The 115,343-nt window shown below is 42.0% G+C and carries 91 protein-coding genes, 3 tRNA genes, 3 pseudogenes and 1 riboswitch (2 of these 98 cut by a window edge); of the genes and pseudogenes, 78 read left to right on the top strand and 19 right to left on the bottom strand.

From position 1 onward, the window contains the following. The 6 genes from MKY54_RS10030 to thiH form a co-directional block, all read left to right on the top strand. Positions 1-391, top strand: the 3' portion of a protein-coding gene (locus MKY54_RS10030; RefSeq protein ID WP_339190335.1) for a GDSL-type esterase/lipase family protein. It extends 1,676 nt beyond the left edge of the window; 391 of the gene's 2,067 nt are visible here — the last part of the coding sequence; its start codon lies beyond the left edge, outside the window; it ends in the stop codon at positions 389-391. 237 nt (positions 392-628) lie between these two features. Then, positions 629-1,501: an SDR family oxidoreductase gene (locus MKY54_RS10035; protein ID WP_038569678.1), complete on the top strand. Its 873-nt coding sequence runs from the start codon at positions 629-631 to the stop codon at positions 1,499-1,501. Positions 1,502-1,588: 87 nt separating this feature from the next. Beyond that, a riboswitch (TPP riboswitch) is annotated at positions 1,589-1,690 on the top strand. Positions 1,691-1,806: 116 nt separating this feature from the next. Further along, entirely contained in the window at positions 1,807-2,409 is a 603-nt protein-coding gene (locus tag MKY54_RS10040; protein ID WP_339190337.1) for a thiamine phosphate synthase, read from the top strand. A 38-nt stretch (positions 2,410-2,447) separates the two neighbouring features. Beyond that, the gene (gene thiS, locus MKY54_RS10045; RefSeq protein WP_038569682.1) at positions 2,448-2,651 is read left to right on the top strand and encodes a sulfur carrier protein ThiS; all 204 of its coding nucleotides are present in this window, start codon (positions 2,448-2,450) and stop codon (positions 2,649-2,651) included. 55 nt (positions 2,652-2,706) lie between these two features. Continuing rightward, complete coding sequence (locus tag MKY54_RS10050; protein ID WP_038569684.1) at positions 2,707-3,474, top strand: thiazole synthase; 768 nt, start codon at positions 2,707-2,709, stop codon at positions 3,472-3,474. Positions 3,475-3,507: 33 nt separating this feature from the next. Further along, on the top strand, positions 3,508-4,623 hold the full coding sequence (gene thiH, locus MKY54_RS10055; RefSeq protein WP_339190338.1) for a 2-iminoacetate synthase ThiH: 1,116 nt from the start codon (positions 3,508-3,510) through the stop codon (positions 4,621-4,623). An 83-nt stretch (positions 4,624-4,706) separates the two neighbouring features. On the opposite strand, the gene yfbR is transcribed toward thiH, so the two are convergent. Continuing rightward, positions 4,707-5,312 carry a 5'-deoxynucleotidase gene (yfbR, locus tag MKY54_RS10060; protein WP_143762727.1) on the bottom strand — a complete coding sequence of 202 codons (606 nt, stop codon included), beginning with the start codon at positions 5,310-5,312 and terminating at the stop codon, positions 4,707-4,709. A gap of 102 nt (positions 5,313-5,414) precedes the next feature. Between yfbR and MKY54_RS10065 the strand changes: the two genes are divergently transcribed. From MKY54_RS10065 to MKY54_RS10115, 11 genes are all read left to right on the top strand, one after another. Beyond that, positions 5,415-6,974, top strand: a complete 1,560-nt coding sequence (locus MKY54_RS10065; protein WP_076191426.1) for a fumarate hydratase — start codon at positions 5,415-5,417, stop codon at positions 6,972-6,974. A gap of 158 nt (positions 6,975-7,132) precedes the next feature. Next, positions 7,133-7,519 (top strand): VOC family protein, encoded by a 387-nt coding sequence (locus MKY54_RS10070; RefSeq protein ID WP_076124919.1) that lies wholly within the window; start codon positions 7,133-7,135, stop codon positions 7,517-7,519. Between the two features lie 178 nt (positions 7,520-7,697). Beyond that, positions 7,698-9,494, top strand: a complete 1,797-nt coding sequence (locus MKY54_RS10075; protein WP_076124920.1) for an ATP-binding protein — start codon at positions 7,698-7,700, stop codon at positions 9,492-9,494. A 109-nt stretch (positions 9,495-9,603) separates the two neighbouring features. Further along, positions 9,604-10,332 (top strand): response regulator transcription factor, encoded by a 729-nt coding sequence (locus MKY54_RS10080; protein WP_036678951.1) that lies wholly within the window; start codon positions 9,604-9,606, stop codon positions 10,330-10,332. Positions 10,333-10,530: 198 nt separating this feature from the next. Then, positions 10,531-11,286: a phosphate ABC transporter ATP-binding protein PstB gene (gene pstB / locus MKY54_RS10085; protein WP_036678954.1), complete on the top strand. Its 756-nt coding sequence runs from the start codon at positions 10,531-10,533 to the stop codon at positions 11,284-11,286. A gap of 73 nt (positions 11,287-11,359) precedes the next feature. Continuing rightward, complete coding sequence (phoU, locus tag MKY54_RS10090; protein WP_036678957.1) at positions 11,360-12,019, top strand: phosphate signaling complex protein PhoU; 660 nt, start codon at positions 11,360-11,362, stop codon at positions 12,017-12,019. A gap of 189 nt (positions 12,020-12,208) precedes the next feature. Then, on the top strand, positions 12,209-14,878 hold the full coding sequence (polA, locus tag MKY54_RS10095) for a DNA polymerase I (protein ID WP_076191179.1): 2,670 nt from the start codon (positions 12,209-12,211) through the stop codon (positions 14,876-14,878). A gap of 52 nt (positions 14,879-14,930) precedes the next feature. Next, entirely contained in the window at positions 14,931-15,767 is an 837-nt protein-coding gene (mutM, locus tag MKY54_RS10100; RefSeq protein WP_076124923.1) for a DNA-formamidopyrimidine glycosylase, read from the top strand. 131 nt (positions 15,768-15,898) lie between these two features. Further along, positions 15,899-16,645, top strand: coding sequence for a manganese efflux pump (locus MKY54_RS10105; RefSeq protein WP_339172773.1), 747 nt, complete (start codon positions 15,899-15,901; stop codon positions 16,643-16,645). Positions 16,646-16,654: 9 nt separating this feature from the next. Then, positions 16,655-17,251, top strand: coding sequence for a dephospho-CoA kinase (gene coaE / locus MKY54_RS10110; RefSeq protein ID WP_076220141.1), 597 nt, complete (start codon positions 16,655-16,657; stop codon positions 17,249-17,251). Beyond that, complete coding sequence (locus MKY54_RS10115; RefSeq protein ID WP_036678971.1) at positions 17,248-17,811, top strand: lytic transglycosylase domain-containing protein; 564 nt, start codon at positions 17,248-17,250, stop codon at positions 17,809-17,811. Before coaE ends, MKY54_RS10115 begins: the two co-directional genes overlap by 4 nt. Before the next feature lie 84 nt (positions 17,812-17,895). On the opposite strand, the gene MKY54_RS10120 is transcribed toward MKY54_RS10115, so the two are convergent. After that, complete coding sequence (locus MKY54_RS10120; protein WP_036678974.1) at positions 17,896-18,114, bottom strand: alpha/beta-type small acid-soluble spore protein; 219 nt, start codon at positions 18,112-18,114, stop codon at positions 17,896-17,898. 163 nt (positions 18,115-18,277) lie between these two features. On the opposite strand from MKY54_RS10120, the gene nrdR reads away from it, so the two are divergent. From nrdR to MKY54_RS10140, 4 genes are all read left to right on the top strand, one after another. Then, positions 18,278-18,754: a transcriptional regulator NrdR gene (nrdR, locus tag MKY54_RS10125; RefSeq protein ID WP_036678976.1), complete on the top strand. Its 477-nt coding sequence runs from the start codon at positions 18,278-18,280 to the stop codon at positions 18,752-18,754. A gap of 251 nt (positions 18,755-19,005) precedes the next feature. Further along, positions 19,006-19,081: transfer RNA gene (locus MKY54_RS10130), tRNA-Ala, on the top strand. Positions 19,082-19,091: 10 nt separating this feature from the next. Further along, positions 19,092-19,164: transfer RNA gene (locus MKY54_RS10135), tRNA-Lys, on the top strand. Positions 19,165-19,447: 283 nt separating this feature from the next. After that, a complete protein-coding gene (locus MKY54_RS10140; RefSeq protein WP_339190340.1) occupies positions 19,448-19,723 on the top strand; it encodes a hypothetical protein in 276 nt (91 codons plus the stop codon). A 451-nt stretch (positions 19,724-20,174) separates the two neighbouring features. Here the strand turns inward: MKY54_RS10140 and MKY54_RS10145 are convergent. Beyond that, positions 20,175-21,393, bottom strand: a pseudogene (locus MKY54_RS10145) (IS256 family transposase). A gap of 716 nt (positions 21,394-22,109) precedes the next feature. Here MKY54_RS10145 and MKY54_RS10150 point away from each other — a divergent pair. The 18 genes and pseudogenes from MKY54_RS10150 to MKY54_RS10235 all read left to right on the top strand — a co-directional run bounded on the left by MKY54_RS10150 (position 22,110) and on the right by MKY54_RS10235 (position 44,919). Beyond that, positions 22,110-22,754, top strand: a complete 645-nt coding sequence (locus MKY54_RS10150; protein ID WP_339190342.1) for a hypothetical protein — start codon at positions 22,110-22,112, stop codon at positions 22,752-22,754. Beyond that, positions 22,711-23,346 carry a hypothetical protein gene (locus MKY54_RS10155; protein ID WP_339190344.1) on the top strand — a complete coding sequence of 212 codons (636 nt, stop codon included), beginning with the start codon at positions 22,711-22,713 and terminating at the stop codon, positions 23,344-23,346. The genes MKY54_RS10150 and MKY54_RS10155 overlap by 44 nt, the downstream gene beginning before the upstream one ends. A gap of 22 nt (positions 23,347-23,368) precedes the next feature. Further along, complete coding sequence (locus tag MKY54_RS10160) at positions 23,369-24,772, top strand: GBS Bsp-like repeat-containing protein (RefSeq protein WP_339190346.1); 1,404 nt, start codon at positions 23,369-23,371, stop codon at positions 24,770-24,772. A gap of 33 nt (positions 24,773-24,805) precedes the next feature. After that, positions 24,806-26,812, top strand: a complete 2,007-nt coding sequence (locus MKY54_RS10165) for a VCBS repeat-containing protein (protein ID WP_339190347.1) — start codon at positions 24,806-24,808, stop codon at positions 26,810-26,812. A 40-nt stretch (positions 26,813-26,852) separates the two neighbouring features. Continuing rightward, on the top strand, positions 26,853-28,034 hold the full coding sequence (locus tag MKY54_RS10170) for a hypothetical protein (RefSeq protein WP_339190349.1): 1,182 nt from the start codon (positions 26,853-26,855) through the stop codon (positions 28,032-28,034). After that, a complete protein-coding gene (locus tag MKY54_RS10175; RefSeq protein ID WP_339190350.1) occupies positions 27,995-28,450 on the top strand; it encodes a hypothetical protein in 456 nt (151 codons plus the stop codon). Before MKY54_RS10170 ends, MKY54_RS10175 begins: the two co-directional genes overlap by 40 nt. Positions 28,451-28,513: 63 nt before the next feature. After that, a complete protein-coding gene (locus MKY54_RS10180; RefSeq protein WP_339191155.1) occupies positions 28,514-29,050 on the top strand; it encodes an RHS repeat domain-containing protein in 537 nt (178 codons plus the stop codon). A gap of 184 nt (positions 29,051-29,234) precedes the next feature. Further along, complete coding sequence (locus MKY54_RS10185; protein ID WP_339190352.1) at positions 29,235-29,843, top strand: RICIN domain-containing protein; 609 nt, start codon at positions 29,235-29,237, stop codon at positions 29,841-29,843. 12 nt (positions 29,844-29,855) lie between these two features. Continuing rightward, a pseudogene (locus tag MKY54_RS10190) lies at positions 29,856-30,143 on the top strand (RICIN domain-containing protein); the annotation flags it as partial. A 120-nt stretch (positions 30,144-30,263) separates the two neighbouring features. Continuing rightward, a complete protein-coding gene (locus tag MKY54_RS10195; protein ID WP_339190353.1) occupies positions 30,264-30,542 on the top strand; it encodes a hypothetical protein in 279 nt (92 codons plus the stop codon). A 201-nt stretch (positions 30,543-30,743) separates the two neighbouring features. Then, the gene (locus MKY54_RS10200; protein ID WP_339190355.1) at positions 30,744-36,224 is read left to right on the top strand and encodes an RHS repeat-associated core domain-containing protein; all 5,481 of its coding nucleotides are present in this window, start codon (positions 30,744-30,746) and stop codon (positions 36,222-36,224) included. A gap of 91 nt (positions 36,225-36,315) precedes the next feature. Next, on the top strand, positions 36,316-36,702 hold the full coding sequence (locus MKY54_RS10205; RefSeq protein WP_339190357.1) for a hypothetical protein: 387 nt from the start codon (positions 36,316-36,318) through the stop codon (positions 36,700-36,702). 1,141 nt (positions 36,703-37,843) lie between these two features. Next, complete coding sequence (locus MKY54_RS10210) at positions 37,844-39,868, top strand: hypothetical protein (RefSeq protein WP_339190359.1); 2,025 nt, start codon at positions 37,844-37,846, stop codon at positions 39,866-39,868. A gap of 540 nt (positions 39,869-40,408) precedes the next feature. Continuing rightward, on the top strand, positions 40,409-40,660 hold the full coding sequence (locus tag MKY54_RS10215; protein WP_339190361.1) for a UvrD-helicase domain-containing protein: 252 nt from the start codon (positions 40,409-40,411) through the stop codon (positions 40,658-40,660). A gap of 25 nt (positions 40,661-40,685) precedes the next feature. Then, on the top strand, positions 40,686-42,095 hold the full coding sequence (locus MKY54_RS10220; protein WP_339190363.1) for an ATP-dependent helicase: 1,410 nt from the start codon (positions 40,686-40,688) through the stop codon (positions 42,093-42,095). A 274-nt stretch (positions 42,096-42,369) separates the two neighbouring features. Further along, complete coding sequence (locus tag MKY54_RS10225) at positions 42,370-43,791, top strand: hypothetical protein (protein WP_339190364.1); 1,422 nt, start codon at positions 42,370-42,372, stop codon at positions 43,789-43,791. 169 nt (positions 43,792-43,960) lie between these two features. Beyond that, positions 43,961-44,092 (top strand): hypothetical protein, encoded by a 132-nt coding sequence (locus MKY54_RS10230; RefSeq protein WP_339190366.1) that lies wholly within the window; start codon positions 43,961-43,963, stop codon positions 44,090-44,092. Between the two features lie 754 nt (positions 44,093-44,846). Beyond that, positions 44,847-44,919 (top strand) — tRNA-Lys (locus tag MKY54_RS10235). Between the two features lie 354 nt (positions 44,920-45,273). Here MKY54_RS10235 and MKY54_RS10240 read toward each other — a convergent pair. After that, positions 45,274-45,732: a MarR family transcriptional regulator gene (locus MKY54_RS10240; RefSeq protein ID WP_076124930.1), complete on the bottom strand. Its 459-nt coding sequence runs from the start codon at positions 45,730-45,732 to the stop codon at positions 45,274-45,276. A gap of 165 nt (positions 45,733-45,897) precedes the next feature. On the opposite strand from MKY54_RS10240, the gene MKY54_RS10245 reads away from it, so the two are divergent. Next, positions 45,898-46,776, top strand: a complete 879-nt coding sequence (locus MKY54_RS10245) for an SDR family NAD(P)-dependent oxidoreductase (protein WP_339190368.1) — start codon at positions 45,898-45,900, stop codon at positions 46,774-46,776. 333 nt (positions 46,777-47,109) lie between these two features. On the opposite strand, the gene MKY54_RS10250 is transcribed toward MKY54_RS10245, so the two are convergent. Beyond that, entirely contained in the window at positions 47,110-47,682 is a 573-nt protein-coding gene (locus MKY54_RS10250; protein WP_339190370.1) for a TetR/AcrR family transcriptional regulator, read from the bottom strand. Positions 47,683-47,873: 191 nt separating this feature from the next. On the opposite strand from MKY54_RS10250, the gene MKY54_RS10255 reads away from it, so the two are divergent. Beyond that, entirely contained in the window at positions 47,874-49,079 is a 1,206-nt protein-coding gene (locus MKY54_RS10255) for an MFS transporter (RefSeq protein WP_076184292.1), read from the top strand. Positions 49,080-49,180: 101 nt separating this feature from the next. Here the strand turns inward: MKY54_RS10255 and MKY54_RS10260 are convergent, their stop codons facing one another. Then, on the bottom strand, positions 49,181-49,546 hold the full coding sequence (locus tag MKY54_RS10260) for a VOC family protein (protein ID WP_051491055.1): 366 nt from the start codon (positions 49,544-49,546) through the stop codon (positions 49,181-49,183). Between the two features lie 209 nt (positions 49,547-49,755). Here MKY54_RS10260 and MKY54_RS10265 point away from each other — a divergent pair, with 209 nt between their 5' ends. The 13 genes from MKY54_RS10265 (at position 49,756) to MKY54_RS10325 (ending at position 65,742) form a co-directional block, all read left to right on the top strand. Beyond that, positions 49,756-50,538: a helix-turn-helix transcriptional regulator gene (locus tag MKY54_RS10265; protein ID WP_339190373.1), complete on the top strand. Its 783-nt coding sequence runs from the start codon at positions 49,756-49,758 to the stop codon at positions 50,536-50,538. Between the two features lie 209 nt (positions 50,539-50,747). Beyond that, the gene (locus MKY54_RS10270; RefSeq protein ID WP_339190374.1) at positions 50,748-52,529 is read left to right on the top strand and encodes a histidine kinase; all 1,782 of its coding nucleotides are present in this window, start codon (positions 50,748-50,750) and stop codon (positions 52,527-52,529) included. 5 nt (positions 52,530-52,534) lie between these two features. After that, on the top strand, positions 52,535-53,731 hold the full coding sequence (locus tag MKY54_RS10275; protein ID WP_076304390.1) for a helix-turn-helix domain-containing protein: 1,197 nt from the start codon (positions 52,535-52,537) through the stop codon (positions 53,729-53,731). Between the two features lie 29 nt (positions 53,732-53,760). Beyond that, positions 53,761-55,038: an ABC transporter substrate-binding protein gene (locus tag MKY54_RS10280; RefSeq protein WP_339190376.1), complete on the top strand. Its 1,278-nt coding sequence runs from the start codon at positions 53,761-53,763 to the stop codon at positions 55,036-55,038. Between the two features lie 138 nt (positions 55,039-55,176). Next, positions 55,177-56,661, top strand: coding sequence for a glycoside hydrolase family 68 protein (locus tag MKY54_RS10285; RefSeq protein ID WP_339190377.1), 1,485 nt, complete (start codon positions 55,177-55,179; stop codon positions 56,659-56,661). Positions 56,662-56,764: 103 nt separating this feature from the next. After that, entirely contained in the window at positions 56,765-58,306 is a 1,542-nt protein-coding gene (locus MKY54_RS10290; RefSeq protein WP_339191157.1) for a glycoside hydrolase family 32 protein, read from the top strand. A gap of 207 nt (positions 58,307-58,513) precedes the next feature. Next, positions 58,514-60,595 carry an alpha/beta hydrolase fold domain-containing protein gene (locus tag MKY54_RS10295; protein ID WP_339190378.1) on the top strand — a complete coding sequence of 694 codons (2,082 nt, stop codon included), beginning with the start codon at positions 58,514-58,516 and terminating at the stop codon, positions 60,593-60,595. Between the two features lie 66 nt (positions 60,596-60,661). After that, positions 60,662-61,240 (top strand): TetR/AcrR family transcriptional regulator, encoded by a 579-nt coding sequence (locus tag MKY54_RS10300; RefSeq protein WP_076124944.1) that lies wholly within the window; start codon positions 60,662-60,664, stop codon positions 61,238-61,240. Between the two features lie 88 nt (positions 61,241-61,328). Then, complete coding sequence (locus MKY54_RS10305) at positions 61,329-61,790, top strand: FMN-binding protein (RefSeq protein ID WP_339190380.1); 462 nt, start codon at positions 61,329-61,331, stop codon at positions 61,788-61,790. Positions 61,791-61,811: 21 nt separating this feature from the next. Then, entirely contained in the window at positions 61,812-62,333 is a 522-nt protein-coding gene (locus MKY54_RS10310; protein WP_076184300.1) for a hypothetical protein, read from the top strand. A gap of 143 nt (positions 62,334-62,476) precedes the next feature. Further along, complete coding sequence (locus MKY54_RS10315; protein WP_076107537.1) at positions 62,477-63,121, top strand: hypothetical protein; 645 nt, start codon at positions 62,477-62,479, stop codon at positions 63,119-63,121. Between the two features lie 506 nt (positions 63,122-63,627). Continuing rightward, the gene (locus MKY54_RS10320) at positions 63,628-64,326 is read left to right on the top strand and encodes a hypothetical protein (RefSeq protein ID WP_339190381.1); all 699 of its coding nucleotides are present in this window, start codon (positions 63,628-63,630) and stop codon (positions 64,324-64,326) included. A gap of 177 nt (positions 64,327-64,503) precedes the next feature. Continuing rightward, positions 64,504-65,742, top strand: coding sequence for an RICIN domain-containing protein (locus tag MKY54_RS10325; RefSeq protein ID WP_036679228.1), 1,239 nt, complete (start codon positions 64,504-64,506; stop codon positions 65,740-65,742). A gap of 17 nt (positions 65,743-65,759) precedes the next feature. Here MKY54_RS10325 and MKY54_RS10330 read toward each other — a convergent pair whose 3' ends face one another. Both MKY54_RS10330 and coaA read right to left on the bottom strand, forming a co-directional pair. Continuing rightward, entirely contained in the window at positions 65,760-66,713 is a 954-nt protein-coding gene (locus MKY54_RS10330) for a glycosyltransferase family 8 protein (protein ID WP_076124952.1), read from the bottom strand. A 165-nt stretch (positions 66,714-66,878) separates the two neighbouring features. Then, complete coding sequence (gene coaA / locus MKY54_RS10335; protein ID WP_076124954.1) at positions 66,879-67,814, bottom strand: type I pantothenate kinase; 936 nt, start codon at positions 67,812-67,814, stop codon at positions 66,879-66,881. 207 nt (positions 67,815-68,021) lie between these two features. Between coaA and MKY54_RS10340 the strand changes: the two genes are divergently transcribed. Together MKY54_RS10340 and MKY54_RS10345 are read left to right on the top strand one after the other, a co-directional pair. Beyond that, on the top strand, positions 68,022-69,086 hold the full coding sequence (locus MKY54_RS10340; RefSeq protein WP_339190384.1) for a hypothetical protein: 1,065 nt from the start codon (positions 68,022-68,024) through the stop codon (positions 69,084-69,086). A 60-nt stretch (positions 69,087-69,146) separates the two neighbouring features. Further along, complete coding sequence (locus MKY54_RS10345) at positions 69,147-69,797, top strand: suppressor of fused domain protein (RefSeq protein WP_076124958.1); 651 nt, start codon at positions 69,147-69,149, stop codon at positions 69,795-69,797. Positions 69,798-69,828: 31 nt separating this feature from the next. Here MKY54_RS10345 and MKY54_RS10350 read toward each other — a convergent pair whose 3' ends face one another. Beyond that, positions 69,829-70,209, bottom strand: a complete 381-nt coding sequence (locus MKY54_RS10350) for a VOC family protein (RefSeq protein ID WP_076191215.1) — start codon at positions 70,207-70,209, stop codon at positions 69,829-69,831. Between the two features lie 247 nt (positions 70,210-70,456). Between MKY54_RS10350 and MKY54_RS10355 the strand changes: the two genes are divergently transcribed. Beyond that, complete coding sequence (locus MKY54_RS10355; protein ID WP_339190386.1) at positions 70,457-71,494, top strand: NADH:flavin oxidoreductase/NADH oxidase; 1,038 nt, start codon at positions 70,457-70,459, stop codon at positions 71,492-71,494. A 196-nt stretch (positions 71,495-71,690) separates the two neighbouring features. Continuing rightward, positions 71,691-72,140: a helix-turn-helix domain-containing protein gene (locus MKY54_RS10360; RefSeq protein WP_254848715.1), complete on the top strand. Its 450-nt coding sequence runs from the start codon at positions 71,691-71,693 to the stop codon at positions 72,138-72,140. A gap of 76 nt (positions 72,141-72,216) precedes the next feature. Here MKY54_RS10360 and MKY54_RS10365 read toward each other — a convergent pair whose 3' ends face one another. Then, positions 72,217-72,828, bottom strand: coding sequence for a GNAT family N-acetyltransferase (locus tag MKY54_RS10365; protein ID WP_339190388.1), 612 nt, complete (start codon positions 72,826-72,828; stop codon positions 72,217-72,219). A gap of 224 nt (positions 72,829-73,052) precedes the next feature. Here MKY54_RS10365 and MKY54_RS10370 point away from each other — a divergent pair, with 224 nt between their 5' ends. The 6 genes from MKY54_RS10370 (at position 73,053) to MKY54_RS10395 (ending at position 87,404) form a co-directional block, all read left to right on the top strand. Beyond that, complete coding sequence (locus tag MKY54_RS10370; RefSeq protein WP_339190389.1) at positions 73,053-76,811, top strand: alpha-L-arabinofuranosidase C-terminal domain-containing protein; 3,759 nt, start codon at positions 73,053-73,055, stop codon at positions 76,809-76,811. Between the two features lie 260 nt (positions 76,812-77,071). Beyond that, the gene (locus MKY54_RS10375) at positions 77,072-77,593 is read left to right on the top strand and encodes a serine acetyltransferase (RefSeq protein ID WP_036679239.1); all 522 of its coding nucleotides are present in this window, start codon (positions 77,072-77,074) and stop codon (positions 77,591-77,593) included. Between the two features lie 115 nt (positions 77,594-77,708). Further along, a complete protein-coding gene (locus MKY54_RS10380) occupies positions 77,709-79,544 on the top strand; it encodes a UbiD family decarboxylase (RefSeq protein ID WP_339190391.1) in 1,836 nt (611 codons plus the stop codon). A gap of 148 nt (positions 79,545-79,692) precedes the next feature. Then, a complete protein-coding gene (locus tag MKY54_RS10385) occupies positions 79,693-80,241 on the top strand; it encodes a GNAT family protein (RefSeq protein ID WP_179086275.1) in 549 nt (182 codons plus the stop codon). A 360-nt stretch (positions 80,242-80,601) separates the two neighbouring features. Beyond that, positions 80,602-86,790, top strand: a complete 6,189-nt coding sequence (locus tag MKY54_RS10390; protein ID WP_339190393.1) for an SGNH/GDSL hydrolase family protein — start codon at positions 80,602-80,604, stop codon at positions 86,788-86,790. A 149-nt stretch (positions 86,791-86,939) separates the two neighbouring features. Further along, positions 86,940-87,404 (top strand): DUF2269 family protein, encoded by a 465-nt coding sequence (locus MKY54_RS10395; protein WP_232061246.1) that lies wholly within the window; start codon positions 86,940-86,942, stop codon positions 87,402-87,404. Here MKY54_RS10395 and MKY54_RS10400 read toward each other — a convergent pair. The 5 genes from MKY54_RS10400 to MKY54_RS10420 all read right to left on the bottom strand — a co-directional run bounded on the left by MKY54_RS10400 (position 87,376) and on the right by MKY54_RS10420 (position 94,574). Further along, positions 87,376-88,536, bottom strand: coding sequence for a glycosyltransferase family 1 protein (locus MKY54_RS10400; RefSeq protein ID WP_076304401.1), 1,161 nt, complete (start codon positions 88,534-88,536; stop codon positions 87,376-87,378). The genes MKY54_RS10395 and MKY54_RS10400 overlap by 29 nt on opposite strands. A 152-nt stretch (positions 88,537-88,688) precedes the next feature. Then, the gene (locus tag MKY54_RS10405; RefSeq protein WP_339190394.1) at positions 88,689-89,531 is read right to left on the bottom strand and encodes a sugar phosphate isomerase/epimerase; all 843 of its coding nucleotides are present in this window, start codon (positions 89,529-89,531) and stop codon (positions 88,689-88,691) included. 17 nt (positions 89,532-89,548) lie between these two features. After that, positions 89,549-90,649 carry a mandelate racemase/muconate lactonizing enzyme family protein gene (locus MKY54_RS10410; RefSeq protein ID WP_076124972.1) on the bottom strand — a complete coding sequence of 367 codons (1,101 nt, stop codon included), beginning with the start codon at positions 90,647-90,649 and terminating at the stop codon, positions 89,549-89,551. Between the two features lie 13 nt (positions 90,650-90,662). Continuing rightward, positions 90,663-92,117 carry a GDSL-type esterase/lipase family protein gene (locus MKY54_RS10415; protein WP_339190396.1) on the bottom strand — a complete coding sequence of 485 codons (1,455 nt, stop codon included), beginning with the start codon at positions 92,115-92,117 and terminating at the stop codon, positions 90,663-90,665. Between the two features lie 111 nt (positions 92,118-92,228). Further along, entirely contained in the window at positions 92,229-94,574 is a 2,346-nt protein-coding gene (locus MKY54_RS10420; protein ID WP_339190398.1) for an AraC family transcriptional regulator, read from the bottom strand. A 180-nt stretch (positions 94,575-94,754) separates the two neighbouring features. Here MKY54_RS10420 and MKY54_RS10425 point away from each other — a divergent pair, with 180 nt between their 5' ends. The 8 genes from MKY54_RS10425 (at position 94,755) to MKY54_RS10460 (ending at position 104,817) form a co-directional block, all read left to right on the top strand. Next, on the top strand, positions 94,755-96,272 hold the full coding sequence (locus MKY54_RS10425; RefSeq protein WP_339190400.1) for an extracellular solute-binding protein: 1,518 nt from the start codon (positions 94,755-94,757) through the stop codon (positions 96,270-96,272). A 188-nt stretch (positions 96,273-96,460) separates the two neighbouring features. Next, the gene (locus MKY54_RS10430; protein WP_339190402.1) at positions 96,461-98,017 is read left to right on the top strand and encodes an extracellular solute-binding protein; all 1,557 of its coding nucleotides are present in this window, start codon (positions 96,461-96,463) and stop codon (positions 98,015-98,017) included. Between the two features lie 133 nt (positions 98,018-98,150). Then, positions 98,151-99,125, top strand: a complete 975-nt coding sequence (locus MKY54_RS10435; protein WP_036679252.1) for a sugar ABC transporter permease — start codon at positions 98,151-98,153, stop codon at positions 99,123-99,125. Between the two features lie 21 nt (positions 99,126-99,146). Beyond that, positions 99,147-100,022 carry a carbohydrate ABC transporter permease gene (locus tag MKY54_RS10440; RefSeq protein ID WP_036679255.1) on the top strand — a complete coding sequence of 292 codons (876 nt, stop codon included), beginning with the start codon at positions 99,147-99,149 and terminating at the stop codon, positions 100,020-100,022. A gap of 40 nt (positions 100,023-100,062) precedes the next feature. Then, positions 100,063-101,166 (top strand): glycoside hydrolase family 88 protein, encoded by a 1,104-nt coding sequence (locus tag MKY54_RS10445; RefSeq protein WP_076124980.1) that lies wholly within the window; start codon positions 100,063-100,065, stop codon positions 101,164-101,166. 150 nt (positions 101,167-101,316) lie between these two features. Beyond that, positions 101,317-102,438 (top strand): glycoside hydrolase family 88 protein, encoded by a 1,122-nt coding sequence (locus tag MKY54_RS10450; protein WP_339190404.1) that lies wholly within the window; start codon positions 101,317-101,319, stop codon positions 102,436-102,438. 21 nt (positions 102,439-102,459) lie between these two features. Then, positions 102,460-103,821 carry a glycoside hydrolase family 28 protein gene (locus tag MKY54_RS10455; protein ID WP_339190406.1) on the top strand — a complete coding sequence of 454 codons (1,362 nt, stop codon included), beginning with the start codon at positions 102,460-102,462 and terminating at the stop codon, positions 103,819-103,821. A gap of 39 nt (positions 103,822-103,860) precedes the next feature. Continuing rightward, positions 103,861-104,817, top strand: coding sequence for a pectinesterase family protein (locus tag MKY54_RS10460; protein ID WP_076218533.1), 957 nt, complete (start codon positions 103,861-103,863; stop codon positions 104,815-104,817). Positions 104,818-104,905: 88 nt separating this feature from the next. On the opposite strand, the pseudogene MKY54_RS10465 reads toward MKY54_RS10460, so the two are convergent. Both MKY54_RS10465 and MKY54_RS10470 read right to left on the bottom strand, forming a co-directional pair. Further along, positions 104,906-105,906 (bottom strand): annotated as a pseudogene (locus tag MKY54_RS10465) (NADP-dependent oxidoreductase). Positions 105,907-105,924: 18 nt separating this feature from the next. Then, on the bottom strand, positions 105,925-106,389 hold the full coding sequence (locus tag MKY54_RS10470; RefSeq protein ID WP_076278599.1) for a MerR family transcriptional regulator: 465 nt from the start codon (positions 106,387-106,389) through the stop codon (positions 105,925-105,927). A 176-nt stretch (positions 106,390-106,565) separates the two neighbouring features. Here MKY54_RS10470 and MKY54_RS10475 point away from each other — a divergent pair, with 176 nt between their 5' ends. From MKY54_RS10475 to MKY54_RS10495, 5 genes are all read left to right on the top strand, one after another. Next, complete coding sequence (locus MKY54_RS10475; protein ID WP_339190408.1) at positions 106,566-107,417, top strand: SDR family NAD(P)-dependent oxidoreductase; 852 nt, start codon at positions 106,566-106,568, stop codon at positions 107,415-107,417. 97 nt (positions 107,418-107,514) lie between these two features. Continuing rightward, positions 107,515-109,494, top strand: coding sequence for an ATP-dependent DNA helicase (locus MKY54_RS10480; RefSeq protein ID WP_248549295.1), 1,980 nt, complete (start codon positions 107,515-107,517; stop codon positions 109,492-109,494). Between the two features lie 218 nt (positions 109,495-109,712). Then, positions 109,713-110,756 carry a YeiH family protein gene (locus MKY54_RS10485; RefSeq protein WP_076184311.1) on the top strand — a complete coding sequence of 348 codons (1,044 nt, stop codon included), beginning with the start codon at positions 109,713-109,715 and terminating at the stop codon, positions 110,754-110,756. 110 nt (positions 110,757-110,866) lie between these two features. Next, positions 110,867-111,676 (top strand): MerR family transcriptional regulator, encoded by an 810-nt coding sequence (locus tag MKY54_RS10490; protein ID WP_339190410.1) that lies wholly within the window; start codon positions 110,867-110,869, stop codon positions 111,674-111,676. Between the two features lie 200 nt (positions 111,677-111,876). Then, a complete protein-coding gene (locus MKY54_RS10495; protein ID WP_339190412.1) occupies positions 111,877-113,814 on the top strand; it encodes an FAD-dependent oxidoreductase in 1,938 nt (645 codons plus the stop codon). Between the two features lie 77 nt (positions 113,815-113,891). On the opposite strand, the gene MKY54_RS10500 is transcribed toward MKY54_RS10495, so the two are convergent. Further along, positions 113,892-114,308 carry a helix-turn-helix domain-containing protein gene (locus tag MKY54_RS10500; protein WP_038569750.1) on the bottom strand — a complete coding sequence of 139 codons (417 nt, stop codon included), beginning with the start codon at positions 114,306-114,308 and terminating at the stop codon, positions 113,892-113,894. 135 nt (positions 114,309-114,443) lie between these two features. Here MKY54_RS10500 and MKY54_RS10505 point away from each other — a divergent pair, with 135 nt between their 5' ends. After that, the gene (locus MKY54_RS10505) at positions 114,444-114,905 is read left to right on the top strand and encodes a DUF2798 domain-containing protein (protein ID WP_076308270.1); all 462 of its coding nucleotides are present in this window, start codon (positions 114,444-114,446) and stop codon (positions 114,903-114,905) included. Positions 114,906-115,013: 108 nt separating this feature from the next. On the opposite strand, the gene MKY54_RS10510 is transcribed toward MKY54_RS10505, so the two are convergent. Beyond that, positions 115,014-115,343, bottom strand: partial view of a MerR family transcriptional regulator gene (locus MKY54_RS10510; protein ID WP_076308271.1) — the 3' end only. It continues 612 nt past the right edge of the window; the window shows 330 of its 942 coding nt (coding positions 613-942); the start codon falls outside the window, past its right edge — the gene reads right to left on this strand; it ends in the stop codon at positions 115,014-115,016.

The raw sequence follows: 115,343 nt of genomic DNA on the forward strand, positions 1-115,343 counted from the left end.
TATTCTCTATGACGTTTACCAAATAAAGTTTGCTAATAAACCTAAGTACATGACTGATTATAACGGCATAGCAGTAGTGCCAGGAGATCCTGGCTATGATTCGAATCTGGAGCCAGGAGCTAGAGGTGCGATGTACTATCCTCTTGTATCCTGGACGCAGCTTGTTGATACAGCGGACATTTCTCCTTATTTAATTTCAAAAGTGAAAAGTGCATATGAATTAGGACTCATTAGATCTGAAGTGGGGATTGCCAGAGGCGAAATGGTCAATGGGACAGAACTAGAACCTAAAGCTATAGTGACCCGGGAGAAAGCGGCCAAAGCTCTGAACTTTATGTGGGTGCTGGAACATGAAGTGAATGCAGAAAATCATGTTTCTTCTCTAAAATAGTCAGGGTGAACAATTCAAGGCACAGCAGCGATGCTGTGTCTATTTGTATGCAGTGAATTCCTCTCCACTTACAGCAGTGTATCTCTCACGGTTGTTTATTTCTACTTTCATTGTGGTAAGTAAGATTCGTAAAGCAATTTAAGAAAATGACAAACCCAGCGTATAAACGTGCATAGTTGTGCCATCCTAAGACGATCAGTTAACTATCAATTTGCTTAACGAGAGGAGATAGGGAAGATGTCAGGCAACAATAAACAAGCTACAAAAACCTTACCCCCACAGGAGCAGCATCATCAGCCAGGGATTGAGAGTGAAATGACGCCGCTGCCCAAATACGAGCCGGCAAATTATAAAGCAGCAGGTAAACTGCAAGACAAGGCGGCATTAATTACCGGTGGAGACAGCGGAATTGGGCGTGCAGTTGCTGTGCTTTTTGCTAAAGAAGGCGCTGATGTGGTCATTTCATATCTTAATGAACACTCAGATGCAGAGGAAACTAAACGTCAGGTCGAGCAGGAAGGCCGCAAATGTATCCTAATTCCAGGTGATATCGGTGACGAGAAATTCTGTAAGGATCTTATTAAACAGACGGTGGAGGGCTTAGGAAAGCTTGATATTCTCATCAATAACGCGGCAGAGCAACATCCGCAAGCTAAGATCGAGGATATTACTTCCGAGCAGCTTGAGCGTACTTTCCGTACGAATATATTTGCGATGTTCTATTTAACAAAAGCAGCTATGCCTCATTTAAAAGCAGGATCTACCATTATAAATACAACTTCAATTACCGCTTATCGCGGAAGCCCGCAGCTGCTGGACTATTCATCAACTAAAGGAGCTATTCTTAGCTTCACACGATCCTTGTCCACGAATCTGGCAGAGAAGGGCATACGGGTAAACGGTGTTGCACCAGGTCCAATCTGGACACCGCTGATTCCCTCTACCTTTGATGCAAAACAGGTTAGCGAGTTTGGAGGTACACAGCCTATGAAACGGCCTGGACAACCAGAAGAGCTGGCACCAGCCTATGTATATCTGGCCTCTGACGATTCCAGTTATGTGACTGGACAGGTTATTCATGTAAATGGTGGCGAGGTAGTAAACGGTTAGATCAGTACAGCTAATGTGAATAAATGGGTGTATTTCAATAAAAAAATATGTTACTATAAACCACGTTAGCATTTTAAAATTGTATATTTATGTCACTAGGGGTGCCGATTGGCTGAGACGGAATGGATTTCCGGACCCTTTGAACCTGATCTGGTTAAGACCAGCGTAGGGAAGTGGAGGACGAATTTCTGTTATCGAGCTATTTATAGTGCCGTCTATATACAGATTCTGACTGCCTTCCTTACGGGAGGCAGTTTTTTTGTTTTTTACTGACCTATAGGGAAGTGAGAGAGGAGATCGTGATATTGCAAGCTGAGATCCATCTAATATCAGACGGCAAGCTGCAACTGAGACATTTTGTTGAACTAGCTGTCACGGTGCAGATATGGGTCGATTATATTCACCTGAGAGATAAGCAATGTCCTGCACACGAACTACTCGCTGCGGCACAGGAGCTGTTGGCTGCCGGTATGCCCGCTACCAAACTGATAATCAACGACCGAATAGATGTAGCCTTGGCAGCTGGTGCCGCGGGGGTTCAGTTGGCCTGGCACAGTCTGAGTCCGGGTACAGCCCGGCGAATTGCACCTCAGCTTCGGCTGGGGAGATCGGTTCATTCTCCGGAAGAAGCGGCGAATGCCTCAGAGCAGGGAGCTGATTATTGCTTGTTTGGTCATGTATTTCCCTCGGATAGCAAGTTAGGGCTGCCCGCACGTGGGTTAGAGCTGCTTGCAGAAACGGTGAAGACCAGCTCTATTCCTGTAATTGCGATTGGCGGAATTAGCCCCGCTAATGCGGCGCAGATCATCAGGAAAGGTGCGGCAGGAGTTGCTGTGATGTCCGGTATTTGCGGAGCGGATGATCCTTATGAGGCCGCCAAAGCTATTCATAAGGCGGTTCATTCATAGCCTGGAGGTAACAGCACGGGCGAAGGGGGTGATTCAGAATGAAGCTGTTGATTAACGGGAAATCCGCAGAGTGTTCTGGTGGTATTCAAACTATAGCTGATTTGATCAGTCTTCCTGAGTGGTCAGGTCGTCTGATGATCATTGAGCTGAATGGAGAAATTGTCAGTAAGGAGAATTATGAAAGTACTGCTCTGAGCGAGGATGATCGTTTGGAACTGGTGCACTTTGTTGGTGGGGGTTGAGATGGAGCGGTATAGAATTTTGAGAAATTTATAAGAACCAAAGGGAGGTAATTTCATGCATGACCCGTTACATATTGGCGGTATCGAATTAACCAGTAGATTATTTATCGGAACCGGAAAATATAGCCGGAATACGTTGATCCCCGAAGTGATCGCAAGCTCTGGTTCTCAGGTGATTACTGTAGCGCTTCGCCGAGTGGACCCGCAAGGTGGAGCAGAAAATATCATGAACCACATTCCCGGCCACATGACTCTTCTGCCTAATACCTCAGGAGCGCGTACAGCGGAAGAGGCAGTCCGTATTGCAAGATTAGCAAGAGCTGCGGGACTGGGGAACTGGGTCAAGATCGAAGTGATCAATGATCAGAAATACCTGCTTCCAGATAATCTGGAGACCATACGAGCTACAGAGATTTTAGCAGCGGAGGGTTTTGTAGTATTGCCATATATGAGTCCGGACCTTTCGGCTGCTTTACGTCTGAGAGATGCCGGTGCTGCTGCTGTGATGCCGCTTGGTGCGCCGATCGGGACGAATCGCGGCCTGCGCACTAAGGAGCTTGTGCGTATTCTTATTGAAGAAGTGAATTTGCCGATTATTGTAGACGCCGGGATTGGCAAGCCCTCGGAAGCGGCGGAAGCAATGGAGATGGGGGCCGCTGCTGTTCTGCTTAATACGGCTATTGCAACGGCACGTAATCCGCTCGTCATGGCGGAAGCGTTCCGCGAGGCGATATCCGCTGGCCGCAAAGCTTATTTGGCAGGACTCGGTCCTGTAGAAGAAGTTGCTTTTGCTTCGTCACCGTTGACTGGATTTTTGAACTGAATTTGATAGGTCACGAAAGGAGGGAAGATTAGCATGAGCTTTTTTGACACACTGGCCCGCTTGGAGCAGTATCCTTATGAGCAGCTGTGGAAGGAGTTCCGGGAGGATGACGTTAGGCGGGCGCTTGGAAAAGACAAGCTGAACGAAAATGATTTGCTGGCATTGCTCTCTCCGGCAGCAACGCCGCTGCTAGAGGAGATGGCGTTGGCTGCACAGCGACTGACCCGTGCACATTTTGGTTATTCGATGCAGCTGTTCACACCGATGTATCTTGCGGATTTTTGTGTGAATCATTGTACCTACTGCAGCTTCAGCTCCATTTATGATTTTCCGCGTAAAAAGCTGTCCTTGGAGGAGGTTCGCAGGGAGGCTGAGAAGATTGCAGCTACAGGTCTGCGGCATATCCTCATTTTGACTGGTGAATCGCGCCGGGAGAATCCTGTCTCATATATTAAGGATTGTGTAGATGTACTTAGGGAATTTTTTTCCTCTGTCAGTATTGAGATAAATCCTCTATCAACTGCAGAATATAAAGAGCTTCTTCAAGCAGGGGTGGATGGATTAACACTATACCAAGAGGTGTACCACCAGGAGACTTACAGAAAGCTGCATGTTAAAGGGCCTAAAAGAAACTACCGGAATCGCCTGGATGCACCTGAACGCGGCTGTCAGGCAGGTTTTCGTTCTGTGAATATTGGTACGTTGCTCGGGATGTATGATTGGCGGCAAGAGGCATTCCAAAGTGCCATGCATGCCCGCTATTTGCAGGATCGGTATCCAGATTGCGAGATCAGTCTGTCACCTCCACGGTTTCGGCCTTATTTAGGGGAATTTAACCCGGAGTGTGATGTTACCGACCGATCGCTAGTGCAGATTATTTTGGCATACCGGTTATTTTTACCCCGTTCGGGCATTACTTTATCTACACGAGAGCCTGCCTCTCTACGCGATCATTTAATTCATCTAGGAATAACAAAGATGTCAGCCGGGGTCACTACTGAGGTGGGCGGTCACACTAATGCAGGGGGAACTCCGCAATTCGAAATATCCGATAGCCGTAGTGTGCAGGAGATTACGGAAATGCTATATACGAAGGGTTTGCAGCCCATTTTTAAAGACTGGGATATCCTGACCGAATCAACAACGTAACGCTTGTATTATCAATTATTAATCACTAAATGGACCCCTGCGAGATTCATGCGGAGGTCCATTTTTTATTGTATAGAGGGTGTTTAGTTTCCGGCAGAGAGCTCATCGAGAGACATTTCGAAACTCGGTGCCATATGAGTCAGAAAATAATCCACTTCCTGCAGGTCAAGCCCACGAAGTTTTGCTGCTGTCTGCTCCTTCGCGGCGGCAAATTCTCGGTTTCCTGCAGCAACTTCCCATACGCATTTCAAATAAGCATCCAGCCGATCAGCGGCTTTCACATAGCTGTGCAGCAGAATGTCCTCCGAATCGGGAGGGCTGTCTTCCGGTCGTATAAGCTGAGTGTAGATGCTTTTCAGCTCTGATGGAATCATTCCAGTTAAGCGATCAGCCGCAACTTTCTCCATTTCCCGGAAGCTGGTGAGCAAGCGAGGATTGTTGTATTTTACCGGCGTGGCGATGTCACCTGTGAACACTTCGCTGGCATCATGGAACAGAGCTATGGTTGCTGCTCGTTCCGCGTTTAGTGAACGTCCAAAATGAACATTACCGATGGAACAGAGCATATGTGTGAGCAATGCAACATGAAAAGAATGCTCAGCGACGTTCTCCGGTGCGGTGCTGCGCATCAAGCTCCAGCGCTGAATATACTGAAGACGATATAGATAGGCAGAAAAATGGTAGCTCAATTTTAAAGTAACCCCTTTCATGCGGTGCTAGGTATGATATTATTATACTAATTGTATCAAACTTTAGATAACCTGGAACTGCCGAGAGGAGCTTGAATGAAGATGCAGCATTTTGAAGACAGTATTTATAACCTTATCGTAGAAACTTCCACGAATTTGCCGGGAGATGTACGCCGGGCAGTTGCAAAAGGTCGCGCGCTGGAAGACAGGGCTACCCGGTCCGGTCTTGCTTTAACCACGATTGCGCAAAATATCGGAATGGCTGAGCAGCAAGTGTCTCCGATCTGTCAGGATACGGGAATGCCTACATTTATCATTCACACCCCTGTGGGAATCAATCAGATTGAGATGAAAAAAGATATTCATAATGCCATTGTACGAGCGACCAAGAATGGTAAACTTCGTCCCAATTCTGTAGATTCATTAACAGGTGAGAATAGCGGAGATAACTTGGGTGCAGGCACACCAGTCATTCATTTCGAACAATGGGAAGAGGATAAAATAGACGTTAGACTTATTCTGAAGGGTGGAGGCTGCGAGAATAAAAATATTCAATACAGTCTCCCGGCAGAATTAGAAGGACTCGGCAAAGCGGGTCGGGATCTTGACGGAATCCGTAAATGTATTTTACACGCGGTATATCAGGCGCAGGGACAAGGATGTAGTGCCGGTTTTATTGGCGTGGGTATCGGCGGTGACCGTACGACTGGCTACGAGCTGGCTAAGAAGCAGCTGTTCCGCAAAGTGGAGGATGTTAATCCAATAGAAGACCTTAGTAAGCTGGAAGACTATATTATGGAGAATGCTAACAAGCTTGGAATTGGCACGATGGGCTTTGGTGGTGAAGTATCGCTGCTGGGCTGTAAGGTTGGCGTAATGAATCGTCTGCCAGCTAGCTTTTTCGTATCCGTTGCTTATAACTGTTGGGCCTTCCGCCGCCAAGGGGTGCTGGTTGATCCATCCACAGGCAATATAGAGGATTGGTTGTATGAGAGTGGTACAGGGATATCTGTAGATGATGAAGGGGCACATGAATCTGAAGCAGTAGTTGCTGAGGGAGCTAACAGCCCGGCCTCTGAGTCGCGGGAAGTACGTCTTACAACGCCGATAAGTGAAGAGGATATCCGTAGTCTGCGTGTTGGAGACGTGGTTATTTTATCCGGTGAAATGCATACAGGCCGTGATGCTTTGCACAAATATTTAATGGATCATGAGTCTCCGGTAGATCTGGAAGGGGCTGTGATTTATCATTGTGGTCCTGTGATGATGAAAGATGAGGAAGGCTGGCATGTAAAAGCTGCGGGCCCAACTACGAGCATTCGTGAAGAGCCTTATCAAGGCGATATCATCAAAAAATTTGGAATCCGTGCAGTCATCGGAAAAGGTGGTATGGGTCCAAAAACGTTAAAAGCGTTGCAGGAGCACGGCGGGGTATACCTCAATGCGATTGGTGGAGCCGCCCAGTATTATGCTGAGTGTATTAAGAAGGTCAACGCTGTTGATTTTATGGAATTTGGTATTCCTGAGGCGATGTGGCATCTCGATGTGGAGGGTTTTGCAGCGATTGTGACGATGGATGCTCACGGCAACAGTCTGCATGCGGATGTGGAAAAAGATTCTGCAGCTAAATTGACTCAATTCAAGGAGCCAGTGTTTAAATAAATGGGGTTACAACCGGTGGATAAGTCATGAGGAGGGCAGATTCTCTGAATGGCTTTTCCATGGGTTTTAATCAAATTATAAGGATTTATATGTCCAGACTATAAATGATCCTTAAGGAACGCCGAAGGCGTTTTTGCCTGTCTAAAGGAGGACAACGAATGGCACCACATTATATTAGAAATGGGTTTCTTAACGTTACGCCGTATTTTATTGCGGAAGATGCAGACCAATTGATAGATTTTGTTGTGCACTGCTTTGATGCCAAAATTATTGATATGCTGCGAAATGATGAGGGAAGGATTAGGCATGCCGAGGTCAGAATCGGTGATTCCATCATTGAGATTTCCGAAGCGAATGAAAAGTATTCACCGGTACAGCTTGCCATTCATCTTTATGTAAGAAATGTTGATGAGACCTACCGCAAGTGCCTGGATGCCGGGGCTTCTATTATTGAAGAACCACTGGATAAATCCTATGGAGAAAGAGGAGCAGGGGTTAGAGACCGTCAGGGTAATCAGTGGTTTCTTGCCACCCGTACAGAATAAACTCATGTGTTTTTACAAAAGTAATACAAAGTAACAGTCCAGAGTTAATCAACTCGGGCTGTTATTTTTATATAATCTACTCTGGGGGGCTTATGTCACGGTCATAGTCGTACTGGTATTTTGAAGAAAATGAAGTTAGGATAAAAGATACAATGATAAAGGGAGAGGCAAATTTCAGATGAAACCGTTTCGTGCTCGTCTTACGTTTATACTTATGGCCTTAATCGGTATTTCCATGATTGGTACTGGATTTACGATGGCTCATCTGTTTAAGAGCTCCCATATAACTGCTCTGGAAGAGAATATGTCCCGGGAAATAAGCTTGCTCTCAGGCACACTGGAATTTGTTGATATGAATTCTTCGAATGCGATCCCGTATTACACTGAACAGGCGGAGCATATTTCTAAACTTTTAGATTCTCGGATAACGTTTATTACAAAGTCGGGTAAAGTAATTGGCGATTCTGAGAAAAACCCCTTGGAAATGGACAACCACTCCAATCGTGAAGAAGAGATAGGGGCTGCGAAAGAGGGAACTGGACGGGCAATCCGTTACAGCGAAACTCTAAAGCATGAGATGTTATATGTGGCTGGAAAGGTAACTTCTGATCAGGGATTTGACGGCTATATTCGGGTCTCAATGGGACTTGATGCTGTAACGCAAGGTCTTAAGCATGCTTGGATGATCATGGCTGCAGGTCTAATTATCTTGTTCTTGTCAGCAACTATTGTGAGCTATAAAGTAGCTTCAAGCATGACTTCCCCGCTGGAGCAAATCACAAGAGTTGCCCGGCGGATTACCGATCTGGATTATGATGCCAGAGTTCATTTGAAGCGTAAAGATGAAGTTGGACAGCTGGCTACAGCGATTAATGCGATGGCAGACAGTCTTCAAGACCAGCTTAAGACGATTCGTGATAATGAGGATCTGCTGCAAAGCGTGCTGGATAATATGACGGGCGGCATCATAATGATCAATGCGGAAGAAGAGATTGCGCTGCTTAATCGGGCTTCAGAGCGAATGCTTGATGTCAGTAACGGTGAAATGGCGGGTCATTCGTACAAAGAGTTAAAACGGCATTATGAGCTAACCCGTCTGCTTGAAGAAGGGGTGTTAAGCCGGGAGCCGATTCATGAAGAACGAAGTATTTATAACCCAAGAGAGCGAATTGTACGGATGGACGCGGTTCCGATGATCCAGGATGGTACGTACAGAGGTATGCTTTTCCTATTGCAAGAGGTTACGGAAATTCGCCGTTTGGAGCGGATGCGTAGTGAATTTGTAGCTAATGTATCGCATGAACTCAAGACTCCGGTTGCAGCGGTCAAAGGGTTTGCCGAGACCTTACTGGGTGGCGGAGTTAAAGATGAGAAGACGGCGAGATCCTTCCTGCAAATTATTTATGATGAGAACGAGCGTTTAAATCGCTTGATTGGAGATATTCTGGAATTATCTAAAATCGAATCAAAACGGGTGCAGCTCGATTGCTCACCGGTTCATATCATTGAATTCTTTGATTCCGTGCTGGGAACCATCAGTAAAGTCGCTGAGAAGAAAAACATTAGTCTTAATGTAGAGGTTCCTGAGGAGCTATTCATTGAGGCGGATGAGGATAAGCTGCGTCAAATCTTTATGAATCTGTTCTCTAATGCGATTAATTACACACATGAAGGCGGAAACGTAAAGGTCTACGTTAAGAGTCTACTGAAACCAGACGGCTCCGAAAATGTTCAATTTACTGTTAGCGATACAGGTATGGGGATTCCTAAAAAAGATCTTCCGCGTATTTTTGAACGTTTTTACCGGGTGGATAAGGCAAGATCCAGAAGCTCCGGTGGAACCGGATTGGGGCTGTCTATTGTAAAGCATTTGGTAGATATGCACCATGGAGTGATTTCAGTTGAAAGTGATTTGGGAATCGGAAGTTCCTTTGTGATTGAATTGCCTTTACTGCAGGAAGAAAAGACCGATTAGATTTTTGTAAATTCACTTTTTCAATTTTACACTAAGTTAACATTACGGTGATATGATGGTTTTGTTGCTGTTTTGTAAAAATCAAACTATATGGAAGACGGGGGAACCTATGGCTCAACGATTGCTTGTCATTGAAGACGAACCGACACTAGCCCGGCTGCTGTCCTATAACTTAACGCAGGAAGGTTACGAGGTGACGGTAGAGGATCATGGAACGGCAGGATATGATCGTGCGACGAGGGAACCTTTTGACTTGATCGTATTGGATCTGATGCTGCCAGGAATGAATGGCATTGACATCCTTGATAAATTGCGTGGACAAGGTATCCGCACACCTATTATCGTATTGACTGCTAAAAATGCTGAAGAAGATGTGGTTAGAGGGCTGAAATCCGGTGCTGATGATTATATAACCAAACCTTTTGGGGTATCCGAATTGCTTGCAAGAGTGAGCGCTGTATTGCGGCGGATTTCCGGTCTTGCTGAGGAGGCTCCACAAGAGACACCTATATCTGCTTCTACGATCATTCTGGGACAACTAGAAATCTATCCTGAGCGGTATGAAGTTTCCTTAGGTGGACATAGCATTAACCTGCGACCGAAAGAGTTCGAGGTATTGTTATATTTGGCTCGTAAACCAGGGGTAGTGCTGACAAGAGATGATCTTATGAACGCTGTATGGGGCTTTGATTATATTGGTGGACAGCGCACCGTTGATGTGCACGTAAGTTCACTTCGTAAAAAGCTTGAGCTAGATCCAGAATCCGTCCATATCGATTCCATTCGAGGTGTAGGTTATAAATTAGTTGTTAACAAAAAGAGAGCTCCGGTCATTTAGCATGACTGGAGTTTTCTTCTTTATCCCGTTCATAAACAAGATTCAGGTGAGATTACACGCCGAATTGTAGGGAATACTATCACGTGGACTAATTCATCTTCACCAATTTTACATTGCGTTAACATTTCTCTCCAACTGTATTTACATTAAAAGCTTATTATGGAGAACGAAGATGATGAGAAGGAGACGTAAATACTAATGAAATCCATCATTGACATAGAGAAACTTGATCTCTACTATGAGTCATTTCACGCACTGAAGAATGTGAATCTGCAAATTCCGGAGAAACAGGTTACTGCTTTTATTGGACCTTCCGGTTGCGGAAAATCCACTCTGTTGCGCACGCTGAATCGTATGAATGATATGATTCCTGGTACACGTATTGAAGGAACTGTAAACATCGGCGGCAAAAATATTTATAGTGACGAGGTAGAGGTAGAAAGCCTGCGTAAGCAGGTGGGCATGGTATTCCAACAGCCCAATCCTTTTCCGAAGTCGATTTACGACAATGTAGCTTATGGTCCTCGCCTGCACGGCATTCGTTCAAAGAGCGAACTGGATGAGATTGTAGAGCAAAGTCTGCGTCATTCCGCGCTGTGGGAGGAAGTTAAAGATTTTCTGAAAAAATCTGCCCTTAGCTTGTCCGGCGGACAGCAGCAACGGCTGTGTATCGCCCGAGCTTTGGCAGTACAGCCGGATATTCTGCTCATGGATGAGGCAACGTCTGCACTTGATCCTGTGTCTACGCTCAAGATAGAGGAGCTTGTACAGGAATTAAGAAGTAAGTATACAATCGTTATGGTTACTCATAACATGCATCAGGCGGCACGTGTATCTGGTCGAACCGTGTTTTTCTTGAATGGTGTAATTGTAGAGGCGGCGGATACAGAGGTGTTGTTCTCTACTCCTAAGGATTCCCGCACCGAAGATTATATTTCTGGACGTTTCGGCTGATACGGGCTACAAGGGCGCTCGTCCTTGGAAATGGCAAGCTGACCATACATTAATGAGGAGGATCGCTCTTACTATGATTCGCAGAAAAGAATTTGATAAAGATTTGGAAGAGCTGCGCAGTCTGCTGCAGCAGATGGGTGAACATGTAATAGATGCTCTTGGTGGAGCAATTGTTGCTTTACAGAATCTTGATACTGTGCGCGCTCAGGAAATCATTAAAGCAGATTTGCAGCTGAATGCCATGGAAGATAAAATCATGGAAATTGGCTCACGGCTAATTATTACACAGCAGCCTGTAGCAAAAGATTTGCGCCGCATTATCGTTGCTTTCAAAATATCTAGCGATTTGGAACGTATGGGTGACTTGGCTATTGATGTTGCGAAAGCAACTATGCGCATCCATGGACAGCAGCTGATCAAGCCGCTTGTAGACATTCCACGTATGGCGGAAATTGTGACGACCATGATTGATGAGGCTATCCAGTCTTATCTGGATGAGAACACGGATCTGGCTTATAGAATGGCACAAGATGATGATCAGGTCGATCAATTATATGGTTCGATGATCAATGAGCTATATAGTTATATGGTGGCAAAACCGGATTCTGTATCCCAAGCTATGTTATTAACGCTGGTAGGCCGTTATATTGAACGGATTGCCGATCATGCGACTAACATTGGTGAGAGTGTTGTTTATCTGGTCACAGGCAGCCGTCCGGACTTGAATCAGTAATTTGCACTTACACAGCTTTTGTTATATCTTTAGTTAAACTAAGTAGCCGCCCTTTTAAAAGGGCGGCTACTTGTTGTATATCCTTAACATATCAGCTTATCCCACTGTTTAGGTTGGTAAAGCCGTTTCTACTTGTACAGGGCATATGGTAAGATGTAAGGAGTAAGCATGAAAAAGGCGAGGTGCACTATGGACAAGTTGATACTTATAGATGGAAACAATATTATTTACCGTGCTTTTTTTGCGATGCCCCCGCTGACGAATACAGCAGGGCAACAGACAAATGCGGTGTACGGATTTACAACGATGCTGCTTCGTTTAATCGAAGAACATAAACCGACACATATGATTGTCGCTTTCGATGCAGGGAAAGTTACTTTTCGGCATGAAGGTTATCAAGATTATAAGGGCGGCCGGCAAAAAACACCGCCGGAACTCTCCGAGCAGTTCCCTTTGTTGAAGGAATTGCTGACTAATTTAGGTGTACCGCAGTTTGAAATTGGCAATTATGAGGCTGATGATATTATTGGCACCATTTCACGCCAGGCGGATGAAGCGGGACGGCAGGTTATGATCGTGTCGGGAGACAAGGATATGTTGCAGCTGGCCTCTGAACATACGACCGTTGCTTTAATCCGCAAAGGGGTCACCGAAGTTGAGCTTTATGGGCCGGAACAAATCCGGGAGAAATATGACCTAACCCCTGAGCAGATCATTGATCTTAAAGGGCTGATGGGCGATGCAAGTGATAACATCCCGGGAGTACCCGGCGTAGGTGAGAAGACAGCTTTGAAGCTGCTGCATCAATTTGGATCAGTGGAAGGTGTCTTAGCTGGAACCGGTGAGCTAAAGGGTAAAATGAAAGAGAAACTGGAAACCCATGCGGAAGATGCGGTGATGAGTAAAAAATTAGCGACCATCTATCGTGAAGTACCGCTTGAGCATTCGTGGGAAGACATGGTCTTCAATGGAATTTCAGCGGATACAGCCGGACCAGCGCTTGCCAAGCTGGAATTTAAATCATTGTTGGAACGTTTGTCGCTTAGTGCTTATGCTCCTGTTGCCGAGGGTGAGGAGAGTGCAGCTGAAGTAGAAGCTGCGGCACTTGATATTACGATCGTAAGTGAAGAAGAACTTAAGGAGCTCAGTGAAGCCCTGGCTGATATTTCGGCGTTGCATGTGGAATCGTATGGAGATAATCCGCATCGTGCCGAGGTAATCGGAATAGGATTGTCCTCTCTGGAGCGGCATTACTATGTGCCGTTTGAATTACTGCATAAACCGGCCGCTGCGAAGCTGCGTGATTGGCTAGGAGATGAAAAGGCTCCGAAAAGTGGATATGATCTTCACCGCGCTGATTTGGCTCTACACTGGCAGGGAATTGCTTTTGCAGGTGCAGCCCATGATGTGCAGCTGGCGGCTTATTTGCTTGATCCTACGGAGGCTAATCAGAATCTAAATGATCTCACTGCTAAATACGGCTTGCCGCGGCTCTCTCCTGATGAAGAGGTATTTGGTAAAGGTGCCAAATACAAAATCCCTGAGCTTGAAGTTTTAGGAAATCACGTTGCACGAAAGAGTGCAACGGTTCTTGGAATCGCACAGAAGCAACAGCAGGAGCTGGTGGAGACCGCAATGACAGGGCTATTCGAGGATCTGGAAATGCCTTTGTCACGGATTTTGGCGGATATGGAGAAACAGGGGATTGCAGTCAATGCTGGTGATCTTAAAGAGCTTGGAAAAGAATTCGAGGCGCAAATTTCCAAATTGGTCAGTGAAATATACGAGATTTGTGGCACTGAGTTTAATTTGAACTCACCAAAGCAGCTGGGTGAAATCTTGTTTGTAAAGCTAGGTCTGCCTGTCGTCAAGAAGACGAAGACGGGTTATTCCACGGATGCCGAAGTGCTTGAGAAACTGGCGCCATACCACGATGTGGTGCGTTTGATTCTGCAATATCGCACAATTGCAAAGCTGCAATCTACCTACGTAGAGGGGCTGCTTAAAGAAATTTCCCCGAACACAGGGAAGGTGCATACATTCTATCGGCAGACAATTGCCGCTACAGGACGGCTTAGCAGCCAATTCCCGAACTTGCAAAATATCCCGATTCGTCTAGAGGAAGGACGCAAAATCCGCAAGGTATTCGTTCCGTCCGAACCGGGCTGGTCCATCTTAGCAGCCGACTATTCGCAGATCGAACTGCGTGTGCTGGCACATATTTCCGGCGATGAGCGGATGAAGGAAGCCTTTCTGCATGATATGGATATTCACACGAAGACAGCGATGGATGTGTTCGGTGTGACCGCAGAACAGGTGGACAGTAATATGCGCCGTGCCGCAAAAGCCGTTAACTTTGGGATCGTCTACGGGATCAGTGATTACGGTCTCTCGCAGAATCTGAATATTCCGCGTAAGGAAGCCGCGCAATTTATTGAACAGTATTTTGAGGTTTATCAGGGTGTGCGCCGCTATATGGACGATATTGTAGTGGAGGCACGAAAGTATGGTTATGTGACCACATTGCTCGAACGTCGCCGTTATCTGCCGGAGATTAATGCGAAGAACTTTAATCTGCGCTCTTTTGCGGAGCGGACAGCAATGAATACACCTATACAGGGAACAGCAGCGGATATAATCAAGCTGGCGATGGTGCATATGGACAAGGCATTATTTGATCGTGGGCTTAAGAGCCGTATGCTGCTTCAAGTACACGATGAGCTTGTATTCGAGGTGCCAGAGGATGAAATGGAGCTTATGAAGACGCTTTTGCCGGAAGTAATGGGTGGAGCTCTGAAGTTATCTGTGCCGCTTAAGGCAGAGGTCAGCTTTGGAAGTAACTGGTACGAGGCGAAATAGACTCCCTTTAAGGTGTGCATATCAGCTATAATGTAGTTGAGGTGAAGACATCATGCCGGAATTACCGGAAGTAGAGACAGTCAAGAGAACACTTAATGAGTTAGTTAATGGAAAGCAGATAGAGAATGTAACCGTCCGGTTGGCGCGGATTATTCAGCGTCCGGATGATATTCAGGCTTTTGCCCACCTGCTGGCAGGTCATAGCATTGTAAAAGTTGAACGAAGAGGAAAGTTTTTGCGTATTGTGCTGGATGGTCTGGTGCTTGTGTCACATTTACGGATGGAAGGCCGTTACGGACTTTTTTCAAATGATGACCCACTGGACAAGCATACACATGTGATTTTTCATTTTACGGATGGAACTGAGCTGCGTTACACGGATGTTCGCCAGTTCGGGACGATGCATCTTTTTCAGATGGGAGAAGATCTTCAGCTGCCGCCTTTAAATAAGCTGGGGCAGGAGCCGCTGGAGCCTTCTTTTACACCGGAGAGGTTTAAGCAGATCGTGTCCGGTAAAAGCACCAAAATTAAATCGCTGCTGCTTAATCAGGAATATATCGTCGGCATCGGCAATATTTATGTAGATGAGTCGTTGCACCGTGCGGGTATCCATCCTGAAGACAGCGCCAAAGCGCTCACGGACAATCAATTGGACAAGCTGCATCATGCAATTGTAAGCACGCTGGCCGAAGCGGTTAACGCCGGAGGTTCATCTGTTAAGTCATATGTTAATGGCCAAGGTGAGAGCGGTACGTATCAGCAGCAGCTATTGATTTACGGTCGTAAAGATCAGCCGTGTAGTAACTGCGGAACGATGATTGAGAAGACGGTTGTAGGCGGTCGTGGCACGCATTATTGTCCAAATTGCCAGCGTCCGACTGTTCACTGAATTTGTTGAAATAATAAGGTTGGCACCCACTACTTGTCCCGCCCATATACTGTGTGAAGAATGCTTAATAGAGAACGGAAGCTGAAACGATAAAATTTCAGTTTTCCGGTTCTTCACAGGAGGGATTGCGGGTGCTCAGCCCATTATTTTCACTGCTATTGCTAGCGTTTGCCTTGAGTTTGGATGGTTTTGGTGTAGGAATTACATATGGGCTGCGTAAAATGAAAATACCACTGCTCTCCGTTCTGATTATCTCGCTCTGTTCGGGGGTAGTTATCTGTGTATCGATGCAGGTTGGGGTTTTGCTTGCCAAGGTAGTGTCTCCGAATGCAGCTTCTATAGTTGGTGCGGTTATACTTGTGCTAATGGGATGCTGGTCGCTTGTTCAGATGCTGATGCAGAAAGAGAAAGATGCAGATGGCGGACGTAAAGCTGAAACGGTAGATAAGGGCTCATTATCCGAGCAGGCTTGGGCAGAGGTAGCTGCTGATTCTGAAGCGGGTACAGAACCTGTTATGAATGATGAACCGTTGAAATCAGCTGTTTTTTCACTTGAGCTTCGCCGTTTGGGGATTGTAGTACAGATCTTGCGTACCCCGTCTTCTGCGGATATGGATGCCTCAGGAAGCATCTCTTCGATGGAAGCGATGATACTGGGGATTGCGCTCTCTCTGGATGCTTTTGGGGCTGGACTTGGCGCAGCGCTGCTTGGCTTCAATCCGATATGGACATCACTTACAATAGCTTTGTTTAGTGGTACATTTCTATTGCTGGGTATGAAGACTGGACTTAGATTTGCCGGGAACTACTGGATGAAGCATGCTGCCGCATTACCAGCGTTATTATTAATTGCAATGGGAATACTGAAGCTATTATGAGGTGAGTACATGATTATAGGCTTAACCGGAGGAATCGCATCCGGAAAAAGCACAGTGTCTGCACTGCTTGTGAACAAGGGAGCGAGGCTGGTTGATGCCGATGTGATCGCCAGAGAAGTTATGCTTCCCGGGCATGAAGTGTTGGCGGCTGCTGCTAAGCAATTCGGAAAAGAGATCCTTTTTCCGGATGGAACACTGAATAGGGCCAAATTAGGTGAAATCGTCTTTCAAGATCCTGTGGCCCTGCAAACCTTGAACAATTTGACGCATCCTGCTATCCGGCAGGAAATCAAAGACCGTATGTACAGCATGGAGCAGGAAGAGCCGAAGCGGCTTATTATTGTGGATATTCCGCTTCTTTTTGAATCAGGGCTTGAGACCCTGTTCCATGAGATTGTAGTAGTCTACGTTCCCCGTGAAATGCAAATTGCTCGATTAATGGAACGTAATAGGCTCTCTTTAGAAGAAGCAGAAGCGCGATTGAATGCACAGATGGATATTGAGCAGAAACGTAATAAAGCGGACTACATCATCGACAACAGTGGCGATCTTGCGTACACTGAGCAACAGGTTGCTGTGTTTTGGGACAGGCTGGGTTTATCATGAAATGGCTACGTAAAAAAAGAGTACTGCTTCTGCTATTTGTGGGTTTTACGGCAATATTGTTTCTGAGTACTAACTGGATGTCGTGGTTTTATCCCATCCATTTTAAAGATGAGATTCGCAAGCACAGCATCACTTATGAGATAGACCCGTTTCTTGTAACCGCGATTATTCGTGTAGAAACGAACTTCAAAACTGGACGAGAATCCAAAAAAGGCGCACTAGGGCTGATGCAGCTTATGCCGGATACCGCGAAGTGGGCGCTGGAAAAGGCCAAGCTTCCAAACGTATCTATGGAAGAACTCAAGCATGAGCCTTCGGCTAATATTGAACTGGGTACATGGTATCTTTCAACTTTATCCCGTCAGTTCGAAGGTAAACGTACAGCAATTATCGCAGCCTATAATGCTGGACCCGGAAAAGTTCAACGCTGGTTGGACGAAGGGATCTGGGATGGGACAGATGCAACCATTAAAGATATTCCCATTGGTGAAACCAGGCATTATGTACAGCGCGTTAATTATTACTATGATCAGTACACGGACATTTACAAAGAATTTTAATTTCTACCGTGTTATGTATAAAAAGAAGTATTAAACGACCTGTAGGTCGTTTAATACTTCTTCAAAAAGCTTATGTTGGTCAGGTTATTTGTATTGACCTGCCAGTTGTTGTTCTGCCAGGGTTACAAGACGTTTAGTGATGTAACCACCGATCGAACCATTTTCATAAGAAGTTTTATTGCCTTGGTAACCATCTGGGGAAAGCGTGATTCCTAGTTCTTGGGCAACTTCGTATTTAAGTTGTTCCAAGGCACCGCGGGAATTTGGAGCTACAAGGTTATTGGAGTTGTTGCTTTGGCTCATTGCTGTTCACCTCCTCTGTTGGTAACTGTATTATGTGCCGGACTTGCCATTATCATTACAAGAAAAAAACGGTGATTTCTGGAAATAATAAAAAAGCCGTTCAAAAGCCGGATTTATAACGTTCCGGGACCAAACCATTATGTATTAGGAAGTGATGAAGCTTATGAAATGCCCTTACTGTGATCACACAAATACTAAAGTGCTGGACTCGCGACCAGCGAATGAAAATAAGTCAATCCGTCGTAGGCGTGAATGTGAGCGTTGCAGCAAACGTTTCACTACTTTTGAAATGATTGAAGAAACGCCACTGATTGTAATTAAAAAAGACGGCAGCCGTGAGGAATTCAGTCGTGATAAAATACTCCGCGGTCTCATCCGTGCTTGTGAGAAACGGCCGGTTTCTGTGGAACGTCTAGAAAAGATCGTGTCCGAGGTTGAGAAATCTTTGCGCGGCATCGCCGTTGCGGAAGTGGAAAGCCAACAGATTGGTGAATTCGTGATGGAGCAGCTCTACCCAGTAGATGAAGTGGCTTACGTTCGTTTTGCGTCCGTATATCGCCAGTTCAAGGATATTAATATGTTCATGAAGGAACTCAAGGGGCTGCTATCCAAGAGTACGGGAGAATTAGAGGGATTATAGGGTTTTGTCCAGTTAGGGCGTTACAGCCAATCCTAGGGTCTGTTAGGAGTGCTTGTACTGGTTTGTTTCCTCTGAGTTTTGAGCGGGGAATTTGATTGGAAAAATGAATTTTAAAAAAAGTGTTGACATAGAGGGCGATTTTTTATATTATATAGAAGTCGCCTACGACGCTTGAGTTTATCGGAACAACTCAATTACGACCAAACTAAAATTAAAAAATGTGTGATTACATATATCTGAAATTTCAGTTTGGGGCCATAGCTCAGCTGGGAGAGCGCATCGCTGGCAGCGATGAGGTCAGGGGTTCGATCCCCCTTGGCTCCACCAAACATCATATGGACTCTTAGCTCAGTTGGTAGAGCAGTAGACTCTTAATCTATTTGTCCAGGGTTCGAGCCCCTGAGAGTCCATCCTAAAGAAACGGCAGAAATGCCGTTTTTTTGTTGTTTTATGCGATTTTTGCAGTTCCGGATGAATAAGGATCAATTACTGAATTGAAAACATGAAGTGGATAAAGCAAACTAAAGTGGCGGAAATACCCTTTTGGTTTGCTTTTATTGTTACTTCAATTGTTGTTAAGTTGATTGAAAAAAAGCGTTGGGGACGAATTGGGGACGAAATATTTAATTAGCTGTTTAACACAGTCTCAATTGGAGAGGATGAATAATACAATCCTCTAAGGGAGGCAGGTAAATGGCGAGTATTGAAAAACGGGGTAAAAATTCATTTAGGCTTGTTGTCGAAGCGGGATATGATGCACGTGGTAAAAGAATTAGACGGACGAAATCCATAAAAGCTAATGGCATTAGAGAAGCTGAAAAAGAACTAGTTAAGTTCCAAACTGAAGCTGAAACTGGTGAATATATAGCTCCTGAAAAGATGACTTTTTCTTCATTCCTTGAAGAATGGAGAGAAAAATACGGAAATAAACATCTAGAGATGAAACGTTTGAAGGATCCTTCAGTCTGACATATTATTCATTCGGCTTTTCTAGTAATCCTGGTGTTATTACACAGGGGCCATCTAAAGTAATTATTGGAAATGCTTCGGTACTGGGAGAATCACCAGAAACGGAGAAGTGGTAAGTATTTTTACAAAAGGATATAAGTAAGATCCAGCTGAGCCTAACACTACACGTAATATTAGTTTTAACTATAAAATAAATAGATTATCTAGCAATAGAGAAGGCAATTTTTATTTTTAGCTAGAAGATAAGTAGCGTATTTATTTGGAGATAAAGGCTTCACACCGTAGACGGAAGAATTCGAAAAATTAATAAATAAGTCCATAAGTATTACTCTACATATTATTTAATAGGGGGGATTCATTTCGGAGGTTCAATGTTGAACTCTAAGGGTCTGTCAATAATTTTGTGTAAACTCTTTAAAGCCTAGGTTCCCCCGAGGGGGAAGTTGCAAATCTACCGCAAGTGTTGACCGACCCGATCAGGAAAAAAGACTGACAACTGGAGCAGTATTTGCCCGCAGTTTTGGAAACGGCCTGTCCATTTCCGAGTGACATCGACAGTGACTAAATAGAGCATCTTCAGCAAGGCCTCATCCGTAGGAAAGATGCTTTTTCCCTTCGTTACTTTGCAAAGCTGGCGATGGTAACACTCGATCATATTGGTGGTATAGATGAGTTTACGGATCTCAGGCGGGTACTTAAAAAAGGTAGCAAGTTCGTCCCAATTTGTTCGCCAGGAACGGATAATTAGTGGATACTTTGCTCCCCAAACTTCCTCCAAACGGTCAAGCTCAAGCAAGGCTCCTTCTTCCGTAGCTGCCTTGTAAATGAGTTTTAAATCGGCAGTAACTTTCTTTATGTCCTTGTACGACACGTACCGAGTAGAACTGCGGATTTGGTGAATAATGCACTTTTGGATTTCAGTTTGGGGATAACAGGCGGCAATGGCTTGAGAGAACCCAGACAGGTTATCCACGCAAATAATGAGGATATCTTGTACTCCGCGATTCTTGAGTTCATTCAGCACGCTGAGTCAGAACTTGGAGGACTCATTCTCACCCACCCACATGCCTAGAACATCCTTGTTTCCATCCAGATTGATACCAATGACCATGTAGGCAGCCTTGTTGACAATGGCTCCATCCTGCTTGACCTTGAAGTGGATCGCATCCAGATAGACAATGGCATATACACCTTGCAGTGGCCGATTCTGCCATTCTTTGATGAGGGGAACAATCTTATTGGTGACATTGGAAATAAGTGTAGGAGAGAATTCAATACCGTACATCTGCCCAGGTGGTCTTAAATTTCTCTGTGCTGATCCCTTTGGCGTATAGCGCAATGATTTGCTCCTCGATGCCCGTTACGTTCGATTGATGCTTCTTGACGACAAGTGGCTCAAATTCGCCCAGACGGTCACGAGGGATGGCGATTTCCTGTTCGCCGTACTCGCTGACTACCGTTTTACGGATCTTTCCGTTGCGACTGTTTGGAGTGAGCTTCGCCTTCACTTCATGCTTTCCGTAGCCCAAATGAGTATCCATCTCGGCTTCCAGCATCTCCTGAATCGTTTCAGTAAATAGAACTTTTAGAGCATTCTACGCATCCTGTGCGCTTACCAAATTGTTTTCCTTAATAAATTCCCGTAACTGCTGTTTTGTCCAAAGTCCCATGTGTTCTCCCCAACCTTTCTCTTAATTCCATTTTAATGGGTTTGAGAGTTTCCACAATATATTTTACAGACTCATTTAGTCTTCTCCAGTCTTAGACATGATTTTTTTGTATTAAACAATATATACACAGAAAGAACCTTGTGGAACTTGCCGCTAAGGTTCTTTTTGTTATTTCTCTGGAGTAGTTAGATTAATTTCAAAGCTTTTATTTTAATTGTGACCAATTTATTACGCATTCGACAAAACGAGTTGTGTTTCGACAAAATACAACCGTTCTCAACGTTGAGCCTGTCCCTTATGATGGGTGAGGAAGTTCTTGGAGAAAAGAAAGTGTGGGAAATACATTGCTGAGCAGTAAGCCAAAGATAACATTTTATTTAATATTATTGATCATTTCGTCACTATTCCTTACTAACTCTATAGCTCTCGGTGCGGGAGGTAGGACGTATTATTACGATACTAACGGGAGATTAGTAAACGAAGATTTGCACTCCAATGAGATTATTGAATATCAGTATGATCTAAACGGAAATGTCCAACGGAAGTTTAGAAGTATTAATATGCTGGTAAATCCGAATTTTGAATTGAATGCTAATAGAGCCACGGAAATAGCCAGTGGTTGGGACAAATAGAGCGATACCGGTAGTGCAAAATTTGAAGTGATCCCGGCGACAGTAGTATCTAAGAGTATTGCACAGAAGATTTCAGCATCAGGAATGAAGGTTGGTACCGCAGCGTGGCTATTTCAGGATGTTACTGTTAAAGGAAACTTGCCTGTTCTGTTAAATGGAGATGTCAGTATCGAGAGTATTAACAAAGCCAAGGTATCCTTATGTGTCCAATATTTTGATGCAGCAAATACATTACTCTCTCAAAAAACAGTTGATTACCCTTCGGGATATTTAAATAATTATATGACTTTATCCTTGACGGATACAACACCTGCCAAAACGGTTCGGGCCAGAGTGCATGTTGGGATCAGGACAGAGGAAGGGGGAGCAAGCGGTGCTTTTTATGTAGACAACATGGCCTTCAGATATGATACCGCAGGCAATCTATTAAATAATCCTAGCTTTGAAAATAATCTATCCGCCCAAAAGGAAATGGCTGAAAGCTGGTCGCGATGGTCAGATTCTGGGGGAAGTGTGTTACAAGTAGTCTCTTCGCCGGTGACTTCAGGTGTGAGAGCACAAAAATTGGCAACTCCAAACATGAAGACTGGAGGTGCCAGTTGGTTATTTCAAGATGTAGTCACTCAACCCAATGTCCCCATCTCAGCAATCGGTAGACTATCCTGCAGGGATACTCAAAAAGTATATGACGTTAGCTCTAAATACAATAACGCCATCGGATGCGGTTAGAGCCAGAGTGCATGTTGGGATTCAAGCCATTGCTGAGGGAGGCAACGGGGCCATTTATGTTGATCATATGGCTTTAAGTCATGATCCTCAAAGGAACATGTTATCTAACCCAAGCTTTGATACTATTTCAACTGCAAATGTTGGTATCGCAGACAGCTGGCAGACGTGGTCTGACACCGGGAATCATACTTTTCAAGTTTTGTCCCCTCTTCAAACAGTAAATACCTACGGGCAAAAATTCTCTAGCGTGAATATGAAGAGGGAGAAGTATGGAGCAGCATGGCTACTGCAAGATGTTGTGGTAAGCGGAAATAAGTTAGTCGAGTTCAAAGGAAATATTTTAGTCGAGAGTGTGGTGCAGACAAAAGTTTCTTTATGCATACAGTTCTTCGATCGTAATGATGCTTTACTCTCAGAGAAGTATGTTGACTACCCTGTGGGAGTGCTACAGAAATTCTCTACGCTGTCATTAACAGAAAGAACTCCCTCCAACGCTGTTAGTGCAAGGGTCCATGTGGGATTACAAGCAACTGTAGCGGGCGGGAGCGGGACCTTTTATGTGAATCAAATGATATTAAAATATAGTGAATAATGGAGCGTGCAATTTCTTGTGTATGAAAACATTGAACCTTGTAAAGAAGATATGCCTCCTGTCTATCCTGGTCTTAGGAGTTGCAGCTTCCTCTGCCATTGCTGAGGCATCCAGTACGAACCACATTGTGATTGATGCCGGCGGCTCATCTCCGCATCGCATATACTCCTATAATCAAGGGCGTCTGGAAACAGAAATTCTGCCGGATCGCTCAATGATTCAATATACATATGATGCTAACGGGAATCTGATTAAGCGCAGCCGGATGAATTCATCCGGGCCTTATATCTTCGATCTCTCCTCAGTATCCTATGATATCTATATCCGCGGGCTTCAGCCCGGTGTTCAGCAAGTTCATTTTCCAACATGGACCGCGAGGAACGACCAGGATGATATCGAGTGGATTGTCGGAGAAAAACTTGCTGATGGGGTATGGAAGGGAACTGTAGTTTTCAACAAACATGGTGGAGAGGCAGGCACCTATATCACCCATATTTACGCAGATATGAAAATTGTGGGTGATCTCGTTGCTAACGTTCAGAACAATGGAGTGTTGGTCACAGCACCAACACAAGCATCGCTGGCTGAAGGTTTCTATACTGTGCAGGCTAGTGGTATACCCGAGAGTGTCAAAGAGGTGCGCTTCCCAACATGGACAGACTATATGGGACAAGACGACTTAGTCAATCCCTGGATAACTGGCGAAAGACTTGCCGACGGATCTTGGAGAATCCGGATTCCGTTTAGTAACCATAACTTCGAAACCGGAATTTATAATACACATATTTATACGTTTGACCGGTATGGGAACAAGGCTGGAGTTAGCAATAGAGTAGTCAATGTGGTAGGTGGAGCTGGAGGGTCTAAGGAGACCGATCTGTCCGGTGTTTCGTATGACGTATTCATCTATGGGGTAGACCTGTCCATCCAGAGTGTACAATTCCCGACATGGACGGCTAGTAATAATCAGGATGATATTGAGTGGATTGAAGGCGTAAAAGTCGGAAACGGCGTATGGAAAGCAACGGTTGTGTACGCCAAACACAATTCGGAGACAGGCAGGTATATCACACATATCTATTCCAGCGGCAAGTTCCTGGGAGGATGGGAATTTGATGTGACGAATTCACAAATATTGAAAGCACCGGCAACTACAAAGATCGGTGAGGGTTACTATGAAGTCTCTATTGACGGAATACCGGCTAACGTAACCCGCGTTGAATTCCCGACATGGACGAATCATAACGGCCAAGATGATCTCATTTGGTATCAAGGCGAACGCGAGAGTGCATCTAAATGGAAGATCCGAATTCCTTTTGCCAACCATGGTAATGAAACGGGAAGCTACAACACTCACTTGTATGCTCACGATGGTTATGGCAATAGCCGGCCTGTTGGAGGAGTGACGGTGAATGTTACGCGTTAGTGAAAAGATAAAGTGTGAGGAGAAGTGGAAATCTTGAAGGTTCAAATGAACATAAAAACTATAATTGTTGTCTTTATATTCTTGCTTCTTATAGTAAAACCAACGCAGGGTTCAGCGGCCTCAATAGATGAAGTGTTTAAGATCGTTGATAGAGGCGGAACCGTATACAACTACGATCCATCTAGGAGATTAACGGAGAATCGAACCCGTGATGCGGTTGTCACAAACAAATATGACTTGAATGGTAACCTGGTAACCCGAAAGTCGGTGGCGAGAAGCCTGACACAGTGGCAGTTGGGAAACGGACTCGGCTCCAATATTCAATTCGTCAATGATGTGAATGGTGATGGGAAGGCGGATGCAGTTCTCTTTTTTAAGGAACCGGGAACGTGGTATGTCTCAATATCAAATGATCAAGGAATTAAAGGTTACCAGAGATGGATTACCGGCCACGGCGTGGGATCGGATGCTCAGCTTCTGGCGGATGTGAATGGGGATGGTAAAGCCGATGCTGTTATCGTAAATTACGGAAGCTGGTATGTGGCATTGTCCAATGGAAGCGGGTTTGATGGTTATAAATTGTGGGTATCCGGGCATGGAGTCGGAGCCAGCGGCCTATTCTTGGCTGATGTGAACGGAGACGGTAAAGCGGATGCGGTAATCGAAAATAGCGGAAACTGGTATGTTGCGCTCTCTACGGGTCAAGGATTTCAAGCCTACAGTAGATGGGTTACAGGATTTGGTGCAGGAGCCTCCAAAGAGTTCTTAGCTGATGTCAATGGTGATGGGAAAGCAGACGCTGCTGTTTTCGATGAGCAGGACGGTTCTTGGTACATAGCATTATCCAATGGCAAGGGCTACGAAGGGTACAAAAAGTGGATTGAAGGCCATGGCGTTGGTTCAGCAGATCAGCTTCTGGCTGATGTAAATGGGGATGGCAAAGCGGATGCCGTGATTGTCAATAACGGGAATTGGTATGTAGCTTTGTCAGGAGGTAGTTTCTTTAAAGCGTATGATAAATGGTCGATAGAAGGTGCCGTGGGAAGAAACGCGTATTGGTTAGCTGATATTAATGGGGATCGCAAAGCAGATGTTGTTCACTACAGTGAAGAGAGCGGAGAATGGAGTACATCATTATCTAATGGTCAGAGCTTCCAAAGTTATAAGCAATGGTCACTGGAAGGCGGATCAGAGATTTTCTCTCAATTTACATCTGACGTGAACGGTGATGGGAAGGCGGATGCAGTTCTCTTCATTAAGGATACGGGAACGTGGTATGTCGCTCTGTCGAATGGTCAAGGAATTAAGGGTTACCAGAGATGGGTTACCGGCCACGGCGTGGGATCGGATGCTCAGCTTCTGGCTGATGTGAACGGGGATGGTAAAGCCGATGCTGTTATCGTAAATTACGGAAGCTGGTATGTGGCATTGTCCAATGGAAGCGGGTTTGATGGTTATAAATTGTGGGTATCAGGGCATGGAGTCGGGGCCAGCGGCTTATTCTTGGCTGATGTGAACGGAGACGGTAAAGCGGATGCGGTTATCGAAAATAGCGGAAACTGGTATGTTGCACTCTCTACGGGTCAAGGATTTCAGGCCTACAGTAGATGGGTTACAGGATTTGGTGCAGGAGCCTCCAAAGAGTTCTTAGGTGATGTAAATGGTGATGGGAAAGCAGACGCTGCTGTTTTTTATGAACAGCAAGGCTCTTGGTACATAGCGTTATCCAATGGAAAGGGTTTCGAAGGGTACAAAAAGTGGATTGAGGGCCACGGCGTTGGTTCAGCAGATGAGCTTCTGGCCGACGTAAATAGTGATGGCAAAGCGGATGCTGTAATAATCAATAACGGAAATTGGTATGCAGCAGCATCAAATGGAAGTAGTTTTGCAGGTTATGAACCTTGGATTACGGGATTTGGTGGTGTCGGTTCAAAGTTGTACCGTTTAGCAGACATTGATGGAGATCGTCGTTTGGAAGCAATAGTAATTACTACCGATGACTCTTGGTATGTGTGGGATTATTTATCTGGCTCTAATTGACTAAAAGAAAATGGGTATGAATAAGGAGCGGTTATGTTCTATGACCTTCACTATAAAAAAGAAAATAATATATGTTCTTACCTTATATCTAGTCTTCAATTTAATTACTACGTTTAATTCCAATTATATTGCGGCGGATGCAAGCATCAGTTCAGACAATTTAGTTAAAAACTCTGGTTTTGAAATAACCACTAATGGCAATAGCATAGCTGATAACTGGGTCTCACATGGCATAGGGAATTTTGAAGTTACCAGCTTAAAGGTCTCTGGAGGAAGCAAAGCGCAGAAGGTTTCCATGAGTAATTTGCCGACTAATCATTTTGCTGGTGTGAGCCAAACCTTATCGGTGAAAGCTGGGCAACCGTATAATATGAACGGACGATTTTATATTGAAAGCATCTCCAATGCTAGAGTGCAATTATACGCAGATTTTTATAATGAGGGGGTTTTTGTGGATTGTAAGATTTTTGACTTGCCTAACCAGGCGACAGGACAATTCATTACTCTAGGCGGAACTGGCAGTGTGCCGGAGGCCACATCCGTTGTCATTTATGCATTGATTCGTTCTAGTTCTGATGTCAATTCCGGTGCTTTTATTACGGATAATATCTCTTTTCAATACACCAATGACACGAATCTGATTGTTAATTCTGACTATGAGAACTTTTCAAACACACCTGCTAATTCAGACGATTGGGATTATACGACCTTGTATAACCCGGCATTTAGTTCTGTTGCCTATCCTTCGTTAAGTGGAGCAAGAGCCCAGAAAATGAAAGTCTTGTCTCTCCCGATTAATGGATATGCAGGCATCCTGCAAAAAATCAAGGTCGATCCGGGTAAGTCTTTCCAAGCAAGCGGGGCATTGTTAATAGAAAGTCTATCGAGTGCCAAGGCTCAAATTTATATTGATTTTATGAGTTCCTCTGGCAATTATACGGGGACGACTATTCTCGAATATGCTAAACCGACCAATGGAACATACATGACATTATCGGATACAGGTCAAATTCCTAAGGATACAACTTATGCTGTTATATATGTAATCATTCAAGGCACAGGGAACAATGGTTCAGGAACCATGTATGTAGATTCCTTGGATTTTCATTATACGAAAGAAGCCAATTTGTTTAATAACGGGAACTTCGAAGCACCTGGATCTAACGGTCTGGGAAGTGGTGGTTGCCCAATTACGGGAATGATAACCATACATATAAACTAGTTTCGGAAAGCTATGGGAATACCGTTCAGCAAATCGATGCATCGGATATAAAAGCTAATGATTATGTTGGAATCAGTCAGATGCTAAAAGTTGTACCTGCTAAAAAGTATACGATGAGCGACAGATTAAAGGTGGATCGTATCACCAATGCCAAAGTACAGCTGTATGCGGATTTTTTTACAAGCTCAGGTGCATTTATTAGTGCGAACATCGTAGAATTGCCTGCTACCACTCAAGGAGGATATACCATAATATCGAATACTGGAACATCACCTTCTAATGCGGATTATGCCCGTGTCTACGCCATTATACGTGCAACCAGTGGAGGCGGGACAGCAAGTGTATATTTAGATGATATGAGATTCAGTTATAGATCCAACTTATTGGATAACTCTGACTTTGAAGTAAGTAATTAAGGGGTTAAAACACCGCTGAATTGGACAATTCATAAGCCTTCAGGAGTAGAGGATGAAATTCGGCTGGTTGAGAATAGTCCGGCAAAGGATGTAACTACTAATTCTTATTCGGCAGCGGGACGTTTGCTAAACCAGACACTTATAAAAGGAACCCAGACATATAATATTTCTTACAAATATGATCTGAACGGAAACTTGACGAAGAAAACAACGGCAATGGGAACGCTAGAGGCATTTCATGATCAAAAGTCTTTGGAAGTCAGGGGATTCGAAATTCCGGCTAATCAATTTGTTGGCGTCTCTCAGTCTCTGCGTGTAATTCCTGATAAGTCTTATATGGTTTCAGGCAATATTAATATCAGCATGTTGTATCAATCCAGAGTGCAAATGTATATTGACTTTTATGCAATGGATGGGTCATTCGTCTCCAGCAGCATTAAAGATATAACCGAAGCTAGTGGAAAGTATACGTTACTGACCAATGAGGGAGTAATACCAAGTAAAGCTGTATTCGCAAATGTATATTTTCTGATCAGATCTGCAGGAGATTCTGGGGCAGGGATATTCTATCTTGATTCGGCTAGTTTTGATTATAGATGAAATAAGGAGTAAGGGGGGGATCACAATTGCACAAATCAATGGATGGGGGATGACTTATCAAAAAAATTGCATTAGTTGTTTTAGTATTTGCTTTATTTATTAACTCTCAGACTGCCATAGCAATGAAATACACTTATTCAAGAACAGGTGGGTTAAGTCTAATACGAATATCTGAGAGAAGTGTATGAATTTTCAGTATGATAACAACGGTAACTTAATTGGAAGGAAAAACCTAAATTGCAAACCATCAGAATACAAACTATTGAATGTGAATAGCAATAAGGCCCTTGATGTATACGCAGGAAATAGTGTGAACGGAACCAAGGTTCAAATAGAAACAGATAACGGAACAGATGCACAGCGGTGGTTGCTCTGCACAACCGAAAATAGCCTTTTTAAGCTGATTAATGTTAATAGTGGGAAGGCACTTGATGTAGCAGATGGAGGGACATCCAACGGAACGAGGGTTCGGATATGGAACGATAATGGAACTGAAGCTCAGAAATGGCAAGTAGTTGAACAAGGGGACGGTTCATATGAATTAATAAATATACATAGCAATAAAGCTCTCGACGTTGCAAATGGTGATACAGCGAATGGGACCCCTGTACAGATATGGGCCTCTAACGGAACAACTGCACAGAAGTGGCGACTCATTAAAGCGATAAGTAATGGAGCAGAATACAAAATATTAAATGCTGGTAATGGAAAAGCTTTGGATGTGACAGGGGGAAATACTGCTGACGGTACTCCTATACAGATATGGACCCATAACGACACCGCATCCCAATGATGGAGAGTTTATGATACTGGGGGCAATAACTATAAGTTAATCAGTGTGAATAGCGGCAAGGCGCTGGATGTGGATGGTGGAGGTACAACTAACGGTTCTGCTATTCAAATTTGGACGGATAACGTTACAACCGCTCAACAGTGGAAATTTAGAGAGAATGCAGACGGATCAATTAGTTTCATCAATGTGAACAGTAATAAATTGCTGGATATAACAAATGGAAATAATGAAAATGGTACCCGCCTACAGGTATATGAGGATAACGGAACTAGTTCGCAAAAGTGGAAAATGATTAAATAGATTAGGGACTACTTTAGATTCATTTTTATCAAGTAAGGGGTGTGGTTCAACTAAAAAGGATCTTCCTGCTGTCATTTCTTTTATTAACTATAGAGGCCAGTCATGCCTATTCTTCTCCACTTGAAAGGAACATTAATGGAGGTTTTGAGCAAGATTACAACAATAACCTTCCTGATTTATGTTTGCAGTAGGGGAGAGGAGAATGCTTATTTGGATGTTGATCAAGTTTCCCTCAATCGAATTGCAAACCCAATTACATGGAAAAAAGATATACCGGACCTAATGCGCTACTTATATGATGCTAACGGGAGACTTCTATATATGCTACTGACTAATGGTAAGATTGTCGAATTAAAATATGATAAAAATGGGTCACTGATTAAGAAAGCAGCATTATGATCATATTTTTGTAAGATTAATTAATACACGACAGGGGAGTTCTGGAGTGAAGTCTATCCAAAAAGAAAAATCACTGCTCATTTATATCCTATCATTGTCTATACTATTTAGTGGATTTCCTAACCTCGTCCAATGCTGCTTTCCTAGAAGTACTCTACTTAATCATGTGAATTGAAAACAATATTCAAGGAGGAAAGAAAAGTGAGAATTAACTTATTATTAAAAAGACTGTTCATTATCTTATTAAGTGTTTCAATATTATTACCGAATTATCCAGCAAACGCTGCGTATAGTAATGAAGAGAATACTATAATAGATAGTAATAATGAACTTACTCCTTCAACAGAGCTAACTGTTCAAGAGAACATTGAGAAACCAAGGGAGATACCTCAAGATCTTGTAGCTGTAGTGGGTAGTGTGTATGATCCTCAAATAACAGAAAGCATAGCTCAAATCGAAGCGTTTTCCCTTGAAAGAAAAGAGCTAAGAAAAGCTATGAAAAAAGGTCTAGGTTCTTTAGGGAGAGGAGATTTGACGAACAAAGAGATAGAAACTCTTGCTCTGAGTGGAGCCGGAATCGAGGATATTTACTGGATTAATATGCTCGTGAAAGATACGGAACTAAGTCCAATTGAGATTCTAAATGTTAAAATAAAAGATGAATACACATGGGAAGAAGTGGACTTTAAACTTCAAAATAAAGAGTTCGAATTATCTCTTTCGGTTAATGATGTTGTTTATAGGACTCATCCTGAAGTGAATAATTCCGAGAGATTAATAACTATATCTGAGGCAGTATATAAAGAGGAAATTTATGAAGGACAACTAGATCAAGGCCTTATAAAGCAAGAATATGCTACTTTTTCTGCTAGAGTTAACGGTGTATTTAATGGACTTTATAATCAGCAGCAGATCAATCAAACCAACAAACAACAGTATTCTGATCGTAGTCAATCCGGTGAACTGATAGATTCAAGCTCAGGATCGTTAACATGGAAGGAAAATGAAATTAGTCTTCCCGGTAGAGATGGACTAGATTTAAACGTTGGAATAATGTACAACTCTAACCAGTCATATGGCTACCAGAGAAGTGATGCTGTCTATGGAAACCTGAAAAAATTTAATTATCTGAATTCCCGTTACGACTTAGGGTTGGGCTGGTCCTTTCAATTCCCTTCCGTTCAACTGGAAGACGGATATATGTTTTATCATAATGGTCAAGGTGCAGTGTACCGGATTGATTTATACGCGAGTGATTCCTTAGGTAGCTATACTCACTTAGTTGGCTATCAAGGTAAGGATATGCAATTTATGCAGGACTCAGCTGGATCATACTCTAATGGTCAAGTTAGCTCGGCTTATTATTTGCAATACGCAGATAAAAAAAGAGAATATTTTGCGAGTGATGGCCGTTTACTCGGAATCGTAGATCGTTTTGGAAATGCTATCAAATTTGAGCATACAGATCGTCAGACCTATGATGGTGGGACACATAAAGTTATTTCTAGAATTACGGATAGTTTGCATAGAACAGTTAACTTTGCATATGAATCTACTCTAAATACGACGGATACATTTATAGGTGAGAAAATTGAGTTAACGGTTAACGGTCCAAATGGAAATGAAGTTGAGAAAGTTGCTTTTCTTAAGATGCGCATAGCTACCATATATAATGGTAACCCCGATGGTTACATGCCTTACTTATGGAGAATCACGAATCAAAACAATGAGATTACATACTTGACACACTCTTGGACAGAGACAGCACCTAAGTTTGACTTTAACTTAAAATATGTAAGTCAATATTCTGGTTACAATTTTTATACAAATCTAACTAAAGTGGAATATCCAAAATCAACTTCAGTTTATGAATATGAACTGACTACTCGAAATTTAGGCCCTTATGGATTTTGTGAAGAATTCAGAGTGACTTCAAGAAAAGATGTATTGAAAAATTCCTACAATTATATTAAGTATGAATATACGGGTGACTATACAGGGTTCCCTTCGTATCCTGATAGTAATTATTTACCGGAATCCTATACATTTTCATCTAGTTCTATTCTTCAAAGTACCTCAGCGACCAACAATCTATTAACTAAGACGACATTTAATGGTTTACAACAGAATATCTCAAAAGTTTCACAAGCCTTCAATGGAGAAAGAAAAGAAGAACGTTATTCAAATTTTCATCCAAGCTTCAAGTATCTCCCGACAAAAACAACTTACGCAGATTTTGCAGTAGGAGATAATGATAACACTGCAAATATGCTGTATTCGGAAACTTCATATACCGACTGGGGAGGCGTACAAAGTCAAACGCAGCCGTTAAGCTTAAGTCAGTTCAATGATTCGAGTACCAAGGCGAAGTATACAACCTCATTTGTGTATGAACCTAATTATCACTCTCTGGTCTCAAAATCTTGGTATCAGAATGAATCAACGAGTTTATCTGAGAGCTACGAGTACTACGATAACGGGCGGGTTAAAACGTATAGAAATCCTAAGAATGAAGTAACCACATATACTTATGAACCAGTTCCTACGGATGGAAGAAAAATCAGTAAGGTTACCGAAGAGAAGCCTATGCAGAATGGTTTAGTAGCCAGAGTAGCAACTATTTATGGTCCCGAAAGCAATTATGCGTATCCAACGGAACAAATTAGTTATTTTACTAATAGTTCAGCTAATGGAGACAAAATGACATCATTTATTCAGAAAAAGATGGCCTATGACATGGGATCGGGTAGAATGTCTGAGGAAACAGATGCTAATGGAAAGGCAACCAAGTACAAGTATGACAAGCTAGGCAGAGTCACGAGCATCACGTATCCAACAATAACGAATTTAAACGGAGAAAAGTATGATGTAGAAGATTTGTATACATATGCTAAGGCTTTTTTTTATACTAGTTTTGATTCGATTTTTGATGTCGAGAATCGAGGGATATACTATTTACAAGTGTCTTATAGTCGGAAATACACACAACGATCAAATAGTGCTGTCACCTATTTATCAAGACAAAGCACATACTATGACGGATTAGGTCTTCAACGATTGGAACAAATAATAGATACAGGTGCGATCACCCAGTATCATGTGGACGATTTGTCTAGAGCTGTCTATGTAAAAGATCCAGTAGATAATGTAACGACTGTGAAATATAATGCATGGGGAGAGCAGAGTGAGGCTTCAGATACCTATGGTAATTTGTATGTGAATGAGCGTAATCTGAAGCTCCGTAAAGTGACCAACTATGTTGTGGCTGCTTCAGGGGTTGAAGCCTATCGTGCGAATATAAATAATCCGAATTTGAAGAGCAGTTATGTAGAACAAACATACGATCAATGGGGCCGACTAGCATCTACTCAAGTATTTAAAGGGTGGCCGAATCAAAGTCAGCCGCTCTCGGAATTATATAGTTATGATATAGTTGGTAATAACGTTACGTATACTGATCCTAATAAAAATCTCAACAATGAAGGAGTGACGACAAAGTATACGTATGATGCGTTAAATCGCTTGAATTCTGTGAAAGACGCGTTAGGGCAAACTACTAGTTACCAGTATGATCGTAATGGACAGATTACAGAAACGACGATGCATAATAGCCAAACAGGAGCATCTATTAATTTAAAGAGCAAAACGTATAACGAATTAGGATTACTTAATGATAAAAAAGATGTTGCATTGCAAAATGAGAATCATTTGTATAATCAAATAGGGTTGCTTACACAAATGACAGATCGGAACGGAACGGTGTCCACTTATCAATATGATGAAAGAAATCAGCAAGTGAGTAGCCTGCTTACAGGATCCGGAGGAAATACACAACAAAGTAAGGGTATTTTGGGTAGTAATGGGATTAAAAGTGATACGATGGAGATCTATCTTAATGGGGTGAAAACAGCTTCACAAACGACAACGATAGATAATCTGAAGAGACTAACAAATTCGTCTTCTCAAGCAACAGGATATACAGCTTCAACAGGGTATGTTTATGATAAAGCGAATCGAACCACTCGCTTAATGGGTACACATAGTGGCGTAGGTAGTTTCTATACCAATTATCAATATAGCATGCAACGTTTGAATAAAGTTCAAGTCGATGGAAAATCTAGTCTTAATGATGCGGCAACAGTGAACGCAACCTATGGATATTTCCCAACTGGGCAAGTAAAAACCATTACCTATCCTACCTTGACTGATGGAACTACTTTAATAACGGAGTACACGTATGATGCTTTAAATCGTATATCGACGATGACAAATAAAAAAAGTTCATGGGTTCTTTCCTCCTACACCTATCTTTATGACAATAATGGTAACACAACTTCGGTAATTGAAGTGCTGAATAATGGGGCTGGAAAGACGACTTCCTATGAATATGATAAATTAAATCGTCTAACGAAGGTTGTACGTCCAGATGGAGGTGGGACAACAACCTATGTGTATGATTTGCAAGGAAATCGGCAGATTGAATCCAATACATCTTCCAATCAATCAGAGTTATCGAATACAAACTATACCTATGACCTGCAAAACACACTAACCAAAGTTATAAAAGATAGTAGTTCTACTACTATAGATTATCTGCCTAATGGATTAAGATACCAAAAAACGTCTGATGCTGTAAAAACACAATATAACTATAACGGGAACGGAGTAGTAATCTCTGAATCCAAGAGTAACGGAGAGAAAGCAAATTATATACGGGGAGACCGACTGTTAGTTAAGAAAGATGTCACCACAGTAAAGGACTACTATTATTTGTACAATGGTCATGGAGATGTGGTACAAATAGTCGATACTAATGGAACAGTAGTTAACTCTTATACTTATGATGTATGGGGGAATATTGTACATCAGACCGAAGGTATTTCTAATTCATTTAAATATGCTGGGGAAATCTACGATGAAGAGACAGGGCTTTACTATCTACGTGCGAGATATTATGATCCTAGTATTGGTCGTTTTATAAACGAAGATACATATGAGGGGCAGATTGATAATCCGCTAAGTTTGAATTTATACACTTATACGATAAATAACCCACTTAAGTTTATTGACCCATCTGGGCATAAACCAATTGTGGGTGACGGGATGATTATTGATAATAATCAGTACAAATACCTCGTAAAACTTGCTCAGAGTGGTAATTCTGGAGCAAAGTCATGGGCTGTTAATCAACTTTTGATAGGAGCATATTATAAGGAGAATACCTCATCTAGTAAAAGTGGGAGTGCAGTGACTCAAGAGGTCATTAAGAACACTGCTGGAGGAGTAGCAGATGCAGCGTTTGGTAAAGTTCTTTCAACGGTTCCAGATACTAAAAAAATCACCATTAGTATGCCTGGATTAGGACCAGCAGCTCAAGTTGAAGCAATCGTAGAACGTTCAGGTGTAAAAATGGTAAAAGGAGTCTCAAAGCTAGCGGGTCCAGCTTCGCTTGTGTTTACTGGTGTAGATCTTTATACAGATCTGACGACGTATAAAGATGCAGATAAATGGAAAGCCGCTGGTATTACTGTTCTTGCGGCTGGTACTGGAGTTGTTACATCTGTAGTAATAGCTACAGCTACAGCGCCAGTAATTGTGACTTTTGGCGCTGCTGTAGCTGTAGGTACTGCAATTGGAATGGCTGGATCGTATATAAAAGATCATTTTTTGGAAAAGAAATAGAGGGAAAATGACCTGATATATGAGAAAAAAATCTCGATATCAATTTATTTTTTGTTTAATTTAGTAGTGAAAAAGTGAGGTATACAAAATTATGGGGTACATATCTGCTGATTTAGCATGGCCAATTTATGTTTTTTTAGCTCTATCATCCGGCATACTGGTAACAGTATATTTTATTAAAAATTCTTCTAAATATCAGAAAGAGTTTACTTGGGGTATCTGCTTAATAGGTGCAGCAGCTTTTTTTGCTGGAATTGTTAAATTGATACTTGAATTTGGTTTTGTAAAAGTTTCAGCAAATTATATTATGATCATTGTCTTTGTAGGTGTTTTTATTGGATTACCCCTAATACTTGTTGGTACCTATAAGAATGCTGGTGAGGATAAAAAATTAAAACGGATAATTTGGCTTGTTGCATTGCTTTTATTTTTATTCGCTTTACTATCTTTAATAATTGTTATAGATTTTTATTTTTAATGAGTTCGCTTTCGCCAGACGAAAATCAACACTAGTGCAATTTAATTGCAGCCTTTTTATGAAGTAATAACCTTATGAATAATTCTAAGAAGACAAGCAACATGTTCCAATATTTGGAGGCAAGTTGCTTGTCTTCTTGTAATTTAGGTACTGATGTCATATTTAATTTACTACTTGAGTTTGAACACCAATCCCAGTATTATTCCCAAACAAATCTGAGTCCGCGTTGTAGGCGGTAAAGCATATTCTGCTAGTGTTCAGGTTCGTGAGCTAATAGGGGCAAAAGTGCAAAGTGTAATTACACATTGATTACATGGATGCGCAGAATAACTATTGATTAACGACTAAGCACTAGTAAGAGAGTCATCAGAATTAGTGGCTTTTTTATATTATGACTCAAGACTTGATAAGAAAACTAATATTTAATCTGGGAAATTCATGGTGATGGAGCAAATTCTTTAGACGATATACATACAAATTGTTAAAGTTAGTAAGTCTTTTGAAAGAGGTACATATAGCAGCACAAATTACAATTCATTATGGGAATTATGATACTAACGGAAATTTGATTAAAGTTGAAGCGTAGTGAACATAAAACTCGGCTAAATGGAATATGAGCCTGGCAACGGAAAATGAAATATTTAATAAGTAACGTACAATACGGAGCTAAGTAAATGAAAAGAATGTTTTTTTCTTATGAGTAGTCTTTTTGTCTGTCTAGCATTTGTCCACCCTCCAACGGCCTCAGCTCAGGAAGCTAGTACTGGTTACATATGGTCGATATGCCAGGACCGTTCAAAATGAGAATGTGTATACTTATAATCAAGGCACATTAGAGACAAAGATCTTTGATAAATCTATGAGTTAATATTCTTATGATGGAATGAAAAATTACTCAATTAAAGTAAAGGAAATTTTGCAAAGACATATCTATTCAGTACCTCCGCAGTCTCCTACGATATTTATATCAAAGGTGTCCCTGAAAATGTTCAAGAAGTACTTTTCCTAACATGGAACGAACTAGATGTGCAAGCGGAATTGATTTTTGGTGAGAAAGTTAGTAAGGGGTCTGAAAAGGTACAGTAGTTTTTGCAAGACATACCGGACAATTCATAATTATATAATTTTGGAGCTGAGAGTATTGAAAAAAATCAAATTATTAATTTTCTTATTTGTTATTATTAGTGTTTTGCCACAAAAAACCTACGCAAAAGAGTATTTTTATGACAAAAATGGTCGATTGGAATCAGTGAAATCATTTAATAATGCTGTTGATTTTTATTATGATTTTAATGGGAATTTAATGAGGAAAAATTCGAATGGTAATTTAATAAGAAATGGGAATTTTGAAATTTCTGATACTAGCAGTGGTACTGCGAATTACTGGAACACTTATTCTGGACCGGGTTTTCTACAACCAAAGAGTGAAATAGAAGTGAATAGTGTGGTAAGTGGTAAACAGTCTCAAAAGATAATAACCAACGGTGTGGGAGGATTGTATCAGGATATACAGGTAGGTGAGGATACTGCGTTTGAGTTAAATGGTCGAATAAACCTAAGTAATATGCTGAATGGAACGGTGATGCTGAGAGTTGATTACTATAATGCTTCGGGTAATTTAATCAGTGGAGAGACTCTTGCAGAAATAGGTGTGCAAAACGTATGGACTACCATTGGAGGAGCAATAAGAACGCCAAAGGGAACGATTATGGCAAGGATACATTTTCACGTTGCCTCTTCATCTGGAGGTACATTTTTGATAGATATGGTTTCAATGCAGAAGAGCACATATGGTAATTTAATAGCAAACGGAGATTTTGAGTCATCTCAAATGAATGGTGTGGGAGATGGTTGGGGAAAATACGGGGCTATTGGTGAATATCAACTCATAGCCTCAAATGTGACTTCCGGAGCCCAGTCTCAAAAGCTTACGATGACTAACGTAGGAGGTCTGTATCAGGATATAGCTGTAAGTGGGAATACTCTATATGACTTGAATGCTCGAATAAATATAAGTAGCTTGTCGAATGGAAAGGTTCAACTGATTGTCGATTATTTTGATATTTCGGGAAAAGCGCTCGGTGGAGAGGATGTAGCGGAAATAAGTGTGCTCAATACATGGACTACCACGGGTGCAACAATAGAGACGCCAGTAGGAGCTCGAATAGCACGAATTCATATACAAGTGACCTCTTCATCTGGAGGCACAGTATTGGTAGATATGGTATCTATGAAAAAAAGTAACAACGGTAATATGTTGGCAAATGGGGATTTTGAAGCATCCCAAATTGATGGTGTTGCAGATGGATGGGGAAAATATGGAGCCACAGGAGTATACCAACTTATATGTTCGACTGTAACCTCGGGAAAACAATCCCAAAGACTTGCGATGACTGGTGCTGGGGGCTTATATCAAGATATAGCTGTAAGTGGAAATACTTTATATGACTTGAACGGCCGTATAAATATAAGTAGCCTGCAAAATGGGGCGGTAAAGCTAATCATTGATTATTTCGATCGTTCGGGAAAAGCAATCAGTGGAGTGACATTGGTAGAATTAAGTAGCTTAAACATATGGACAACCATGGGAGGCACTATTAAAACCCCTATCGGAGCCGTGATAGCGAGGATTCATGTTCACATGGCATCCTCAACTGGAGGTACATATGTAGTAGATATGGTTAATTTCAAGAAAAGTACAGATGCAAATATGCTGGCAAACGGGGATTTCGAGGCTTCTCAAATCGGTGGTGTTGCAGATGGCTGGGGGAAATATGGTGCCTATGGTGATTATCAATTGACAACCTCAATTGAAGTTTCTGGGACTCAAGCCCAAAAAATAGTAATGACCGGTGTAGGTGGAATATATCAAGAAGTAGCTGTAATTGCTGAATCATCATATACTTTGAGCGGTCTGATTAATATAATAAGTTTGCCAAGCGGAGCAGTAAAATTCATTGTAAATTATTACGATATATCCGGAAGGTTGATTAGCGGAGTCACATTGGCAGATGCAAAAGTTTTAAACAAATGGACAACTGTGAAGGGAACATTAAAGCCGCCAGTAGGGGCGGTGACAGCAAGAGTTCATGTTCACACAGATTCTACATCTGGAGCCACATATGTAGTAGATAAGGTTACCTTTAGGAAAGACGAGATGAATTGAGGCAATAGTTCTTATTAGGACTTTACTACAGGAGGAGTATATCTCTAGAAAAGATATAACTTAGATGACTATTAAAAAACCTTAATTAGCATCCATAGTAAGTTTTGTAGCACGGAGATCAAGTTACACCTGTTATAAATTTCAATTTGTATTCGAAAAAATCATGGCATTCTTTAAAAAAGGGCATAGCTTGAATCACAAACGAAGCCAGCGGATAACGCAACGTGAGGAACTTCAGTGTCGAGTGAGGCCAAAATGAAAGCTCTCTAGGCAACCTTTACAATCAGTAGAATATTTGCTCAAGTGTCAAACATAGCATTTCTCTAATAAAAGTGTAATAGAATTCCATTATTGATTTAATTAAGAGTTTATATAACTGATAATAGGAGAGTTCAAATGTTGAAACGTATGACTACTCATCGTGTCTTGTTTACTGAAAATGAGGATTTAGTATTTGAAGACTTTCCGAATTGCTTACAGAAGTTTGTAAATGAGATTATCACAAAATCAAACTAGTGTTATGTATAGGGGGGTGGTGATTTGCAATGGAAAAATTGTAATGAGTGGGTGCCTACAGACGGCTTTATTTTAGAAGATGCAGCGATGCTTGTTGCTACTTGCAATACTAACAAATTAGTAATGGCAGGTCCTGGTTCAGGGAAAACAGAACTATTGGCACAAAGAGCTAGCTTTCTGTTAGAAACCAATACATGTATAAATCCCCAAAAGATACTTGCTATAAGTTTCAAGAAGGACGCTGCTCAAAATCTAAAAGACCGTGTTGAGCGGTAAAGAATTAGTGTCAAGATTTGATTCTATGACATTCGATGCATTTGCTAAATCGTTGCTAGATCGCTTTATGAATGGACTGCCTACCAATATTAAGCCTAATAAAAACTATGATATAGGTCAAAACAGTGAAAACAATGGTGTAAGTATCCTGTCTTTTTTAGCTATTTCAAAGTTAGCCACTGAACTTATCAGAACAAACCCTATGATAAAAAAGTCATTACAATTAACGTATAGCCATATTTTTTTGGATGAGTTTCAAGACACTACTACAATACAATATGAGCTTATTAAAGCCTGTTTTCTAGATTCTAAAGCTATATTTACTGCTGTAGGAGATAGTAAACAACGGATCATGCTTTGGGCAGGTGCAAGGAAAACAGTTTTTGATGACTATTCAAGTGATTTCAAGGCTACAAAAGAAATTTTGTTAATGAATCATCGGTCAACACCACGTCTTGTAGAAATACAAAAGGCCATGTATGCCAATTTAAATGAGAATGCAACTGATATTCAGTCTTCTCCTAAATGGGATAGTCAAATGGGTGAAGCTTACCTGAGATTTTTCTATGATGAATATGCCGAAGCTGATGTTTTGTGCAATGAAATAATAGATTTAATAAAAAATGGTGTTAAGACCAATGATATATGTATTCTTGTTAAGCAAACAGTGGATGCATACAGTGAGAATGTAATTAAACGACTAGAAACTAGTGGTATTAAGGCAAGAAATGAAACTGTCTATCAAGATTTGTTAAAGGAAGAAATTGTTAAGGTTCTGGCTTTGATTTTTATGCTTACTGCATCGAAACCAAATCCGCATGCATGGAGGTATATAAATAACTTTCTTTGTGAAATTGAATCGTTGGATGAGAATTCAAAGGCAGAAGAGTTTATTCGTATTGAAAACGAAGTGAATGAAGTAATTAGGACATTCTCTAAAAACATTCATGGTATTACCGATGAGGAGATCTTTAATCAAAATGTCGATATCATTCTGGAGAAATTATCGTATGACAGGCTTGCTGCAATGTTCCCAGAATATAAGAACAAAGCCTATTATTTGAAGATAATAATGAATTTTAAAAAGTTATTGTGGATGGAGTACTTGGTTTCAAATGATTGGAAAGTTGCTGTTGAGAATTTTATGGGTGAAAACTCAATTCCAATCATGACAATTCATAAAAGTAAAGGATTGGAATATCATTCAGTATTTTTTATTGGATTTGAAGATTCTGCCTTCTGGAATTTCACAAAGCAACCGGATGAAGATAAATGTGCATTTTTCGTAGCTCTATCAAGAGCTAAAGCACGTGTGGATTTTACCTTTTGTAGTTCTAGAAAAACAAGGTTTACCGACGTACAGAGTAACGAAAGAATAAATGAACTTTATGAGATGTTAACGAAAACGGGTTTGGTTAAAGAAATATATCACTAACAACAAGGGTGATTTACTTCTGGTTCATGGTAATTAACCTAAGAAATAGCTATACATTGCTTAGCTAATTTGGTTTATTATGATGTAGAAGATGGAATTATTAGGAAAAAAAGTGAGGATTGCAAATGAAACAATTGTAAGATGCGAAGAGAGTAATACTGAAATGATCATTCACGTTAATGTTTTTGATTTTTCTCTTACAAAATTGATTCAATAAAGATACTATGGGTTTTCTAATCAGCGTGAATTAACAAACAAGTTTTGGAGGTAAACATTGGAGAACTTACTTAAAGATGTTCACTCGGTTTTTAATAACATAAACAACTATTTCGTAGTTGAAGAATCAATGAAGGTTTGTGAAAAGTACTGCTTACTTGAGCATAAAATGAAAAAATGTATCGCAACGATTGAGAGTATCATTGATGTATGTATTGATCAAGAAAACAAGCTAGATCGAAAATTGATCTATAATTATTTTATAGAAACATCAATGTTAATGGATTTAATATTTAAGACTTACAATATTTATTATAAGAATGATAAGAAACAAAAGTATAATTCGTTCTATAAAGAATTTGAATCGAACTTAAAAGAACATGAAAAAGAACTTTTAAAGTTACAGTGGTATAAAGAAATTGCATCATTAAGGAATTTAAGAATCCATGAGTATGAAGACTTATCAATAATTATTGTGGATAATAAATTGTATTTTCAGCATTTTGATGAATTTGAATATCCAACAATTATTAGTGAGTATTCTGACGATAGATTTTATGTTAGCTTTCTCTATTATTCTGTTGAGAAATTGAATTGTATTCTTAATTTAATGAGCATAATATTTGACGTAATTGTAAAACGAAATACAAAATGGGGGACAGAAATTTTAGTAGAGAAGGCGAGTAAATATAAAGTATGTGAAGCTCATTTATTAATTAATGAAAAATATGATGCTATATTCAATAGAACAATTGAAATCAAAAACTCTTTGGATGCAGAAACAAAACAAATTTTAAGATTCTTAAGACTATTTGAACGCAAAGAAGAGAAACTAAATGGAATAGTTGATCTCATAGAAAAAGGTGAATTTGACGAATTGCCACTTTTCTATGAGCTTGAATCATATTTTCAACTTTCAATAATTAAATATAATAATAATCAATACAAAGATGGTATAAACTTACTTTGGACGTGTATAGGGAAACATTACAATTCTGCATTTCTATCAAATTTGATTTTTGGTTACATTAAATCACCAGATTTGATTAGTGATAATATTATGAAAAAACTAGATCATTTGATTGAGATAAATATTACTGAATGTTTAATGAATCAGCATTTTGAGTTTTTCTCTAATGCATCGAGTTATTACAGAAATACTAATCGAGAAAGTGAAGCTTTAAAACTGGCTCAAATTGGTGTAGAGCTTGAACCGATGGGATGTCGTGATTTAAATCTGCTATATAACTATGCTTGTTTATTACAAAGAACAGGTGAGCGTAGTAATATTAGCAAAGCAAAAAATGTTTTTTTAAGAATCATTGAGTTAGAACCGACGGATTGTGATTCGTATCACCATGTTATAGAATGCTGTTATTTGCTAGGAACATATGATGAATTGAATTATTATTTTAATGAAGCGAAGGTGTTATTTCCACAGGATGATAAATGGTTACAAATAGAATTAAGTAAGAAATAACATTTTAATAGAGCAAAGCAAGGATAAGATTGTTAAAAGATTGATCGACGATATGCAGAACAGATATATGATTGATGCCATGATTACTGGAACTCCGAACGACCGAGATGGAATAAATACACAGGTTGATATGTATGAGTAATGGATTCATATAATTTCAAAAGAGCTGATGATAAGCGGGATGATTGATAAAGAGCATGACAGAAAGACGATAAAAGAAATCGAAAGCATGAGCTTGTATAATATTCTTGAACTTCGTGATTTCTATATAAAGCTGGGCAATGAGGATGAAGTCTACTAAAGATGGTTTAACTGATCCGAGATAAAGACAGATGGAACTTGAAATGAGTTATCGGAAGTCAAAGAGTCTGGTATATTATCTGATGTTTCAAGTTGGCATAACATTAACTCTTCGTCTATCTGTTATTTAAGCCTTAAAATAACGCATAAATAGAGCAAAAGTGAATATCTGAAATTATTGCATGTAGGAATAAACATTGCTTCTTCACCGTGAATAAGTTGCAGATCAAGAGGAAGTAATTTATAAATTTGTCAGGTGTAGTAATCATTTGTAAGAAGTGTATTTCATAAAACGTTGTGGTTATATAATGGAGATCACAACGTTAGGTTTGCTTCCAATATACACAAGACTCTTGGCCATCTAAAACAATATAATGTAAAAATCTTGTGTTCTAGCCGAGCTCCACCACTGAAACATCATTAAGTGAATGTTAGGTGGCTTAAGGCGCTTATTTCATTAATAACACTTTATGTTCTATAAGTCGTAAGGTAAACTCCTCTACATCATATGTCTGCGATCACTACTCAAGCCATGCGGAGTGCGGAAATAAATAGTATTATTAATGGGGACGAACTGGGGACAAAACTCGTCACCAAGCATCCTATAAGAACTCAATAGATCTTATGACATTAGATAAAACCTATATATAATAAGCTGTTTTCGTAATTAATCTTACTATATCCTAGACCATCTCTATCGCTGGCAGCGATGAGGTCAGGGGTTCGATCCCCCTTGGCTCCACCAAACATCATATGGACTCTTAGCTCAGTTGGTAGAGCAGTAGACTCTTAATCTATTTGTCCAGGGTTCGAGCCCCTGAGAGTCCATCCTAAAGAAACGGCAGAAATGCCGTTTTTTTGCTGTTTGGGGAAGAGTGACTTTTTATTTGGTTTTGATCGTGGTATAGTTTGGGTAGATAAAACGTACAATGCAAAGAGAGTCGTGCGGAAACACGACTCCCAGTGCAATAGCCGCTTTTAAGGGCGGCGGCTCCGGAAGTTTAGTCAGGAAATAGACCGCATTCCTTTGCGAGAGGGCGGTCTATTTCTTTTTGAGGTAGTTGAGCAATGCAATAATGAACATGCCGAACATGAACATCAATGACAATTGCTGGCTCCAATTACAGACAATCCATATCTAAAGAAACAGCAAGATGCTGTTTCTTTTTTTGTTCCCATTTATTAATTATCATTAAATCCATTAAACTCCTGAAGCATTTGAATAAAGGTTTCAAGCTGTTGATTATCCCATTGAGCTATGCGCTCATAAAATATGAATTCCTTATCCTGCAGCGCATCAAAGGTTTTTTGTCGTCCAAGTTCAGTGAGTGTAAGAAGGATGGCTCGACGATCATTAGGAGAGTCTTCTCTTCTAACATAACCCAAATTCTCGAGTTGCTTGATGAGACGGCTGACTGAACTACGATCCATAGCCGTTGATTCTGCCAACACAGAGGCGCTTGTTGGTCCATAAGAGTACAGCCAACGGACTATATGGAAAGCAGCAGGCTGTATAGATGAATCGAAAGCGGCAGCAGTTCTGACATTTAGGGCATGCGAAGCACTAATGAGGGCACTAATTTGTCCACCTAGCTTCAGTTCTAATTGCCCTCTCAACGTGTCTTTACGTTCGGCATTCATTGTTTTGACCACCTAACCTTGTATTTTAAAGTTGTCATACATCTATTTAGTTGACATATGTCAATCATCAACATATAGTTGATATATATCAATTATATGATTTGGACAATACGCTGTCAAAATGAAATTGCCCCTGATGAATTCCTGATATAAAGGAGAATGTAGATGATGACAAAGCCGATTATTGTAATTACTGGAGCTACAAGCGGTTTGGGACAACTCGTTGCACTTGAAATGGCTAAGCGAGGTGCCCATCTTGTTCTGACTGCAAGGAGTAAAACGCGTTCGGAAGCAACTGGAAAAATGATAAAGGAGAGCGTACCAGCAGCCGAAATTAGTTTTTTTTACGGAGACCTATCCTCAATGAGGGATGTCACTAGGTTAGGACAAGAAATATCTAATGTTTTTCCGAAGATAGACGTGTTAATAAATAACGCAGGGCTTCATGGGTTTGAACAGCGGATAACTGCCGATGGATTCTCAGAAATGATGGCTGTGAACTATTTTGCACCATGGTTATTGACACATACCTTAGAACGTTCTTTGAGAGCAGCAGGAAGTGCAAAAATCATAAATGTTGCTTCAGAAGCTTCACGCCGTCATGGAGTACTAAAGTTGCCAGGAGATTTGCTCAATACAGCTTCTTTTACTTCCAGAGGATCTTCTGAGATTTATGGGAAAACCAAACTGTTAAATATTATGTTTACCAGTGAGCTTGCACGCCGCTGGGCAGGAACGGGAATCAGTGTTCATGCATTGAATCCGGGTTTTAACGTTACAGGTCTCGGGCGTGAACTTTGGTTTTCTTCGATGCTTAAGCACTTATTGAATTTCTTTCGTATTGGCGATCCTCGTAAAGGAGCGGAGATCATTATTCGTTTAATGACCGATCCTAAGTATCAAGAGAGCAGTGGGGGATATTTTAACGTTGGGACAGGCAATCCCATTGTACCCGTACAACCGGGAGGAGATAAGGTAATGGAAAATAAATTATGGAACGATACGCGAGACATTTTGCAGCAGAAAGGTTTATTTGGAAACTGATTTAATTAGTGAAACTAACCTCATGTCCGTTCGAATCACACATTCATGATCCTGCGGACTGTATAGCTCTTATTTTCTTTATTTAATGAAATTAGTCGAGTGATCGGACCGTATCGCACTTATTCCCTCATCAGTAGCAGTATTTTGCTTTTAAAAGACTAGATAAGTGCGTAGGAGTCCGATAGCTTGGGAAAACGCCTCATAATGAGAAAATAAGAGCACCTCGGTCCGTTGTATCTCAACCTTCCGCCAGTCCGACATTTTATAGTACTACGATCAGAAATAGACCGATCCCTTGTGAGAGAGGGCGGTCTATTTTACCGTTCCCATTAGTTACCGTATTCCTTCAAAAGCGTACCTCACCAACTGCTGCACATAAGCATCGTCTATGGGTTGGCCGGTCACCAGCAAGCGGTAGAATATCGGCCCGTAAATAAGATCGGTAACAACTTCAATATCGAGATTATCCTTCAATTCCCCGCGCTGAACACCTCGTTCCATAAGCAGCCGTGCCTCAAGCCGACGAGGCTGGAAATATCGGGTCCGATAAGCTTCCGCCAAGCCTGAATCCATCTGTCCTTCGCCAATGATCTCCGTAATGATTTTACCCTCTCGACTAATCAGGAACTGGGATAAGTTCGTTGCATGCATGAGAATATCATCGAATACTGAACCTGTGTCAGGTACGGGCAGTCTGTCCGCAGCCGAGGATAGGAATCCATCCATCACCACGGCAGCCTTGTTAGGCCACCATTTATATATCGTAGCTTTGCTGACCTTGGCACGATCCGCTATTTTTTCTACCGTAACTGCTCCAAAACCATTTTCCAATAACAAATCATAGGAAGCGGAAAGAATAGACTTCTCCGTCTCAACATTACGCGGACGTCCTCGTTTACTCTCCATCTGAAATCACCCTTTCGTTAATCTGTCTCCAATCAAAATATAAACTATACGTTCAGTATACTAAAAAATCCGGAAAAATAAATCACCATCGCCTATTTACAAAACGATACGTTCAGTATATTATTTAAACATTAATTAGTGAACTGAACGTATAGTATTTAAATTATTATGATCATCTGAGGAGGATTCACATGCAAAAAGAACAAGCGGCGAAAGAGAACCACATATCAAGTTGGATGATGTTTATGTTAGCAGCGGCATGCGGGCTTATCGTGGCCAATCTTTATTATGCTCAAACCCTTGTCGGACCTATCAGTGTCTCGACAGGACTTTCTTCTACAGCCGCAGGCTTGATCGTCACTTTAACTCAAATCGGTTATGTTGTAGGTTTGTTATTTATCGTGCCTCTGAGTGACATTGTTGAGAATCGGCGTCTCACGATAATCACGTTAATGGTTGCAGTGGGTGCATTGCTGGTTGCAGCTTTCGCAGCTAATGCGCCTTTGTTCCTGACAGCATCTTTGTTTATAGGAACCGGTTCTGTGGTAGCTCAAATCCTGGTGCCTTATGCCACCTATTTAGCGTCTGAAGAGCAGCGTGGGCGTGTGGTTGGTAATGTTATGAGTGGACTTTTACTTGGTATTATGTTTGCCCGGCCCGTGGCAAGCTTTATCACCAGCATCTGGGGATGGCAAGCCGTTTTTATTTTTTCAGCGGTCGTCATCACGTTGTTAGCCATTCTGCTGTCGCGATTTCTTCCTGAACGTAAACCTGCACCTTCGGTAAGCTATAGTAAATTAATTGTCTCTTTAGGCACCCTTTTAAAACAAACGCCTATATTGCGCCGACGTGCCTTATATCAAGCTTGTTTATTTGGAGCTTTTAGTCTCTTTTGGACGGTGGTTCCGTTGCGGTTGGCGGATGATTTTGGAATGTCGCAGCAAGGTATCGCATGGTTTGCTTTAGTAGGTGTTGGTGGGGCTGTTGCCGCGCCGATTGCTGGAAGACTGGCAGATAAAGGTTGGAGCAAATGGTTAACCGGGCTGGCCATGATCATTGCCACCTTGTCTTTTTTACTAATTCATCTTTTCCATAGCCACTCAACTTTTGCTCTCATCCTGCTCTTTATTTCCGCGATTACATTGGATATGGCCGTATCCGGAAATCTTGTACTCGGACAGCGTGTGATTTATTCATTGGGAAGTGAAGCGAGGGGACGTCTTAATGGGATCTTTATGGCGATTTTCTTCGTGGGTGGAGCCGTTGGATCATCTTTGGGTGGTTGGGCTTATGCCTATGGGGGATGGACCTTCGCCTCACTCATCGGAGTGATCCTGCCGCTATTGGCTTTGGTTTACTTTTTCACTGAAAAAAGATCAACTAAAGCTGTTGAATAAATCCTTGCTTTAAGAGTGGGGGTTAGGCTTACGGCAGAATAGACCGCTACCTTTGGTTAGGGCGGTCTATTTCTTTTTGAGGTAATAACGCTTGATAAACGTTAGTTATGCTCCGCTAACTGCACCTCAAACCCGTCCGGGTCCAGGATATAAAAGAACCGCAGGTGGGGATTGGGTGCGATTGGTCCGCGCGCTACTGGGATACCTTGGCTTTTTAAACTCTCCATCGCTTCATCAAGTGACTCCACTTCGAAACCCACAGAAACGCCACATTCCGGCTTCAAAGCCGGGTCACTTCCCTGAATAAGCTCGATCTTGGGTTGCCCCTCCAGACCTAACATGACGATCTGTTTTCCACTGCTCTCAAATCTACGCTCAATGGGTAGCCCCAGTATCCGGTTATAAAAATGAAGGGAAGCCTCCAGATCGCGGACCCGAAGCGTAATCCAATTCATACTCAATTTCATGGTTTGATAGTCTCCTCTGATGAATATTCTATATCGTATATTATACGCTATCATCTTGCCCGGAAACAGGGAGAATGGGAAATCAAGAACGTTTAATGAGGATAAAAGCCCGCAAAATCAGCTGTGCAACCAGTGGTTGACAGTATGTAAGGGGAGATAGGTAGTCAATTACAGAACGTTATAATATGATGAGCATGAGGTGATGGCGAATGGACTTTGCAAATAAATTGCAAAGCTATAGGAAACAGAGAGGAATGTCCCAGGAGAACTTGGCGGAGGTGATTGGTGTTTCGCGGCAAGCCGTGTCTAAGTGGGAATCAGGTCAATCCTATCCCGAAATGGATAAGATGATTAGTTTAAGTGAATTATTTCACGTAAGTTTGGATCATCTGGTGAAGGATGCTTCAAGCGATACCAAAGCAGAGCATGTCGCAAGCCCCGTATATGTAGATCTGAATTCCTTGTTTCATTATGAGTACAAAAGTAAGAGAACATGCTTTGGAATTCCTCTGGTTCATATCCATATCGGACGGGGGCTATACGTTGCCAAAGGGGTTATTGCCATAGGTAATGTTGCGATTGGTGCGGTATCCATTGGTATTGTTGCTTTGGGCGGATTATGTTTAGGTGCGCTTGCTCTAGGACTCATCAGTTTTGCAGGTCTGGCTCTAGGGCTTTTGTTAGCCGTTGGGGGCATTGCGGCGGGTACAATGGCCGTTGGTGGAATAGCATTGGGAATATTTGCTGTTGGAGGTTTAGCTGTAGGTATGTTCTCCTTGGGTGGTCTCTCTATCGCTTCCCATATTGCAATGGGTGGGTATGCAAGCGGGCATATAGCTATAGGGGATACCGTAAAAGGTGCTTATACCTTTATTACTCAAGATAATAATTTCAACGACATCAAGGGGGAGGAGGTAAGAAAGTTAATTCAGCAAGAATATCCACATCTTTGGAAACCCATTGTGCAGGTAATTATTTCAATTTTCAAATAGCTGATTAATTTGCGGAAATTTCTTTACGGTTGTTTCATATGGATATAATTTGGGTAATAAACGACTGGCGTTTGTCATATATTGATCCGGCAAAAATACTTGTTGCTCAGCAACAAGTATTTTGATTTTGTGTTGGATATTTGTGAAAATATAAAACCTGATATTAGATTTTTTGCTGAAAACCGAAATTTTTACAGAGGAGTATTTATTTGAAAAGCATTCATAAGCGCTTATTATTCTTGCTGCTTGTGTTTATAATTCTACCGTATTTTTTATCCGTGTTGTTGATCTATCGGCAGACGAAAGAGAATGTGGAACGACATGAACTTGAGAACAGCCAAGAGCAAATTCAGCAGGCGTCAGCCGATCTAGAGCAATATTTTGATGAAATCATTAATCTTCCATATATTTTATACCGAAATCCAGACTTATTCAGGGTGTTTGAAGAAGGGTTAGAAGAAGATTTTTATTACAAGCAGCTTGAAATTAATAAGGGTATGACTAACTTCTATCTCATGAGGAGTGAAATTCGTCAGGTCCGTCTATTCATAAACGAAGGGAAAAGCTCATTTACAGTTTATAATGCCATGTTAAGTTCCCGTAAAAGGAATCCGGATTTATTACAGCAAGCTTCCATTCAGAAGCTGATGAGCTCTAATAGCAATGATCTTATTGAAGCTCCGCATCCGATTGAGAACTATAACGATACCTCCATTATGCCTCCTTCGGATAAAACGATGGTCTTGACGGTTCATCACAAAATTGTGGATGTCCTAACACAGGAATTTCTGGGCGTCATCACTATAGATATTGATTTGGACAAGATTGCTCATATCGCTAATCATTTTCTACAGAAAAATAAAGAGAGCGTATGGCTTTCCGATGCGGAGAATCATGTCATTTACGCAAGTGATGAAACATGGATAGGCAAAACCGTTCCCGATGAACTGCAAAGGAAAATAAGTCCGGCACAGGCAGCTGCTAATTCTCCAGAAGGAGATATTGTGTTTACTAGAACATTGCAGGAACCGATAAAAGAGTGGCATTTTGCTAAGGTAACCCCGAGCTCTTTTTTATTTGAAGATGTAAGGAAAACTGCCTATACAAACATCATTGTAGGTGTGGTTGTAGGTGGACTGGGCTTGATAATGATAACAATCATTTCTTATGGATTTACACGGCCGATAAAACTGCTTAGTCAAAAAGTCCAGCGTATCGAGGGGAGGAATATGAATGCCCCATTCGACGATATGCGGGAGGACGAAATCGGTATTCTAGAAAGACACATCAAGGAGATGATGAATCGGATCAACCGTCACATTGACCGGGAGTATAAGCTTGAGATAGAGAACAGGAAAAATCAGCATAGGGCGCTAAAGTCGCAGATCAATCCGCACTTTTTATTTAATTCTTTACAATCCATTGCTGCTGTTGCCCTACTCTCTGAATCTCCAAAAGTATATCAACTGATTACCTCTTTATCCAAAATGATGCGGTACTCAATTCGTGTGGATCAGAAGGCGACGGTTCAAAGCGAAGTGGATTATGTACAGGCTTATTTGAATCTTCAAGCGGAACGTTTTCAGACTGATTTTAGCTATTCCATTGATGTACCTAAAGATATTCTTGATATTCCGGTTCCTAGTATGATCTTGCAGCCGCTCGTTGAGAACTTTTTTAAGCACTGTTATGACGAGGGCTATGAACAAGCTTACATCCATATTTATGGTGAAATACAAGGTGATTATTTGAATCTAGTCGTAGAAAATAACGGAAACAGCGTGACGGATGATGAACTTGAGGCATTAAAAAATAATCTCTACACACCGGTTAACGAAGGCATTCCTTCTTTTGCGCATATCGGGTTAAAAAACATTCATGATCGCTTGGTTCTTCATTTCGATCAGACAGCGGGAATCAAACTAGATTCGATGCAGGGACAAGGGTTCACTGTACGGCTAGTAATTCCACTCTACCTAAAGGAGAAGTAACGTTTATGAAAGCTCTTATTGTAGATGATGAGTCTAATGTTAGAAAAATCATCCGATTTTTGGGACGGTGGGAACAATACGGGATTACCGAAGTGCTGGAAGCCAGAAATGGTCTCGAGGCTAAGGTGTTGATTGAGCAGAAATCTCCAGAAATCATAATGACAGATGTCAAAATGCCCAAAAATAGCGGGATGGAGTTAATCGAGTGGTTGGCTGCTAAAGACTATCCGGGAAAAGTGATTATGATTTCAGGGTTTGACGATTATTGTTTCATGCGTAAAGCGTTTAAGCTGGGATGCTTTGATTATTTGATGAAGCCAATTGAAGAGAAAATGCTGAATGAAACTTTAGAAGGGGCGTTGAGAGCCTGGGAACAAGAAGAGGGAGAACGTCGCAATATGGAGTCCGGATTTTATGAAGAGGTAAAAATGTTTCGCTTAAACAGGGAGATTACTGCTGCTTGTAACGGTGAAGCTTTTGATGCAGGCGAAATTGCCTCGGCTCTCCCACAGGCAGAAGTATACGACTTCACCATGATGTATTTTTACCAATCTCATTATTCGGAGCCATACATTCAACTTTTGACCGAAGAACTGGCTACACGGGAGTGGGGAAATGCATTTACGCTTCAAAATGATCCTAATGTCTGTGTGATTCTGTCCCTTCATGGACAGTTTTTCCCGATAGAGGAATGGATTACCCAGCATTTTGATATACCTGTTCGTTTGGTTAGTGGTCCCTCCATCCAATCGCTCGCAGAGATATCGTTATCTTTTCAATCTGTACAAAGGTCTATGGCTGAACAAAATTTTAGAGCAATCCATCGTTTGGCGGATTTAGATGATGTTAGGCGTATGAATGATATTGTCGCATTTGTTGATGAGCATTATATGGAAGAGCTAAGTTTGGACAAATTATCCACCCGTTTTTTTCTGAGCCGAGAACATATCTCGCGGAGATTTAAGCAAGAAGTAGGGATGACTCTTACTAATTACGTCATTCATTTACGAATAAATCAAGCGAAACAGTGGTTACTAGAATCGGATGAAAAGATGTACTCGATTGCCTTAAAGCTAGGGTATCAAGATGAGATTTATTTCTCTAAGCTGTTCAAAAAAAACGTCGGTATGACGCCTGCTGAATATCGTAATTCACAGGGAGCAAGAGAAATAGACGCGGAAGTCAGGATAGCCAATACATAAGTTCATTGTTGAATGCATCTGGGGGAATTATGAAAATAAAAAGGGTTCAAATGATTATCGTGGGGTTGATTACGCTAACGCTTTCTTCATGTGGTGCGAATACACGTCCACTGAAGGAAGCGGATTTGAAGGTAGCGGATAAGGCAGTCACTTTGGAGGTACTGAATCCTAAAGTGGAAATTTCTATAGAATTCGAGCAGATGGTTAAGGAATATGAAAAGGAAAACCCGAATATTAACGTAGAAATTCTAACCTTTGGCGGGGGAGCTAACTACCTTGATGAGCTAAAGGCGAGGTTTGCGGCCAATGTTGGTCCGGATATTTTTCCAAATGGCGGTTATGAAGAAGCGAAGGCATGGAGTAGATATCTTGAGGATTTATCAGATCAACCTTGGGTGGAACAGGCTTATGACGAGGCGCTAGAACCGATGAAGATGGACGGGAAAATATACGGTATGCCAATCAATTTTGAAGGCTACGGTTTTATTTATAATAAGGATTTATTCGCAAAGGCTGGGATTACTCCTCTCCCAACAACGTTTACGGAATTAAAAGTGGCGGCGAAAAAGCTGAAGGCTATAGGTGTGACTCCTTTTTCTGTTGGGTATTCCGATCATTGGTTTTTTGTACTCCTGTTGAATATTGCTATTGCACAACAGGAGGACCCGGATGCTTTTATTCAAGGGTTAAACAACGGAACACAATCTTTTCGAGAGAATAAGGAAGTTAAAGATGTCATTCGGATGCTGGATTTGACCGTACAATATGGTAACGAAAATTTTTTGACAACAGATTATAATTCGGAAGTTGAGTTATTTGCAACAGGGAGAACGGCGATTCTAAAACAAGGGAATTGGGTTCAGTCTAAAATTGATCAAATATCGCCGAATATGAATATCGGTTTTTTACCCATGCCTATTAATGATGGTGCCGAAAACAATGCGTTGCCAGTAGGGGTATCTAATAATTGGGCTGTTAATAAAGAATCTTCGCCAGAAAAGAAGAAGGAAGCCAAAAAGTTTTTGAACTGGATGGTTTCCTCGGAAACAGGGAAAAAGTTCATGAAGGATCGCTTTCATTTTATTTCAGCTTTTAAAAATATAGAGACGGACCGTTCGGGAGCGCTTGTAAAAGATCTTATGCGATACGTCGATGAACAGAAAACTTTATCTTGGAATTGGTTCAAATTCCCTCCCAGAGCAAGAGAGGAGTTTGGCTATCTTATGCAAGCTTATGTAGGAGAGCAAATTAATCGGGATCAATTGCTTCAAGAACTTCAAAAATCGTGGGATACCCATGTGAAGTAATAAAACCAAATCAATATAACCCTGTAAATGCATCAATTCACGACATACTCATAACGTCTACTCTTCATTAGAATTTAAAAGGGGAACAGCACAAAGGAAGATCGAAACCCAAATTTAAAGTATAAGAGGAGTTAGATGATGAATTTCAAGAAAATGATTAAACAAACAACAATCCTAACCTTTACAGCTGCTTTAATGTTAGGTGGAGCTACTCAAACCTTTGCGAAAGGAAATAACAAGCCGAACAAGCCGGAGTACAATGACTATGGTTTCTCTCATATCACTCGCGCTGACATGTTAAAATTACCCAAACAACAAAATAGTAAACAATTCCAAGTCCCAAAATTTGATGCTTCAACGATTGAGAACATTCCTGCAGCCATTAAGTTCGATGAGAATGGAAACAAAATTGAAATGGATGTTTGGGATACTTGGCCGCTGCAAAATGCAGATGGAACTGTAGCCAGTTATAAGGGGTATCAAATTGTTTTTGGTCTGGCGGGCGACCCTAATAATGGATCAGACACATTTATTTATTTGTTCTATAAGAAAGAAGGAGACAACTCTATCAGCAGCTGGAAGAATGCCGGCAGAGTGTTTAAGGATAGTGACAAACTTGTTCCTGATGATTATGTTTTAAACAATCAAGCCGAAGAATGGTCCGGTTCAGCAACCATGACATCTGATGGCAAAGTTCGCTTGTTTTACACCAATCGTCATCCTTGGGATCCAGATCGCGGATTTTACGGGAAACAAACTTTAACTACAGCTCAAATTAATGTCTCTGCCCCGGATGGGGATACCCTTAAGATTGATGGCGTAGAAGATATGAAATCCATCTATGACGGTAATCAAGGTGAGATTTATCAAAGTGTTGATATCACCGGTTTTAGCAAAGGCGATTACGACGATAATCATACCTTAAGAGATCCTCACTATGTGGAGGATAAAGGCCACAAGTATCTTGTATTTGAAGCAAATACAGGGACAACTACGGGTTACCAGGGAGAAGACTCTCTTTTTAACAAAGCTTATTATGGTAATAGCAATGCCTTCTTCCAAGCGGAGAAAAAGAAATTACTAAGCAGTGCTGACAAAACATCTGCGGAAATCGCGAATGGTGCGCTCGGTATCATTGAATTAAATAATGATTATACATTCAAAAAAGAAATGAAGCCGCTACTTGCCTCCAACACCGTGACAGATGAAATTGAACGTGCGAACATATTTAAATTGAATGGCAAGTGGTATCTGTTCACAAGCTCAAGAGGTTCTAAAATGTTCATTGATGGCATTGATGATGAAGACATCTATATGCTCGGGTACGTATCTAATTCTTTAACCGGACCGTATAAACCATTAAATGGTACAGGACTTGTCCTCCATCAAGATCTTAATCCTTATGATATTACCTGGACTTATGCTCACTTTGCGATTCCGCAAGTGAAAGGTAATAATGTAGTCATCACAAGTTACATGACGAATAGAGGTTACTTTGGGGATCATCATTCCACTTTTGCCCCAAGCTTTGTGCTGAATATTAAAGGCTCCAAGACTTCAGTTGTACCGAACAGCATTTTGGAACAAGGGCAATTGACGCTTAAAGGTAACAAACCGTATTAATCATTTACAAAGTAAATGCCAATGTAGTTGGCGTTTACTTTTCTTTTTATAAGCTGAGATTAGCAATGTGAAAAAAGCGAGGTATATTTTGAATAAGAAAAAAATGATAGGAATCACTATATTAATCCTTTGTTTAATTTGTATTGTGACGATAGTATTAGTAACTTATGACGCTGGAGAGAAGAAGAAGCCGGGGACCGACGTTCCTGATCATAAACCTACCACTCGGGCTAGCTATCATTTCACTGTACCTGAGCATTGGAAAAACGATCCGCAGAAACCCATTTATTTTGATGGTAAATATCATTACTATTATCTCTATAATGCTGATTACCCGGATGGAAATGGTACAGAATGGAGACATGCCACATCAACGGATTTGGTGAGCTGGACAGATGAAGGCGTTGCGATTCCAAAATATACAACACCCAATGGTGATCCCTGGTCAGGATCTGTTGTTGTTGACGATAGCAATACAGCAGGTTTTGGCGAAGGGGCTATTGTGGCAATTTTAACACAGCCCTCTGCAGAGACGGGGAAGCAAGAACAATATTTATGGTTCAGTACGGATCGTGGGCTGACGTTTAAATCTTATAGTGATGATCCTATTTTGCCAAATCCGGGCACGGAAGATTTTAGAGACCCGAAAGTAATATGGGATCAACATTCTCATAAATGGGTGATGACGCTAGCCGAAGGTACGAAAGTGGGCTTTTACGAGTCTGACAATTTAAAGGATTGGCACTACACAAGTGGCTTCGAAACAGAAAATATTGGAATTGTAGAGTGTCCTGACTTCTATATGATGCGGGCGAATGATGGCACCTATAAATGGGTTCTTGGGGTCAGTGCAAATGGTAAGTCGATAGGTAAACCTAACACGTATGCCTACTGGACTGGAGATTTTAATGAGAATGAATTTATCGCGGATCATCATGAACCACAGTGGCTAGATTATGGATTTGATTGGTATGGTGCTGTAACTTTTGAAGAAGGAAAGGACAAGGATCAATACAATCATCGATATGCTTTGGCCTGGATGAATAATTGGGATTACCCTCATGTTACCCCCAATCTTAACGAAGGTTTTAACGGAATGGATTCAATCGTGCGTCAAATAAAATTAACACGAGATGAAGAGCAGTCGTATCAGTTAGTATCACAGCCCATCGAAGCATTAGATCAAATGGTAACTTCAACGGATTCCTTGCAACAAATAAAAGTGAACGGCTCGTCAACACTTGATATCACAGGCGAAAATTACCAGCTCGATGCAGATCTATCTTGGTCAGAGAGTACCAATGTAGGCTTAAGACTTCGTGAATCCGCAGATAAGACGCGCCACGTGGACGTAGGAGTGTTTGTTGAAGGACAATATTCTTATGTTAATAGAGCCTTCACTGGACAACCTGATGAGAGTGACAGATATCTTGAAAGCAAGGCCCCCTTTGATGTGAACAAGAAAAAAGTGCATCTGAAGATCCTTGTGGATAGAACAAGTATTGAAGTTTTTATAGATGATGGTGAAATTGTATTTTCTAATGAAATCTTCCCGGAAATAAAGGATCAAGGCATTACCTTGTTTTCTGAAGGTGGCACCGCGATTTTTAATAATGTTGTAATTAAGCATTTTGGCAAAGATTAGAATGAATATACAGAGTTTTTCTAATTCTTGCGCAATAAGAGGGCACTCCAACCTATGGATGTCCTCTTTTTTTATTATAAGTTCGTAATATTAAACCTAATTCACGAAGGAATACATAATTGTTAAACGCTATCTTGAATTCTAGAATGATGTTATTGGCATCACGTTACTTTTTTGGTTTCAAAATCATTCTGGGAGGTTGTCCTAATGAAGCGAAGGCCTATTTATGTTGTTCTTATTCTGTTTATTGTATTAGGTTCATGGTTGCTGCTGAATCACCGGGAAAATAACAGCGCCTCAGAGAAGCAAGTGCAGGAAGTGCTGCCTACGAGTACTGTTGGTACTAACACAACAATGGCTAACGTTACTGTAAATAACAGAGAAACTCCGGTGCAGTACTTGGATCCCGCATATAAAGTTACAGTGAAACACGATATTTTGTATGCAAGTAAGAAAAACGAGACGGATGCTGAAGAACCGCTGAAGCTCGATTTGTACCAGCCCATTGGAGATGAAACCAAGCAGAGGCCAGTATTTATTTTTATTCATGGCGGAGGTTATACCGGAGGGGATAAGTCTGATGCAGCAGATTTTTCCGAAGGCCTGGCGAAACGGGGGTATGCTGTTCTCACTATTGATTATAGGCTAAAAAAAGATCCGTTTTTCAATTTTACTCGCACACTTAATGATGCGAATGAGGATATAAACGATGTGATCAAATGGATTAATGAGCATGCGGAGACTTATGGATTGAACAAGGAACGTATAGTTATTGGCGGAGATTCAGCAGGAGGTCATCTGGCCATGAACTTTGTGAATCTATCCTTAGCAAGAGATCCCTCCCTGGTTAAGTCTGTATTTTCCATTATAGATATTTATGGTGGTGAACTGACAAGAAGTGCTGACAGCAAGCTGCCGCCTGTCCTAATTATTCATGGAACGATAGATAAAATGGTGCCGTACCAGCAAAGTATTGACCTAGCCGCTCAATTGAAAGAGAAAGGTATTTATCATAATCTGCTCACGCTGGAGGGAGTCGGACATGATTATAAAAATGAAAAATACATCGATGAAATTATGGAGACGACAGCACATTTTCTGTGGAATGTCATGAACAGTTCGGACCTTGCGAGTCTTCCGGAAAATTCGGGGATCACGGTTGCTTCTGGTTCTGCTTTTGATATTAAGCTGCCTGAAGCTTATCGCAGCGCATCGAAGGAGCCGCTTAATATCGATTTGCCAGAGGGATGGCTGCTTAGTGGAGAAGACGAAGGTTCGCTGCGGATACAGGTTCCGGAAAGCTTGGTGCGCGGAAACGATTCGCTGTTCGTCTCTCGGGGTGCAGATCCTACAGTGGCATCAAGCTTCACTATGAATATCAACGTAATCGATCCGCTGGCAGTGTATTACGAGACTTTTTATGAGGAGTCTACTAAGGAGATAAAAACCTACATGGATGTTACTAATCAGTCTACAAGCAATTTCAGCGGTTCAGTGGAAGCTGATTATGAGACGGGACGATCTACCCGAGGTACTTATGCTTCGACTGTGGAAAATCTGGAGCCGGGTAAGAGCGTTCGTCTTGAGATTCCTGAGCTGGCAAGAGGCCAGCGGTCGCTTAAAGTTTTTAATGATATAGGTACCTTATTGCAATCGGCAGTTGATTCTTTTAACGTGCTTCTGTTGCCGAAACTCAGTCCGCCTGTCCAAATCGATGGCAACTTGTCGGACTGGGGGAATCAAGCTCCCTTTGATGTGAAGGATGTCAAAATCATGGGCTGGCAAGGAGAGCAGGATCTCAGCGCCAAGGGTTCCTTAGCATGGGATGCCGACAATCTTTACCTTGGGGTAGAAGTTATCGATGATTATCATGCACAGTCAGCATCAGGAGATGCCATCTGGAGTGGGGACAGCATCCAGATTGGAATTGGCATTGCCAACGGGGATGGAACGGTGCCTTCTGAGTACCATGAACTCGGTGTGGCTCGCGGAGATACGGGCGAATTACTCAAATGGTGCTGGTTGGCACCCAAGGGGTTTAATTTGGGTGATGTTATAGAATTACAGTATGCCGTGGAACGTAAAGATTCAAAAACCAGCTACGAACTAGCCATTCCCTGGCGTGAACTAAAATCCGACGATGTACAGGTGAAGCCAGGAATGAAGCTGAAATTTTCGTTATTGGTCAATGACAATGATGGTGAGGAGCGTAAGGGCTGGGTGGAATTTAACAGCGGCATTGGTTCGGCTAAGGATGTTGATGCTTTTGGTGATCTATTTGTGCATTGACATATTATGCTGTTAACACTATGATATGAATGAAAAAATAATTATTCATTCACGGAGAGACGAAAAGTGGAAGACAAAAAAACAAAGATATACGAATGTGCGAAAGAGCTATTTAGCAATAAAGGCTTTAAAGACACGAATGTTTCTGGCATTACCACAATGGCTGGAATAGCTGTAGGAAGTTTTTACAACTATTATCCCTCCAAGGAAAAGCTTTTTATGGATATTTTTTTAGAGGAAAACGAAAAGCTCAAAAAAAGCTGTATGCAATCGCTCGATATGAGCCAAAGCCCATTAGCACTAATACGGCAGATGATGGTGCTTAATTTGGAAGGTATGATAGCCAACCCCATTCTTAAGGAATGGTATAACAAAAGTGTTTTCGCAAAAATCGAACAGTTGTACCGGGAAGAAACCAACATTCAGGTAAACGACTTCTTGTATGATAGCTTCCATGAAATCATTAAGCAGTGGCAAGCCGATGGTAAAATGCGCAGCGATATGGATAGTAAAATGATTATGATGATCTTCGGCGCAATGATTAATGTGGAAACCCACAAGGAAGAAATCGGGCTGGAGTATTTTCCACAACTTTTGGACAATATGCTGGAACTAATTATGAAGGGTTTGACAGACTGCCCCTAATACACTTATGGTGCAGTTTTTTTTAGTGAAATGAATGAATTAATAAATATTCATTCAAATTTTAAATCAAAAGGAAGGAGGCAAGCAGGTGAGTAAGAGAAGAGGAAAAAAGCGAAAATTCAATAAATGGATTATTGTTCTCAGCATTCTATGCGGGATTACAGTCATAGGTTGGATAGGTGGTATTCTCTTATCTGCTCCGGGAAGGCATGAAGTTCAGCAGCTTACTATCCACGCCATAGATATACAGAAACTGCGGGAGGGCACCTATGAGGGGGAATACATTGGCATCAAAGATCATTCCAGAGATACCAAGGTGAAGGCCACAATATCTGCTGGACGGCTGTCAGATATCAAAATACTCAAAGGTGCCTTGGACAAAACAGGGAACCCTGCTGAGCTGAAGGGTGGGCTAAGCATTGGTGATTTGTTTGGTCATGTGATTGAATCGCAGTCTCTTCAGGTGGACGTTATCAGCGGGGCAACGCTTACCTCTAAAACACATCTTAAGGCACTCGAAAATGCCCTACTGCAGGCGGAGACGAAATAATTCATTTTAAGGAGAATTTATATGAACATTGCAGTCATTTCGTATTCATTCACAGGTAATAATGAAGCATTAGCAAGGAGTGTGGCGAAAGCGTTGTCGGCTGAATATATACGAATCTCGGAAGCTAAACCCCGAACACTCGGTAGGATTACCTTTGATATGATTTTTGACAGGATACCGTTGGTTCAACCGAAGCCTGAGCAAATAGGAAAATATGATATTATCCTATTTTTTGGACCGGTTTGGATGGGGAAAGTGGCCACACCGCTCCGTGCCTATTTAGAGTACTTGAAGAAAAATCCGCAAAAGTATGGTTACCTTTCAATCAATGGTGGAGCTGACGGTCCAAATCCGAAGGTGCCAGGGGAGCTTAGAAAAAGAACTGGAGCAGACCCTGTTGTATTCATCGAGCAGCATATCGCAGATCTGATATCAGCAGATCACAAGCCTGCACGTAAAGATACCTCAGCTTATAAGTTAAATGAGGGCGATATTAATCAATTAACTGGAAAAATAGTGAAGAAAGTAAGGGATATGACCTAGCTTTTAAGCTCCAGCGAGACGAACAGAGAAACGGTAAAGCTGCCGTTTTTTTGTTTTCTCTGCAATCTGGTAGAAATTGTTCTATTATAAAGTGTTCCTTCAATTCGCTAGATGGTATGATAGGTATGGGAGGGAATTATAAAATGAACAATGAGACGACTAATGAAAATGAAATAACAAATGAGAATGAGGAAGTAAATGATAATACAGAAATGTCTGAAGAGGATATGGCGCAGCTGCTAAAGGCTGTTCACCATAACGGCCTTGTAGCGTTGAGAGTACACTTTAAAGATGTTGAAGGACAAGTATTGAACATGGAAGCCTACGGCCCTGTTTTTGTTTTTCACGTGAAAACTGAATTAGATCAGGTGTATTCTTGCGGATTTTTTCTGCGCGAGTTAATTGCAAGATTCCAGTCGGGTAAGGATCCGGCAGCATGGATGGCCTCATTCTTCGTTGAGCTGATGAAAATTGAGGGAGGCAAAACACTTCCAAAACCACCAGCAAGTGAAGAAGAAGCAAAAGGGATCATTGATAATGTGTTAGTTCCGCTTTGTATTGAGGAAATTACCCAAGAATTTGCTCCAGAAAAAGTGCATGTCGGGCTAGCTTGGAACGAGAAATTGGGACCAGTCTTCGAGGCTGGATTTCCAGCGATCACCGATGGGAATAACGTATGCGCATTCCCGCTTCATCTGTTGCTGACTCATTTGCAATTGAACCGGGATCCATCCGAACTGCTTGTTCAAGGCATGTATAACATCCGCAAAGAACATGGATTGGAGTAAAACAGGCTCTGAGCCCTGACCATCCATAACCCAAAGAAACGGCAGAAATGCCGTTTCTTTTTCTTTTGACATTCAAAGAGTAGATCCTTGCTTGATGAATTCATTCATATCTACTTTGAGCTGATAGCTTTAAGCTGATAACCTGCTGCTTGAAGGTTTCGTTCACATCATCTACGGACTGTATAGCGCTTATCTTTGCTTTTTAGCTCCATTTACCGAACTCGCGGACCGTATAGCACTTATTGTCTGTTTATTGCCTATAAAAGTAGGAGGATTAGCCAAATAGTTGCATCTCAGTCCGTTAACAGAAGAATTCTCTTGAAAATGAACCAATAACGTCTCCTCGGTCCGATAGGCCTTGGTGTTGCTGGATTATATAAAGAAACTGTAAATACTTTTCAGATAGTTTAGGATAAAATTTCATTTACTGAATACGTTTGCGGACTAAGCTATATGTACAGCACACTATACTTTTTCAGATAAATAAACGAAGGCGTGGTAACAAGATGAAATATCTAGTTTCAATACTACTAATTGCTGCAGTGATAGCATCTGGTTGTTCCAATTCCACTCCAATCCCTCATCCAACTTCTAATCAGGAAACTTCTCCTTCTCCTGATCCTTCAGATAACCGCAGAGAAGATACTGTGTTCCTCAACAAAAATATAGGTTGGAAAACAGTCTATCATTTTCAAGGAATGTCACGTGAAGATATGGAGCTTTATACAACTAGTGATGGGGGAGAGACTTGGAAGGAGATTGGGGATAGCTTACAAGCAGGAAGTACTCTTCCTAGCGGGGTGAAATCGGGACTTACTTTTGTTAACGAAAAAGAAGGCTGGATTACAACGAATGCTCCATGGGAGGGAAAGGTTGGTTTATATAAAACAATGGATGGTGGAGTTACCTGGAGTGAACAGACAGTCACAGTGCCGGATGAGTTAGTAAACTCGCAAATCTATGCTTATCGTCCCCTCTTTCTTACGAAGGATCAAGGAATCTTAATTACTCGGCCCGCTGAAAATGAACATACATTGTTATATATAACGATAGACGGGGGACAACATTGGAAATCATTCCTTGACGATCAAGAGGACCAGTATGTTGGTATCGCATGGACGCTCTCAGAGAGTATGGCGACGGTAAAAGACGCAGAGAAAACCTGGACATTAAGCATGCAGAACTATGGAAAATGGTCCCTTTAATCGAAATGTTGGCATATTGCGTTTAGAAAAGACGTACACATCAAATGAAGCGAGGCGTTAACCTGACTCTGGCTGTTATAGCTGTTTATGGGATAACGTTTTGTTTTATCCATTATTCGAAACCGGTTTCAAATGTGCGAGCGCGCCGCGCAATGAAATCAGTAGGAGGAAAAGACGATGTTACGAAAAGGAAAAATGTTAAGTCTATTTCTGCTGTTCACCCTCTTAATTGCTTGGGTACCTACAGGGAGTTCAAGCGCGGCATCAAGCTGGAATCTGGCATGGAGCGATGAATTTGATGGGAATTCTCTGAACACTAATAATTGGTCGGCGGAAATAGGTACGGGTAGCGGGGGGTGGGGAAACAATGAGCTTCAGTATTATACCAGTCGTCCGCAGAACCTGCAGGTAACGGGTGGGAATTTAGTGATTACTGCACAAAAGGAGTCGTACGGGGGGATGAATTATACCTCTGCACGGATCAAAACACAGGGACTCAAAAGCTTCACCTACGGAAAAATCGAAGCTAGAATCAAATTGCCTTCAGGACAGGGACTCTGGCCAGCATTTTGGATGCTTGGGGCGAATATTGATTCAGTGGGTTGGCCGAAATCTGGGGAAACGGACATTATGGAGCGTGTGAACAATAATGCTTTTGTTAACGGGACGGTACATTGGGATGCCAATGGGCATGCCGAGTACGGTCAGGTGTCTGGTAACCTCGATTTCTCACAGTACCATGTGTACAGCGTGGAATGGGATGCGAATTATATAAGATGGTTTGTAGACGGCAACCCATTTAATGCTTTTTATATTGAGAACGGAACCGGAAATACGGAGGAGTTCCAGAAACCTTTCTTCATCCTGCTAAACCTTGCCGTGGGTGGAAATTGGCCGGGAAGTCCAAATGCTTCAACTGCTTTCCCAGCTCAAATGCTGGTTGATTACGTACGTGTGTATCAGGCTGCGCCTACCTCAAGCATCGTTAGTGGTGGGATTTACACTTTAGCTGACAAGGCTAGTGGCAAGGTTCTGGACGTAGTGGATGTATCCACAGCAAGCGGGGCGAAAATGCAGCAATGGACCAATTACACTGCCAATAATCAGAAATTTAAAGTGGAGAGTACAGGCGACGGTTATTACAAGCTTACGGCAGTGCATAGTGGAAAAGTGTTGGATGTGCCGAACTCATCAACCGCGAGCGGTGTACAGCTGCAGCAATGGGATGACAATGGTACCAACGCTCAGCGATGGAGCATTATTGATGTTGGAGGGGGCTATTATAAGCTTATTTCAAAAGTGAGCGGATTAGCCATGGATGTATCCGGAGCATCAACAGCCGATGGTGCAGCAGTTCAGCAGTGGACGGATAACGGGAGTGATGCTCAGAAATGGTTTTTTACAAAAGTGAACTAAAGAAATGCCGCCCCATATCAAATGGGGCTTTTTCTAATCGGTCTAATCGGTCTAATTTGTTTTAAATCGGCTAAAAGAATAGGGGTTAAGTTCAACTGAACAATTTTTATTTTCTGCTTGTTTCTTTTTCGGGTGAGGTGTGGTTTTAAAGGGCTGCTTTTCCGTTTTCTTCGTCTGATTTTGGCTCTGGTGATTCTCCAAGGGGTTAGCTTTAGGAATTGCTGATATAGGGATGAACCTGCGGAATCTTTATTCCAGCATTTATCATCTCCGGCAAAATGGATGATTTTGTTAGTGAAATCATGGTCCGGAATGTTTGTGTTGAACGAATTAAAACGGATATCGAGGGGGAGGTAATTCCCACCAAAAACTGCATTCAGAACATCCTGATCTGGCATGGTGACATCAGGAAAGGTACGTAGGAAGGTTAGCATTTCTTCGTACCAGTTGGTATTCTGGCGGATATTATGCAAAGAAAATAAAATCACTCCGGAATTAAAATAAAGATCAGGATTTAATCCCTTAGCGCTCACAATATGAGCAACCTCTCTAATTCCCTGGTCCCAAATTGCAGCCAAATACTTGTCATTCAGTTCAACCTGCCATAATTCAGTAATGTCCATATTCACTAATACATCGCAGTCCAGATAGATGATTTTGTCCACGGGTATTAGTGCAGGAAGAAGCAATCGATACATACATGCCTGCGTCCATACATTAATGGAGTTAACATTGGCTAGCACCTGAGTTAGATCATCGGGCATAGTGATTGAATAAAAGCTAAGGGTATGATTATGTTTTGTAGTTAATGCGCTAAGCCTGCGCTTATTAGTTTCACTTAAAGAAACATCATGTAAAATATGAATATGAATTGGGGAACTCGTATGATGAAAAATTGACGCTAGAACGACTCCGGCATGTTCAGCATATTTCCCATCCTTATCTTGAAAAGCCAAGGCGATATCGATCATTTGATTTATCCTCTCTTCACGTTTGTGTACGAATGTACCACAGTATACGTTCGCCTTGATCAGAGGACAGAGACATTAAACCCAGAATATTCACCCAATTTCATGTGAACACCAAAAAACCAAGTGCTGAATCTCAGCAACTTGGTCGGCTAAGGACTTCAATCTTTATTTTCGCAGCTTAATTTGATCTACGTGATGATTGTTGTCCTTATGCATTATAAGATCGGCACGATTTCGGGTGGGCAGAATATTTTGCTGCAAATTAACGTAGTTTATTTCTTTCCAGATCCGCTTTGAGATTTCAATAGATTCCTCTAGAGACAGCTGTGCATATTTTTTGAAATAAGATTGTTCATCTTGGAAGGCAGTATCTCTGAGTTTAATAAACCGATCAATGTACCATGTCTCGATATCGTTCACATCGGCATCCACATAAATAGAAAAATCAAAGAAATCAGATACAAAATAGTTAGGCATATTATGATTATTTGTAATCGCAGTCTGAAGAACATTTAAGCCCTCAACAATTAGAATATCCGGATTCTCAATCGTAATATATTCATCTGGCACAATATCATAAGTTAAGTGAGAGTATACAGGGCTTTGGACCCGCGGCACCCCAGACTTCACATCCGTTAAAAAAGAAATTAAACTACGCGTGTCGTAGCTTTCAGGAAAGCCCTTTTTCGTCATTATACCGCGCTTTTCCAGCTCTGCGTTGGGATGTAGAAACCCATCAGTCGTAACTAAATCCACTTTTGGATGGGAAGGTAATTGTGAGAGGAGTTTTTGTAGGAGTCTGGCCGTAGTGCTTTTACCAACAGCGACACTTCCCGCGATACCTATGATAAATGGACCTTTTTTTAGATCATTGTTTAGAAAGTGATTTATAGACTCATTAAATTTATGAGCAGATAGAAGTTGCAGATTTAGTAAATTGGACAGAGGAAGATAGACTTCGTTAACATCCTCGCTGGAGATTTTTTCATTAATACTTTGGACTTCCATAAGTTCTTCTTCTGATAATTGGATAGCGGTGAAATCGCTTAGTTTTTTCCAATCCTCACGTAAATAAAGTGTATATGCTGAATTATTCACCATTAAATTTTCCACATCCCTGAAGTTTTTAGAGATTTCTTATGCACTTAGGTATTATAACCGTTCATACAGCTTCATTCCATTCATTGTAATCGACATTATTATGGACATTAAGGAGATTGCATTTCAGTAAATGGGAAAATCAATTAAAATATAGAATATTAGGAAAAATGGGGTGGGGCAATGGGAGTTTTTCGAAAAGTTGAATTATTGAAGGATTACACACGCACGGAAACGTTCCAAGAAGAGTCAGAGGGAAGGAAAATAGTTATAAGTATTTATTATCCGGATACAGAGGGTGTATTAAATAAAAACGCATCTGCAATGAAATATATGGAGCTTTTCGGGCCCTGTCAACAACAGGCGAGAGAGCTTCTACAAGATATTGGCATGAACATGGAAATCATAAATACATTATCTACCTCAATCAGCGATCGGACCTTTCAAAGCAAATCCAAACGCTCCTATCCAGTCATCATCTACTCACCTGCATTAGGTTTAGATAGAGATATGTATATTTATAATATAGAAGCGCTGGCCAAGCAAGGTTTCATCGTGGTAACGGTCAGTGCTGCGTACGAAGCTATGTTTACTGTTTGCCCTAGTGGAGAATTTATTAATCAATCCGAAGCTATGAGGCAAATAAAAGCTGCGGATTATACCGATTTACATAACTTAATTTCCATTCGAAAAAAAGATATTCAATACGTTCTGGATCACCTGTCCACGCTTAATTCTATGGATAAAGATGTGAAGGGCTTATTTGATATGAATAAGATTGGTATTATCGGCCATTCCATCGGCGGTGCTACTGCATTAGATTTAACTATGGAAGACGATAGAATTAAAGCTGCTATTTTATTAGATGCAAGCATGCACTTATATATTGAGAATGAAGAGAAGAACAATACTGTGCCGCTTCTTGTATTAAGGCAAAAGGCCTCCACCTTAGAATCCTTAAGTAATATATTACAGGAGAAACTGGCAAATGATTTCATCAAAGGACAAGAGGCGCTTTTTCAGAATTGGAACGGATATAAATCTTTTCTGAAAATACGAAAGGCTACACATATGTCATTTAGCGATCTGCCCCTTTATGAGGAAGGAGAGAATTTAAAACAAAGAACCAGTGAAATTCATACTTGCCTAAATGAGCTAATAAGTAAGTTCCTTGTGGAGCATCTTTTAGATCAGGGGCAAGGTTATTCGGCATTAATTAGTAGGGTTCATAAAGATTTTTGTGAGATCCATGGTAGTGGAGAAGAAATTCTGTGAATTAGCAATAAACTCTCCTTTGTTTATACCGATAAACATATATAAGGGAGGGAATTATGAATGCATTCTGCTCAGTCTAATGAGAAAATATGTAATCATATTGAAAAATACATAGGTGTTATTGATAATGTTTTTAAAGAAATTATTTCAGGTGTTCTGTCGATAGATATTCTAATTCTTGATCCGACGCCTGAGCGGAACTTCTATACTTTAATTACTTCTGGAATGAGCGAATTACCGATGACGGTGCCAGAAGGTGCAGAAGAATATCAATATGCTGAGCTAATGATTTGTCTCCCTCCTACCTGGAAGCTGTCGGATGAGGCGTTTAAGGATGAACGGAATTATTGGCCGATTCGAGCCCTGAAAACAATGGCTAGGTTTCCGCATGAATATAATACATGGCTTTATATGGGGCATACGCTTGTGAACGGTAATCCCGCCCAGCCTTATAGTGAGGATACAGGATTTCAAGGGATGTTCGTTTGGGTTCCAGATGTAAAAGATAAAGCCGGTTTCTTTAATTTAGAAATGAGCCATGAGAAAGTGGTGCACTTTTATACGTTAATTCCGCTCTATGGGGAGGAGTTAGATTATAAAATCAAGCATAGCGAGGAAGAGTTACTACACAAGTTAAATAAGATTGGGGTTACGGATGTTTTGGATCCTTCCCGTAAAAATAGTTGTAAGAAGTTATGGGGACTCTTTTAAACACAAGAAAAAACGGCTGAGAGCCGTTTTTTTATTTTTTGATTCCAAAAGCAATCCAGCGACCATCCACATCTTCGATCACAAATTCCTTGTTATTATAATCGGTGTTTGATAAAGAACGAACAATATGAACACCGGCGGCTTCGAACTCCTTCTCCAACTCTTGTTGCTGCTTCGTAATAAAATAGGCATCGTATCCATAACCGTACAACTCTCGATTGGGAATGACCTTTTGTCCATGGGATTGCGTAAGGATAATCTCTGTATCGTCACGATACAAACAAAGATGTGGTTCTTGTGTATCTAAATAGGGTACAGCTTTAAAACCTAAGTACTGGCTGTAGAAGGCAGCTGTTTGCTCAATATTCAACGTAGGGAAAATACTATGCGATTGTAAGAGCTTTTTGTCCACGAGTGAGGTCATCCTTTCAAAGAAAAAATAGATATCCATATATTACCTTAAGATAGAAGTTTCAACAATACACGGAGTTTCCATTTAGCAGAAGATTATTTACGGTTGACATCATCGCTATTCTATAATAATATACATGCATGAGCATGCATTTATAAATATTTTATATAAGATGAACTTAGAAACTCATGTTCACTGGAAGCATTGATCATACTATACTTAGTTTTTTATAAAGAGGAGAGATATCATGAAGGACTTATTCACCCCGTATGAATTGAAGGATTTGAAGCTGAAGAACCGCGTGGTTATGCCTCCAATGTGTCAGTATTCAGTGTCTAACAAAGACGGAATTGCTACGGATTGGCATTATAATCATTACGTAAGCCGCGCTGTTGGCGGAACCGGATTAATTATTATTGAAATGACGGACGTGGAGCCTGATGGCCGGATTACTGATTTTGATCTTGGTATTTGGTCTGATGAGCAAATTCCTGCACTGGCTAGAATCGTTGAAGCTTGTCATTCTTATGGCGCTAAAGTAGGTATTCAAATTGCACACGCCGGACGTAAAGCAGAAGATGCAGCAGTTCCTGTATCCTCCTCTAACGTTCCTTTTGATGCTGACTCCAAAACACCACATGCCTTAACAACTGAAGAAGTGAAAGCTATGGTTGAGAAATTCCGGTTGGGCGTGAAGCGGGCGATACAAGCGGGATTTGATGTTATCGAGCTTCATGGAGCGCATGGTTACCTTATTCATCAGTTCCATTCCCCTCTAACCAATCAAAGAACAGATGAATATGGCAAGGATTTAACACTGTTTGGTACAGAAGTTATTCGCGCAGCAAAAAGTGAAATGCCGGAAGGAATGCCATTGATTATGCGTATCTCCGCTCAAGAATATGTTGAGGGCGGGTACGGTATCAAAGAAAGCTTGGAATTTAGTAAAGCTTACAAAGAAGCAGGCGCAGATATTTTCCATATCAGTGCAGGTGGTGAAGGTCCTATCGCAGCTGCCGGGAAACCAGGGACGCATGCAGCTTATCAGGTTCCTTTGGCCAGAGAAATCAAGTATGGCTTGAATGTTCCGGTTATTGCGGTTGGCAGATTGGATGAGCCTGTACTTGCTAATGCCGTGATTGGGAATGAGGAAGCTGATCTTGTTGCCGTGGGCCGGGGCATGTTGAGAAATCCATACTGGACGCTGGAAGCAGGGGTTGAGCTTCAGAAAGATGCTGGTATTCCCAGACAATATTCTTTCGGGTTTCCAAGAATTAATGGGTAAAGACTAATTTAAATAGTGTGAAGTCTAAACAAAATAATTGTAAAGTGTGGAGGGGCCGGCTTCTTGGAGAAACGGTCTCTCCTTTTTTTAAAAATAAAATAAAGTATAAGTATCGAACCTATACTTTATGTATGGTTGTGGATTGTAGTACTATTATATAGAAGGAAAAAATCATGAAAAGCCATACACCCGGGAGATGAATAATAAAATGGGCGACATTCTTAACAATGAACTTATAACGAGTTGGTTGACGTTAACGCATATACAAATGAATGTGACGAATGAATTGGAAGCTAATCTACAAGCCAAACATGGCTTATCCTTAAAAGAATTTTATTTGCTGTTATTTTTGTCGGAAGCGCCGGAGAAGAAACTGAAATTGCAGAAGCTCGAAGCTATGGTGGGTTTAAGCCAGAGCGCAGTTTCCCGACTGGTTAGTCGGTTTGAGGCCAAAGGCTGTGGCGCTTTAGAAAGAAAAGCGTGTGATGCTGATCGCAGAAGTATCTATACTGCCTTGACTGCCATTGGCGAAGACAAGCTCCTTCGTGCACAAGATACCTTTCAAGAGACCCTGCTTGCAGCTTTTCCGGAAAAAGATGTGAAAGAGCTTTTGGATCAAATGCTTCGCATGAAGCAACAGTCATGAATTCACAATAAAACCTCTGTTTTGGTAAATGGACCGAATCTCCATTTCCCATACAGAGGTTTTTTAGTGTGGGGCGCTATTTACATCCTACCTGTTCATTCCACTGTTGCTGGGAAAGCCGGTAATAATTATAGTCTTCATGTTCAATTGTAATCTCATCAAGAAGCTCGAAACCACATTTTTGAATGACTCTATTAGATGGGATATTGTGTTTCAGAGCAATGGCGTTTAATACATCGGTAGAGCTATTATCAAACAAATACTTAATTAATCCCTTGGCAGCTTGAGTAGTGTAGCCTTTACCGCGATGATCCTTGGATATGGCATACATAATCTCTCTGTTAGGAACGGGCAATTCATCCTTAATTCCTGTACAACACCAACCAATAAACTCACCGGACTCTTTTAAAATAATGCCTAAACGAAGACGAAGCTCTCCGATATCTCCGCCCGCTGAGATCGCTTGAAGAAACTGCTGGTTCTCTTTTATTTCATAGTTTATTAACCAGTCCAACCGTTGTTCTTTAGGAACATTCCAATCTGGCAAGAATTCAATAATTTCAGGCTGTAGAGTAAGCGCATGAAACTCCTCTAAATCCTCCACGCTATACTCCCGCAGAAAAATATCTTTACAATCAATCGTAAATAAATCACTAGAATTGGCCTCTTCATTCACAACCTCGCTCAACTTTCACCACTCCTTTATTAACTAACAGATATTTTACCATGAAACAATTGATTGATTTGGTAATATTCGATTATAAAAAATGTTTTCTTTTATTTCACATAAATATTAATTGGTTAATATATTAATTGACTATAAAATATGTTATTATGTTTCGTATAAACGGCAATGAACTAATATTGTTAGGTTTTTAAGATTTCTACTATAAAGATAACAGGTGATCTTCTATGAAAAATGACAACGGTAACAAATTTATTAATGGTAGTCTAATTGCGCATTATAAGTTTGATAATCCAGAGGATGTTGGTCAAGATTTCTCGGGGAACGGCAATGATGGAACCGCTTCAGGTACGAAGCTGCCGGCTATTAAATCCGTAGCAGGTAGACAAGCTGTTTCGCTTGCTGGGGGAGAACATGGCACATCCTATATTTCATTACCTAACGATCTGCTTAAAGAGGTCAGTGACCATACAGGAATTACGATTTCGACCTGGATGTATGTAAGCAAAGCTTCAAGCTTATGGGAAAGAATTTTTGATTTTGGTAAAGGTGAAACAGGACCTTATCTTTTTGTAACCCGCAATTTACGGGGCACTTGTTTTGCAGGGGAAGACTTAATTGCAGATCCAGGGAAATCCTTTGCGACTGATGAATGGGTACACGTTTCCTTTGCAGTTACAGGCACAAAAGGTGGAACACTAAGCAGTGCAGGTCCTGTGATGTATGTAAATGGTGAAGTAGTTGCGGATGGAATGATCAGCCAAACCTCGAGTGGCACATATGCTAAGCTGCGCAAATGGTTTGCTACTTTTGAAGACCAACTGAATTATAGCAATAATACAATCGGGAAATCCCAGTACGCGGCAGATGTTGATTTTGGCGGCTATATTTCGGACTTCCGTGTATATAAAGCAGGCTTAACTCAAGATGAAGTGATTGAAATTATGTGCGAATCTTTGACGGATGAAGATATCGTTAAGCTTGCAAAAGATAAATACTTAACCTTCCCAAGCTCGATTATTACCAAAGATATCGAATTGCCAGCTTCGCTGATGGGCGGGAAAGTTGACGTATCTTGGGTATCCAGCGATACCAAAGTCATTTCTAATGAAGGCGTTGTGAATAAAGGAGTTCAATCTGCTCAAGGCGTAACACTTACAGCACATTTGAAAAAGGGAGCTAGTACAGCAGAAAAGAGCTTCACTGTGTCTGTGCTTCCGGAAGATTTGCCACCTTACACCTTAACGATTGACGGCAATCAGGAGATTTTGGATGTTAGCCAAATTCTATATGGTTTATTCTATGAGGACATTAACAATGCAGCAGACGGTGGGATCTATGCAGAGCTAGTGCAGAATCGCTCCTTCGAATCTTTTGCTTTTGACAGCTATTCGCATGTATGTGGTGTACATGGTGCTTCCACCGGAAGAAATTATACACCTCTTCACGCATGGTCTGGGGATACAGACCAAATGACTGTCCATAATACAGGCGGATTAAACGATTTCTTCGGCATCGATGATAAAGATATGAATGCGCATTATGTGACGGTAGCGGATGGCGCAACGATTAATAATAGAGGTTTTGCCGATTCCAATCAGCACTGCTCGATGTTTATTCAGGAAGATGCCAAGTACAACTTCACGATTTGGGCGAAGGCAGAAGCAGCGGGCACAATTACCTTGCAATTGCTCGACAAAGACGGTAAAGCCATCAGCGATACTGCAGTTGTTGAAGTAAACGGTGACGGCAGCTGGAAGAAGTATGGTGTCGATTCAAAGCTTGTATTAACAGGATCTGAAACTGTGCTTGGTCAGCTGGCTTTAACCTTTAACGGTGAGATCTCCATTGATATGGTTTCCTTAATTCCTGATGACGTTTGGGGCGCTGGTGAAGAGGAACGTTCTGCTACAGCTCATGCTAACTATAAAGGAAATTCAAACTATAGATTGCGAAAAGACTTAGTGAATGCACTCGTTGATCTTCATCCTACCTTCCTGCGTTTCCCTGGGGGTTGTATTTCTGAAGGTTCTCACATTTGGGAGAACGTGTACGATTGGAAAGAGTCCGTCAACGATATCGAATTGCGCAAAGAGAACTATAACGTATGGGGCTACATGATGACCATGGGTCTTGGATATATGGAGTATTTCCAATTAGCCGAGGATTTGAACGCAACACCACTTCCGGTTATGGCCTGCGGCGTACTCTGTCAAGCTCGTTCGGATTATGCGAATCCAGCTGGCGGTGCGTTAAGAGATTATTATGTGAAGAACTTTACGGATCTGATTGATTTTGCGATTAGCATGGATTTTGACAATAATGAGTGGGCTGCATTGCGTAAAAAGATGGGCCATGAAGCAGCGTTTGATCTGCGTTATTTGGGTGTGGGGAATGAAAACTGGGGTACAGAGTTTTTCGCCAACTTCGAATATTTTAAAACAGTGATTGATGAGTATATGGTGAAGAACTATCCTGATCATGAATTGACTATTCTCTCTACCGTGGGTGCACAGGCAGATGATGATGCTTACCAGCAAGGTTGGAAATTCCTAAGCGGAAATTTACAGGGCTCGGAAAAAATCAGCTTTACGGATGGTACATCGAGCATCGAAGAGACTGTTACCTGGTACGAAAAACAAAAGAACTACATGGATACCATTGCGGATGAGCATTACTACCGTTCCAATGAATATTTGTTAGAGAATGCTGATCGTTACAACTACTATTACAGAGCCTATAAGGAAGACGGCAGCTTGGATGAGGCTGAAACTTCAAAGGTTTTTGTGGGTGAATATGCTTCCACAGATAAAAACACTTTGGCAGGAGCTGTTGCTGAGGCGGCGATTATGTCCAGCTTCGAGAATAACTCTGATGTGATTAGATTGGCGGCAACGGCACCGTTGTTCAACAAGGTTCTGACAGATGGCACCTATAGATGGACACCGGATTGCATCTGGTTCGATGATGAAACCGTATGGTACACACCGAACTATTATGTTCAGCAGTTGTATGCTAAATACCTGGGAACCAAAGTGGTTGGCACCTCATTTTCGACTTATCGCAACGGGGAGAAGGTAGACCTCATTCCTCATGGAGGAATTGAAGTGGCTGCGGGGAAATCATCTGTGATCGTGAAACGGGTGAAAGTGACTTCGAATGTAGATGGCAGTGTATGGTTGGATCAAGATTTCACGCAGCCGCTGGATGAAGCTTGGAAAGTGATTCCTGGCTCTGCCGGATATACGATTGATCCTTCCAAAGGTCTGGTATTGAAAGCGCAGAATGGCGGATTGAATGGATTGTATATCCTTAATGATGCGTGGACTAATTATAAAGTAGAGGTTGTAGCTGAAAAAGCTTCTGGCGAAGATGGCTTCTATGTAGGCGCAGGTCTGACAGAAATCTCACCGGAAAATAAAGATGTTATCGAATATGCAATTGGCTATAATGGCGATGCCACAGGAGTCAAGGTGTACAAGCAAGGGATTGAGGCTTATACTCTCGGCGATTATTCCTCTAGTACCGCTGCTGGTAACCTTAGAGCCAGTTGCTATGAAGAGCTTGCGGATCATACGGAATATACCATCACCGTTAATTATGGCGGAGCAGATGGCAAACATTTGATTTGCTCTTATACAGATGGCAAGGTAACAAGCAAAGTACTGGATTATAAGCTTGAGGCTTATAACAGAGAGGTATACAATTCCGTAACTAAAGATGATAAGCATCTCTATGTGAAGCTTGTAAATGCGGATGGTGTAGAAAAAGCAACGAAGCTTGATCTAAAAGGCTTAAAAGTAGCTGCTACGGGTAAACGGATTACCTTAACCGGAGACGCCTCGCTGGTTCACACACCTAATGTGAACAGAAAAAATGATGAGAAGGTTACACCAGTTGAAACGGAAATCGTAATTGATAAAGACACGGCAATTGTGAAGCTAGCTGCCAATTCCGTGAATGTGATTGTTCTGGATCTGATTTAATAGAAAATATGCTGTTCAACACGCGCCGATCTTTTTGTTCGGCGCGTGTTGTTGTTTAACAAGCCTCTAAATCGGTTGATGATTATATAGAGAGAACTGCCCACTTGCTTGATGAATCTCAGAATCTATCTTACACTGGTGAAAGTACAATCACCGACTGACCCTCCAGCCCGCGATCCTCCCAGATGTTTTATCCACAGCTGCCTTCATTACTCCAGAATACAGTGCATACCCTAGCCCCTAAAAAGGAGAACGATAAAATGATGAAATCATTCAAAACGGACTGGAAAGCAAATCTGAAAAATCCTCAAACGATTATGGCCTTGTTTACTTATCGTTATGGAAATTGGGTGTATTATCGAGTGAAGAATGGCATCGTGCGAAAACCTTTGTGGCTTTTGTATCGGATAATGGATGTGCTTTTTGTCCGTATTCTTGCGAATGGCGAGCTTCACGCTCAAGCTCAAATTGGTGATGCGCTTCATTTACCGCATGGTTTAAATGGGATTATCATTAGTCCTAAAGCGGTGCTTGGAAGCCATGCTACTATTTTTCATCAAGTGACTATTGGCGGGAGAAATAACTTAGGAGAGCCAGTGATTGGAGACAGAGCTTTTATTGGAGTAGGCTCCAAGATTCTTGGACCGGTTGTCATTGGTAACGATGTTAATATCGGGGCCATGTCTGTCGTGGTAAAGGATGTGCCGGATAACGCTTCGGCTGTAGGTATTCCTGCTAAAAATATATTGCGGAGTGAACCGAAACCAGAGAATACAAGATAAAGACGTTAGGTTCTAGTACATAGGGTACGCGTGCGCTTTATTTTAATATCTTACAGGGTATAATTAAAGCATCCAAGTAATCTTGTAATAACCTTCTAGAGATCGGAGTAATGAAATGAAATATAGCAATTTAGAAGAGTGTGTTAATGATTTAGAGAAACACGGACATTTAGTTCGTATTCATGAAGAAGTGGACCCTTATCTAGAGATGGCGGCGATTCACCTAAAGGTTTATGAGGCTGGTGGACCTGCATTATTATTTGAAAATGTAAAAGGCTCGAAGTTTCGGGCCGTATCTAACCTTTTTGGAACGATAGAGCGCAGTAAGTTTATCTTTCGGCGTACTTGGGATTCCACACATAACGTAATTGCCCTTCGCAACGATCCCGTAAAAGCACTCAAAAATCCATTTAAATATGTTGGTACCGGATTATCCGCGAGAAAAGCATTGCCTATTAAAAAGCCAGGGGGTCTGCCAAGCGGTTTTCAGGAAATTAGTATCTCTGATCTTCCGCTAATCACACATTGGCCGGGAGATGGTGGTGCTTTTGTAACCTTGCCGCAGGTGTATTCAGAAGATCCGGACAAGCTGGGCATTATGAACTCCAATCTGGGAATGTACCGTGTGCAGCTGACTGGAAATGAGTATGAATTAAATAAAGAAGTGGGCATTCATTATCAAATTCATCGCGGCATTGGCGTACATCAGGAAAAAGCGAACCGCCAAGGACAACCGCTTAAAGTAAGTTGTTTTATCGGTGGACCACCCGCTCACTCTTTATCGGCGGTTATGCCTTTGCCTGAGGGAATGAGTGAGATGATCGTTGCAGGATTACTTTCAGGACGCCATTTCAGCTATAGCTATGTGGATGGTTATTGTATCAGCAATGATGCGGACTTTGTAATAACAGGTGAAATTCACCCTGGTGAGACGAAGCCGGAGGGGCCTTTTGGCGACCATTTAGGCTATTATAGCTTGGTTCACCCTTTCCCAGTAATGAGAGTACATAAAGTGTACGCCAGAAAAAATGCAATCTTTCCATTTACGGTTGTCGGCCGGCCGCCACAAGAGGATACCGCGTTTGGTGAGTTAATTCACGAGCTGACAGGTGGGGCTATCCGCCAAGAAATTCCGGGCGTCAAAGAAGTTCATGCAGTCGATGCTGCGGGTGTTCATCCCCTGCTGTTCGCCATTGGTAGTGAACGTTATACGCCTTATCAGCAAGTAAAGCAGCCAGCAGAAATTCTGACCATTGCTAACCGGATTTTAGGGACGGGTCAGCTTAGTTTAGCTAAGTTTTTGTTTATTACAGCAGAAGAGAATCAGCCTATCAGCACACATAATATCGAGGATTTCTTGACGTATATCTTAGAGCGGATTAATCTTCATAGAGATATTCATTTCTATACCAATACCACGATTGATACGCTTGATTATTCCGGCACAGGATTAAACAGCGGAAGTAAAGTGATCTTTGCAGCAGTAGGGGATAAGAAAAGAGAGCTATGTACAGAGGTGCCAGGCCTGCTGAAAGAATTACAGGGATTTGAACATGCACGAATGGTGATGCCTGGTCTTGTTGCCCTTCAAGGCGCTAAATTCACAAGCTACGCTGAAGCAGCACTGGAAATGAACAAGCTTAGTGAAGCTATTCAGGAGCAAGGGTCACTTCCTTCTTGCCCAATGATTATTTTGTGTGATGATAGCGAGTTTTTGAGTGAAAAGATCGACAATTTCCTATGGGCGACGTTCACCCGAAGTAATCCATCTCATGATATCTATGGAGTGAACAGTTCTACTGAGTATAAACATTGGTCCTGTGACAACGTGATTATTGATGCTCGGGTAAAACCCCATCAAGCCCCGCCACTGATCCCGGACCCAACCGTTCAAAAGCATATCGAACGATTATTTGCGTCAGGTGGCAGTTTAAGCAGAGTTAAGATATAGAGAAACATTCATCGGCCTTCTTGGGAATCCAAGGAGGCCTATTTGCTGTTTGTGAAATGATTTTGCTCATATGAAATAAAAAATAAATAGGGGTATTATGGGGTGTATGGTATATATTTACTATTAATATTGGGGAAGTGTTGTTCTGATGGAAATTATGGAAACCGAACGTTTATGGATTAGAAGGTTCTCAGCAGAGGATTGGAAAGACCTTCATGAATATTTGTCGCAAGAAAGTGTTGTGAAATATGAGCCCTATTCCGTGTTTAATGCAGATGAATCTCGCACTGAGGCGCTCAGACGGTCATCGGACCGTGCTTTTTGGGCAGTCTGTCTTAAATCTACGACAAAAATGATCGGCAACTTATATTTTCAAGCGAGCGAACCAAAGGTTTTTGGCGTTTGGGAATTTGGATATGTTTTTAACCCTGATTTTCAGGGAAAAGGTTATGCTACAGAGGCTTGTAATCAATTGTTAAACTATGGCTTTGATAATCTGAAAATGAGACGTGTGATTGCGAACTGTGATCCCGAAAATACACACTCATGGAAACTGCTCGAACGATTGAAGCTTCGTCGAGAAGGACATTTTTTGCAGACGGGTTATTTTAAATATGATAGTAATGGAGAGCCAATCTGGCATGATACTTATTCCTATGGATTGCTCAGAAGCGAATGGTTAAGGATGAAGGAATAGCAAAACTGTTGTCGTGATCTCAAAAGCGGGTGTCCCCTCACTGATTCTTCTGTCCTAACTTCTTCCCAAATCGTAGGTTTTTATAACTATAGGCGAAGAAATTGAACGGTTTAGTGTATGATAAAATCTGTTTTTTAAATGTTCAGAGTGACACTTAGGTGGTAGTATCGTGTTGGATATGAGTGAAACTGGAATCAGCTACCATCCAGCTGCCTGAGCAAAGAGGAGGGGATACGCGCACGAAGTGAACTTATATTTGAAGAACGAATGACAACGAAGCTTATTGTAAGCGTTTACTACAACGGGGCTAGATGCGTACTAAGTTCTTTCAATCATAAGAAAGCGGGTGAAGCACGGAAGATGAAGAGGAATAAACTTGGAAATAAAATATTTATGGTGTTATTGTCGTGGATCTTCATTTGTTCATCAATACTTCCATCTACAACATTTGGGGGGCAACAGGCCAGTGCAGCTTCAGGCCCAATAACCTTGCAATATGATTTTGGAACAGCAACAAGTCCTGTTATGAGTGGTTATACAGGCGTGCATGAATCTGAATTATATACGAATGAGCTAGGGTATGGTTTAGATCAGGCGGTTGCTTCGAGGAATCGCTCGGGTGGAGACGATATGACCAACGATTTTGTATTGGGACTGTCCTATTCTTTTTTGGTGGATCTTCCTAATGGGGATTACGATGTGACTGTATACTCAGGAGATTTACTAGCGGGTACAAGTACAACCAAAACTACGATTACTTTGGAAGGTAGCACGGCTGGGTCGATAAGCAGCAAGCAAGCTGTAAATCAAGCTACCTACCGGACGACTGTTCAAGATGGTCAACTGACCGTCGGCATTACGGGTACAGGGGTTGGCGGATATTTAAATGGACTAATTATTCAGCAGATTGTACCAGGTCCATTGAAAGCCCCTGAGGGATTAGTGGTTCATAATATCACTCCCACTGAGGTATCTCTAGGGTGGAGCAGCGTGACAGAAGCAGTCTATTACAATATTTATCGAACGGTTCTTCCTAGTGGAACCCTTCAAGCCATAGGTCAAGCTGCTGCTAACAGCTACGTGGATTCAGATGTAAATGAAGGGAGTGGTTACATTTACAATGTGTCAGCTGTAAATGGAAAGGGTGAGGAGTCTGCTTTGAGCGCATCTGTGACCGTAGACAAAATTCCGGGGGTAGAGGTTCCCGCAGCACCAACCGGTCTTTCAATTGTCAGTGTCGGTGTAAGTTCTGTTCAACTGAATTGGAACAGTGTGGCTGGAGCTAGCCGCTATACGATCTTAAGGTCTGATTCAGCAGATGGAACATTCCATGAGATTGGTCAGTCAGAGAAGACGACATTTACGGATGCCTCAGCGGACACCTCAAAACGGCAATATTATGGGGTGAAGGCAGCCAATGACCAAGGCGAATCAGAGCTATCTAACAAGGTGGAAAGCGCTGTGTATTCGCCTCCTGGAACTTTGCCAGAAGGGGATGTTTATTCCTTTGATTTTGGCCCGGGTGCTGTGGCTGAAGGTTATCTTAAGGTAGATGCAGGGGTATCTTATTCCTCTGAGGTTAAATATGGATTTACAGATATATCGAAAGTAACTGGGGTAGACCGAGGAACCTCAGATCCTTTGCGATCAGATTTTGTGGTCCCTAAGGATGCAACTTTTAATGTAGATTTACCGAATGGCGACTATACAGTTTCACTTATCGCTGGTGACAGCGCCGGAGATACAGAGATTGGCATCAAAGTCGAATCCATTCAAAAAGTTCAACAGACGAGCAAAACAGCAGGCCAGTATTTGGAAATGAGCTTTGACATCGCTTTGGTGGATGGACAAATGAACTTGGTGTTCTCTGGCACTAAGCCAAATATCAATGCACTGGTGATTACTAAGCAGCCAGACCGTCCTGCTAATGAATTGCCAACGGTTTATATTGCGGGTGATTCAACCGTGCAGACTTATGATCCTTATTGGATACCACAGGCAGGCTGGGGACAAATGATTCCTGATTTCTTTAGCGAGGAAGTAACGTTTAAGAATCACGCTATCGGAGGCCGCAGCTCTAAGTCATTTATTGTCGAGGGAAGGCTGGATGAAGTGCTGCGTAAGATCCAACCGGGTGATTATTTCCTGATCCAGTTTGGTCATAATGACGCAACGATTAGCGTTCCAGACCGATATGCTTCTCCAGCCGATTACAAAGTTTATTTAAAAACATATGTCAATGGAGCTAGGCAAAGAGGAGCAACTCCGATTCTGGTGACCCCCATGGGGCGCAGAGATTATAATGCTGCGAGCGAAAAATTCAATGTGAGCTTTCCAGAATATGTGCAGGCTATGAAAGAGGTAGCAAGTGAACTTGATGTTGATTTGGTCGATCTTAGCGCACTCAGTGTAGCTTTTTACAATTCTATCGGTTTTGCAGCTACACGCTCTGTATTCCTTCACCTCGATGCAGGGATATATGGTGCTTTCCCAAATGGCTCGACAGACGATACTCACTTTCAAGAATACGGAGCCATTCAAATGGCCCGTCTGCTGGCCAAAGGAATAGGGGAATTAAATATTCCACTCTCCAGCTTTGTGCAGGACATCAAACAGCCGGAAACGGTGCCTGTGAAGCCTGAAGGTCTTGTAGCTGGGAGTATCAGTAATGCAGGTGCAGTATTGAAATGGAATAAAGTAGAAGGTACAGATATCTATAAAATCTATCGTAAGCTAGCGGCAGAAGCCGAATCTGCTTATACATTAGCGGGAACTTCAACTGTCCCTTCATTGACATTAAGCGGGTTGGTTGAAGGTCAAAGCTACTCGGTAAGAGTGACTGCAGTGAACGGGCTAGGAGAGTCTGAGCCTTCAGATGAAGTGAAGCTGACTACGAAATCCGCTCAGTATCGTTATGATTTTGGACCTGTTGGTTCACCCGTTGCTGCGGGTTATACGGAAGTGAATGTGAATGTCCTGTATACCCCAGAACGTGGATATGGTTTGACCTCGAGTGCAGGGATGATTGATCGGGATCGGGGAAATGCGACGGACGATCTGCGCAGAGATTTTGTGATTTATTTTGGAGGATCGTATGAATTCAAAGTTGATTTACCCAATGGTTATTATTCTGTTAAGACCTATACAGGAGATTGGATTGGATCTGCCAAGACGAATGTAGCCATTGAAGGCAAAGATTACGGAACAGTCTCCTCAGGTAAGGAAAATATTGCTGAGAAGCTGTATAACCAGATTGCTGTCAAAGACGGGCAGATGAATCTTGTCTTTAGTGGCACAACCGCTCATCTCAATGGGCTGGAGATCACACCGTTATTATTAGCCCCAACGAATCTGAAACTGGGTAGCCTGGATTTAAACAGTGAGCCTATCACAGCTAATCTTTCTTGGGATAGTATGGAGAGTGCGCTGAAATACCGTGTATATCGTCAGGCTACGGTTGCGAATAGTGCAGAGCTGCTGGGCGAGACAACAGAGCCGCTCTACACAGATACCACTGCGGATATTGGTATGGAATATATCTATACGGTAACTTCGGTCGACAGCACGGGACTGGAATCCGTAGGCTCCAATGCGCTAAAAGTGTCTATGATTGACCCCTCCGTAGCAAAAGCAGCCGTACCTAGTGGTCTAGCTGTACAATCTACGAACAAAAATGATGTGACCTTTACTTGGAATGAGGTACCGGATGCACGGATGTTCAACATTTATCGTGCGAAATCCGCAGACAGTGAGTTCATCCTGATCGGCAAATCATTCGAAGCTTCGTACACAGACACGACCGTTCTGACTACCATTCCTTACTATTACAAAGTAGCCTCGGTAAATGCAGGCGGCATCTCTGATCTATCCGCTACGTTGGAAACCTCAGCGGTGACAATATTATACCGGAAGATGGAGGCGCTGGATCGTGCGCCTGTAGCGGTTAAGACAGATGAGGGTGTTTATATCAGCTGGCGGATGTTAGGTCTGGATCCGGAAACGATAGGATTCAATCTGTATCGTGGCGATAAGAAACTTAATGATTCGTTGATTACTCAAAACACGAACTATCTCGATCCTAAAGGCACGGAGGATGCCAAATATAGAATCACATCAGTAATCAATGGAGTCGAGAAATCCGCTTCGGAACCATTCAGCGTATGGCAGAAGCAATATCTATCGATCCCTTTGCAAAAGCCAGCAGATGATTACACCAAGGATGGTCAACCGTATACGTATAGTGCGGGAGATGCAAGTGTAGGTGATTTGGACGGTGATGGTGTATATGAAATCATCATGTTGTGGTCACCTTCGAACAGCAAGGATAACTCTCAAGCTGGGTATACTGGACTTGTCTATATGGACGCTTATAAATTAGATGGAACTCGTTTATGGCGGATTAATTTAGGGCCTAATATTCGTGCCGGCGCACACTATTCTCCATTCCTGGTATATGATCTGGATAGTGATGGACGTGCCGAAATTATGATCAAGACGGCAGATGGCACAGTGGACGGTCAAGGAAAAGTCATCGGCAATGCCAGTGCAGACTATCGTAACAGTTCGGGTTATGTGCTGCTGGGCAATGAATATTTAACGGTGTTCGAAGGGGCAACAGGCCGGGCATTGGATACCGTTGATTATGATCCGCCACGTGGAGATGTTGGCGCTTGGGGGGATACCTATGGTAACCGTGTAGACCGCTTTTTGGCAGCTGTAGCTTATTTAGACGGCGAGCAGCCAAGCGTGATTTTTAGCCGCGGTTATTATACTAGAACCGTACTTGCAGCTTACAATTATCGCGAGGGCAAGCTCGAGAAAGTATGGCGTTTCGATTCTAATGATGAAGGATATGGAGACTACGTTGGTCAAGGAAACCACAATCTTTCTGTAGGCGATGTGGACGGCGACGGCAAGGACGAAATAACTTTCGGCGCGATGGCAATCGACGATGACGGATTGCCGCTGTATAATACAAAGCTTGGCCATGGTGATGCAATTCATTTCGGAGACCTTGATCCTACCAGACCCGGGCTGGAAGTCTTTGATGTTCATGAGCATACCGATTCGAAGTATGGGATTGAAATGCGTGATGCAGCTACAGGAGAAATATTATGGGGTGTATTCACGGGGATTGATACTGGACGGGGAATGTCAGCAGATATTGATCCGCGATATGCTGGCGAAGAGGTATGGGCTGCAACGATCACCAATGAGGAGCATATACCTGTTACGGGCCTATACAGTGCGCAAGGGGAACTAATCACTAAAAAACTGCCTTCCTCCACGAATTTTGGTATTTGGTGGGATAGTGATCTTTTACGTGAATTACTGGATGCGAATCGAGTGGATAAGTGGGACTATACCAACCAGACAACGGTTAACTTATTGACGGCTGTAGGTGCTTCTTCAAATAATGGCACCAAGGCGAATCCAAGCTTGCAGGCAGATCTGTTCGGGGATTGGCGTGAAGAAGTGATCTGGCGGGCAACGGACAGTTCTGAACTACGGATCTACACAACAACGGATATGACAGATTATCGTATTCGCACATTGATGCATGATCCGATCTACCGCCTGGCAGTAGCTTGGCAAAATGTAGGCTATAATCAACCTCCGCACCCTGGATTCTTTCTTGGTGAAGGGATGGAACAACCAGTGGCTCCAAAAATTCAATATGTAGGCTCACCGGGAGAAACTGAAGATACTACACCACCTACGATTTCTGGTTTACCTTCTGCTCAAATGAGTGAAACGGATGTATTGAAGGTGCAGGTCGTAGCGGAAGATCCAGAGTCTGGCATTCGCAGTCTGGATATTACCTTTGATGGTAAACCTGTCGTTTATGGAGATGAGATTCCACTCACAGGGCTTGCGGGAGCGCATACGTTCATCGCAACAGCCATTAATAACGCTGGACTTTCGACGACAGAACAAGTGATTGTGTTCGTAAGTGGACCTCAGAAGGCTACAGGTGTTCCGGGGCAATGGGTTCTATCCAATAATAATGGGCAGGATACAGGACTTTTGGACGGGGATTACCAAATCACAATGAATATGTGGTGGGGCAATAATGGTACGGTCTACAAGCTATATGAGAACGGTGCCTTAATCGACACGCAAACCTTACGTGATGATTCCCCAGCTGCACAGACTGCAGTGACTAATATTACCGGAAAAGAAAACGGAACCTACACCTATACGGCTGAGCTGACCAATTCTTTTGGCACAACGGTGTCTGCTGCTCATGTGGTTATCGTGAAGGATGCTGCACCAGCTAAGCCGGTGTTGTCCAATGACAACTGGGATGGCGATGGAGAGTATAAAGTGACCATGAATTTATGGTGGGGGATGAACGGCAAAGAGTATCGCTTGTATGAGAACGGAATACTGATCGATACTCAGACTTTAACAGCGGGTACCCCAAACGCACAAACGGCTTCTACTTCTATCACTAACCGTTCTCCAGGCGTCTATGAATACCGGGCTGAGCTGTTGAATGATCAAGGGGTAAATGAGAGTGCGATCATGAAAGTTACGGTAAAATAAGTGAATATTTGTTAAAAAAGCGCCTAAGTCGGTAATATCCGGCTAGGCGCTTTTTTAAGATTATCTAAGATTTAAAGGATTCTGCAAGACTAATTCTCCTATCAGCCTCATATGAATCTAAACAACGAATGATAGGGGGGATTGTAAATATGGATTTGACGCATATGATCTCAAAGCTTGTGGTAGTTATACATGTTATAGCATCCATAGTGGGAATTGGACCAGCTTTTGTGCTGCCAATACTGACAAGCTCAGCCAAGACAGGCAGTCAGCTTCGTTTTGTATTTGGTCTTATGAAGAAAATAAACAGATTCCCTAAGACAGGTGGGATCACCCTGATCGTTACAGGTATTTTGTTAATGATCATAGATAAAATGGGCTTGTCGGTGTTGTGGTTAAATCTGTCGTTATTATTTTTTATCGTGATCGAAGTGATTATTATTGGAATGGTTGAGCCCCGATTGAAAAAGCTAACCCAGCTCGTAATGACCAGCGAAGGGGAAGAAATTCCTGATGGTTACACTACCGCTATGAACAAGATCGCTCCGCTAGAAGCGGCGGTTCATGTACTTACTATCGTCATTATTATATTAATGGTAGTAAAGCCGGTATAAGATCATAACGCCTATTCTCAATGATCTCTTCATAATCGCGGATGAGTCCATCAAAAATATTCTCCCAAGAGCGGCCGAGTGCCAGCTGTCGACCTTCATGCCCCATAGCAGCTAGCTTTTGAGGGTGCTCTACATATGCACAAATCTCACGAATAAAAGCATCCGGGCAGCGGGGCTCGACAATCATTCCTGTGCGGCCGGGTGTGACCAGATCCTTCACCCCACCTTCATTTACTGCGAGGACAGGCAGTCCTGAGGCCATAGCCTCTAAGACAACATTACCGAAGGTTTCTGTACTGGAAGGGAAGATGAACAGATCTGCGGAGGCATATAATTGGGCAAGCTCGTCACCATGTTTATAGCCTGTAAACGTGACATTATGCGGCGCCTGTGCCCGCATTTCCGGCAGAAGGGGACCATCTCCAACGACCAGCCAATGAACCTGAGATTGCGTAGATTCGGGCAATTGCTGCATGGCGAGAGCAAGCGTCTGTATATCTTTTTCAGGGGCGATTCTTCCCACATATAGAAGCAGTAACGGTGCGGTAATTCCGTAGCGCTCACGGACCTCATGGCTGCGTTTTTTGGGGGTATACTGCTGGCAGTCGATGCCTCTGGACCATAGCTTCAGGCGATGAAAGCCTTGAGCTTGGAGGGAATCGAGGGTTTCGTAGGATGGTGCAAAGGTGGCATCACAGGAGCGGTGAAACCACTTCATGTATTTCCAATAGAGCGGAGCGATTTTTTTCATCCGGTAATATTCAAGATAGCGGTCAAAATGGGTATGATAGGAGGCGACATGGGGCAGATCATGTTTGCGCGCATAACGAAGGCCGCAGAGACCGATATTGAACGGAGTTGCCATATGAAGCAGATCGGGACGAAAAGCTTTCAGCTCTGATTGGATAGAGGACATATTGGGCAGTGCGAGTCTACATTCAGGGTATAAGAAAAAGGGGATGCTGGTAATGGGACGTATGGGATCGGCATAACTGTCTTCAGGAGCAGATTTTGGTGAGAAAAGCAGATGTTCAATACCGCGCTCTTTCAAATGGGTGGTTAATCGTTGAAGCGTACGTGAAACTCCGTTGGTTTGCGGAAGAAATGTGTCCGTGAATAAAGCAAGACGCATGGAACCCCTCCCAGGTACTCTTGATGCCCTGATCATAACAGGAGATTATTTGATGGAGGTCAAACGGATGTTAAACAGAATATAAAAATCCACTGCACCAGGTAAGATAAAGAGGTGTGCAGTGGATTTATTAGTTTTAATGGGATGAAGCCCTACAAGGATTCGTATATCTGTTGCAAAAAGGTAATGCTTTCTCCTAAATGTGACTCAGGAGTGCTTTCCAGGATTCCTTGAATATGAGGACGTTCATATTTCATATAACGAAGGATCGGCTCAAACTCTAGCCACCCTTGACCTACAGGGACTATTTTTATGGCTCCTTCTTGGACGATAAAGTCTTTTAAATGAATGACAGCAATTCGATTTCCTAGAAGCTTCAAAGCCTCCGTAATAATAGCTTCTTGATGCAAGTAATTTGTAGGCGACATTAGATTTGCGCAATCCAATATGACCTGAAGATTGTTAGAAGGGACTTCATCCAGAAGTCGGCGGGTTAAGGGCGCGGTGTACAGCGGATGATGAAGTCCTGCTTCGATTCCTACCGTCACACCAAAACGTTCGGCCTCCGCCACCATGGCCTTAACTGATGCCACCACCTCTTGGAAGGCTTCTTCTGTAAAATTATCTGTGGTATACCCAAGTCCCACACTTCCGGTTTCCGTACCTACCAGACTAGCGCCGAAATCTCTGGCCAAGCGCAGATGGGTATTAAACGCGGCTAACGCTTGCGCCCGTTTGTGAGGATCGGTGTCTACAATATTTACATAGCAGCCCAGAACCGCAATCTGAATACCTGCCTGTCTAAAGGCATTGCCATAATAGCTGGCTGTTCCAGGGCTTATAGCCGTCAGGCTAGGGGCACTATCAGGAAAAGATTTCTTAAGTGCGAACTGGATATGAGTGAAATGATAGGACTTAATCTTCTCAATTAACTCTTGCAATGGAACTTGTGGGAAATCATGTGCTCGAACACCTAGTTGAAGGGGAATGCTCATATGACCGATCGCTCCTATTAGTATTGTTGTTTGTGAGGTGCTAATTTGTCCCAGTCAAAGGTAACACCAGTGCCCGTTACTTCTGGCGCAACTGCCATCCCATTGTCTTTATTAATCACTAGCGGACGTGTAGTGTATTGATCGATAGGGAAGCTATGCATTTCGAGATAACCTGCATTTGGCATAGCTGCTAACAAACTAACGTGCAATTCCTGCATTCCATGTGTGGAAACGGAAAGGTTATAGGCTTGTGTTAAGTGAGCTACCTTTAACCAGCCCGTAATTCCGCCTATATTGGAAGCATCAGGTTGAGGAAAATCAACATGACCATATTGCAGCATGTGATGGAATTCGGTTAATGTGCGCAAGTTCTCTCCGCCTGCAACGGCCATTCCTGTTTCTTCAGCAATCCGTGCATAGCCGGCATAATCCTCCGGAATCGTTGGTTCTTCTAGGAAGAGAATGTCGTATTTCAAAAATTCACGTGCGGCTTTTATCGCTTTTTCCACACTCCAGCTCATATTGGCATCGACCATAAAGGCTACATCCGGGCCGACCAATTGGCGTACCGCAGCCACTCGTTCCACATCTTCAGCTAATGTTTTTTGGCCTAGTTTAATTTTGACAGCCTGGAGGCCCATATCTAAGTATTTTTGATTGTTGCGCAGGAGCTTTTCTAATGGGAAGTTTAAATCAATCGCTCCACCATAACATTTGACCTCATTGCTTGCGCCACCCAGAAGTTTGTAGAGAGGTTCATCTGCTTTCTTTGCACGTAAATCCCATAACGCAATGTCACATGCCGCAATGGCGAAGCTAGCCAAGCCCCCGCGAGCAACATAATGTATTCCCCAGTTCATCTGCTCCCAGATACTTTCCACACAGCTGGCGTCTTTGCCAACTAAGATATGTGTTAATTCATTAGCAATTAGTGAGCAGATCGCTTTGCCGCCAAATCCGCCAGTATAGGTATAACCTACACCTTCACGACCGTCATCCGTTCTAATTTTGACAATGGGAACTTCAAAATGAGTATGCAAGCCATGTTTAGCATCCTCCATGATTTCTGGCAAAGGGATACGATAGTACTCCGTAATAACTTCTTTAATTAGAGACATCTTGGATCACTCCTTATAAAAGTTGTTGTAAGTTTGATAGAGATGAGGCTGTATTTTGTTTAAGAGCTTGAACCACAAGTTTAGCAATTTCCCGGGCACCTTCATCTGAGAAATGAGTATCATCCGTAACCCCATTTGGGTAATTGGGATGTGTTTTCGCTGGCAAATGCATGAATAACTTCTTGGATTCCTCTTCGCCTAATGAACGATAGAGCGCTTGCGAGGCTGCGAAAATATCAAGTAGCGGAGTGTGCGTTTCTTCAGCCACTTGTCTCATTACCTCGGGATAAGCACCTACAGCAAACGGGTCCAGCTCTCCATCGGCGTTAAAGCGGCGGCGACTTACAGAGGTTAACAGAACCGGAGTCCCCCCTAGCTGCCTAGCAGCATCTATATATTGAATGAGATTATGGCGATATTCGGTTTCAGGATCGGTGTAACGTAATGGATCCTCTTTTTTCTCATCGTTATGTCCAAATTGAATAAACAGGTAGTCGCCGGGTTGGAAGTCTTTTCTGATAGCATCGAGGCGGCCGTCTGTTATGAACGATTTGGTGCTTCGACCATTAATTGCACGATTCTGGATTTGAATAGAAGTCCGAAAATAACTTTGCAGGTATTCTCCCCAGCCGGTCATAGGTTTTTCTCCAGCGCCTTTAATGGCCGCAGTGGAATCGCCTGCAATAAATAGTTGTTGTCTCATAAGGTCTTCTTCTCCTTTAACGTATTGGCGTTCCCTTAACCAATTCTCAGCAAGGGAAAGCCATTGCTGGCAATGAGGGTGTTCTTTTGCAAGCCCTAAACCATGCCGCCCTTCTTCAAAGATATGTAATTCAAAAGGAATTCCCTGATTAGACAGGGCAGAGGCGAACAACAGACTATTCTCCACGGGAACGCTGGCATCGTTCGCTGTTGTCCAGATAAAGGTTGGAGGTGTGAGTGAATCCACCTGGGCTTCTGAGGAAAAGGAGTCAAGCTCCGCTTGTGATGGGTCGTCTCCAAGAAAATGTAGCCGGCTTCCCTTGTGCGAATGGGGCTCTTGGAAAGTGATTACAGGGTAACCTAATAGAAGAAGGTTTGGTTTCTCTGCTCTAGTGGTAGAAAAGATAGAAGCTAAGTGTCCTCCTGCCGAGAATCCAATCATCCCTACTTTGTCTGAGATCAAATTCCAAGCTTTGGGTGCTTCCCTAATCCATTTGAGAGCTTCCTCAACATCATTTAACAAAGAAGAGACGTTGAAATCTCCGACCTGATAATCTAGTACACCTGCATGAATACCTAGACTGTTTAGCCATTGAGCCACAGGTTCTCCTTCATGTTTGGCTAAGTGCTGATAACCTCCACCAGGCAATACCAATATAAAAGGACGGGGGTGATCCGTCTCGAGCGGATAGAGGGTGAGTAGTGAGGTTTCCTGAGAAATCGTATCTTGTTCTACACGGTTAGTATTTAGACGAAAGTTCAACATTGCGTTCAAATTCCTCCCTAAATGGTTATATGCACACGTTAACATATTTTCCGAAAAAAAGAGAGACTCTTTTTTTTTTAGATTCGGCCTTGAACGATTATTTTGTGATTTTTACATAGATTCGTCAAATGTTGGTTTGGATTTAGCGCCTGTATTGTTATCCCGGTACTGTCCAGGGGTCATCCCTTCCTGTTTACGGAAAGATCGAATGAAATTCTGAGAATTGTTGTATCTTAATTTGGCTGCGATATCTTTGATCGGCATATCGGTTTCCTGCAGCCATTTTTTTGCCATTTTAAATCGGTACATCGTTAAATATTCGCTGAAATAGTATTGGGTCTCCTTACGGAAGACACTGCTGATATAGTTGGCGTTGTAATGCAGCCGTGAAGCGCATTCTTCCAAGGTTAGATCCGTATCATATTCATGTTGGATCAGATCAATGATTTTCTCAGAGATGTTTTGGTATTGGGCATTTTGCCTGCTGATAAAAATTTTGATCATCGGGTAAATGACCATGCTCCAGAACCAATCCTCAATCTCAGCCACGGTATGAAGGTCATGTAATTCCTCAAAAATAGAGCCATTAGCATGATAGATCTGATTTAAGCTAATGCCCGATTCCTGCATCATAATGAGCAAGTTATTGAGTAAGCGGGTCAACGGGATTTGATATTCCTGTGGTGAAAGCTCAAGGGCAAAGATAGATTTAAAAAGCAAATGAATCAGTTCCTTGGCTTTATCCGTTTCAGCCAGCTTGATCGCATCCATTAGATCGTTTTCTTTATGCGTAGGGTAGTTCAAGTTCAGATAATGTTTGCCGGAGTTAATGTTCTCATATTGAATAATAACGCCTTTGCCAAGCTTAATGCGATGCTTCAGTGCTTCAAGACCTTCTCTGTAGGCGATGGCTAGTTTATCGAAGGCGTTGAAGGGCAGGCTCAGCCCAATACTCACCTGCACCTTTAGATAATTATTTATTTCTTGCTGCAGCTTCTCCGTTAACGAATACAGTGTCTTATGAAAAGACTGGGTATCGCAGTCTGGACTGCCCAATAATACGACTACCGCATGGTCCATGATCACTGGAGCCAGCCGTTGTTCAGGACAGATTAACTCTTCGATCATATTGTGGGCAGCGAACAATAAGAGGCTGAGATCTTTTTTCTCATAGCTGGAATCCTCGGCATAATCAATAGACAAAGTAATTACTGCCATGGTTTTCCATTCTTCAAGCTGGGTTTGGTAACCGAATTGCCCTAATTCTTCGAGTAAATCACGTTTCTTAACATTGCCGTGGAAGGCATTGATCAGAAAAAACGTACGAACCTGCTGAAAGTGTTGCCGGACTTCTTTTTCCAGCTGTGATTTGGATTGGAACAAAGAATGAACTTGTTCTCCTATAATCTGAAATTCATTGCGATGTCTCGATTTAATATCCGGTTTGCGTTGGCCCATCTGATTAAGCAGTCTTTCGATAGGGGTGTACATACGCCTGGAGCCGATCCAGGCCAGAAGAATGGAGAACAAGAGCATAATGGTACACACGATTATCGTAAACATACCGATTTTATTGGACTCCTTCGTCAAGCTTTCCATGGAAGTAACCGATAGATAAACCCAGCCATTTAACTGAGAACGCATGAAAGTGACGGAGTAATTCTTTTTGTTGATCACAGTCTTGAACTGTCCGGATTGTTTAGAAGGATCAGAGATTAAAGGGACTTCTTTAAATCCGCCTTGCTCTTTAGGTTTTCCGATTAAGCTGGTATCCGGATGGAGCAGGAAGCGGCCAGCTTGATCCAGAACGATAATATCGTCGAGTGGCTGCACATCTGAATTAATGAAATCCTGAAGACTGCAGACCGGAATATTAGCTAGGGCAAGCCCATATTTTTGCAGCTTATTGGTGGGAAGCTTTTTGATAAGACTGATGCTGTAATTACAGCCAGTGACGTTAATGCTCTCCTCGCTATAAAATAAGGACGATGGATTCAAAATCCATGAAGTATCGTCAGCTATATTCATTAGATTAGAGAGTTGCGCGTGGTTTTTGTATTCATTCAGACGGTAGACGCCTGAATTTTTGATCATCCAGTTCTGCTGCTGATTGAGCAGGATGACATCCTCAAGTTTCGTATCGAAGGATTGCATATTGCGGATTTCGTTTCTTAAATCATTATATAAAATGAAATCGGTTTCATTTAAAGGGTTATTTAGTGCTTTTTTTAATACACTAGAGTTGATCACTTGGTTTAATGTTTGATTGACAGTTGTTAACTTATGTTCTACATTTGAGGTGATTTGTAATATAAGTTCCATTTTACTGTTGTTTACGTTCTTTTGGATCTCATTAGATGATGTGAAATAGGAAAAAGAACCGATGAATATCACCGGCAACGTGCTAATTACAAAGGCAAAAATCGTTAATTTACTTAAAAAGCTTAATGGTCTCACGGGACTCAGCACCTTTACTTATGTAGAAGTAGACACTTGTTCTTAGTGTATGAAACCTGGTGGAAAATAACAATAATCATCTCGTTCTGCAATAATCATTAACCCTAATTATGACTACAAAATGGAAAATCTTCAAGCTGTAGGGTGAAAATCCTTACAATACCTTAGGAGGCTGTAGAAATGTTTAGACAATTTTTGTGTAGAAGGGCAACGTTATGTTGCTGCTTATTCTTCATGCTTGTTTTCCCTATGTTAAGCGCTTGCAGTGATGGAAAGTCAGCTGGTTCTGTACTGCAAGAAGCTCGCCCGAGCATCTCCATCTTGGCACCCCTTCATTTTCCACAGCAGCCTTCAAAAAAGATTATGGCTGAGATTGAAAGATTAACAGGGGTGGAGCTTGATATCACGTGGGTGCCTGAGGGTGTTTATACCGATAAAATGAATACAGCGTTGACCACTAATTCCTTGGGAAAAGTCACCTTTGTGAAGTTCTCAGACTATAATCTGGTGAAAAACGCCATCCGTTCTGAAGCATTTTGGGAGATCGGCCCATATCTTCAGGAGTTCCCCAATCTTAAAGCACTGGACCCCGCTATTCTTAAGCAGACCGCTGTTGGTGGTAAGATCTACGGCCTGTATACAGAACGCCCTTCCTCCAGACAGGGTGTCATAATACGTAAGGATTGGCTGGACACTCTTCATTTAAGCAATCCACAGACCTTAGATGACCTATATGAAGTAATGAGGCAATTTACATATAACGATCCGGATCAGAATGGCAAACAAGATACCCTTGGATTAGTCGATCGTAATGATCTTGTTTATGGTGTATTTAAGACACTAAGCTCTTATTTTGGCACACCAAATAATTGGAAGCTAGAGAATCATCAATTTGTTCCGGAATTCGTAACAGCGGAGTATATGAACACAATGAATTTTATGAAGAAATTATATGATGAAAAAATCATAAATCAGGACTTTGCTCTTACCAGTAAAGAGGTTCAACGCGATAAATTCATTAACGGTATCGCTGGTGTGTTTATTGGCAGCATGACTGATGTGCAGCGGTTGTCAATTGAAGCTCAAGCATACAATCCAAAGGCTGAACTTACGCTGATCAATCGTATCGAGGGGCCTGATGGATATAAAGTGTGGTCTATCCCCAATTACAACGGACTGTATCTCTTTTCCAAAAAGTCCATTGCCACAGAGAAGGAGCTTCGGCAGGTGCTTGGATTTTTTGATCGGACCATGGATAAAGATGTAGCCAATATAATGATGTATGGCTTTGAGGGGCGGCATTATAAGCTTGAAGGCGGAAAAATTATCCTTCCCGAGGAAACCTCACAACTGCGGGTACAGGAAGTGAATCCGCTATATGCTTTAATGATCGCGGACATTAGTAATAAAAACATTATGGAAGTGGCTCAGAAGGAGCAATTAACCTCTCTAGCAGATCAGTTGAGTAAAGATAATGAATTTTTTCTGGTTGATGACCCGACAGTTTCTCTGAGTTCATCTACTTTTGATGAGAAGAATATGGAGTTATCTACAATCATTGTGGATGCTACATATAACTATATATTAGGTAATATTACCGTCGAGGGATTCCAGCAAGAGGTTGAGAAATGGAGAGCTCGTGGAGGCAATCTTATTATTAAGGAATATGCTGAGGCTGAGTTTGGGACAGAAAAGTAAATAGGTTAAAAAGGTTTTGATCCACTGCGGATAATGCGGTGGATTTTTTTGTGCTGCGATATCCCGATAATCATTTGCTCAGATCCCTTTCAGAACGCGCCGTTATGGGGAAATGATTGTTTTCGTAACCTTGCCGACGATGTAACGTGGAACTCGTAACCAATACAAATTATGGAGGTCAAAATGGTATGAAGAAGAAATCCTTCACCATGTTGTTAACAGCACTGTTAACATTCAGCACATTATTAGCTGGATGCGGTGGTAACAACAATAACAAAGAAGAAGCAGCAGCCCCAACTACAAGTGCAGAGAACACTACGAAGGTGGAAGAGACTGAAGCACCTAAAGAGGAACCTACAGAAATCAAAATCATGCTTCCATTGAATACATCAGAGACTCCGCCTGATACGATTAAGAATGAACTTGAGAAATTGACCAACACGAAGCTGACTTATCAATTTTTTCCGGCTGATACTTATGAAGAAAAACTGAATTCATCTTTTGCAACGGGTTCATTGCCGCAAGTAACATATTTGAAGAATCAGACAACCTTCATTCAGATGAAAGAAGGGATAAAAGACGGACAATTCTGGGAAATCGGTCCACTATTAAGCGAATTTCCGAATTTGAGCAAATTGAAACCAGAAATTCTTAATAACACGAAAGTAGATGACAAGCTTTATACCCTATATATCGGGCGTCCACTTGCACGCCAAGGGATCATTTACCGCAAAGACTGGGCAGATAAATTAGGACTTGCTGCACCAGCTAATGTAGATGAATTATTTGAAATGGCTAAAGCCTTCACAGAACAAGATCCAGACGGTAATGGAAAGAAAGATACTACCGGTATTATTGACCGTAATGAGTTGACCTATGGAGCTTTCAAAACTGTTTCGTCTTGGTTCGGAACACCGAATACCTGGGGTGAGAAGGATGGAAAATTAGCGCCTGAATTTACCTTCGATGAATATTTCGACACAATGGATTTTTTCAAAAAAGCTCGTGATGGCGGATACATTAATCAAGATTTCGCTGCCACCAGTAAAACGGATGCAGTAAATATGTTTAAGGCTGGAAAGGGTGGACTCTATATTGGGGGCTCCATGCAAGATATTGATTCCCTCAATAAAGATACTATTAAGAATAACCCTGACGCTGTTTTGGATGCGCATAGTATGGTTGCAAGTCCAGATGGAAAATATGCTCAATGGATGATTCCAGGCTATAACAATGTTGTCTTGTTCCCGAAATCTGCTGTCAAGGATGAGGCAGAGCTGAAGAAGATTCTTGCTTTCTTTGATCAAATGATGACCCCAGAAGTAGCTAATTTGATGTATTGGGGAATTGAAGGTACTCACTATACCGTTGAAGATGGTAAAGCAAAAGCTACTGACGACAAAGAATTGATTGAACGTGAAGTAAAGGGATATAAGGACAGCGTTATCGGCGAAGCTGAAACCAATGGAATGTACGAGAACTATAACACGCTGCCAGGAAGAATTCATGCAGATCAATTGGTTCTTGAGAATGTCAAAGTTGGTGTAGCGGATCCAACAGCTGCTATGGATTCGGCTACCTATACAGAAAAAGGCGTAGAGCTTCAACAGATTATTACAGATGCAACCTATAAATATATTTATGGTCAGATTGACAAGGCTGGATTTGAGAAGGAAGTAGAGAACTGGAAGAGCCGTGGTGGAGATAAGATTATTGAAGAATACAACGCGTTATACAAAAAATAGTAACCCGTACTCGAATAGTTAAGCGACAAATTGTAGCTGAAAAGGTTGTTGATCTTGTTTCAACAACCTTTTCTATTCCTCACTGGGTTCAGAAATATCGTGTTTGAATAAAGAAGGAGAAAGGAAGAATATCATGCAGGAAGTCACCGCACAGCCCAGCTCAGCTCCTCAAATGAATCCTAAGCCTGAAATTTATAAAAGCAGCAGCGAACTGAAAAAGCGGCTGTGGAGAAATAAATGGCTCTACGTCATGCTAACTCCGGGAGTACTGTATTTTTTGATTTTTAAATATCTTCCAATGTACGGATTAATTATCTCATTTCAGGATTACAAACCCTATCAAGGGATCAACGGTAGTGACTGGGTAGGGATGAAGCATTTCAGCAGGTTGTTCACAGAGCCGGATTTCTTAAATATATTAGTGAACACACTTATTCTTTTCGGATTAAATATTCTTATCTATTTCCCGATGCCGATTATTCTTGCCCTGATGTTAAATGAACTTCAAGGCAGCTTTTTCAAAAGAACCTTTCAGACGATCTTCTATTTGCCCCATTTTCTGTCATTGGTTATCATCGTCTCCATTTCTTATGTAATGGTCACGATGGATGGAGGGATTATCAACGAGCTGCTTGTCTATTTTGGCTTTGAACCAATCAATTTCCTGCTTAATCCAGGGTGGTTCAGGCCCATGTATATTATTCAGGTGATTTGGAGAGAAGCAGGTTGGGGAACGATTATTTATCTAGCTTCCATAGCTGCGATTGACCCAGGGCTTTATGAAGCATCGCGTATGGACGGAGCTGGAAGACTTAGACAAGTCTGGCATATCACTCTTCCAGCGATTAGAGGTGTAATTATTACATTATTTATTCTGAAAATTGGTTCCGTTCTTGATCTTGGATTTGAACATGTATATCTGCTACTTAACTCCATGAATCGAGAAGTTGCGGAAATTATCGATACGTATGTATATACTGCTGGTTTGAGACAGGGGCAGTTTAGTTACAGTACAGCTATTGGATTCTTTAAATCGATTGTAGGCTTTGTAATGGTGATGATGGTGAATAAATTATCCAAGAAAATGGGAGAAGAAGGCGTTTATTGATATTTTGTGGGAGGAATCGAAATGGTAGAAGATAAAACAATCAGTGGTAGAATCTTTTCTGCTATAAACTTTACGCTGCTTGCGATCATTGCTTTAATTACTGTGCTTCCCCTTGTTCACGTTGTAGCAGGCTCTTTCACAACGAGTGCAGAACTAGCTTCTAGCAAATTTGTACTGATTCCAAAGGTATGGAGTCTGGAAGCGTACAAGTTCATCTTTTCGACGAATACAATATTTAAAGCCATGGGTGTTTCCATTGGTGTCACGGCAATTGGTTCTATTTTTAGTTTGTTTATAACTTCTTTGATGGCCTACGCTCTTACCAGAAAAGATCTGGATGGTCGTAAAGTGGTTAACTTCATGGTTGTGTTCACCATGCTTTTTCATGGTGGGATGATTCCAACGTTCCTCGTGGTGAAGGAATTAGGACTAATTGACACGTACGCCTCACTGATTCTACCGTCAGCGATTAGTGCCTTTAATATGATCATTTTGAGAAACTTTTTCCAAAATATACCTGAAGGTTTGGAGGAATCGGCCAAAATTGATGGTTGTAATGATTTTGGAATATTATTTCGGATTGTATTGCCACTATCCTTACCTGCGTTAGCGACGATCGGATTGTTCTATGCGGTAACGTATTGGAATACCTACATGAATGCGATTCTGTATTTGAATGATAGTGCGAAATGGCCAATACAGGTTCTGCTCAGACAAATTGTCGTCCTTGCCAGCGGTATGGATCACAGCGCTACACTGGATGCTGCTGTTCCACCGCCAGATCAATCAATTAAAATGGCTGTTATCGTTGTAGCTACCTTACCAATAGTTTGTGTGTATCCGTTCCTGCAAAAGCATTTTGCCAAAGGTGCCATGTTGGGTTCTATGAAGGGCTAGCAAGAAAGAGAGAGACTATACTTAGGGGAGGAGCTTCGAGATGACTGTACAGATACCTACAACGCCGATAGAGTGGGCAAAAAAAGCTTGCGATTCACTAATGGATACTTACAGGGCGGGAGAGCTTCCCCCCGCGCATCGATGGCACTATCATCAGGGTGTATTTCTGTGTGGCATGGAGCTTTTGTGGAATGCTTATCAAGAAGACCGTTATATCAACTATATTCAGGAATATGTAGATGATTTGGTGGATGAATACGGGAACTTTTATTTTGCACGTGATGAGCTGGATGCGGTTCAAGCAGGACAGCTACTATTCACTCTTTATGAACGGACAGGCAAACTTAAGTATCGTATTGCAGCAGAGAAGCTAAGGAATTTACTGCTCACACTAAATAAAACCTCTGAGGGCGGGTATTGGCACAAGGATAAGTACGCCAACCAAATGTGGTTGGATGGACTTTATATGGCAGGCGTATTCTCCTTGAAATATGCGAATGTCTACGATGAACCAAGCTTGCGTGAAACGGTCCTTCATCAGGAAATGTTAATGCGCAAGCATATGAAGGATGAGACAACGGGTTTGTTATACCATGCCTGGGATGAGAGCCGGCGGATGCCTTGGTCGAATCCGGAGACGGGTTGTTCACCGGAGTTCTGGAGCCGATCATTAGGATGGTATGGTCTCGCCTTATCGCAATTTCTGGATCTGTTACCTTCCCATGATTCAGCCCGGACAGAGCTTTCTACTACGCTGAGAGATTTTGTGGATGCACTTATTCGTTACCAAGATCAAAAAAGTGGACTTTGGTATCAAGTCGTAGATAAGGGACATGAGCCAGATAATTGGCTGGAGACTTCAGGGTCATGTTTGTTCGTCTATACGATTGCCAAAGCCGTGAAGCATGGCGTTGTAAGTGACGTGACTATCGCTACAGCTGCCGCTAAAAAAGGATATGAAGGGTTAACCAAAGTAATCCAGTGGGATGAGCATAACCGATTAGTTCTGCCGGACATTTGTATCGGTACCTCAGCTGGAGATTACGAGAGTTACGTGACTCGGCCTAAGGTTAAAAATGATCTGCATGGTGTGGGCGCATTGGTGATGGCTTGTGTTGAAATACAGTCAATGCTTCAAGAGTGAATCGCTCCGTATCCTTACTAAACAATGACTTGATTCTCTGAGATTTCGGAGAATCAAGTCGTATTATTTTATGTGCAAAGAATCCTTAAATCGGCTGAACCTATTTTTAGTTTTTGAGCTCTTAAATTTATAAATATTTTGGGGGTTGGGATGAAGAAATCACAGTGGGCAATTCAAACGGCAGACTCTATTATGGCGCGGACACCGAAGCTTTATGAAGATAAAGGCTACAAAGGAAGCTGGACCTACGATTATGGCGTGGTATTGAACGGTTTTGAATGGCTTTGGAAGCAGACCGTTGATTCGAAGTATCTGCAGTTCATTCAAGATAATATGGACTACTTTATTCAGGAAGATGGCAGTGTCAAGGGCTACCACCTAGAGGAGTATAATATCGATCATATTAACAACGGAAAATTATTATTGACTCTATATAAAGAAACGAAGCAAGAAAAATACAAAAAAGCGGCTGCTTTACTTAGAAAGCAACTTGAGACCCATCCGCGAACCTCGGAAGGTGCTTTTTGGCATAAAAATATATATCCCTATCAGATTTGGTTAGATGGACTTTATATGGGCGCTCCTTTTTATTTAGCCTACTTGCTAGCTTTTGAAGAAGGGCAGGGACTTGAGGATGTAACCAAACAATTTATCTTGTGTGAGAAGCATACGAAAGATCCGGTAACAGGTCTGCTATATCATGCATGGGATGAACAGCGTATTCAACCTTGGTGCGACCCTGAAACAGGACTTTCGCCTAACTTTTGGGCCCGTTCACTTGGCTGGTATCTCATGGCTTTAGTTGATGTTCTGGAATTGCTGCCTAGTGAGCACTCAGATTATCCAGAGCTGGTACGAATACTAAATGATACCTTAACTGCGGTGAAGACATATCAGGATAAGGAATCCGGGGTCTGGTATCAAGTGATGAATCTAGGGGAACGCAAAGGAAATTATCTTGAGGCCTCTGCTTCAAGTATGATCGTGTATGCCATGGCTAAAGGTATCCGATTAGGCGTGTTAAACGCTGGATGGTACGAAACATTAGATCTGGCTCAACAAGGACTTATCTCGGAGTTTGTACTAGAAACCAAAGAAGAATGGGTCAATTTAAATAAGAATTGCCAAGTAGCCGGATTAGGTGGAGTGGACCAACGTGACGGTACTTTCGCTTATTACATTAGCGAGCCTATTGTCACTAACGACCAAAAAGGTGTGGGTGCTTTCCTACAGGCTTGTGTGGAATATGAACAATTAAGAGGCTGGATCTGATATAGAACAGGGGGGATATGAATGTTGATCTACAATATTGAGGATTTTGGAGCGCTTAAGAATAGTAAAAAGTTAGCGACGGAAGCGATAACGCGTGCGATTGAAGCGGCAAATAAAGCCGGTGGAGGAACCGTTTATGTACCGGCTGGTACGTTCTTAACCGGTGCAATTCATATGAAAAGCAATATCGAATTGAATTTAAATCCTGGTGCCATTCTTTCATTCAGTACGAACCCGGAGGATTACCCTGCAGTGGAATGCAGATGGGAAGGAGTGAAGCAGCAGGTTCATTCACCTTGTATTTATGGAAGAGAGTTAGTTAATGTATCAATCACTGGCAGCGGAATGATTAACGGAAATGGTGAACTCTGGTGGGAGAAGTTTCGGAACCGCCGGGAAGAGCTGCAGTATCCCCGGCCGACTCTAATCGGCTTGGACAGCTGTCAGCGGGTAACCCTTAAAGATATCGCGCTGGTCAATTCTCCAAGCTGGACCGTTAATCCGATAGGCTGTTACAATGTGACTATTGATAATATTTCCATTCTGAACCCGGCCGACTCTCCGAATACAGATGGCATTAATCCAGAGTCTTGCACCAATGTGCGAATTAGCAATTGCAATATTGATGTCGGTGATGACTGCATTGCGATCAAGGCAGGAACTGAGGACACCAAAGAACGAGTTCCTTGTGAGAATATCACGATCACCAACTGCACTATGGTACATGGACACGGGGGTGTCGTACTCGGTAGTGAAATGAGTGGAGATATTCGTAATGTCACGATTAGTAATTGTGTGTTTAAACAAACCGATCGTGGAATCCGGATGAAATCAAGACGGGGACGCGGGGGAACGATTGAAGATATTCGGATCAGCAATATTGTAATGGAGGATGTTATTTGTCCGTTTACTCTAAATCTATATTATTTCTGTGGACCACGCGGGAAAGAAAAATATGTGTGGGATAAAAATCCTTATCCGATTACAGAGGAAACGCCGTGTTTTAGACGCATTCATTTTGCCAATATTACCGCACGTAATGTTCATGCCGCAGCGGGTTTCTTATACGGGCTTGCCGAGCAGTATGTATCCGAGATTACGTTTACCAATGTGGACATCTCCATGGCGAAGAATGCAATTCCCGGCCATCCAGACATGATGACAGGGATCGAAAACATGAATAATCGCGGATTTTTCCTCGGGAATGCAAGAGATATTCAATTTCATCAGGTGACGATTGAGAACCATGAAGGGCCTGCTTTTTACATTGAAAATGGAGAAGCTGTAGAGATCATAAATTGTCGATCAAAAAACACGAAGAAGCCGGAAAAATTAGTAGAACAAGCTACAGTGTCACCTGAAGAACAGAATGTCAGTCCATAAGAGAGAGTCATCAATTTATTGAGAGGAAAAGAATCCACTATGCTTGTTGTAGGAAAAGAATCCTTTTGCGCTTATCACACGATTCAAGAGGCGATAGATTCACTAGAGCAGGGGCCATCCGGTCAAGCGGATACGCTTTATATTTTGTCAGGGGTCTATAAAGAGGCAGTGCGGATTTATCGTTCTAATCTTACGATCATAGGGATTGGCTACGTGGAGATTGTTATGAATCGTTACGCGAAAGAGCGTGATGAAGCGGGCGAAGAAATCAATACATTCTCTACACCAACGTTATTTCTGGGCGGGAGCCATCTGGTCTTGGAGAATCTGGTGATTACCAATAATGCAGGGCAGGGTGAAAATATCGGGCAGGCCGTAGCTGTGTATGCTAATTGTGATCAAACCGTATTCAGAAATTGTACTTTAAAAGGGTATCAGGACACGTTGTTCACGGGACCGTTGCCACCTGCACCCAAAGAGCGATCTACGTTTGGAGGTATACCACTGAGAGAACACCATGCCCAATATCGGCAGTTGTATCAGCATTGCTATATAGAGGGAACAGTGGACTTTATATTTGGTGGGGCTACAGCATATTTTGACAGATGTGAAATTCGCAGCTTGTGTCATAGTGAGAATCAAGCAGGTTATATTACGGCTGCCTCCACACCTGAGGGACAATCGTATGGTTATATTTTTAAAAATTGCTTTTTAACAGCAGCTCCTGATATTGCTCCGGTGTTTCTGGGCCGTCCATGGCGTGAGTATGCTAAAACCGTATTTGTAGATTGCCAGTTGGGTGCACATATTCATCCACTTGGCTGGGATAACTGGGACAACACCGCTAATGAACAAACCGTTAGTTATCAGGAATATGGCGTGAAGGATGCAATTCTCTTGAGTAAGCAACGTGTGTCTTGGGCAGATTGCTTTGAAGATGGCGACGAGACGCTGGATAAAGAGTTTGTTTTTGCTGGAACGGATTTTTGGAAATAGATAATTTAATTAACGAGTACACAAGTAAAAAACGGTAGTCTAGACAGAAGCATAAAGTCTTAGACTGCCGTTTTATTTAAATGTTGTATCACTTTATTTTTAATATGATCTTTCCTTTAGCTCTGCCCGATTCAGAATACTCCATCGCTTTCTGCGCCTCTAAAAAAGGAAACACTTGATCAATAACAGGTTTTATTTGTCCGGATTCAATAAGCTCTGAAATGACTTCTAATTGACTGCCACTTGGTTTCATGAACAGAAAGCTGTATTTGACCTTGTGTTTTGCCTCTAATTTGCTCAGCTTCCGGGTAATCAAGCGAAAAATATTAGTTTTTATGAACCCAGCGCCATACTCTTTTCCGAAGCGTGCATTAGGCAACCCTGAAACCGATACAATTTGTCCTCCTTGTTTGACTGTTTTAAAAGCTTTTTCTAATGTTTCACCGCCAATGGTATCGAATACTCCATCATAATTTTGTAAAATCTTATCAAATGCTTCGGTTTTATAATTCATAATTTGATCGGCTCCAAGTGACTTGACCAATTCTGCTCCAGCATCGCTTGTAGTAGTAGCCACGTATATCCCCATCGTTTTGGCAAGTTGGATAGCAAAGGTGCCAACACCGCCCGCTCCCGCTTGAATCAATACCTTTTGTCCTGCCGTTAGCTGTAATATATCATGTAATGCTTGATAAGAAGTAAGCCCGACTAATGGGATGGATGCAGCTTCCTCAAAGGAAAGATTGTGAGGTTTGAGAGCTATATCCTCTTCATGTACGGAGATATATTCTGCGAAGGTTCCGATTCTATCTTTTCTGGGCCGTCCGTAAATCTCATCACCTATCTTGAATTTTTTAACATTCTTTCCTACTTGGATGACAATCCCTGAAAAATCATTTCCTAAAACTAGGGGCATGTTGTATTTTTCAACAGCGTACGTACTTTGCCATCCCGCACTTTGAAATCGATAGGATTAATACTTGCTGCGTGGATCTCTGCCAATACATCGTAATCACCCACTGCGGGTGTTGGGATGTCGGCTAGTTGAAGAGGTGAATTCCCGTATTTTTTTATGATCATTGCTTTCATCCTAAAAACTCCAATTCATTAATTATTCATTTTTGCTGATCCAGAAAAATAACTCATCTCAACAGGGGAGATGTTTTTTGATTTCGATTTGTCCTCGCTTTTATCTGAGCAGTCTCGGCGATATTTCCTTTGTTCCAGCTTCATATCAATAAAATCGACAACCTGCTGCAGCGAGGAGATTTGGCTGACGATGTTTTCTCGATGGTTTCTTAAATGCTCCACCAGTTCAGGATAATCCGCGGGATCAGCGTCGGCGGAGACCGCCAAAAATGGCTGCATTTCCTGCAAGGGCATGCCTGTTTTTTTGAGGCAGGATAGCAGCAGGATTGTATCTATGTCTTCCTGCCGGTAAACGCGATGCCCGTTGTCCTTCCGGTCTGCCCGGGGAAGCAGCGCGATCTTTTCGTAATAGCGGATCGTATCCTCGGATATTCCGGTTTGCACGGCGGTTTCTTTTATCGTAAACGTTTGCTCTGCCTTCATACTGTACCTCCTGGAGATTGCTTTGTGTGTGCATTATACAACTTGGAGCTGACTCCAAGTCAAGACCTTATCTCTGGGACAAAATCTTTTTATTACGCCTTGACTTGGAGTCGACTCCAATTAATAAAATGTGCGTTATAAGAAGAAGATATCCCGAATTCAGGAGGAGATTTACAATGAGCACACAGCAACGTGAAAATATCGCATTGATTACAGGCGCTAACGCCGGGATTGGATTGGAATTAACTCGAAAATTGCTAGCGGAGGATTGGCAGGTGGTTGCTTTGAACCGTTCCGGTTTTCCAGCCGATGATGTGAACATCCAAAAAGCCATCAAAAACGGCTGGCTTCGTATTTATAAAACAACCGATCTCGCGGATTTTGCCAGCTTGAGAGGGACACTGGAAGAGATCAAAGGCAAGGAGCAGCGGATCGATATTTTGTTCAACAATGCCGGCGGGAGCTTCCCTGAACTGAGCTATTCGACACAGGGGCGCGAAAAGCACTATGAGTTGATGACCGTTGTGCCGTATATTATTTTAATGGAATTGAAGGATAGCCTACAAAAAGGACGCTTAAAAACGGTGATCAACACCTCATCCTCCGCGCTTAAGTTTACGAAAGAGTTTACGATTGAAATCCTGGAGCGTCCCACCACTTTCCGCAAGCTGCTTGGTCCTTACGCCACCTCAAAGCTGGCATTATCGTTATGGACACAGGCCGCTGCGCCGCAGCTTGCTGATGAGGGCATCATGATTCGCAGTGTTGATCCGGGTAGCAATAACACGTTGCGAAAAGGAAAAAATTCTGGACTGCCTCTAATAGTTAAACCGTTGATGAAGCTGTTTTTCTCTCCGCCTACCCACGGCGCCGACCAATTGTATGAGGGTGCTCTGGGAGAACACCGTGAGGAGACGGGGGTATTTCTTCGGAAAGGTCAGGTTGCGGATTTGAAATTTAAGGATCAAGCCCGGAATGTTTTGGAAAGGATTAATGATATTTACGAAAATGAGTATCTTCGTTGTTAATCTGATCTTTAGATCTCTAATTTTTTTTTGTAATTCCTCCAAACGTATGAGATAATAGAGTTTTTCCGTTGATTCTATTTTTCATGGCATGGTAGAGATGCCTGATCAAATATTGGAGGTAGGCTTGTTGGCGAAACAGTATCCTTTTGAATATGATCGGACCAAACCTTTTATGGAGCAAGTAGGGGAATGGGTCGGAGATGTATTCTATGAAATTCTTCCTGAGGCTGGATTTGAAGTACGTGATGAACAGATATACATGGCCTTTCAGGTAGAGCGGGCTTTTGCCGAGAAAAAGACGATTTTTGCTGAGGCAGGGGTCGGAACAGGCAAGACATTAGTGTATTTGTTGTATAGCATTTGTTACGCGCGTTATATGGGCAAACCTGCGATTATTGCATGTGCGGACGAGTCCTTGATTGAGCAGCTTGTGAAACCGGAAGGCGATATCGCCAAGCTTGCGAAGCATCTGAACATGAATATTGATGCCAGACTAGCGAAATCTCCGGATAAATATATGTGTCTGAAAAAGCTGGATCAGGCTCGGAACCATGATGATGAAAGCTTACCACTGGAGAGCTTGTACAGTACATTACCTGATTTTGTACATTCACATGCACCGATGCAGCAATTCCATGCTTATGGAGACCGCAGAGATTACCCTGATCTGAATGACGAACAATGGAACAAGATTAACTGGGATACGTTTCAGGACTGCTTTACTTGCGATATGCGTCACCGCTGCGGGCAGACCTTGTCCCGTGATCATTACCGGAAATCAAGTGATCTGATCATTTGTTCCCACGATTATTACATGGAGCATATTTGGACCTATGAAGCGCGTAAGCGGGAAGGGCAAATCCCTTTGCTTCCGGATCACTGTGCGGTTGTATTCGATGAAGGACATTTATTAGAATCAGCGGCCATGAAGGCGCTTGGCTATAAGATGAAGCATGTCGTCTTTGAAGAATTGATTTCTCGCCTGCTACAGAATGAAATCCGTGAAACGCTGGCGGTTCTGATTGATGAAGCGATCATGCAAAGTGAGCAAATGTTCAAAGCGATTCGCCGTCAATGCCGAAACATACCGGGATCAGATCGGAAAAGCATTGCGCTGAATGCTTCATTGATTCGTGAGGTACACCGGATGCGGAGTGTAATTGCTGCTATCGAAGAAGAATTAGTATTCGAGAGCGGACTCTACACGATTGATGAATACCAACTGCGAATTGTGGAGGAACGTTTGGAGACCATAGAGATCGCTTTGCGATTGTTTGAGGATTCAGGGGCTCTAATCTGCTGGGCGACAGAAGAAAGCGATGGTCTAACGCTGTCGGTCATGCCACGAAATGTCAAAGAGGTACTTCAAGACAGCCTGTTCACGCAAAAAATGCCAATCGTATTCTCATCGGCTACATTGTCTGTGGATAAATCATTCCAATACTTGAAGGACAGTCTTGGGATACAAGATTTTTTATCCTTCTCTGTAGACTCACCTTATGACTATGAGCACCAGATGAATGTCTATGTGCCAGAGCTTCAGAGTGGGGATTTTGCTGAGAAAATGGAAATTTCCCTGAAGCTTATTCAGCGGACTGAAGGTAGAGCACTGCTATTGTTCCGTACTCGTGAAGAGCTTCTGCAGTTCAAGCAGCTTAACTCGTTACGACTGGAAAGCAGTTCATATTCATTTTTATATGAAGGGGATCAAGAAATCAGCTATTTAATTTCGGCGTTTCAACGGGATGAGCATAGCGTGTTATGTGCGGTCACCTTATGGGAAGGGCTGGACATCCCTGGACCTTCATTATCTAATGTGATCATATGGTCGCTGCCGTATCCTCCGCTTGATCCAGTGTTTATGGCAAAACGGGCGGAAACCTCCACTCCCTTTGAAGATGTGGATTTGCCTTACATGCTGTTAAGACTCAAACAAGGGATGGGGCGGCTGATTCGAACCGGTACAGATCAAGGAATTGTAACTGTACTTGCGGAAGAGGAAGGGCAACATCCGGTACACGAATATATAACTTCTGTACTTCCAAAAGGGACTCGATTACAGAAGCTGGAAGCTTAAATATCACTAACGATTATAATTGCTCCTTTGGTGAGGCAGATGCTACGGCATTTATGTTTCACTCGAAGGAGCATTTTTGTCTAAAATTAAGCATAAGTATTCCTAATCTTACGGATAGGATATTGGTATTTAACTTCCGGGCGGTGTCGTATTATTGTTGAGTCATGGGATGTATTTATACAGCATCATCTAGAGATTCATCAAGGAGTGTATACGACATGGGTCAATCAGAAGGTTTGTATCAACCAGATCACAACAAAAAGGTTGGGTTTGCATTAGGGATAGGGCTAACCTTAGTTATCGCATTATTGGCGAAATTTTTAGCGGGTTTTCCATTCCTATCTATTATGGGGCAATTGGTCATTGCCATCTTAATCGGGATTATTTGGCGAGCTACGATAGGAGTGCCAAATAGCATCACACATGGCACCGATTTTTCCAGTAAAAAACTGCTTCGTCTTGGGATTATCTTGCTCGGTATGCGGCTTAATCTAAAGGATATCGTTGCGGCAGGACCTCGGGTATTTCTTTTGGCAGTCATCGTCATTATATTTGCGATCTCCGTTGTATACGGACTGGCTCGACTGTTCAAAGTAGATAAGCGCCTCAGTATCTTAACTGCCTGCGGAACTGCGATTTGCGGTGCGGCAGCTGTGGTTGCCATCGCTCCACAGATAAAAGCCAAAGATGACGAAACTGCTATTGGTGCAGCTATAGTAGCTATATTAGGCACAATATTTACACTGCTGTACACATTTTTATATCCTTTTCTCGGCTTATCAGATTTAGGTTATGGGGTATTCTCAGGAGCGACTTTACATGAAATTGCTCACGTTATCGCGGCTGCGGATGCTGGTGGAAATGCTGCCGTTGATATGGCGGTCATCGTTAAATTGACCCGGGTGGCTTTACTTGTGCCGGTGGCTATTTTAATTGGGATTTGGTCCAATCGTGAAGAAAGAAAAGTGCAAGGTGGAGCGGCTAAAGCTTCGTGGAAAAGCATTCCAATCCCTTGGTTTATTCTAGGATTTTTAGTTGTCAGTGGTGTGAATTCGTTAGGAATCGTCTCCGCATCAGTAGCCAATGGGATCGTTACGATTGCTTATATGTTAATCGCTATGGCGATGGCAGGGCTTGGATTAAACGTTGATTTGGCGGCATTTAGACGGCTTGGAATGAAGTCTTTTGCTGCGGGACTTATAGGTTCGGTTATGTTATCTTTAGTTGGATTTATGTTAGTTCACTTACTTGCGCTAGCGTAGTTAGCATGTACACCCTGAGTATGAAATGAGTTACTTCATATCCAAACAGCATCCTTCTCTTTATCATTTAGTGTGGTAGGATATGCATGAAATGAATGGAGGGACTTCAAGTGAAGTATTGCATAGGTGAATTTGCTTCCATTCTCGGGGTAACTGCGGATACGCTGAGATTATACGAGAAACATGATATTGTTAGGCCTACAAAAGATAACAGCAATAATTATAGATATTTTAATGATTTAGATGCAAGGGATCTGTTAATGAGCAGATGGTATCGCAGTATGGAAATTCCATTGCCCGAAGTGGCACTTCTGATGAAGGATTCCTCTATTGAGCAAGTTATGGGATTGATGCAGCAGTCTCAGCAGAGTTTAGAAGAAGAGATTAAGCAAAAGACGATGCTGCTAAACAAGATGAATGAAATTCATAAAGAGCTTAAGGAAATAGAGTCCTCATTATATATATGTAAACTTAAACAACTGCCAGGCATGTACAGGCTTAAGCAAACGGATAAAAATGCATTATTAAAAAATGATATCGTAAAAAGCCTCGTCAACACTTGGATGGATAGGCTTCCTTATGCGTTTTATTCTTTTAAGATTGAGGACGCGGGGGCGTTATCCGGTGATAATAACTTTGACTATAGCTGGGGGCTTACCTTACCCGAGGAGGAAGTGCAGAAATTTGCAATGGATATCGATGAATATGTAGAGTATATTAGCCCGAGTACCTGTATCTCTGCTATCATGTTATCTACGGATGGACATTATATCACGAAGAAATCTTTGCAGTTTATGATAGATTACATCGAAGCAAATGGTTATACCATAGCGGGTGATGCGGTGGGTAAATTAATGCTTACTGAAAAAATAGAAGGCAATAACCGCTCATATTTGGAAGTGAATATTCCAATTGTATAAGTTTATTTTTATAAACACCTGCTCTAAGAGCGGGTGTTTTTTCTTTTTGGACAAAAATTGGACATTGACCTTGGTGCTGCACCAATGTTTATACTTCGGTATATAGCTTGGCAACGTTCGGTAGATATGTATAGATATGAATGTGAAAAATATCACGTTCTTGGCGAGCTATAAGATATTAGATACTGGGGGAGAAGAGAATGCGCAACAGAAATTTCACCAAGAAAATGCTCATGTTAACTTTTTGTATGGTGCTGATCGTTTCCATGCTGAGCGGATGCAAAGGAAATGGGGAGTCGGCAAATTCGTCATCATCATCTTTTAAAGCCGGTACATTCGCAGGGGAAGCGGAAGGCAAAGAGGGCGTGATTAAAGTAGAAGTCACTATGGATGAGCCAGATAAAATTAAAGATATCAAGATCGTAAGCCAGTCAGAAACGGGTGGTCTAGGCGATAATGCACTTGAAAAAATAAAAGATCAAATTCTGGAAGGACAAACCTTGGCAGTAGATGCTGTTAGTGGTGCGAGTCTTTCCAGTGAAGCAATGCTCGCGGCAGTTGAAGATGCCGTAACCAAAGGTGGAGGAAATCTGGAAGTCCTCAAAGCCGGTGGCGTGCAAAAAGCAGGTGAAGGTAAAACGGAAAAGCTTGAATCAGACGTAGTGGTAGTAGGCGCCGGTGCATCTGGTGTGTCCGCAGCGGTAACCGCTGCTGATAAAGGTGCCAAGGTTATTATTATCGAAAAAACAGGAGTTATCGGGGGAGCAAGTAATCTATCCTGGGCCGGTAAGTTCTATAATTCTTCCGCAGCTACTGACAATAATCTTAAAGTAAATGTGGAAAAAGAAATTGCCGATTGGATTGTCAACAATCACTGGAGAGTTGACGCTGCAGCGATTAGACAATACGTAACGAAATCCGGCGAAACTTATGATTGGTTAGCAGAAAAAGGGTATAAAACCAGCTTCCTAAACTTCTTCGGAGAGCAGCTGCATGTGCTGCCAGCTTATGAAACCCGAGAAGAGACCCTTCGGAAAATGTTGGCTGAATCGGTTGAACAAAAAGGTGGACAAGTGATCACCGAAACCACTGCCAAAAAGCTGATTACCAATGAAGCAGGAGAAGTTACAGGTATTGTGGCTGAGAAATCGGACGGGACTACTCTTGAAATCACAGCCAAAAGTGTCGTAATGGCAACAGGCGGTTATGCCGCAAATTCGGAAATGGTTAAAGAAGCTTTTGGTTTTGAAGGGGTTAACGGAGGACTAGGTCAGAATGTTGGGGAAGGTCTGAAGATGGCTTGGGAAGCAGGAGCCAAGGTTCCTGATAACTTCGGTGGACAAATGCTGCACCAAACATTAGCCAGAGCAACACAAGGACTAAAAACACAATATGAGCCTTTTGAAGCAAGTTATCCGCTGATGTTGACGTATCTGCCTAACTTCATGAATGTCGGTTCTTCCGGAGCACGTTTCAGAGATGAAGCAGCTACATTAACATCGGTCGCAGCAGCTAATACGAGTGCATTTAATGGTGCTTATCATATGGTTATCGTATCAAAATCTCAATTGGCTGCTCTTCAGTCCAAGGGGATGAAAGGTGTTAACGCACCAAGCCTGCCAGGAATGCCACCAGAATTTTATGCCGAATTTGCAGATCAATTCACGTTAGAGAATCCATGGGTAAATGCAGAAAAGGTGTTTGATTCTATGGTAGAAAACGGAGATGGCTACAAAGGAAATACAATCGAAGAATTAGCAACAAATGCAGGTATGGATGTAGATGTGTTTGTAGAAAATTACAATAGTTATAAAGAAGCTACAAAAACTGGTGTGGATACTGAATTTGGTAAAGCTGCTGATTATTTAGAGCCAATGGGCGAAGAAGGACCGTATTATGCCATCGTCGCTGAAATCAACAACTTGGGTTCTGTAGGTGGCTTGCTGGTAAACACTAAGTTCCAAGTGCTAAATGATAAACGTACACCAGTAAAAGGATTGTTTGCTGTAGGGCTTGAATCGGAAGGCGTATTATTCAACGATACCTATGTGGGTAATGGGGTTGGAATTGGTTATTCCTTTACTTCAGGTCGTCTAGGTGGAGAGAGCGCGGCAAACAGTGCTTTGAAAGCTAATTAACGACAATTTCCCGGAAAATAATTCAATCTTTTTAAAGCCGCAGAGTAGACAGCTCTGCGGCTTTTTTTTGCTGGAGATTAGAGCCAATCTTCTTTTAGCAAAGATTTAAGAAGCTCTACATTTGTTACTCCCAGCTTGGCAGCGATCTGCTGCTCTAATTCAATTTTGGTGATCATCATTCTGTTATTGCATTCTATACCCTTTGGAGTGAGGACAATATTTTTGTCACGCTGATTTCCTTCGACTTCAACGGCTTCAACATAACCACGGGATAACATGCCTTGAATGCTTTTATGCGTGCCCTGTCTTGAAATATGAATTATTCTACTGATTTCTGAGATCGATAACATTTCTCGGGCCTCAAGAACTGCAAGAATGTGGGATTCGGTCTTATTGATTTGATCCGGGTCTTTGTCTGTCACTATTTTACGTAAAGCTAGATGCTTCTCACTGAGTAAATCAATCAGGTTCATTTTTTGCAGCTGCTTATTCATTAGAACACTCCTAAATGATGGCTCGTTTATCCCAGTATAAGTCATTTGCGATTATTGTCAACTTGGTTGACTTGATTTGAGGATTTGTGTTATTGTAATCCAAGTTGACAATATAGAGATAAAAGGAGCTTGAAGATGGGAAGAAACAAAAAAGAGGCATTTTTATTTACGTTCATCATGTGTTTTTTGATGGTGCTGGGGATGAGTATTTACAATGTAGCACTAATGGAGGGTTGGTCAGGCGCGTTAGTTAAGGATGTGATTGTCGGCTACTTGCCTGCATTTATAGTTGCACTCATTCTAGATGTGTTTGTTGTAGGCAAGGTTGCGAAGGGGATCGCGCATAAGCTGGTTAAAGAGAATGAGCCGATGATCAAAAAAATCATGTTCATATCCTTTTTTATGGTGACCGGAATGGTATTGTTCATGTCCTTCTATGGCGCAGTTCTCCATGTAGGATTTTCTGCTGAGCTACCAAGAGCTTATCTGTCTGCCATAGGTAAAAATTTTATTTTTGCACTTCCACTGCAAATCATTTTAGTTGGGCCGCTTACACGATTTATTTTTGTGAAAATTACTCCAGCTGTGTCTGCGTAGGGAATAAATCAATAGAAGCAATGTACAACAAAACGCTCTCCGTCTGCCCGAATAAGCAGAAGAGAGCGTTTTTTTTAGATGAGAAACGTTTATCTATGGCTCGCTCGTTTACGCAAGCGCGTGAACTCTCTTTTTTACAGGTTCGAGTAGATTTAGGGCATACTCATTTCCGCTACCTTTAGGACTATCGTTACGGATATGCTCCTCCAGACATAATCTGGAATTGTGATCCGCTTGATAATCAGGATGAGTATCCAGATACCCCATTAGGGCTTGCCATGAGCCGTAGATATCATCAGTGCTTTCTGTCAGAGCATAGAGGCCGCCGTCGAGCCGCATTTCCTTTAGATGAGCTGGTATCTTCACATTTTCCGGAATTGAGGCACAGAATCCATATCCGTAAGGTTTATTCTCACCACTTGGATGCGGGTTCGTATT

Origin of the sequence: Paenibacillus sp. FSL P2-0121, assembly GCF_037975345.1 — a bacterium.
GTDB lineage: Bacteria > Bacillota > Bacilli > Paenibacillales > Paenibacillaceae > Paenibacillus_AQ > Paenibacillus_AQ odorifer.

Coding starts and splice junctions, on each gene's coding strand:
- MKY54_RS10035 (WP_038569678.1), top strand. CDS start 629: ATGTCAGGCAACAATAAACAAGCTACAAAAACCTTACCCCCACAGGAG.
- thiS (WP_038569682.1), top strand. CDS start 2,448: ATGAAGCTGTTGATTAACGGGAAATCCGCAGAGTGTTCTGGTGGTATT.
- MKY54_RS10050 (WP_038569684.1), top strand. CDS start 2,707: ATGCATGACCCGTTACATATTGGCGGTATCGAATTAACCAGTAGATTA.
- thiH (WP_339190338.1), top strand. CDS start 3,508: ATGAGCTTTTTTGACACACTGGCCCGCTTGGAGCAGTATCCTTATGAG.
- MKY54_RS10065 (WP_076191426.1), top strand. CDS start 5,415: ATGCAGCATTTTGAAGACAGTATTTATAACCTTATCGTAGAAACTTCC.
- MKY54_RS10070 (WP_076124919.1), top strand. CDS start 7,133: ATGGCACCACATTATATTAGAAATGGGTTTCTTAACGTTACGCCGTAT.
- MKY54_RS10075 (WP_076124920.1), top strand. CDS start 7,698: ATGAAACCGTTTCGTGCTCGTCTTACGTTTATACTTATGGCCTTAATC.
- MKY54_RS10080 (WP_036678951.1), top strand. CDS start 9,604: ATGGCTCAACGATTGCTTGTCATTGAAGACGAACCGACACTAGCCCGG.
- pstB (WP_036678954.1), top strand. CDS start 10,531: ATGAAATCCATCATTGACATAGAGAAACTTGATCTCTACTATGAGTCA.
- phoU (WP_036678957.1), top strand. CDS start 11,360: ATGATTCGCAGAAAAGAATTTGATAAAGATTTGGAAGAGCTGCGCAGT.
- polA (WP_076191179.1), top strand. CDS start 12,209: ATGGACAAGTTGATACTTATAGATGGAAACAATATTATTTACCGTGCT.
- mutM (WP_076124923.1), top strand. CDS start 14,931: ATGCCGGAATTACCGGAAGTAGAGACAGTCAAGAGAACACTTAATGAG.
- coaE (WP_076220141.1), top strand. CDS start 16,655: ATGATTATAGGCTTAACCGGAGGAATCGCATCCGGAAAAAGCACAGTG.
- MKY54_RS10115 (WP_036678971.1), top strand. CDS start 17,248: ATGAAATGGCTACGTAAAAAAAGAGTACTGCTTCTGCTATTTGTGGGT.
- MKY54_RS10120 (WP_036678974.1), bottom strand. CDS start 18,114: ATGAGCCAAAGCAACAACTCCAATAACCTTGTAGCTCCAAATTCCCGC.
- nrdR (WP_036678976.1), top strand. CDS start 18,278: ATGAAATGCCCTTACTGTGATCACACAAATACTAAAGTGCTGGACTCG.
- MKY54_RS10140 (WP_339190340.1), top strand. CDS start 19,448: ATGGCGAGTATTGAAAAACGGGGTAAAAATTCATTTAGGCTTGTTGTC.
- MKY54_RS10150 (WP_339190342.1), top strand. CDS start 22,110: ATGAAGGTTGGTACCGCAGCGTGGCTATTTCAGGATGTTACTGTTAAA.
- MKY54_RS10155 (WP_339190344.1), top strand. CDS start 22,711: ATGACGTTAGCTCTAAATACAATAACGCCATCGGATGCGGTTAGAGCC.
- MKY54_RS10160 (WP_339190346.1), top strand. CDS start 23,369: ATGAAAACATTGAACCTTGTAAAGAAGATATGCCTCCTGTCTATCCTG.
- MKY54_RS10170 (WP_339190349.1), top strand. CDS start 26,853: ATGACCTTCACTATAAAAAAGAAAATAATATATGTTCTTACCTTATAT.
- MKY54_RS10185 (WP_339190352.1), top strand. CDS start 29,235: ATGAATTTTCAGTATGATAACAACGGTAACTTAATTGGAAGGAAAAAC.
- MKY54_RS10205 (WP_339190357.1), top strand. CDS start 36,316: ATGGGGTACATATCTGCTGATTTAGCATGGCCAATTTATGTTTTTTTA.
- MKY54_RS10220 (WP_339190363.1), top strand. CDS start 40,686: ATGACATTCGATGCATTTGCTAAATCGTTGCTAGATCGCTTTATGAAT.
- MKY54_RS10230 (WP_339190366.1), top strand. CDS start 43,961: ATGATAAGCGGGATGATTGATAAAGAGCATGACAGAAAGACGATAAAA.
- MKY54_RS10240 (WP_076124930.1), bottom strand. CDS start 45,732: ATGAATGCCGAACGTAAAGACACGTTGAGAGGGCAATTAGAACTGAAG.
- MKY54_RS10245 (WP_339190368.1), top strand. CDS start 45,898: ATGATGACAAAGCCGATTATTGTAATTACTGGAGCTACAAGCGGTTTG.
- MKY54_RS10250 (WP_339190370.1), bottom strand. CDS start 47,682: ATGGAGAGTAAACGAGGACGTCCGCGTAATGTTGAGACGGAGAAGTCT.
- MKY54_RS10255 (WP_076184292.1), top strand. CDS start 47,874: ATGCAAAAAGAACAAGCGGCGAAAGAGAACCACATATCAAGTTGGATG.
- MKY54_RS10260 (WP_051491055.1), bottom strand. CDS start 49,546: ATGAAATTGAGTATGAATTGGATTACGCTTCGGGTCCGCGATCTGGAG.
- MKY54_RS10265 (WP_339190373.1), top strand. CDS start 49,756: ATGGACTTTGCAAATAAATTGCAAAGCTATAGGAAACAGAGAGGAATG.
- MKY54_RS10275 (WP_076304390.1), top strand. CDS start 52,535: ATGAAAGCTCTTATTGTAGATGATGAGTCTAATGTTAGAAAAATCATC.
- MKY54_RS10280 (WP_339190376.1), top strand. CDS start 53,761: ATGAAAATAAAAAGGGTTCAAATGATTATCGTGGGGTTGATTACGCTA.
- MKY54_RS10285 (WP_339190377.1), top strand. CDS start 55,177: ATGAATTTCAAGAAAATGATTAAACAAACAACAATCCTAACCTTTACA.
- MKY54_RS10290 (WP_339191157.1), top strand. CDS start 56,765: ATGATAGGAATCACTATATTAATCCTTTGTTTAATTTGTATTGTGACG.
- MKY54_RS10295 (WP_339190378.1), top strand. CDS start 58,514: ATGAAGCGAAGGCCTATTTATGTTGTTCTTATTCTGTTTATTGTATTA.
- MKY54_RS10310 (WP_076184300.1), top strand. CDS start 61,812: ATGAACATTGCAGTCATTTCGTATTCATTCACAGGTAATAATGAAGCA.
- MKY54_RS10315 (WP_076107537.1), top strand. CDS start 62,477: ATGAACAATGAGACGACTAATGAAAATGAAATAACAAATGAGAATGAG.
- MKY54_RS10320 (WP_339190381.1), top strand. CDS start 63,628: ATGAAATATCTAGTTTCAATACTACTAATTGCTGCAGTGATAGCATCT.
- MKY54_RS10325 (WP_036679228.1), top strand. CDS start 64,504: ATGTTACGAAAAGGAAAAATGTTAAGTCTATTTCTGCTGTTCACCCTC.
- MKY54_RS10330 (WP_076124952.1), bottom strand. CDS start 66,713: ATGATCGATATCGCCTTGGCTTTTCAAGATAAGGATGGGAAATATGCT.
- coaA (WP_076124954.1), bottom strand. CDS start 67,814: ATGGTGAATAATTCAGCATATACACTTTATTTACGTGAGGATTGGAAA.
- MKY54_RS10345 (WP_076124958.1), top strand. CDS start 69,147: ATGCATTCTGCTCAGTCTAATGAGAAAATATGTAATCATATTGAAAAA.
- MKY54_RS10355 (WP_339190386.1), top strand. CDS start 70,457: ATGAAGGACTTATTCACCCCGTATGAATTGAAGGATTTGAAGCTGAAG.
- MKY54_RS10360 (WP_254848715.1), top strand. CDS start 71,691: ATGAATAATAAAATGGGCGACATTCTTAACAATGAACTTATAACGAGT.
- MKY54_RS10370 (WP_339190389.1), top strand. CDS start 73,053: ATGAAAAATGACAACGGTAACAAATTTATTAATGGTAGTCTAATTGCG.
- MKY54_RS10375 (WP_036679239.1), top strand. CDS start 77,072: ATGATGAAATCATTCAAAACGGACTGGAAAGCAAATCTGAAAAATCCT.
- MKY54_RS10380 (WP_339190391.1), top strand. CDS start 77,709: ATGAAATATAGCAATTTAGAAGAGTGTGTTAATGATTTAGAGAAACAC.
- MKY54_RS10385 (WP_179086275.1), top strand. CDS start 79,693: ATGGAAATTATGGAAACCGAACGTTTATGGATTAGAAGGTTCTCAGCA.
- MKY54_RS10390 (WP_339190393.1), top strand. CDS start 80,602: ATGAAGAGGAATAAACTTGGAAATAAAATATTTATGGTGTTATTGTCG.
- MKY54_RS10395 (WP_232061246.1), top strand. CDS start 86,940: ATGGATTTGACGCATATGATCTCAAAGCTTGTGGTAGTTATACATGTT.
- MKY54_RS10400 (WP_076304401.1), bottom strand. CDS start 88,536: ATGCGTCTTGCTTTATTCACGGACACATTTCTTCCGCAAACCAACGGA.
- MKY54_RS10405 (WP_339190394.1), bottom strand. CDS start 89,531: ATGAGCATTCCCCTTCAACTAGGTGTTCGAGCACATGATTTCCCACAA.
- MKY54_RS10410 (WP_076124972.1), bottom strand. CDS start 90,649: ATGTCTCTAATTAAAGAAGTTATTACGGAGTACTATCGTATCCCTTTG.
- MKY54_RS10415 (WP_339190396.1), bottom strand. CDS start 92,117: ATGTTGAACTTTCGTCTAAATACTAACCGTGTAGAACAAGATACGATT.
- MKY54_RS10425 (WP_339190400.1), top strand. CDS start 94,755: ATGTTTAGACAATTTTTGTGTAGAAGGGCAACGTTATGTTGCTGCTTA.
- MKY54_RS10430 (WP_339190402.1), top strand. CDS start 96,461: ATGAAGAAGAAATCCTTCACCATGTTGTTAACAGCACTGTTAACATTC.
- MKY54_RS10435 (WP_036679252.1), top strand. CDS start 98,151: ATGCAGGAAGTCACCGCACAGCCCAGCTCAGCTCCTCAAATGAATCCT.
- MKY54_RS10440 (WP_036679255.1), top strand. CDS start 99,147: ATGGTAGAAGATAAAACAATCAGTGGTAGAATCTTTTCTGCTATAAAC.
- MKY54_RS10445 (WP_076124980.1), top strand. CDS start 100,063: ATGACTGTACAGATACCTACAACGCCGATAGAGTGGGCAAAAAAAGCT.
- MKY54_RS10450 (WP_339190404.1), top strand. CDS start 101,317: ATGAAGAAATCACAGTGGGCAATTCAAACGGCAGACTCTATTATGGCG.
- MKY54_RS10455 (WP_339190406.1), top strand. CDS start 102,460: ATGTTGATCTACAATATTGAGGATTTTGGAGCGCTTAAGAATAGTAAA.
- MKY54_RS10460 (WP_076218533.1), top strand. CDS start 103,861: ATGCTTGTTGTAGGAAAAGAATCCTTTTGCGCTTATCACACGATTCAA.
- MKY54_RS10470 (WP_076278599.1), bottom strand. CDS start 106,389: ATGAAGGCAGAGCAAACGTTTACGATAAAAGAAACCGCCGTGCAAACC.
- MKY54_RS10475 (WP_339190408.1), top strand. CDS start 106,566: ATGAGCACACAGCAACGTGAAAATATCGCATTGATTACAGGCGCTAAC.
- MKY54_RS10480 (WP_248549295.1), top strand. CDS start 107,515: ATGCCTGATCAAATATTGGAGGTAGGCTTGTTGGCGAAACAGTATCCT.
- MKY54_RS10485 (WP_076184311.1), top strand. CDS start 109,713: ATGGGTCAATCAGAAGGTTTGTATCAACCAGATCACAACAAAAAGGTT.
- MKY54_RS10495 (WP_339190412.1), top strand. CDS start 111,877: ATGCGCAACAGAAATTTCACCAAGAAAATGCTCATGTTAACTTTTTGT.
- MKY54_RS10500 (WP_038569750.1), bottom strand. CDS start 114,308: ATGAATAAGCAGCTGCAAAAAATGAACCTGATTGATTTACTCAGTGAG.
- MKY54_RS10505 (WP_076308270.1), top strand. CDS start 114,444: ATGGGAAGAAACAAAAAAGAGGCATTTTTATTTACGTTCATCATGTGT.